This is a genomic window from Streptomyces subrutilus, assembly GCF_008704535.1.
GTDB lineage: Bacteria > Actinomycetota > Actinomycetes > Streptomycetales > Streptomycetaceae > Streptomyces > Streptomyces subrutilus.
The window spans coordinates 5141687-5253436 of sequence record NZ_CP023701.1; the positions used below are offsets into that span (position 1 = coordinate 5141687).

The 111750-nt window shown below is 73.6% G+C and carries 106 protein-coding genes, 1 tRNA gene, 1 other RNA gene, 1 pseudogene and 1 riboswitch (2 of these 110 only partly in view); of the genes and pseudogenes, 52 read left to right on the top strand and 57 right to left on the bottom strand.

Annotated features, from left to right (window positions below; genetic code table 11):
• The 3 genes from CP968_RS22715 to CP968_RS22725 all read right to left on the bottom strand — a co-directional run.
• Positions 1–1108, bottom strand: partial view of a carboxyl transferase domain-containing protein gene (locus tag CP968_RS22715; protein ID WP_150519749.1) — the 5' portion only. Its footprint begins 272 nt before the window's first position; only the first 1108 of its 1380 coding nucleotides appear in the window; the start codon lies at positions 1106–1108; the stop codon falls past the left edge of the window.
• Positions 1109–1112: 4 nt separating this feature from the next.
• A complete protein-coding gene (locus CP968_RS22720; RefSeq protein WP_150519750.1) occupies positions 1113–1790 on the bottom strand; it encodes a hypothetical protein in 678 nt (225 codons plus the stop codon).
• A gap of 98 nt (positions 1791–1888) precedes the next feature.
• Positions 1889–2533 carry a hypothetical protein gene (locus tag CP968_RS22725; RefSeq protein WP_150519751.1) on the bottom strand — a complete coding sequence of 215 codons (645 nt, stop codon included), beginning with the start codon at positions 2531–2533 and terminating at the stop codon, positions 1889–1891.
• Between the two features lie 69 nt (positions 2534–2602).
• Between CP968_RS22725 and CP968_RS22730 the strand changes: the two genes are divergently transcribed.
• Positions 2603–3043 carry an Lrp/AsnC family transcriptional regulator gene (locus CP968_RS22730; RefSeq protein ID WP_150519752.1) on the top strand — a complete coding sequence of 147 codons (441 nt, stop codon included), beginning with the start codon at positions 2603–2605 and terminating at the stop codon, positions 3041–3043.
• Positions 3044–3080: 37 nt separating this feature from the next.
• On the opposite strand, the gene CP968_RS22735 is transcribed toward CP968_RS22730, so the two are convergent.
• Both CP968_RS22735 and CP968_RS22740 read right to left on the bottom strand, forming a co-directional pair.
• Positions 3081–4775: a sensor histidine kinase gene (locus CP968_RS22735; protein ID WP_229886537.1), complete on the bottom strand. Its 1695-nt coding sequence runs from the start codon at positions 4773–4775 to the stop codon at positions 3081–3083.
• Entirely contained in the window at positions 4772–5809 is a 1038-nt protein-coding gene (locus tag CP968_RS22740) for a rod shape-determining protein (protein ID WP_150519753.1), read from the bottom strand. Before CP968_RS22740 ends, CP968_RS22735 begins: the two co-directional genes overlap by 4 nt.
• 211 nt (positions 5810–6020) lie before the next feature.
• Between CP968_RS22740 and CP968_RS22745 the strand changes: the two genes are divergently transcribed.
• Positions 6021–6731, top strand: coding sequence for an esterase/lipase family protein (locus CP968_RS22745; RefSeq protein WP_150519754.1), 711 nt, complete (start codon positions 6021–6023; stop codon positions 6729–6731).
• 9 nt (positions 6732–6740) lie between these two features.
• On the opposite strand, the gene CP968_RS22750 is transcribed toward CP968_RS22745, so the two are convergent.
• Entirely contained in the window at positions 6741–7364 is a 624-nt protein-coding gene (locus CP968_RS22750; RefSeq protein ID WP_150519755.1) for a hypothetical protein, read from the bottom strand.
• A 78-nt stretch (positions 7365–7442) separates the two neighbouring features.
• Between CP968_RS22750 and CP968_RS22755 the strand changes: the two genes are divergently transcribed.
• The gene (locus CP968_RS22755; protein WP_150519756.1) at positions 7443–8258 is read left to right on the top strand and encodes an SCO2400 family protein; all 816 of its coding nucleotides are present in this window, start codon (positions 7443–7445) and stop codon (positions 8256–8258) included.
• A gap of 33 nt (positions 8259–8291) precedes the next feature.
• Here CP968_RS22755 and CP968_RS22760 read toward each other — a convergent pair whose 3' ends face one another.
• Entirely contained in the window at positions 8292–8714 is a 423-nt protein-coding gene (locus CP968_RS22760) for a MarR family winged helix-turn-helix transcriptional regulator (protein WP_150519757.1), read from the bottom strand.
• Between the two features lie 92 nt (positions 8715–8806).
• Between CP968_RS22760 and CP968_RS22765 the strand changes: the two genes are divergently transcribed.
• The 3 genes from CP968_RS22765 (at position 8807) to CP968_RS22775 (ending at position 11266) form a co-directional block, all read left to right on the top strand.
• A complete protein-coding gene (locus tag CP968_RS22765) occupies positions 8807–9829 on the top strand; it encodes an NADP-dependent oxidoreductase (RefSeq protein ID WP_150519758.1) in 1023 nt (340 codons plus the stop codon).
• Positions 9830–9892: 63 nt separating this feature from the next.
• Positions 9893–10315 (top strand): organic hydroperoxide resistance protein, encoded by a 423-nt coding sequence (locus CP968_RS22770; protein WP_150519759.1) that lies wholly within the window; start codon positions 9893–9895, stop codon positions 10313–10315.
• A 102-nt stretch (positions 10316–10417) separates the two neighbouring features.
• Positions 10418–11266, top strand: a complete 849-nt coding sequence (locus CP968_RS22775; RefSeq protein WP_150519760.1) for an EI24 domain-containing protein — start codon at positions 10418–10420, stop codon at positions 11264–11266.
• An 85-nt stretch (positions 11267–11351) separates the two neighbouring features.
• Here the strand turns inward: CP968_RS22775 and CP968_RS22780 are convergent, their stop codons facing one another.
• Entirely contained in the window at positions 11352–11930 is a 579-nt protein-coding gene (locus CP968_RS22780; protein WP_150519761.1) for a TetR/AcrR family transcriptional regulator, read from the bottom strand.
• Positions 11931–12112: 182 nt separating this feature from the next.
• Between CP968_RS22780 and CP968_RS22785 the strand changes: the two genes are divergently transcribed.
• Positions 12113–14560, top strand: a complete 2448-nt coding sequence (locus CP968_RS22785) for a beta-glucosidase (protein WP_150519762.1) — start codon at positions 12113–12115, stop codon at positions 14558–14560.
• A 109-nt stretch (positions 14561–14669) separates the two neighbouring features.
• Here the strand turns inward: CP968_RS22785 and CP968_RS22790 are convergent, their stop codons facing one another.
• Positions 14670–15566, bottom strand: a complete 897-nt coding sequence (locus CP968_RS22790) for an SGNH/GDSL hydrolase family protein (protein ID WP_150519763.1) — start codon at positions 15564–15566, stop codon at positions 14670–14672.
• A 250-nt stretch (positions 15567–15816) separates the two neighbouring features.
• Here CP968_RS22790 and CP968_RS22795 point away from each other — a divergent pair, with 250 nt between their 5' ends.
• The gene (locus CP968_RS22795) at positions 15817–16311 is read left to right on the top strand and encodes a DUF3145 domain-containing protein (protein ID WP_150519764.1); all 495 of its coding nucleotides are present in this window, start codon (positions 15817–15819) and stop codon (positions 16309–16311) included.
• Positions 16312–16376: 65 nt separating this feature from the next.
• Here CP968_RS22795 and CP968_RS22800 read toward each other — a convergent pair whose 3' ends face one another.
• From CP968_RS22800 to CP968_RS22820, 5 genes are all read right to left on the bottom strand, one after another.
• Complete coding sequence (locus CP968_RS22800) at positions 16377–17642, bottom strand: beta-ketoacyl-[acyl-carrier-protein] synthase family protein (RefSeq protein WP_150519765.1); 1266 nt, start codon at positions 17640–17642, stop codon at positions 16377–16379.
• Positions 17643–17721: 79 nt separating this feature from the next.
• Positions 17722–17970, bottom strand: coding sequence for an acyl carrier protein (locus CP968_RS22805; protein WP_150519766.1), 249 nt, complete (start codon positions 17968–17970; stop codon positions 17722–17724).
• 54 nt (positions 17971–18024) lie between these two features.
• The gene (locus CP968_RS22810; protein WP_150519767.1) at positions 18025–19029 is read right to left on the bottom strand and encodes a ketoacyl-ACP synthase III; all 1005 of its coding nucleotides are present in this window, start codon (positions 19027–19029) and stop codon (positions 18025–18027) included.
• 19 nt (positions 19030–19048) lie between these two features.
• Positions 19049–19966 carry an ACP S-malonyltransferase gene (locus tag CP968_RS22815; protein ID WP_150519768.1) on the bottom strand — a complete coding sequence of 306 codons (918 nt, stop codon included), beginning with the start codon at positions 19964–19966 and terminating at the stop codon, positions 19049–19051.
• A gap of 89 nt (positions 19967–20055) precedes the next feature.
• Positions 20056–21273, bottom strand: coding sequence for a PucR family transcriptional regulator (locus tag CP968_RS22820; RefSeq protein ID WP_150519769.1), 1218 nt, complete (start codon positions 21271–21273; stop codon positions 20056–20058).
• Between the two features lie 81 nt (positions 21274–21354).
• On the opposite strand from CP968_RS22820, the gene CP968_RS22825 reads away from it, so the two are divergent.
• Positions 21355–22008, top strand: coding sequence for a pirin family protein (locus tag CP968_RS22825; RefSeq protein WP_150519770.1), 654 nt, complete (start codon positions 21355–21357; stop codon positions 22006–22008).
• 31 nt (positions 22009–22039) lie between these two features.
• Here CP968_RS22825 and CP968_RS22830 read toward each other — a convergent pair whose 3' ends face one another.
• Positions 22040–22852 carry a serine hydrolase domain-containing protein gene (locus CP968_RS22830; RefSeq protein ID WP_150522066.1) on the bottom strand — a complete coding sequence of 271 codons (813 nt, stop codon included), beginning with the start codon at positions 22850–22852 and terminating at the stop codon, positions 22040–22042.
• Between the two features lie 78 nt (positions 22853–22930).
• On the opposite strand from CP968_RS22830, the gene CP968_RS22835 reads away from it, so the two are divergent.
• Entirely contained in the window at positions 22931–23329 is a 399-nt protein-coding gene (locus tag CP968_RS22835) for a MerR family transcriptional regulator (protein WP_150519771.1), read from the top strand.
• Positions 23326–24348: an aldo/keto reductase gene (locus CP968_RS22840; RefSeq protein ID WP_150519772.1), complete on the top strand. Its 1023-nt coding sequence runs from the start codon at positions 23326–23328 to the stop codon at positions 24346–24348. The genes CP968_RS22835 and CP968_RS22840 overlap by 4 nt, the downstream gene beginning before the upstream one ends.
• 85 nt (positions 24349–24433) lie before the next feature.
• On the opposite strand, the gene CP968_RS22845 is transcribed toward CP968_RS22840, so the two are convergent.
• From CP968_RS22845 to CP968_RS22855, 3 genes are all read right to left on the bottom strand, one after another.
• Positions 24434–25285 (bottom strand): DUF4429 domain-containing protein, encoded by an 852-nt coding sequence (locus CP968_RS22845; protein ID WP_150519773.1) that lies wholly within the window; start codon positions 25283–25285, stop codon positions 24434–24436.
• Between the two features lie 76 nt (positions 25286–25361).
• Positions 25362–26501 (bottom strand): alpha/beta hydrolase, encoded by a 1140-nt coding sequence (locus CP968_RS22850; RefSeq protein WP_150522067.1) that lies wholly within the window; start codon positions 26499–26501, stop codon positions 25362–25364.
• A gap of 270 nt (positions 26502–26771) precedes the next feature.
• Positions 26772–27464, bottom strand: a complete 693-nt coding sequence (locus CP968_RS22855) for a TetR/AcrR family transcriptional regulator (RefSeq protein WP_150519774.1) — start codon at positions 27462–27464, stop codon at positions 26772–26774.
• A gap of 157 nt (positions 27465–27621) precedes the next feature.
• Here CP968_RS22855 and CP968_RS22860 point away from each other — a divergent pair, with 157 nt between their 5' ends.
• Both CP968_RS22860 and CP968_RS22865 read left to right on the top strand, forming a co-directional pair.
• Positions 27622–29229: an MFS transporter gene (locus tag CP968_RS22860; RefSeq protein WP_150519775.1), complete on the top strand. Its 1608-nt coding sequence runs from the start codon at positions 27622–27624 to the stop codon at positions 29227–29229.
• A gap of 183 nt (positions 29230–29412) precedes the next feature.
• Entirely contained in the window at positions 29413–29844 is a 432-nt protein-coding gene (locus CP968_RS22865) for a peptidase inhibitor family I36 protein (protein ID WP_150519776.1), read from the top strand.
• Here CP968_RS22865 and CP968_RS22870 read toward each other — a convergent pair.
• Both CP968_RS22870 and aceE read right to left on the bottom strand, forming a co-directional pair.
• Positions 29825–30667: a potassium channel family protein gene (locus CP968_RS22870; RefSeq protein ID WP_150519777.1), complete on the bottom strand. Its 843-nt coding sequence runs from the start codon at positions 30665–30667 to the stop codon at positions 29825–29827. The genes CP968_RS22865 and CP968_RS22870 overlap by 20 nt on opposite strands.
• Positions 30668–30786: 119 nt before the next feature.
• Positions 30787–33519: a pyruvate dehydrogenase (acetyl-transferring), homodimeric type gene (gene aceE / locus CP968_RS22875; RefSeq protein WP_150519778.1), complete on the bottom strand. Its 2733-nt coding sequence runs from the start codon at positions 33517–33519 to the stop codon at positions 30787–30789.
• A 439-nt stretch (positions 33520–33958) separates the two neighbouring features.
• On the opposite strand from aceE, the gene CP968_RS22880 reads away from it, so the two are divergent.
• From CP968_RS22880 to CP968_RS22905, 6 genes are all read left to right on the top strand, one after another.
• Positions 33959–34387 (top strand): DUF3052 domain-containing protein, encoded by a 429-nt coding sequence (locus CP968_RS22880; protein ID WP_189828945.1) that lies wholly within the window; start codon positions 33959–33961, stop codon positions 34385–34387.
• 159 nt (positions 34388–34546) lie between these two features.
• Positions 34547–35005 (top strand): peroxiredoxin, encoded by a 459-nt coding sequence (locus tag CP968_RS22885; protein ID WP_150519780.1) that lies wholly within the window; start codon positions 34547–34549, stop codon positions 35003–35005.
• A gap of 129 nt (positions 35006–35134) precedes the next feature.
• Positions 35135–35710, top strand: a complete 576-nt coding sequence (locus CP968_RS22890; protein WP_008739115.1) for a TerD family protein — start codon at positions 35135–35137, stop codon at positions 35708–35710.
• Between the two features lie 249 nt (positions 35711–35959).
• Positions 35960–36535, top strand: coding sequence for a TerD family protein (locus CP968_RS22895; protein WP_150519781.1), 576 nt, complete (start codon positions 35960–35962; stop codon positions 36533–36535).
• A 25-nt stretch (positions 36536–36560) separates the two neighbouring features.
• Complete coding sequence (locus CP968_RS22900; protein ID WP_150519782.1) at positions 36561–37676, top strand: DUF475 domain-containing protein; 1116 nt, start codon at positions 36561–36563, stop codon at positions 37674–37676.
• 129 nt (positions 37677–37805) lie between these two features.
• On the top strand, positions 37806–38546 hold the full coding sequence (locus tag CP968_RS22905) for a TerD family protein (protein ID WP_150519783.1): 741 nt from the start codon (positions 37806–37808) through the stop codon (positions 38544–38546).
• A gap of 38 nt (positions 38547–38584) precedes the next feature.
• On the opposite strand, the gene CP968_RS22910 is transcribed toward CP968_RS22905, so the two are convergent.
• Positions 38585–39328 carry a TerD family protein gene (locus CP968_RS22910; RefSeq protein WP_150519784.1) on the bottom strand — a complete coding sequence of 248 codons (744 nt, stop codon included), beginning with the start codon at positions 39326–39328 and terminating at the stop codon, positions 38585–38587.
• Between the two features lie 194 nt (positions 39329–39522).
• Between CP968_RS22910 and CP968_RS22915 the strand changes: the two genes are divergently transcribed.
• The 4 genes from CP968_RS22915 to CP968_RS22930 are packed head-to-tail and all read left to right on the top strand — an operon-like array spanning position 39523 to position 44703.
• On the top strand, positions 39523–40710 hold the full coding sequence (locus CP968_RS22915; protein WP_150519785.1) for an HpcH/HpaI aldolase/citrate lyase family protein: 1188 nt from the start codon (positions 39523–39525) through the stop codon (positions 40708–40710).
• Positions 40711–40718: 8 nt separating this feature from the next.
• A complete protein-coding gene (locus CP968_RS22920; protein ID WP_229886536.1) occupies positions 40719–43220 on the top strand; it encodes a phosphoribosyltransferase in 2502 nt (833 codons plus the stop codon).
• Positions 43217–44047, top strand: a complete 831-nt coding sequence (locus CP968_RS22925; RefSeq protein ID WP_150519787.1) for an HAD family hydrolase — start codon at positions 43217–43219, stop codon at positions 44045–44047. Before CP968_RS22920 ends, CP968_RS22925 begins: the two co-directional genes overlap by 4 nt.
• Positions 44044–44703, top strand: coding sequence for an O-methyltransferase (locus CP968_RS22930; RefSeq protein ID WP_150519788.1), 660 nt, complete (start codon positions 44044–44046; stop codon positions 44701–44703). The genes CP968_RS22925 and CP968_RS22930 overlap by 4 nt, the downstream gene beginning before the upstream one ends.
• Positions 44704–44815: 112 nt before the next feature.
• Here the strand turns inward: CP968_RS22930 and CP968_RS22935 are convergent, their stop codons facing one another.
• The 3 genes from CP968_RS22935 to CP968_RS22945 form a co-directional block, all read right to left on the bottom strand.
• Positions 44816–45043: an FmdB family zinc ribbon protein gene (locus CP968_RS22935; RefSeq protein WP_150519789.1), complete on the bottom strand. Its 228-nt coding sequence runs from the start codon at positions 45041–45043 to the stop codon at positions 44816–44818.
• Positions 45044–45238: 195 nt separating this feature from the next.
• Positions 45239–45955, bottom strand: coding sequence for a DUF4383 domain-containing protein (locus CP968_RS22940; protein WP_150519790.1), 717 nt, complete (start codon positions 45953–45955; stop codon positions 45239–45241).
• Positions 45956–46056: 101 nt separating this feature from the next.
• A complete protein-coding gene (locus CP968_RS22945) occupies positions 46057–47385 on the bottom strand; it encodes a coiled-coil domain-containing protein (protein WP_150519791.1) in 1329 nt (442 codons plus the stop codon).
• 21 nt (positions 47386–47406) lie between these two features.
• Here CP968_RS22945 and CP968_RS22950 point away from each other — a divergent pair.
• A tRNA-Val gene (locus CP968_RS22950) sits at positions 47407–47481 on the top strand.
• Positions 47482–48032: 551 nt separating this feature from the next.
• Complete coding sequence (locus CP968_RS22955; protein WP_150519792.1) at positions 48033–48275, top strand: helix-turn-helix domain-containing protein; 243 nt, start codon at positions 48033–48035, stop codon at positions 48273–48275.
• Positions 48276–49111: 836 nt separating this feature from the next.
• Here the strand turns inward: CP968_RS22955 and CP968_RS22960 are convergent.
• Positions 49112–49348 (bottom strand): hypothetical protein, encoded by a 237-nt coding sequence (locus CP968_RS22960; protein WP_150519793.1) that lies wholly within the window; start codon positions 49346–49348, stop codon positions 49112–49114.
• 108 nt (positions 49349–49456) lie between these two features.
• A complete protein-coding gene (locus CP968_RS22965) occupies positions 49457–50641 on the bottom strand; it encodes a helix-turn-helix domain-containing protein (protein WP_150519794.1) in 1185 nt (394 codons plus the stop codon).
• Between the two features lie 565 nt (positions 50642–51206).
• On the opposite strand from CP968_RS22965, the pseudogene CP968_RS34995 reads away from it, so the two are divergent.
• Positions 51207–51326 (top strand): annotated as a pseudogene (locus CP968_RS34995) (NUDIX hydrolase); the annotation flags it as partial.
• Positions 51327–52013: 687 nt separating this feature from the next.
• Here CP968_RS34995 and CP968_RS35725 read toward each other — a convergent pair.
• Positions 52014–52088, bottom strand: a complete 75-nt coding sequence (locus CP968_RS35725; RefSeq protein ID WP_100661309.1) for a 50S ribosomal protein bL37 — start codon at positions 52086–52088, stop codon at positions 52014–52016.
• 123 nt (positions 52089–52211) lie between these two features.
• Between CP968_RS35725 and CP968_RS22980 the strand changes: the two genes are divergently transcribed.
• Together CP968_RS22980 and CP968_RS22985 are read left to right on the top strand one after the other, a co-directional pair.
• On the top strand, positions 52212–52880 hold the full coding sequence (locus tag CP968_RS22980; RefSeq protein WP_167536837.1) for a TRADD-N-associated membrane domain-containing protein: 669 nt from the start codon (positions 52212–52214) through the stop codon (positions 52878–52880).
• A gap of 15 nt (positions 52881–52895) precedes the next feature.
• A complete protein-coding gene (locus CP968_RS22985) occupies positions 52896–53120 on the top strand; it encodes a DUF2277 domain-containing protein (RefSeq protein ID WP_150519795.1) in 225 nt (74 codons plus the stop codon).
• A gap of 75 nt (positions 53121–53195) precedes the next feature.
• On the opposite strand, the gene CP968_RS22990 is transcribed toward CP968_RS22985, so the two are convergent.
• From CP968_RS22990 to CP968_RS34180, 6 genes are all read right to left on the bottom strand, one after another.
• The gene (locus tag CP968_RS22990; RefSeq protein ID WP_229886534.1) at positions 53196–53732 is read right to left on the bottom strand and encodes a hypothetical protein; all 537 of its coding nucleotides are present in this window, start codon (positions 53730–53732) and stop codon (positions 53196–53198) included.
• Positions 53733–53993: 261 nt separating this feature from the next.
• Entirely contained in the window at positions 53994–54629 is a 636-nt protein-coding gene (locus CP968_RS22995; RefSeq protein WP_150519796.1) for a DedA family protein, read from the bottom strand.
• A 277-nt stretch (positions 54630–54906) separates the two neighbouring features.
• Complete coding sequence (locus CP968_RS23000) at positions 54907–56574, bottom strand: alkaline phosphatase D family protein (protein WP_150519797.1); 1668 nt, start codon at positions 56572–56574, stop codon at positions 54907–54909.
• A 229-nt stretch (positions 56575–56803) separates the two neighbouring features.
• Entirely contained in the window at positions 56804–57448 is a 645-nt protein-coding gene (locus CP968_RS23005) for an HNH endonuclease family protein (protein ID WP_150522070.1), read from the bottom strand.
• Between the two features lie 1582 nt (positions 57449–59030).
• A complete protein-coding gene (locus CP968_RS23010; RefSeq protein ID WP_150519798.1) occupies positions 59031–59714 on the bottom strand; it encodes an HAD-IA family hydrolase in 684 nt (227 codons plus the stop codon).
• Positions 59715–59932: 218 nt separating this feature from the next.
• Positions 59933–60106 carry a peptidoglycan-binding domain-containing protein gene (locus CP968_RS34180; protein ID WP_167536838.1) on the bottom strand — a complete coding sequence of 58 codons (174 nt, stop codon included), beginning with the start codon at positions 60104–60106 and terminating at the stop codon, positions 59933–59935.
• Positions 60107–61348: 1242 nt separating this feature from the next.
• On the opposite strand from CP968_RS34180, the gene CP968_RS23020 reads away from it, so the two are divergent.
• On the top strand, positions 61349–63439 hold the full coding sequence (locus CP968_RS23020; RefSeq protein ID WP_150519800.1) for an MDR family MFS transporter: 2091 nt from the start codon (positions 61349–61351) through the stop codon (positions 63437–63439).
• Positions 63440–63464: 25 nt separating this feature from the next.
• Here the strand turns inward: CP968_RS23020 and CP968_RS23025 are convergent, their stop codons facing one another.
• On the bottom strand, positions 63465–64025 hold the full coding sequence (locus CP968_RS23025) for a GNAT family N-acetyltransferase (protein ID WP_150519801.1): 561 nt from the start codon (positions 64023–64025) through the stop codon (positions 63465–63467).
• A gap of 189 nt (positions 64026–64214) precedes the next feature.
• Positions 64215–64571 carry an antibiotic biosynthesis monooxygenase family protein gene (locus tag CP968_RS23030; protein ID WP_150519802.1) on the bottom strand — a complete coding sequence of 119 codons (357 nt, stop codon included), beginning with the start codon at positions 64569–64571 and terminating at the stop codon, positions 64215–64217.
• A 119-nt stretch (positions 64572–64690) separates the two neighbouring features.
• Here CP968_RS23030 and CP968_RS23035 point away from each other — a divergent pair, with 119 nt between their 5' ends.
• Positions 64691–66751 (top strand): bifunctional glycosyltransferase 87/phosphatase PAP2 family protein, encoded by a 2061-nt coding sequence (locus CP968_RS23035; protein WP_150519803.1) that lies wholly within the window; start codon positions 64691–64693, stop codon positions 66749–66751.
• Positions 66752–67070: 319 nt separating this feature from the next.
• On the opposite strand, the gene CP968_RS23040 is transcribed toward CP968_RS23035, so the two are convergent.
• Positions 67071–68315 carry a cytochrome P450 gene (locus CP968_RS23040; RefSeq protein WP_150519804.1) on the bottom strand — a complete coding sequence of 415 codons (1245 nt, stop codon included), beginning with the start codon at positions 68313–68315 and terminating at the stop codon, positions 67071–67073.
• Positions 68316–68557: 242 nt separating this feature from the next.
• On the opposite strand from CP968_RS23040, the gene CP968_RS23045 reads away from it, so the two are divergent.
• Positions 68558–69727, top strand: coding sequence for a steroid 3-ketoacyl-CoA thiolase (locus CP968_RS23045; RefSeq protein ID WP_150519805.1), 1170 nt, complete (start codon positions 68558–68560; stop codon positions 69725–69727).
• 161 nt (positions 69728–69888) lie between these two features.
• On the opposite strand, the gene CP968_RS23050 is transcribed toward CP968_RS23045, so the two are convergent.
• The 7 genes from CP968_RS23050 to CP968_RS23080 all read right to left on the bottom strand — a co-directional run bounded on the left by CP968_RS23050 (position 69889) and on the right by CP968_RS23080 (position 78215).
• Complete coding sequence (locus tag CP968_RS23050; protein ID WP_483030223.1) at positions 69889–70293, bottom strand: aggregation-promoting factor C-terminal-like domain-containing protein; 405 nt, start codon at positions 70291–70293, stop codon at positions 69889–69891.
• Between the two features lie 315 nt (positions 70294–70608).
• Positions 70609–71553, bottom strand: a complete 945-nt coding sequence (locus CP968_RS23055) for an ECF transporter S component (protein ID WP_373304149.1) — start codon at positions 71551–71553, stop codon at positions 70609–70611.
• Positions 71553–73394 (bottom strand): ABC transporter ATP-binding protein, encoded by a 1842-nt coding sequence (locus CP968_RS23060; RefSeq protein WP_150519806.1) that lies wholly within the window; start codon positions 73392–73394, stop codon positions 71553–71555. Before CP968_RS23060 ends, CP968_RS23055 begins: the two co-directional genes overlap by 1 nt.
• Entirely contained in the window at positions 73391–74677 is a 1287-nt protein-coding gene (locus tag CP968_RS23065) for an energy-coupling factor transporter transmembrane protein EcfT (RefSeq protein WP_373304148.1), read from the bottom strand. The genes CP968_RS23060 and CP968_RS23065 overlap by 4 nt, the downstream gene beginning before the upstream one ends.
• Positions 74674–75333 carry an SCO2322 family protein gene (locus CP968_RS23070; RefSeq protein ID WP_150519807.1) on the bottom strand — a complete coding sequence of 220 codons (660 nt, stop codon included), beginning with the start codon at positions 75331–75333 and terminating at the stop codon, positions 74674–74676. Before CP968_RS23070 ends, CP968_RS23065 begins: the two co-directional genes overlap by 4 nt.
• Before the next feature lie 152 nt (positions 75334–75485).
• Positions 75486–76751, bottom strand: coding sequence for an SCO2321 family membrane protein (locus CP968_RS23075; protein ID WP_150519808.1), 1266 nt, complete (start codon positions 76749–76751; stop codon positions 75486–75488).
• A 140-nt stretch (positions 76752–76891) separates the two neighbouring features.
• A riboswitch (cobalamin riboswitch) is annotated at positions 76892–76960 on the bottom strand.
• Positions 76961–77087: 127 nt separating this feature from the next.
• Positions 77088–78215: a Strvi_7410 family MBL fold metallo-hydrolase gene (locus CP968_RS23080; protein WP_229886962.1), complete on the bottom strand. Its 1128-nt coding sequence runs from the start codon at positions 78213–78215 to the stop codon at positions 77088–77090.
• A 206-nt stretch (positions 78216–78421) separates the two neighbouring features.
• Here CP968_RS23080 and CP968_RS23085 point away from each other — a divergent pair, with 206 nt between their 5' ends.
• A complete protein-coding gene (locus CP968_RS23085; protein ID WP_150519809.1) occupies positions 78422–79903 on the top strand; it encodes an aldehyde dehydrogenase in 1482 nt (493 codons plus the stop codon).
• A complete protein-coding gene (locus tag CP968_RS23090; RefSeq protein WP_150519810.1) occupies positions 79903–80136 on the top strand; it encodes a ferredoxin in 234 nt (77 codons plus the stop codon). Before CP968_RS23085 ends, CP968_RS23090 begins: the two co-directional genes overlap by 1 nt.
• 406 nt (positions 80137–80542) lie before the next feature.
• On the opposite strand, the gene CP968_RS23100 is transcribed toward CP968_RS23090, so the two are convergent.
• Positions 80543–81166 (bottom strand): TetR family transcriptional regulator, encoded by a 624-nt coding sequence (locus CP968_RS23100; protein WP_150519811.1) that lies wholly within the window; start codon positions 81164–81166, stop codon positions 80543–80545.
• 311 nt (positions 81167–81477) lie between these two features.
• On the opposite strand from CP968_RS23100, the gene CP968_RS23105 reads away from it, so the two are divergent.
• The 3 genes from CP968_RS23105 (at position 81478) to CP968_RS23115 (ending at position 84720) form a co-directional block, all read left to right on the top strand.
• Positions 81478–82824 (top strand): glycosyltransferase family 4 protein, encoded by a 1347-nt coding sequence (locus CP968_RS23105; RefSeq protein WP_150519812.1) that lies wholly within the window; start codon positions 81478–81480, stop codon positions 82822–82824.
• A gap of 76 nt (positions 82825–82900) precedes the next feature.
• Entirely contained in the window at positions 82901–83635 is a 735-nt protein-coding gene (locus CP968_RS23110) for a class I SAM-dependent methyltransferase (RefSeq protein WP_150519813.1), read from the top strand.
• Positions 83632–84720, top strand: coding sequence for a prenyltransferase/squalene oxidase repeat-containing protein (locus CP968_RS23115; RefSeq protein ID WP_150519814.1), 1089 nt, complete (start codon positions 83632–83634; stop codon positions 84718–84720). Before CP968_RS23110 ends, CP968_RS23115 begins: the two co-directional genes overlap by 4 nt.
• 49 nt (positions 84721–84769) lie before the next feature.
• Here CP968_RS23115 and CP968_RS23120 read toward each other — a convergent pair whose 3' ends face one another.
• Positions 84770–85072: a hypothetical protein gene (locus CP968_RS23120; RefSeq protein ID WP_150519815.1), complete on the bottom strand. Its 303-nt coding sequence runs from the start codon at positions 85070–85072 to the stop codon at positions 84770–84772.
• A 113-nt stretch (positions 85073–85185) separates the two neighbouring features.
• Here CP968_RS23120 and CP968_RS23125 point away from each other — a divergent pair, with 113 nt between their 5' ends.
• The 4 genes from CP968_RS23125 (at position 85186) to CP968_RS23140 (ending at position 87252) form a co-directional block, all read left to right on the top strand.
• Positions 85186–85848, top strand: a complete 663-nt coding sequence (locus tag CP968_RS23125; RefSeq protein WP_150519816.1) for a hypothetical protein — start codon at positions 85186–85188, stop codon at positions 85846–85848.
• 140 nt (positions 85849–85988) lie between these two features.
• The gene (locus CP968_RS23130) at positions 85989–86150 is read left to right on the top strand and encodes a hypothetical protein (RefSeq protein ID WP_031140725.1); all 162 of its coding nucleotides are present in this window, start codon (positions 85989–85991) and stop codon (positions 86148–86150) included.
• Positions 86151–86437: 287 nt separating this feature from the next.
• Positions 86438–86785, top strand: coding sequence for an STAS domain-containing protein (locus CP968_RS23135; protein ID WP_150519817.1), 348 nt, complete (start codon positions 86438–86440; stop codon positions 86783–86785).
• 74 nt (positions 86786–86859) lie between these two features.
• Positions 86860–87252 (top strand): hypothetical protein, encoded by a 393-nt coding sequence (locus tag CP968_RS23140; RefSeq protein ID WP_150519818.1) that lies wholly within the window; start codon positions 86860–86862, stop codon positions 87250–87252.
• Positions 87253–87413: 161 nt separating this feature from the next.
• On the opposite strand, the gene CP968_RS23145 is transcribed toward CP968_RS23140, so the two are convergent.
• A complete protein-coding gene (locus CP968_RS23145) occupies positions 87414–88505 on the bottom strand; it encodes an IS630 family transposase (protein ID WP_150517909.1) in 1092 nt (363 codons plus the stop codon).
• Between the two features lie 33 nt (positions 88506–88538).
• Entirely contained in the window at positions 88539–89222 is a 684-nt protein-coding gene (locus tag CP968_RS23150) for a TetR/AcrR family transcriptional regulator (RefSeq protein WP_150519819.1), read from the bottom strand.
• Between the two features lie 217 nt (positions 89223–89439).
• Here CP968_RS23150 and CP968_RS23155 point away from each other — a divergent pair, with 217 nt between their 5' ends.
• Positions 89440–90471, top strand: a complete 1032-nt coding sequence (locus tag CP968_RS23155; protein WP_150519820.1) for a medium chain dehydrogenase/reductase family protein — start codon at positions 89440–89442, stop codon at positions 90469–90471.
• An 83-nt stretch (positions 90472–90554) separates the two neighbouring features.
• Here CP968_RS23155 and CP968_RS23165 read toward each other — a convergent pair whose 3' ends face one another.
• The 6 genes from CP968_RS23165 to CP968_RS23190 form a co-directional block, all read right to left on the bottom strand.
• The gene (locus CP968_RS23165) at positions 90555–91565 is read right to left on the bottom strand and encodes an LLM class F420-dependent oxidoreductase (RefSeq protein WP_150519821.1); all 1011 of its coding nucleotides are present in this window, start codon (positions 91563–91565) and stop codon (positions 90555–90557) included.
• A gap of 111 nt (positions 91566–91676) precedes the next feature.
• Entirely contained in the window at positions 91677–92501 is an 825-nt protein-coding gene (locus tag CP968_RS23170) for a DUF5336 domain-containing protein (protein WP_150519822.1), read from the bottom strand.
• A gap of 148 nt (positions 92502–92649) precedes the next feature.
• Entirely contained in the window at positions 92650–93633 is a 984-nt protein-coding gene (locus CP968_RS23175; RefSeq protein WP_150519823.1) for an N-acetylmuramoyl-L-alanine amidase, read from the bottom strand.
• Positions 93634–93699: 66 nt separating this feature from the next.
• The gene (locus tag CP968_RS23180) at positions 93700–94341 is read right to left on the bottom strand and encodes a class I SAM-dependent methyltransferase (RefSeq protein WP_150519824.1); all 642 of its coding nucleotides are present in this window, start codon (positions 94339–94341) and stop codon (positions 93700–93702) included.
• Between the two features lie 333 nt (positions 94342–94674).
• On the bottom strand, positions 94675–95070 hold the full coding sequence (locus CP968_RS23185; protein ID WP_150519825.1) for a hypothetical protein: 396 nt from the start codon (positions 95068–95070) through the stop codon (positions 94675–94677).
• Positions 95071–95296: 226 nt separating this feature from the next.
• Entirely contained in the window at positions 95297–95731 is a 435-nt protein-coding gene (locus tag CP968_RS23190) for a VOC family protein (RefSeq protein ID WP_150519826.1), read from the bottom strand.
• 149 nt (positions 95732–95880) lie between these two features.
• On the opposite strand from CP968_RS23190, the gene CP968_RS23195 reads away from it, so the two are divergent.
• Positions 95881–98013 (top strand): acyl-CoA dehydrogenase family protein, encoded by a 2133-nt coding sequence (locus CP968_RS23195; protein ID WP_150519827.1) that lies wholly within the window; start codon positions 95881–95883, stop codon positions 98011–98013.
• Positions 98014–98058: 45 nt separating this feature from the next.
• Positions 98059–99246, top strand: coding sequence for a thiolase C-terminal domain-containing protein (locus tag CP968_RS23200; RefSeq protein ID WP_150519828.1), 1188 nt, complete (start codon positions 98059–98061; stop codon positions 99244–99246).
• Between the two features lie 13 nt (positions 99247–99259).
• Here CP968_RS23200 and CP968_RS23205 read toward each other — a convergent pair whose 3' ends face one another.
• Positions 99260–99619 (bottom strand): response regulator, encoded by a 360-nt coding sequence (locus CP968_RS23205; RefSeq protein ID WP_229886921.1) that lies wholly within the window; start codon positions 99617–99619, stop codon positions 99260–99262.
• A 273-nt stretch (positions 99620–99892) separates the two neighbouring features.
• On the opposite strand from CP968_RS23205, the gene CP968_RS23210 reads away from it, so the two are divergent.
• From CP968_RS23210 to CP968_RS23220, 3 genes are read left to right on the top strand one after another with little or no spacing between them, the layout of a single operon-like run.
• A complete protein-coding gene (locus tag CP968_RS23210; protein ID WP_150519830.1) occupies positions 99893–100747 on the top strand; it encodes a MaoC/PaaZ C-terminal domain-containing protein in 855 nt (284 codons plus the stop codon).
• Between the two features lie 27 nt (positions 100748–100774).
• The gene (locus CP968_RS23215; protein ID WP_150519831.1) at positions 100775–101851 is read left to right on the top strand and encodes a Zn-dependent alcohol dehydrogenase; all 1077 of its coding nucleotides are present in this window, start codon (positions 100775–100777) and stop codon (positions 101849–101851) included.
• Between the two features lie 44 nt (positions 101852–101895).
• On the top strand, positions 101896–102837 hold the full coding sequence (locus CP968_RS23220) for a 3-oxoacyl-ACP reductase (RefSeq protein ID WP_150519832.1): 942 nt from the start codon (positions 101896–101898) through the stop codon (positions 102835–102837).
• A 26-nt stretch (positions 102838–102863) separates the two neighbouring features.
• On the opposite strand, the gene CP968_RS23225 is transcribed toward CP968_RS23220, so the two are convergent.
• Entirely contained in the window at positions 102864–103946 is a 1083-nt protein-coding gene (locus CP968_RS23225; protein ID WP_167536839.1) for a hypothetical protein, read from the bottom strand.
• 244 nt (positions 103947–104190) lie between these two features.
• On the opposite strand from CP968_RS23225, the gene CP968_RS23230 reads away from it, so the two are divergent.
• From CP968_RS23230 to CP968_RS23250, 5 genes are all read left to right on the top strand, one after another.
• Positions 104191–105228, top strand: coding sequence for an ABC transporter substrate-binding protein (locus CP968_RS23230; protein WP_150519834.1), 1038 nt, complete (start codon positions 104191–104193; stop codon positions 105226–105228).
• Between the two features lie 83 nt (positions 105229–105311).
• Positions 105312–106169: a Nif3-like dinuclear metal center hexameric protein gene (locus tag CP968_RS23235; RefSeq protein ID WP_150519835.1), complete on the top strand. Its 858-nt coding sequence runs from the start codon at positions 105312–105314 to the stop codon at positions 106167–106169.
• Positions 106166–106909, top strand: coding sequence for a zinc ribbon domain-containing protein (locus CP968_RS23240; RefSeq protein WP_189829166.1), 744 nt, complete (start codon positions 106166–106168; stop codon positions 106907–106909). The genes CP968_RS23235 and CP968_RS23240 overlap by 4 nt, the downstream gene beginning before the upstream one ends.
• A complete protein-coding gene (locus CP968_RS23245; RefSeq protein WP_150519836.1) occupies positions 106909–108336 on the top strand; it encodes a bifunctional RNase H/acid phosphatase in 1428 nt (475 codons plus the stop codon). The genes CP968_RS23240 and CP968_RS23245 overlap by 1 nt, the downstream gene beginning before the upstream one ends.
• 177 nt (positions 108337–108513) lie before the next feature.
• The gene (locus CP968_RS23250; protein WP_150519837.1) at positions 108514–109086 is read left to right on the top strand and encodes a dihydrofolate reductase family protein; all 573 of its coding nucleotides are present in this window, start codon (positions 108514–108516) and stop codon (positions 109084–109086) included.
• A gap of 84 nt (positions 109087–109170) precedes the next feature.
• Here CP968_RS23250 and rnpB read toward each other — a convergent pair.
• Together rnpB and CP968_RS23260 are read right to left on the bottom strand one after the other, a co-directional pair.
• Positions 109171–109572: RNase P RNA component class A (rnpB, locus tag CP968_RS23255), an RNA gene on the bottom strand.
• 160 nt (positions 109573–109732) lie between these two features.
• A complete protein-coding gene (locus CP968_RS23260; protein ID WP_150519838.1) occupies positions 109733–111178 on the bottom strand; it encodes an RNB domain-containing ribonuclease in 1446 nt (481 codons plus the stop codon).
• Positions 111179–111362: 184 nt separating this feature from the next.
• Here CP968_RS23260 and yaaA point away from each other — a divergent pair, with 184 nt between their 5' ends.
• Positions 111363–111750, top strand: the 5' portion of a protein-coding gene (gene yaaA / locus CP968_RS23265; RefSeq protein WP_150519839.1) for a peroxide stress protein YaaA. The gene runs 416 nt beyond the window's last position; 388 of the gene's 804 nt are visible here — the first part of the coding sequence; it begins with the start codon at positions 111363–111365; its stop codon lies off the right edge, out of view.

The window sequence follows — 111750 nt, forward strand, 5'->3', positions numbered from 1 at the left end:
GGACGGTGGCCGCGGCCAGGGCCGCGAAGGCGTCGGCGATCGCGGGCCCGGCGCCCGCGCGTTCGGCGGCGGCGTCGTTGGCGGCGCCCGGGGTGTCCACCAGGGTCAGGACCGGGATCCCGAGCCGGTCCGCGAGGCGCACGACGCGGGCCGCCGTGCGGTAGCCCGCAGGGCGGGTGGCCGTGCCGCACTGTGCGGCGTACGCGACGGCCCGCCCCTCCCGCAGCCCGAATCCGCACAGCATGCCCGGGTCCCGGCCGCCCGCCCGGTCCCCGGAGAGCGGGAGGCGCAGGGCGAAGTACGCGTCCAGGTAGGCCCCGGCGTGCGGCCGGTCCGGGTGGCGGGACCGGAGCACCGCGTCCCAGCCCGTCGCCGGGGGCGGTACGTCCGCCAGCGCGGCCGGGGGCGCGACGGGTCCGCCGGTGCGGGGCGCGGCCAGCACGCGCAGCCAGTCGGCGAGGGTGCCCGGGAGCTCCTCCGGGTCCACGACGGCGTCCACGTGCCCGGCCGCGAACTGGCCCTCCGCCGTGTAGGCCGCCGGGTCCGCGTCCGCCGGGCGAACGCGGGAGCCCGCGAAGCCCACCTGCGCACCGGGCAGCGCGAGCACCACGTCGGCGCCGGCGCCCAGGGTGGCCCAGCCGCCGCCGGTGGTCGGATCGCGCAGGACGGCGAGCTGGGGGAGACCGGCGGCCCGGGTCAGGACGCACTGGCGCGCCACCCGCTGGAGCTGGGTCAGGGCGAGCATGCCCTCCTGCATGCGGGAGCCGCCGGTGGCGATGAGGGAGACCAGGGGCAAGCGGTGCGCGCGGGCGTGCGCGTAGGCCGCTTCGAGCCGGTCGCCGGTCCGCTCGCCCAGGGAGCCGCCGAGGAAGCCGAACTCGAAGGAAACCACGGTGGCTTCGGCGCCGCCGAAGCGGGCGGTGCCGGTGACGACGGACTCCCCTTCACCGGTGCGGGCCGTCGCACGGGCCCGGGAGTCGTCGTACCCGCTCCAGGCCAGGGGTCCGTCCGGTGGCGACTGCCCGGCAGGGGAGGGGAGTTCGCTGAAGCTGCCGGGGTCGGCCAGGGAGTGGACGGCCGCGCGGGCCGGCAGGCGGGTCGTGGTCACGACGTCACCCTAGGGGGTGCCCCGCAGCCCCGGCAGGGGACGGGAGGGCGCGCGCCAGGGGGGCGAGGGCCGCGCCGAAGAGCAGGGCGCCGAGGGGGAGGAGGTCGAGGCTGACCGTCATGGCGGCGATGCCCAGGAACAGGACGACGGGGCACCAGGCGCCGATCCGGCGCCGGAGCGCGGGCTGCACCGTGAGCCACAGCAGGCCGACGTAGAAGAGCAGCGGGCCGACGGTGTAGACGGCGGGCATCACCCCGGGATGGCTCTGCACCTCCTCGAAGAGCCGCTGCATCTCCGAACGGTCGGCGGCGCGCAGGCCGACGACGAGGTCGATGACGCCCTGGACGGTGAGCGCGAGGGCTCCGGTCAGGCCGAGCGAAAGGCCCGCGCCGGCGCCCAGCCGGGCCGCTCGGGAGGCGGTTGCGGGGGGCGGGACGGTCAGCCGGTGCAGGCCGGTGAGGACGGCCGCGAAGAGCAGCACCGCGCTCAGCATGAAGAGGTGGCCGACGGTCCAGGCGAGGTCCGGGCCGCGGTCCGTGTCGCTCAGGCGGATGACGCCGTAGACCAGCAGGCACAAGGGCGCGGCGCGGAAGGCGGCCCGGGCGAGGGCGTCCCGGGTGGAGGCCGGGTGGCGGGTCGGACGGTGGGCCGGGCGTCGGGTGTCGCGGGGTCGTTTGGTCATGCACCGATCATTTCGGCGGGGTCGGTGCGCCCCCTCCGGGATCACCCCGGGGCCACCCCGAACCGACCCCGACCACTCGGCTAGGGGTCGTCCCCGGGTCACCCCTGGAGCGGGAGCGGGAGCGCGATCTTCAGGGCGTAGGCGGCGACGAGGCCGTAGCCGAGCCGGAACGTCCACACGCGGGCGGCGCCGGGGATCCGGCGGCCGGCGACGGAGCCGAGCACGACGAGGCCCTGCTGCCACAGGAGCGAGGCGGCGCCGACACCGGCGAGGAAGGCCGCGCCGGCCGGGCCGTCGCGGAGTGCGGCGCCCTGGGCGGTGGTCAGGGCCGCGAAGTAGAGGGCGGTGGTGGGGTTGACGGCGGTCAGGCCGGCATACCGCACGAAGACCCGCCCCGGCCCCGGCGCCTGCCCCGGGTCCTGTGCCCGCCCCGGCCCCGGCGCCCGCTCCGGGCCGCGCAGGCCGCGCAGGCCGTGTGCCGCGATGGCCAGGAGGACGGTCGCCGAGGCCAGTCGGACCCAGGCCTCGACCGGCGAGACGGCTGCGGCCGCCCACGGGCCCAGTGCGGTGGCCACGGCGGCATAGCCGAGATCGACGACCGCGATGCCCGCCGCCGCGGCCGTCGCGGTGCGGGGGGCGCTCATCGCCTCCTGGATCAGCAGCACGCTCATCGCACCCATCGGCATCGCCACGCCCAGGCCCGCGACCGCTCCCGCCAGGGCCGGTGTCATCAGTTCGCTCATGCGGGGAGGGTCGCCGCCCGGGAGCGGTCGACGGGCGCGCACATCGGCTCCGGCTGCGACAATCGCGGCATGGACCGCCTCGACAGGGAGATCCTCGGCGTCCTGCAGGCGGATGCGCGGATCTCGTACCGGGACCTCGGCGTCCGCGTCGGGCTCAGCGCCAACGCCACCGCCGAGCGGGTGCGCCGGATGCGCCGCGACGGGGTGATCCTCGGCTTCACCGCCGTGGTCGATCCGGCCGCCGACACCCGGGGCGGGCTCGTGGTCTTCATCGACCTGACCCTGCGCCAGGACACCACGAACGAGGAGTTCGAACGGCAGGCCGCCCGGCTCCCCGGGATCACCGAGGTGGTGCACGTGACGGGCGAGTACGACTACCTCGTACGGGCCCGCGCCGCCGACCCGGCCGCCCTCGACGGCCTGTTGCGCCGGCTCAAGCGGGAGGCCGGGGTGGCCCAGTCCAGCACCCGGATCGCGCTGCGGGCCGCCACCCGGCCGGGACAGCCGTAGCGCGCGCCGGGCCCGGCGCGATCCGAACGAGTCGGCCCTACAGGGCCGACTCCCACGTCGTCGTGCCCCGCTCGTCCCGCGCGTCCGGGGTGCCCGGTTCGGTGCGGCCGTCGTCCGTGACCGCCAGCCGGACCCGGGTCGGGGTGGCGTCCACCTCCACCTCGATGGAGGTGACCCGGCTGCGGCGGTGCGCGGCCGCCAGGGCGCCGCGCAGCGCGGAGAGCAGGTCGCCCGCCACGCCGTCCGGGACCAGGGCGTCGACCGCGCCCGTGAACTGGACCGACGGCTGGAAGCCGAGCAGGACCCCCGCCCCGCCCGTCTCGCGCAGCACCCGTCCCCGGAAGGTGGTCGGGGCGTCGGTCGGCGGCTGTTGGAGGGCGAAGATGGCGGTGCGGACCTCCTGGATGGTGGAGTCCAGCTCGTCGACGGCGCGGCCGAGCTCCTCGCCCACGGTGTCCCCGGACGGGGCGTTGGACGAGCGGCGGCGGGTGCTCTCCAGCATCATCTCCGTCGCGAACAGCCGCTGCACCACCAGGTCGTGCAGATCGCGGGCGATCCGGTCGCGGTCCTCGTAGACGGCCAGCTGCTCCCGGTCGTGCTGGGCGTCCGCGAGGACCAGCGCCAGCGCCGCCTGGGAGGCGAACTGCGAGGCCAGCAGCCGGTCCACCGCGTCGTAGGCCGGGCCGCCGCGCTCGCGGGGCAGGGCCAGGGTGCCGATGAGCTGGCCGCCGCTCTGCAGCGGGAGCATCATGCTGGGGCCGAAGCGCTCGCGTACGTGCGTGGTCATCCGGGGGTCCGTCGCCGAGTCGTCTATGAACACCGGCTCGCCGCCGAGCAGTTGCACCAGGACCGGCGAGCCGGGGGCGATGGCCGTTCCCACCAGGTCGCCGGGGTCGCCGTGGGTGGAGGCGGCGACGATCTCCATCCCGCCCTCGGGGGTCGGCTGGAGCACCACGCCGGCCGCGGCGTCCGCCAGCAGCCGGGCCCGCTCGGCCACGCACATCAGCGCGTCCGCAGCCGGGCGTCCGGCCAGCAGGGTGGTGGTCACGGCGGCGGCGCCCTCGATCCAGCGCTCCCGGCGCCGCGCGGTCTCGTACAGCCGGGCGTTGCCGATCGCTATGCCGGCCTGCGCGGCCAGGACGCGCAGCAGGGCGAGGTCCTCGTCGGAGAAGCCGCCGCCGCCGCGCTTCTCGGCCAGGTAGAGGTTGCCGAAGACCTCCGTGTGGACGCGGATCGGCACGCCCAGGAACGCGCGCATCGCCGGGTGGTGCGGCGGGAACCCCACCGAGCGGGGGTCCAGGGTGAGGTCGTCGAGCAGGAGCGGGCGGGGGTCGCTGATCAGGGTGCCGAGCAGGCCGGAGCGGCCGTCGGGCAGGCGGGGGATCGCGGCCCGCTCGGCCTCGGTCAGCCCGGTGGTGAGCAGTTCGGTCAGCCGGGCGCGCTCGGGGTCGACGACCCCGAGCGCGCCGTAGCGGGCCCCGCACAGCTCGGTCGCCGAGTCCACGATGTGCTGGAGGGTGGCGTGCAGCTCCAGCTCGGAGCCGACGCTGAGCACCGCCTCCAGCAGCACCGGCAGACCCGGGGGCTCCCCGCCGTACGCGCCGTACGGGTCGTGCTCGGGGCCGGCGTGCGACCCGTACGGCCGGCCGTGCCGCGCGCCCTGCTCCCGGCCGGGGGCCGCGTCGGCCTCCCGGCCGGGGCTCCGCGGGGGTTCGTGCACGGCTTTCGTCATCCGGACAGCGGGTTCAGAACCATGGGGGCGATCTTCCCTTCGAGCATCGCGCCGAGTCCCATCACGACGCACACGTCCGGCCGTTCCGCGATGGCGACGGGCATGCCGGTGGCGTCGCGCAGCTTCTGGTCCAGGCCCGGCAGCAGGGCGCTGCCTCCCACCATCATGATCCCCCGGTCCGTCAGGTCCGCGACCAGGTCCGGCGGGCAGTCCCGCAGCACCTTGCCGATGCCGTCGAGCACGGCCGTCAGCGGGGTGTGGATGGCGTCCCGCACGGCCGCGGTGTCCACGTGGACCGACCGGGCCAGGCCGGTGGCCACGTCGCGGCCGTGGATCAGCGTGGAGGCCGGGCCCTCGGCGGTGATGCCGTTGCCGTGCAGGGCGATCTGGAGCGGGCGGACGGCCTGGCTCGGCAGCATCAGCTCGTGCGCGTGGCGCAGGTGCTGGACCACGGCGTGGTCGATGGCCTCGCCGCCGACCGGGATGCGCTGGGCGGTGACGATCGAGCCGAGGGAGAGCACGGCGACCTGGGTGGCCGCGGCCCCGCACACCATGATCATCGTCGCGGTCGGCTGCTCCACGGGCAGGCCGCAGCCGACGGCCGCCGCGATCAGGGTGTCGACCAGCTCGACGCGCCGGGCGCCGAGCCCGACGAGGGTCTCCACGGTCGCCCGCTGGGCCAGCGGGTCCGCGTCGTGCGGGGTGCAGGCCGCGGCCCGCAGCCGGGGCTTGCGGCGCAGGGTGCGCCGCAGCTTCTCGCCGAGCAGGTGGCGCAGCATCCGCTGGGCCATCTCGATGTCGACGACGGTGCCGCCGGAGACGGGCCGCACGACCCGGATGTAGTCGGGGGTGCGGCCGGTCATCCGCTCGGCGAACGTTCCGACGGCGATGAGCGCGCCGGTGCGCGTGTTCACCGCGGCGACACTGGGCTCGTCCACGACGAGGCCGGTGCCCTTGACGTAGACGCGGGTCCTGGCCGCGCCCAGGTCGACGGCGACGTGGCAGCGGCGCAACTGCTCAAGACTGACGGTCACGGCGGATCCTCCCGAGAGCGCTGACGCAAGGAGACCGGCGGACTGCCGATCGCATTTCATATCATCTCGGGCATTTCGGACTATCCGCGCGTTGGGATGCTCCGGCCGTGGAGCATGACACGGCTGCATGGGGGTGGATTTCTGTACCGACAGGCAGCACCATGCGCGCACCGCACGCGCTACTCACGCGTAACAAGGTAAAGGGGAATCCATGCTGACGGCCCGCCAGAGACTGCCGGCCCTCCTGACGCTCTGCCTGGCGCTGCTGGCGCCCTTCCCGGCCCAAGCCGCCGACCGGGCACCGGCCCAAGCCGCCGACCGGGCACCGGTGCGCAATCCGGTGGTCCTCGTCCACGGTTACAACGCCGACCCGGGCGTCTGGGGCTCCCTGCGCGAGGACCTGCGCGCCGCCGGATACGCCGACTCGGAGCTCTTCTCCTGGGGCTACGACACGCACCGGTCCGTCAACGAGGTCCTCGCCGGGCAGCTCGGCGCGTACGTGGAGGAGGTCCGCCGGCAGACCGGCGCGGCCCGGGTGGACGTCGTCTCCCACTCCTTCGGCTCGCTGGTCAGCCGCTGGTACGTGAAGTTCGGCGGGGGCACGGCCACCGTCGGCCACTGGGTCTCCCTCGCCGGCCCGAACCACGGCACCTCCACCGCGTGGGCCTGTGCCCTGTGGGACCAGGCGTGCCGTGACATGACGCCCGGCTCGTACGTGGTGAAGAACCTGGCGGCGGGGGACGAGACCCCGGGCGCGGTGAAGTACGCGACCTTCTGGTCGGACTGCGACGAGGTCGTCAACCCGGACTCCAGCGTCCCGCTCGCCGGGGCCGTCAACACGCCCGTCGGCTGCCTGGACCACAACGCCCTGCTCGGCGACGACGCGACCTCGGCGGGCGTGCGCGCCTTCCTCGCCTCGTAGGGCCGGGCGCTACGGCGCCGACGCGCCCCGGCCGCCGCCCGGCGGACCGGGGGCGTCGGCCACCGCGACCGACTGGAGCAGGCCGTAGGTGAACTCCGCCACGCACGGTCGCCCCCCTGCCGCGAACCCCAGGCGCCACCGGGTCGGCGCGCTGCCCTCCATCGGCCGGACCGGGGCGAAGGCCCGCGCGACCTCGTCCACCGTCGCCGACCAGGGGCGCAGGTCGTCGAGCGATTCCAGTACGGGTCCGGGGGCGCCGGGGGCCCGCACCAGCCACTCGTTCCAGACGGCGCCGTCCGGCGCGGCCAGCACCTCGAAGCGCAGGTCGGGCCAGAGCGGGACCGGCCACAGCAGGGCCTCGCACTCCAGGTCGCCGATCCGGCGCGGTCCACGGGTTTCCGGCGGGCCGAGCACCGAGCGGTAGCGTGCCAGGGCGCCGCGCGAGCGGGGCGAGCGGACCATGGCCTGCCAGCGCTTGTTCGCCTCCCGCTGGTCCGCGAGGGAGGCGCCGAGCCGGTGGCGGGCCTCTTCGGCGAGGTCCGGCCGGAAGTCCGCCATGCGGCGCAGGAGCACCAGCTGGAAGGCGGCCGGACCGAAGGGCTGCCGGGCGGCCGGAGCGGGGTTCGCTGTCATGGAGCCCACGATTCCACACAAGATCCTTACGTTCCCGGGACACGGATGTTGCCGGGGAGCGCATAGCCTGCGGGCGCCATGAACTACTGCCCCGCCTGCCGGAGGCACCTCAACGGCGCGCTCGCGTGCGCCGGGTGCGGAACCCCGGCCGAGTACCTCGTCCCCCCGGCGCCCGTCCCGTCCGCGCCCGTCCCGTCCACACCCTCCTCGGCCGTACCGGCGGCCGACGCTCCCGGAACGGTCGGGTCCGCGACCCCGCGGCCCTCGCTCGCCGACGTCTACGCCGACTCGCTCGTCGTGCTGTCCGTACCGCACGAGCGCAGGCCCGGCGCCCGCCGCCGCGTCACGCACCGCAGGCGCCGCCGGACCGTGCTGAACGTCGGGCTCGGGCTGCTGCTCGCCACCGGCGGCGCGCTGGTGGCGGTGCGGATGGCCGCCGACGGGGAGCGCGCCGACCGCGCCGCCACGGTGGTGCTCACCGACGACGCGGGCCCGCAGCAGCCGGCCCCGCTGTCCGGGGCGCCCCAGCCCGCCGCGCCCTCGGCCGTACGGTCCGGGCAGGCGCCCGGGGCCGCGAAGTCCGCGGGGGCGGGGACGCGGACGGCCGGGGCGGCGCAGCCCTCCGCGAGCGACACGCGGTCCGCCGCGGCGCCCCCGTCCGCCTCCGCCTCCGTCCCCGCGACGTCGCAGCCGGCCGGCGTGCCCGCGCCCACCGCGTCGGCGCCGTCGCCCTCGGGGAAGCCGTCCGCGACCGGCCGGCCCAAGCCGGGCGGCTCGCCGACGGCCAAGCCGACGAAGACGGCCGCGGCCTCGCCCTCGGCGCCCGCGCCGCAGCCGACCGCGTCCCCGACGAAACCGCCGCCGTGCCCGTGGTGGGACCCGCGCTGCTGGTGAGCCCTCAGGCGCAGGCGCCCGCGGGCCGCCCGGTCAGGCCAGCATGCGCTTGAGCAGGTCGCGCAGGGCGGTCCGCTCCTGCGTGGACAGGCCCGCCAGCGGTTCGCGGGCGAAGTCCAGGGACTCGCGCAGCCGGTCCGCCGTCCGCAGCCCCTCCTCGGTGGGGGCCGCCAGCTTGACCCTGCGGTCCGCCGGGTCGGGACGGCGCTCGACCAGGCCGCGGGTCTCCAGCCGGTCGACTATGCCGGTCACGTTCGACGGCTCGCAGCGCAGCTTCTGCGCGATCCGCCGCATCGGCAGCGGCTCCATGGCCAGCAGGTTCAGCACCCGCGCCTGGGCGCCGGTGAGCTGGTGGCTGGCGGCCACGTGCTCGTACTCCGTGTGGTAGCGGGCCACCACGTCGCCGATGAGTTCGACGACCTCGACGGTCACTGGGTCTGCGCGACGACTGGGCATGCATCCAGCGTACCCATTTACTTGACAACATGAAATATCCAGGCGCATGGTTGTTTCACGTTGTGAAGCATTCCCCTCGTCAGGAGCACCACATGTCCGAGATCCCCGCCGTCAGCCGCGAGTGGCACCTCGTCCGTCGCCCGCAGGGCTGGCCCGTCGCGGAGGACTTCGCCCTCCGTGAGGTTCCGGTCTCCGCCGAGCCCGCGCCCGGCCGGATCCTCGTGCGCAACCTGCACATGTCCGTGGACCCGTACATGCGCGGCCGGATGAACGACGTGAAGTCCTACGTGCCCCCCTTCCAGCTCGACGAACCGATGCAGGGCGGCGCGGTCGGCGAGGTCGTCGCCTCCGCCGCCGAGGGCTTCGCCGTGGGCGACCACGTCCTGCACCACCTCGGCTGGCGCGAGTACGCCGAGCTCGACGCCCGGCACGCCACCAAGGTCGACGCCGCCCTCGCCCCCCTCTCCGCCTACCTCGGCGTGCTCGGCATGCCGGGCCTGACCGCCTACGCCGGGCTCTTCGAGGTCGCCTCCTTCGCCGAGGGCGACGCGGTCTTCGTCTCCGGCGCGGCGGGCGCGGTCGGCAGCCTCGTCGGCCAGTTCGCGAAGATCAAGGGCGCCTCCCGGGTGATCGGCTCCGCCGGCTCGGACGAGAAGGTGAAGCTGCTCACCGAGAAGTACGGCTTCGACGCCGCCTTCAACTACAAGAACGGCCCCGTCGGCGAGCAGCTGCGCGCGGCCGCTCCCGAGGGCATCGACGTGTACTTCGACAACGTCGGCGGCGACCACCTGGAAGCCGCGATCTCCTCCCTCAAGGTGCACGGCCGGGCCACCCTCTGCGGTGCCATCGCCGGGTACAACGACACCGAGGCCGCCCCCGGCCCCCGCAACCTGATGCAGGTCATCGGCAAGCGGCTGCGCCTCCAGGGCATCCTCGTCGGCGACCACGCCGGACTCCAGGAGCAGTTCGTCCAGGACGTGGCCGGCTGGCTGCGCTCCGGCGAGCTGCACTACGACGAGACGGTCGTCGAGGGCGTCGAGAACGCCACCTCCGCCTTCCTCGGAATGCTCCGAGGGGAGAACACCGGAAAGATGATCGTTTCTTTCACCCGTTAGGCTCACCCCACACCGTCGTGGCCGTGGGCGCGAGTCGCGACGATTACCAGGAGGATCTTCTACATGTCCATCCAGCAGTCTGACGTTCTCTACACCGCCGTCGCCACCGCCGAGAACGGCCGTGACGGTCGCGTCGCCACCAGCGACGGCAAGCTCGACGTCGTCGTGAACCCGCCGAAGGAGATGGGCGGCAACGGCGCCGGCACCAACCCGGAGCAGCTGTTCGCCGCCGGTTACAGCGCCTGCTTCCAGGGTGCGCTGGGCGTCGTCGCCCGCAACGAGAAGGCCGACATCACCGGCTCGACCGTCACCGCCGAGGTCGGCATCGGCAAGAACGACGAGGGCTTCGGCCTGATCGTCAAGATCTCGGCCTCGATCCCGAACGTGGACGCCGCCACCGCCAAGGACCTCATCGAGAAGGCCCACCAGGTCTGCCCGTACTCCAAGGCGACCCGCGGCAACATCACCGTCGAGCTCGCCGTCTGATCCAGCGGATCCCGCTGGTCACGCGTCCGACGGACGCGCGTACGCACGCGCGAAGGCCGTACTCCCGTTCGGGAGTGCGGCCTTCGCCGTAGACTGGCCCCCATGCGTGATCTTGCGGGGGGATTCCGGTACCTGCTGGCCGGACAGCGATGGGTGTTCGGGCACGGCCGGTGGTTCGGCTTCGGGCTGCTGCCCGGCCTGCTGGCCTTCGTGCTGTACCTCGGGGCCGTGATCGGCCTCTTCTACGGCGCCGACGACCTGGCCGCCTGGGCCACCCCCTTCGCCGACGGCTGGTCCTCGCCCTGGCTCGGACTCTTCCGCGGCCTGCTGAGCGCCCTGGCCGTCTGCCTCGGCCTCTTCCTCGCGGTCATCACCTTCACCGCCGTGACCCTGCTGATCGGCCAGCCCTTCTACGAGTCCCTCTCGGAGCAGGTGGACCGCAGCGAGGGCGGGGACGTGCCCGAGTCGGGGCTGCCCCTCTGGCGCGAGCTGTGGATCTCGGCCCGCGACAGCGTGAAGGTGCTCGTCCGGGTCCTGCTGTACGGCCTGCTGCTCTTCGCCCTCGGCTTCGTCCCGGTCCTGGGGCAGACCGTGGTCCCGTTCCTCGGCTTCTGCGTCTCCGGGTACTTCCTGACCCAGGAGCTCACCGCCGTCGCCCTCCAGCGCCGCAAGGTGGACCTGCCCGAGCGGCTGCGGCTGCTGCGGTCCCGGCGGATGACCGTGCTCGGCTTCGGCGTGCCGCTGGTGCTGGCCTTCCTGGTGCCGCTGGTCGCCGTGCTCCTGATGCCGGGCGCCGTGGCCGGGGCCACGCTGATGGCCCGCGACCTGATGCCCGACCCCGCGGCCGACCCCGCGGCCGGCCCCCGCGACGGCGAGGACCGGGCGGACGGGCACCGGCCGGCCGCGCCCACCGCGCCCGCCCCCGGCTTCGGCCCCCCGCCGGTGTACTAGGAGCCCGTACGGGAATCCCCTGCCCCGAGCCCGGACCGGGAGCCCGGACCGGGAGCCGCCCCGACGGCCCGGGCGCGCCGGCCGGTCAGCGGGCGGCGGGCCCCCGCAGCAGGGTCAGGAAGGAGCGGAACGCGGCCGGCATGTCCACCGACTCCGGGGCCAGCAGCCACTGGTACTGCAGGCCGTCCATCACCGCGGTCAGCAACGGCGCCGCCTCCTGCGGGGTCAGGCCCGACGGGAGCCGCTCCCCGAACTCGGCGCGCAGGACCGCGGCCATCTCGGAGCGGACCTGCGCGTACCGCTCGGTGAAGAACTCCCGCGCCGGGTGCCCGTCGGTGACGCTCTCGCCCAGCAGCGCCGAGAAGGTCTGCACGATGCCCGGCCGCATGGCGTTGTAGTCCACCAGCGAGGCCAGCAGCTCCAGTCGCCAGGTCTCGGCCGCCGCGCGGGAGCCGCCGCCGGTGTCCCACCGGTCGCGCTCCTCCAGTACGGCGACCAGCAGCGCCTCCTTGGTCGGGAAGTAGTGCAGCAGCCCCTGCTGGGTCAGGCCCACGCGCTCGGCGACCGCGCCCAGGGACGCCCCCCGGTAGCCGCGCTCCGCGATCACCTCGACGGCGGCCCGGACGATCTCCCCGCGCCGCTCCTCGCTCCTCGCCCTGGCCATCGCCCCGACACCCCTTCCGTCCGCCCTCGTCCGCGGCCGCCACGGCCGCCAGCAGACCGTACGCCATGCACCGAGAATAACGAAATGGTCACGAACCCTACCGTTCACCAGGGAACGGGTCCACGATGGGCTCGACCGCACCGCGCAAGCGCACGCACCGCACCCGATGAGGAGGCACGGCCGTGACCGATGCCGAACAGGCCCGTGACCAGGTCCGCGAAGACGCCGTCGAGGCCGCGCTCGGCGCGCTCGACCTCGACACCAAGACCCGGCTGCTGGCCGGCCAGGACATGTGGTCCCTGCCCGCCGTGCCCGAGATCGGGCTGGGCTCCCTGGTGATGTCCGACGGCCCCGTCGGCGTGCGCGGCGTGCGCTGGACCGCCGACGACCCGTCCGTCGCCCTGCCCTCCCCGACGGCCCTCGCCGCCGCCTGGGACCCCGCACTGGCCCGCCGCGCGGGCCGCCTGCTGGCCCAGGAGGCCCGCCGCAAGGGCGTCCACGTCCTCCTCGCACCCACGGTCAACCTGCACCGCTCCCCCCTGGGCGGCCGCCACTTCGAGTGCTACTCCGAGGACCCGTACCTGACCGGCGCGATCGGCAGCGGCTACGTGAACGGGGTCCAGGACGGCGGCGTCGGCACCACGGTGAAGCACTTCGCCGGCAACGACGCCGAGACCGAGCGGTTCACCGTCGACAACGTCATCGCCCCGCGCCCGCTGCGCGAGCTCTACCTCGCCCCCTTCGAGGCCATCGTCGCCAACGCCCACCCCTGGGGCATCATGACCGCGTACAACCAGGTCAACGGCGTTTCGATGACCGAGAACCGCCACCTGGTGAACGAGGTCCTGCGCGCCGAGTGGGGCTTCGACGGCTACAACGTCTCCGACTGGATGGCCGCCCGCTCCACCGCCGGCGACATCGAGGGCGGCCTCGACGTTGCCATGCCCGGCCCGACCACCGTCTACGGCCCCGCGCTCGCCGCCGCCGTCCGCGCCGGCGAGGTGCCCGAGTCCGCCGTCGACGGCGCCGTCCGCAACGTCCTGCGCCTGGCCGCCCGCGTCGGCCTGCTCAAGGGCGCGCCCGCCGTCGTCGCCGAGCCGCCGTCCGGCATCGACGGCCAGGCCCTCGCCCGCGAGCTCGCCGTCCGCGGCTGCGTCCTCGTCCGCAACGAGGGCGGCGCCCTGCCGCTGGCCCCCGGCCGCACCGTCGCCCTCCTCGGCGCCGCCGCCCGCGACGCCCGCGTCCTCGGCGGCGGCTCGGCCACCGTCTTCCCCGAGCGGGTCGTCTCCCCGCTCGACGGCCTCACCGCCGCGCTGCCCGACGGGGCGCTCACCTACGCGGTCGGCGCCGATCCCTCCGACGAGCTGACCCCGGCCGACCAGGGCTTCGTGCTCCGCGCGGTCTGCCGCGACGCCTCCGGCGCCGTCCTCGGCGAGGGCAGCCTGCCGACCGGCCAGGTCCAGTGGATCGGCGACGACCTGCCCGCGGGCGCCGCGTACGAGACGATGGCCAGCATCGAGGTCACCGGTACGTTCCTGCCGCGCGAGAGCGGCGAGCACGCCTTCGGCACCCGCGGACTCGGCGCCTTCACCCTCGCCGTCGGCGGCGAGACCCTGTGGGACGGCGTCCAGGAACTCGGCAACGAGGCCGACCCCTTCGAAGCCTTCTTCGGCGCCCCCAGCGAGCGCGCCCGGACCACCCTCACCGCCGGCGAGCCCGTGGAGGTGTCGCTGACGTACCAGGTGCCCGACATGAGCGCGCTGCCGCTCAAGGCCGTCATGTTCTCCTTCCTGCACCTGGGCCCGCGCCGCGACCCCGACGAGCTCATCGCCGAGGCCGCCCGGGCCGCGGCCGCCGCCGACACGGCCGTGGTCGTCGTCGCCACCACCGAGCGCGTGGAGTCCGAGGGCTTCGACCGCACCGGCCTGGGCCTGCCCGGCCGCCAGGACGACCTGGTGCGCGCGGTCGCGGCCGCCAACCCGAACACCGTGGTCGTCGTCAACGCCGGCTCGCCGGTCGAGCTCCCGTGGCGCGAGGACGTGGCCGCCGTCCTGCTCACCTGGTTCCCCGGGCAGGAGGGCGGGGCCGCCCTGGCCGACGTGCTCCTCGGCGCGGCCGAGCCCGGCGGCCGGCTGCCCACCACCTGGCCCGCCCGGCTCGCCGACGCGCCCGTCACCGAGGTCGTCCCCACCGAGGGGCGCCTGGAGTACCGCGAGGGGCTCTTCATCGGCTACCGGGCCTACGAGAAGCACGCCGTCGTCCCCGCCTTCCCCTTCGGGCACGGCCTGGGGTACACGGACTGGACCTACGACTCCCTGGAGGCCGGCGCCGACACCGTCCGGGTCCGCCTCACCAACACCGGCACCCGGCCCGGCCGCGAGGTCGTCCAGGTCTACCTGGCCCCGGTGGCGGACGGCGTCGAGCGGCCCGCGAGCTGGCTGGCGGCCTTCGCGGGCGTCGAGGCGGGCCCCGGCGAGAGCGTCGAGGCCGAGATCGCCCTGCCCGCGAGGGCCTTCGAGATCTGGGACGAGGCAGCCCGCGGCTGGCGGCGGATCGGGGGCACCTACGAGGTCCGCGCGAGCCGCTCCCACACCGACACCCGGCTGACGGCCGCGGTCGACATCGTGTGACGCGCCGACACGACACACCGGCAGGAAACGACTGAAGCCGGATTGGCCGGAAATCACCCAAGAACCGGACCGGGAGCGGGCCCTGACACCCGCTCCCGGTCCGTCTGCGTCAACGCGGCGCGTCGGCGGCCGTCACCTGACGGTGGGCCAGTTCCGCGAGCCGCGCCTGTCCGTCCCGGCCCGGATGGAACCAGTCCCAGCGGCTCAACTGTTCGGTTCCGAAGGGGTACTGGAACACCGCTCCACCGTCGTACCGGCACAGCGGATCCTTCGCGCAGACCTCGCGCAGCACCTCGTTGTACTCGACCACCCGCGCCCGCACCTGCTCGCGCCGGGCCGTCGGCCCCGTCGCCGCCGACAGCGGATCGGCCAGCATCGACTGGCAGATGCCCAGGCTCCAGATCTTGCGCACCATCGGGTCGTCCTTGCCCTGCTCCCACAGCCGCTGGAGGTCCGGCACGCTGGAGACGTACACCTGGGAGGCGGGAGAGGCGGCCCGCAGCCCCGCGAGGGCCTGCTCGAAACCGGACCGGAACTCCGCCACCGGAGTCATCGACGAAGCCGTGGGCCGGCAGGCGTCGTTCGACCCCACCATGACCGTGACCAGGCCGGGCTTGTGCGCTGCGGCCCCGGCGAGCTGGGCCGGCAGGTCCGCCATCCGCGAGCCGGTCACCGCGAGGTTCCAGCTCCTGGTCGCCGCGCCGGCGTCCCCGAGCAGCCGCGCGGCCAGGGAGCGGACCGCCGGATCGGTGCCGGTGGCCCACGACACCTCGGGGCAGTCGGCCAGCACCGAACAGGCGTCGAAGCCCCGCGTGATGGAGTCGCCCACGGCCGCGACGGAGGCGGGTGCCGTGTTCCAGCGGGGTGCGGACTGCGCACCGCGCTCGCCCTGCCCCCCGGATCCGCCGAGACCGCACCCGCTCACCGACCCGGCCAGCAGGGCCGCCGCCGCTCCCGCGCCCGCGAGGGTCCGGCGCGCGCGGCGGCGCGGGGCGGTGGTGCGCATCGGGTGGTCCCCTCCTCGTCGCCCCCGTGCCGTGCGGGGGCGTCCTGCTGAGTGAAAGCTCGGTGTTCGACGGTCCTGGAGCGACCGTACGTCACACCGGGACCCCTGACGCGCGGTAGCTTTTTCCCGTGGCGTTTCAGCCGCAGGTTCCGTAGCGCAATGTCAAATAATTTCCGTTACATTACATCACGTCACATACTGTCCGTTTTCTGGAGTTTATTCCCGACCTCGTCCCATACTGGAGGTCCCGGTGACGACACGTGGAGTCCTGTACGTGCACTCCGCACCGCGCGCGCTCTGCCCGCACGTGGAATGGGCTGTAGCGGGTGTGCTCGGGGTGCGGGTGAGCCTCGACTGGATCAGGCAGCCCGCCTCCCCCGGCACGTGGAGAGCCGAGTTCTCCTGGCGGGCCGAAGCGGGCACCGCCTCGAAGCTCGCCTCCGCACTGCGCGGCTGGCACCTGCTGCGCTTCGAGGTGACCGCGGAACCCTGCCAGAGCGCCGAGGGCGAGCGCTACAGCTCCACCCCGGAGCTCGGCATCTTCCACGCCGTCACCGGCATGCACGGTGACATCCTGATCCCCGAGGACCGGCTGCGCGCCGCCGTCGCCCGCTCGGCGCACGGCGAGACCGAGCTGGAGGCGGAGATCGCCAAACTGCTCGGCAAGCCCTGGGACGACGAACTGGAGCCCTTCCGCCACGCCGGCGAGGGAGCCCCCGTCCGCTGGCTGCACCAGGTCGTCTGAGCGGCCCGCACGACGCGAGGGCCCCGACCGGCGGTCGCCGGTCGGGGCCCTCGCGTCGTACGGGATCAGACGCTGCGGAACGCCAGCGTGACGTTGTGGCCGCCGAAGCCGAAGGAGTTGTTGATCGCCGAGATCGGGCCGTCGGCCGGCAGCTTGCGCGGCTCGCCGACGATGATGTCCGCGTCGATGTCGTCGTCCAGCTCGTCCACGTTGATGGTCGCCGGAGCCAGCCGGTGGTACAGCGCCAGCACGGTCGCGACGGTCTCGATGCCGCCGGCGCCGCCCAGCAGGTGGCCGGTCATCGACTTGGTCGCGGAGATCGCGATGTGGTCGAGATCGTCGCCCAGCACCTTGCGCAGCGCCTTCAGCTCCGCCGTGTCACCCTGCGGCGTCGACGTGGCGTGCGCGTTCAGGTGGACCAGCTCGGCCGGGTCCAGGCCCGTGTTGTCGAGCAGGTTCTGCACCGCGGCCGCGACACCGCGGCCGGTCGGCTCGGGCTGCGCGATGTGGTGGCTGTCCGCGGACAGGCCCTGGCCCAGCACCTCGCAGTAGACCCGGGCACCCCGCGCGGCCGCGTGCTCGGCCGACTCCAGGATCACGACGCCGGCGCCCTCGCCGAGGACGAAGCCGTCACGGGCCTTGTCGTACGGGCGGGAGGCCTGCTCCGGGTGCTCGTTGTTCTTCGACATCGCCATCATGTTGGCGAACGCCGCGATCGGCAGCGGGTGGATCGCCGCCTCCGTGCCGCCGGCGACGACCACGTCGGCGCGGCCGGTACGGATCATCTCGACCGCGTAGCCGATGGCCTCGGCACCCGACGCGCAGGCGCTGACCGGAGTGTGCACGCCCGCCCGGGCGTTGACCTCCAGGCCGACGTTGGCCGAGGGGCCGTTCGGCATGAGCATGGGGACGGTGTGCGGGGAGACCCGGCGCACCCCCTTCTCCTTCAGCACGTCGTACTGGTCGAGCAGGGTGGTCACGCCGCCGATGCCGGAGGCGATCACGGTGCCCAGGCGCTCGGGGGTGATGACCCCGTCCTCGCCGGCCGGGGCGGTGTAGCCGGCGTCGGCCCACGCCTCGCGCGCCGCGATGACGGCGAACTGCGCCGAGCGGTCGAGCTTGCGGGCCAACGGGCGCGGCAGGACCTCACCCGGGTCCACGGCGGCCGGGGCGGCGATGCGGACCGGGAGTTCGGCGAAGCGCTCGCCCTCCAGGGGCTTTACGCCGGAACGGCCGGCAAGCAGACCTTCCCAGGTCGAAGCGCTGTCGCCACCCAGCGGAGTGGTTGCGCCGATACCGGTGACGACCACGGTGCGATTGGTCGGGCTCACAGGAATTCTTTCTCCACGTCTCAGGGGGTGCTGAATTGTCACGGCGCCACCGCCAGGTGGCGACAAACGCTCGTCAGGCTCAGGCCTGGTGCTTCAGGATGTAGTCGGCCGCGTCGCCGACCGTCTTGAGGTTCTTGACGTCCTCGTCCGGGATCTTGACCTCGAAGCGCTCCTCGGCGGCGACGACGACCTCGACCATGGACAGCGAGTCGACGTCCAGGTCGTCGGTGAAGGACTTGTCGAGCTGGACGTCCTCCTGCGGGATGCCGGCGATCTCGTTGACGATCTCCGCGAGACCTTCGAGGATCTCTTCCTGCGTGGCGGCCATGTGGCGCTCCTTCTATGGATAACGGGGTGTAACGGGCCGGATGGTATCCGGGCCCTAGGGGAGGGTAACGACCGTGGCGGCGTAGACGAGTCCCGCCCCGAAGCCGATGACGAGCGCGGTGTCGCCGCTCTTCGCCGCTCCGGTCGCCAGGAGCCGCTCCATCGCGAGCGGGATCGAGGCGGCCGAGGTGTTGCCGGTGGTCTCCACGTCCCGGGCGACCGTGACGTGGTCGGGCAGCTTCAGAGTCTTCACCATCGAGTCGATGATCCGCATGTTCGCCTGGTGCGGAATGAAGACGTCCAGATCCTCCGCGGTGATCCCGGCCGCGTCGAGCGCCTGCTGGGCCACCTTGGCCATCTCGAAGACGGCCCAGCGGAACACCGCCTGGCCCTCCTGCGTGATGGCCGGAAACTTCTCGCCGCCGTCCGCACCGCGGTACTCGTCCCACGGCACGGTCTGCTTGATGGTGTCGGACTTGTCGCCCTCCGAACCCCACACCGTGGGGCCGATGGCCGGTTCGTCCGAGGGGCCGACGACCACGGCCCCGGCACCGTCGCCGAACAGGAAGGCCGTCGCGCGGTCCTCCAGGTCGGTCAGGTCGGAGAGCCGCTCCACGCCGATGACCAGCACGTACTGCGCGGAACCCTCGACCACCAGGCCCTTGGCCAGGGTCAGGCCGTATCCGAACCCGGCACAGCCGGCCGAGATGTCGAACGCGGCGGGCTTGCCCGCGCCGATCCGGTGCGCGATCTCGGTCGCGACGGCCGGGGTCTGCTTGAAGTGCGAGACCGTCGAGACGATCACGGCACCGATCTGCTCGGGCGAGACGCCGGCATCGGCCAGCGCCTTGCCCGAGGCCTCCACCGACATCGCGGCGACGGTCTCCTGGGGCGAGGCCCAGTGCCGCGTCGCGATGCCCGAACGGGACCGGATCCACTCGTCGGAGGAGTCGATCGTCTCCAGGATGACCTCGTTGGGCACCACCCGGGTCGGGCGGTACCCGCCGACCCCGAGGATGCGGGCGTACGGGGAGCCCTTGGCCGGCTTGATCTTGGACATGCTGTGTGGGCTCCTTCTCTCAGGCCGTCTGCTCGGCAACGAGCGCAGCGGCCTTGTCGAGATCGTCCGGGGTCTTCAGAGCCACGCTCGGCACACCCTTGAGCGCGCGCTTGGCCAGACCCGTCAGGGTGCCACCGGGGCAGAGCTCGACGATCCCCGTGACGCCCAGCTGGGCGAACGTCTCCATGCACAGGTCCCAGCGGACCGGATTGGCGACCTGGCCGACCAGGCGGGCGACGACGTCGGCACCCGTGGCGACGACGAGGCCGTCCTTGTTCGACACGTACGCGAGCGCCGGGTCCGCCGGGGAGAGGGCCTCGGCGGCCTTCTCCAGCACGGTGACCGCGGGCGCCATGTGGTGCGTGTGGAAGGCGCCCGCGACCTTGAGGGCGACGACCTTCATGGCACCCTCGGGCTTCTCGGCGACCAGGGCGTCGATCTGCTCCGTGGTGCCGGCGGCCACGATCTGGCCCGCGCCGTTGATGTTGGCCGGGGTCAGCCCCAGCTTCTCCAGATGGGCGACGACCACGTCCCGGTCGCCGCCGAGGACCGCGGCCATGCCGGTCTCGGTGACCGCGGAGGCCTCGGCCATGGCCAGGCCCCGCGTGCGGACCAGCCGGAGCGCGTCCGTCTCGGACAGGACGCCCGCAAAGGCGGCCGCGGTGATCTCGCCGACGCTGTGGCCCGCCACGGCGCCGAAGGCCGCGGGGGAGCCGAGCGAGGCCGCGGACAGCAGACCCGCGGCGACCAGCAGCGGCTGGGCCACCGCCGTGTCGCGGATCTCGTCGGCGTCGGCGTTCGTGCCGTAGTGGGCGAGGTCGAGCCCGATGGCGTCCGACCAGGCGGCGACGCGGTCAGCGGCGCCGGGCAGGTCGAGCCAGGGAGTCAGGAAGCCGGGCGTCTGAGCGCCTTGGCCGGGAGCGACGAGTACGAGCACCCTCACACTCTCTCTTGTCGAGGGTCCCTGGCGCCCGTGGGGACAGGGACGAAGAACCGTCGGGGTAATTGTTGATGTCCGACAAAAGTCTAGGACTGGGGATCGCCGTCGGCCAGACGCCCGAGGATCAGGGCGATCCTCAGCGTGAACGCGGAACGGACATCGGAGGGCGACCAGCCGGTGACGTCGGTCACACGTCGGAGCCGGTAGCGCACCGTGTTGGGGTGGACGAAGAGCATCCGCGCCGCCCCCTCCAGGCTGCTGGCCTGCTCCAGATAGACGCTCAGCGTCTCCAGCAGCGCCGAACCCGCCTCCTCCAGCGGTCTGTAGATCTCCTCCACCAACTGCTCCCGGGCAGCGGGATCGGAGGCGATCGCGCGCTCCGGAAGGAGATCGTCCGCCAGGACGGGCCGCGGAGCGTCCTGCCACGCCGTGCACGCCTTCAGACCGGCCGCGGCGGCCTGCGCCGACTTCGTCGCGTTCAGCAGGTCCGGCACCACCGGGCCGGCCACCACCGGACCCGCCGCGAACGGCCCGATCAGGGACTTGGCCACCTGCATCGGATTGTCGCTGCCGCCCGCGATGACCACCAGACGGTCCCCGAGCACCCCCGTCAGCACCTGGAGCTTGTGGTGGCGGGCCGCCCGCCGGATCGCCTCCACCGTCAGCTCGCTGTCGCCCTCGGGCGCCGTGCCGAGCACCACGCACACGTGGTCCGGCGAGTTCCAGCCCAGCGCCGCCGCCCGCGACAGCGCCCCCTCGTCGGCCTCCCCGGACAGCACCGCGTTGACCACGAGGGACTCCAGCCGGGCGTCCCACGCCCCGCGCGCCTCGGCGGCCTGCGCGTACACCTGGGCCGTCGCGAACGCGATCTCCCGGGCGTACACCAGCAGCGCCTCGCGCAGGATCGACTCGTCGCCCGGGGCCGCCACCTCCTCGATCGCGGTCTCCATGACCTCGATCGTGGTGCGGACCATCTCGACGGTCTGCCGCAGCGTGATCGCCCGGGTCAGCTCGCGCGGCGCCGTGCCGAAGACGTCGGTGGAGATGGCCTGCGTGGTCTCCGGGTGCCGGAACCACTCGGTGAACGCCGCGATGCCGGCCTGCGCGACCAGACCGATCCACGACCGGTTCTCCGGCGGCATCGCCCGGTACCACGGCAGGGTCTCGTCCATGCGCGCGATCGCGTTGGCGGCCAGCCGTCCGGCCGACTTCTCCAGCCGGCGCAGCGTCGCGACGTGCGGATGGGCCGGCACGGGATGCGCGGACGGGACGGCGGGGGAATGCTCACGTTCGGGTTGAGGCACGGGACAAGACTGCCTTATCGGCGGGGCTGCTCGACGTCCGGTCCCGCGTCCGCCCCGCGGCGGACGGCTACGGTGGCACCCATGATCGATGTACGTCGCGGAGCCGACCGGTACGAGGGCGGCGACCCGTCCGCCGGGATCTCCACCCGGCACGCCTTCTCCTTCGGATCCTCCTACGACCCGGACAACCTGCGCTTCGGACCGGTCCTGGCCTGCAACGAGGAGCAGCTCGCCCCCGGCGCCGGCTTCGACGAGCACCCCCACAGCCACACCGAGATCCTGACCTGGGTGGCCGAGGGCGAGCTCGCGCACCAGGACAGCACCGGCGAGCGCGGCCTCGTCGCCGCCGGGGACGTGCAGCGGCTGAGCGCCGGTTCCGGGGTCCGCCACGCCGAGCGCAACGACGGGGACCGGCCGCTGCGGTTCGTGCAGATCTGGCTCGCGCCGCTCGCCGCCGGCGGAGCACCCTCCTACGAGGTGGTCCGCGGCCTCCCCGACGCCACGCCCTACCCGCTCCCCGCGGCCGGCGCCACCCTGCACGTCCGGCGGCCGGGCGCGGGCGAGCGGGTGGCCGTACCGGCCGCGGAGCGCGTCTACCTGCACGTGGTCCGCGGTGACCTGCGCCTGGACGGGGAGGAGCTGGGCCCCGGTGACTCGGCGCGCCTCACCGGGGAGAAGGACCTGGTGGCCGTGGCCGGCTCGCCCGGGGAACTGCTGATCCTGGAGCTGCCGTAGCCCGCCGGGAAGCCGCCGGGAGAGGGACGGCCTAGGCCAGTTCGGCCAGGACCGCGTCGGTGAACGGCGGCCACGCCCGGACCGCCCACGGGCCGAAGGCCCGGTCGGTCAGCGCCACGCACGCGGCGCGCGCGTCCGGGTCCACCCACAGGAAGGTGCCGGACTGGCCGAAGTGGCCGAAGGTGCGCGGCGAGGAGGCGGCGCCCGTCCAGTGCGGGGACTTGCCGTCGCGGATCTCCAGGCCGAGGCCCCAGTCGTTGGGGGACTGGTGCCCGTAACCGGGCAGCACGCCCTTGAGACCGGGGTGGACCACCGAGGTGGCCGCGGCGACCGTGCGCACGTCGAGCAGGCGCGGAGCCTGCAGCTCGGCCGCGAACCGCACCAGGTCGGACACGGTGGACACGCCGTCCTTCGCCGGCGAGCCCTCCAGCGAGGACGCGGCCATGCCGAGCGGCTCGAAGACCGCCTCGTGCAGGTACTGCGCGAAGGGGATGCCGGTGGCCTTGGCGATGTGGTCGCCGAGGACCTCGAAACCGGCGTTCGAGTACAGCCGGCGCTCGCCGGGCGGGGCCGTCACCCGGTGCTCGTCGAAGGCCAGGCCGCTGGTGTGCGCCAGCAGGTGGCGGACGGTCGAGCCGTCCGGGCCGGCCGGCTCGTCGAGTTCGAGCGCGCCCTCCTCGTACGCGACCAGCGCGGCGTACGCGGCGAGCGGTTTGGTCACCGAGGCCAGCGCGAACCGGTGGTCCACCGGCCCGTGGGAGCCGGCCAGGGTCCCGTCGGCGCGCACGACGGCCGCGGCCGCCGTCGCCACCGGCCAGTTCTCGATGATCCGCAGGCTTTCCATGCCGTTGCCGGCCTCCACGCTCTCCATGCCGCCGAGCCTACTTGCTTGGAGTGCACTCAAGGGTTTTAGCGTGGAGCCATGAGCCAGAGCCTGACGCAGACGCGGTACACGATCAGCGAGGTCGAGGCCCGGACCGGTCTGACCCAGCACACCCTGCGCTGGTACGAGCGGATCGGTCTGATGCCGCACGTGGACCGCTCCCATTCGGGCCAGCGGCGCTTCAGCGACAAGGACCTGGGCTGGCTGGCCTTCGTGGGCAAGCTGCGCACCACCGGGATGTCGGTGGCGGACATGGTCCGCTACGCCGAGCTGGTGCGCGAGGGCGAGCACACCTTCGACGAGCGCCGCGAGCTGCTGGAGCGGACGCGGCGCGACGTGCGGGCGCGCATCGCGGAGCTGACCGACGCGCTGGAGGTACTGGACTACAAGATCGGCACCTATGCGATGAACCCGGTCGCGGGGAAGGCGGAGCAATGACGGAGCACGGCACCACCATCGCGCAGGTCGAGCTGGGCAAGGGCGGCCCGAGGGTCGGCGTCCAGGGCCTCGGCTGCATGGGCATCAGCGAGTTCTACGGGGACACCGACGAGACGGCGGCCCGGGCCACCCTGGACGCGGCCCTGGCCGCCGGGGTCACCCTCTTCGACACCGCAGACGTGTACGGGCGGGGGCGCAACGAGGAGTTCCTGGCCCCCTTCGTCGCGGCGCACCGCGACGAGATCACCCTGGCCACGAAGTTCGCCATAGAGCGCACCGACGACCCGCAGTACCGGGCCGTGCGCAACGACCCGGCGTACGTCCGCCGGGCCGTCGAGGGCAGCCTGCGCCGGCTCGGCGTGGACGTCATCGACCTGTACTACATGCACCGGCGCGACCCGGCCGTGCCGCTGGCCGATTCGGTCGGGGCCATGGCCGAGCTGGTGCGCGAGGGCAAGGTGCGCCACCTGGGGCTCAGCGAGGTCACCGGCCCGGAGCTGCGCGAGGCGCACGCCGTCCACCCGATCGCGGCGCTCCAGTCGGAGTGGTCGCTCTTCAGCAGGGACGTGGAGCGCAGCGCGGTGGGCGCGGCGGCCGAACTGGGCGTGGCGCTGGTCCCGTACTCCCCGCTCGGCCGCGGTTTCCTCACCGGCTCCTTCGCGAACGCGGACAAGGACCTGTCGGAAGGGGACTTCCGTCGCTACCAGCCCCGCTTCACCGGGGACAACGCACAGGTCAACGCGGCCCTGCTGGCCCCGGTACGGGAGATCGCCGAGGCGCACGGGGCCAGCCCGGCGCAGATCGCGCTGGCCTGGGTGCAGCAGCGGGCCCGGGTGCACGGGCTGACGGTGGTCCCGATCCCGGGCACCCGCAAGCCGGCCCGGCTCGCGGAGAACGCGGCCGCCACCCGGATCGCCCTCACGGACGCCGAGCTGGCGCTCCTGGAACCCATCGCCGGGCGGGTCGCGGGGGACCGCTACCCGGACATGAGCTCCACCTCGGCGGCGCGGGAGGAGTGACGGCCGCGGGCCCGCGCCGCCCGGCGGCGGCCGAGGTGCGGGCGGCGCGGGCGGTGCGGACCCGACGGGCCCGGGAGCGGACGCCCTAGCGGGACTCCGCCGCGAACCGGTCCCGCAGCGCGGCGTACTCGGCGTCCGTCAGCAGGCCCGCGCCGTGCAGTTCGCCGAGGTGGCGCAGCCGGTCGTCGCCGGAGCGGGCCGTGCGGGCACCGGGCACCGCGGCGACCGGGGTGCGGGCGCGCAGGGCGGCGAGGACGGCCGCGGCGAACGGCAGGGACTCGTGCACCGCCCCGTAGCCGACGCCGAAGACGGCCGAGGCGAGGTCGTGGTCCGGGCGGGGGTCGGCGGCGCCGTCGCGCAGCAGGAGCCGCAGGTGGCCGCCCGGGCCCTCGGGCGAGGCCCACTCGACGCCGGCGAGGGCGGCCAGCGGATAGCGCTGGTCGCCCGCCTTCCACTTGGTGCCGGTGGCGCCCGTACGGGACCACTGGAAGGTGACCGCGGCGCCGTCGAAGCCCACCCGGGCGTCGTGCGCCTTCAGCTGGAGCGGCGGCCCGGGGGCGTCGACGAGGAACTCCTCGGCCGGTTCGGCGGCGTCCGGCCCCAGCCGGGAGCCCAGCGCCCGGGCGAAGGCTTCGGCGTGCGCCGCCCTATCGGCCGGCAGCACCAGCCGGTAGGGGTCGCAGGCCTCCTTCAACTGCCCGGCGGCGGCCTCCGCCAGCGGGTCGGCGCCCGGCCGCGGGAGGGCGCGCAGCACCACCGTGTTCCGTCTTCCGGCGGTCACGGTCGTCGCGGACACCGCTTCGAGGGGGATTCGGCGCGAGCCGAGGGCCTGCCACAGCCGTGGCGTCCTGATCCCCCGTGCGAAGCGGATGAGCACCGAGTCCGTCTCCGGGTCCAGCTCCCAGATGGCATGGTTTCCGGCCAGTACGTCACCCATGTGCCACATCGTAGAGGGCGGCGCCCCCACGCGTCCCCCCTCGGTGCGCAGCCCGTTGTGCGGGCCTGCGCACCGGTCAGTCCTGCGGAGTTCCGGAAATTCCGTCGCGGCAGGTGTCGTCCCCGGTCGCACACTCAACGGAATCGAACGCACCGGTTCCGATCCGGGCGAAGTTCGCCACCGACCCGGTCCCTGGCGCGAAATAGCCGGTGTGGGTCCGGGCGGTGCCCGAGGACAGCACCCGCGCCCCGAACCCGGGGGACACCGGGTCCGCGCCGTGCCCCAGCCCGCCCACCTCCAGGTGGGGTACGTCCGCGATCCAGTCGTCCGTGTCGCGGGTGGCCCACACCCGGGCGGAGGTGTGCAGCTCCGCCACGGTCTCCGCGCGCATCCCGGGGCTGCCCGCCACCACCACGTCGGTGACCCGCCGCGGCAGTTGGTGCGCGGCGACCCCGCACACCACCGAGCCGTAGCTGTGGCAGAACAGCGCCACGCCGGAGCGGCCGGGCAGGGCCGCCGTCAGCGACTGGAGCCGGCGGGCGCCGTCCACGGCCAGCCGGCCCGTGGCCGCGTCCATGCCGACCCCGGTCGGCGCGGTGTAGCCGGCCCAGGCGATGACCGCGGTGCGGTCGGGCGGCGCGGCGGCGCGCTGTGCCTCGTACAGGGACTCGGCCATGCCGACGGGGGCGGTGAAGCGGCGCTGGGTGCGTTCGAAGGTGATCAGGTCGCTGTCGACCCCGGGGACGACCACCGAGATCCGGCGGGCCCGGTCGAGGCTGCCGAAGACCTCGGCGACGTGCCCGCCGCCGGTGGGGTCGAAGGCGAGGATCTGCCGGCCGGGCTCGGCGAGCGAGGCGAAGCGGTGGGCCCGGCGGGTGGCGGTCGCGCGGTCGACGGGGGTCAGGGCCACGTCGTGGCTGCGGGCCTCCTCGACGCGCTCCGCCTGGGCGAGGCCGTACCGGTTGGCCTGGTAGCGGGTGGCCGGGGGGACCCCGTCGAGGTTGCCGACGACGAGCGGGTGGCCCTCGGCGAGCCGGGCCCGTTCGGCGCTGTCGAGGCCGGCGAAGAAGCGGGCCACGACGGGCGGCGCGGCGTCGGCGGCCGGGACCGGGCGCCCGCCGACCCGGGCGTGGGACCAGGCGGTGAGGGCCGCGGCCCGCAGCGGGGTGCCGCCCTCGGGGCGGTGCACCGCGGTCCAGCCGGTCGTCGCCAGCATGACGAAGACCACCGCGAGCGCGAGCAGGGTGCGCAAGGCGGCGGGATGCGTTTCGGCGACGTGGACGCTGGGGAGGGCGGGGCCGGGCGGTTTCACTGGAAACAGCCTAGGAGAACCCCTCGGACCGTGGCGCGCGGGGTGACCCGATTCACGGCCGACCGTGGGACCGGGACCCGCGCGCCGGAGCGGGCCGGGACCCGTGCGGCGGCGGGCGCAGGCCGGGCGGCCGGGGCGCCGGGCGGGGCCGGGCGCAGGCGGCCGTTCGGGCCGTCAGGATCCGTCGACGGCGGGCGGGTCGCGCCAGTGGGTCGCCAGCGCCGGGCCGATCTGGTCCAGGTACGCCTCGGTCATCCGCCGGATCGCCGCGACACTGGTGTCCTCGCCCTGGCCCCAGAGCCGGCCGGTGACCCGCATCACGCCGGAGAACGCGGCGACGGCCACCCGCGGCCGGGGGTCGGCGTCCAGGTCCAGGCCCTCGCGCTCGGCGATCAGCCGGGAGATCCGCTCCTCCAGCTCGGTGGAGCGCCGCAGGTGCACGGCGAGGAGCGCGGGGGTGGACTCGATCAGCCGGTAGCTGCGCATGTACAGGTCGACCGGGACCAGTTCGGAGAGCGCCTCCTCGATGGTGTCCCAGGCGGCCAGGACGGCGGCCCGCATGGCCTCGAAGGGGCCCTCGGCGGGCGGCCGGGCCCGCAGCTCGGCCACGAAGTGCGATTCGACGAGGTCCTGGACCGCGAAGGCGACCTCCTCCTTGTTGGAGAAGTAGCGGAAGAAGGTGCGCTGGGAGACGTGCACGGCGTCGGTGATCTCGTCGACGGTGGTCCGCTCGTAGCCCCGGGAGACGAAGAGCAGCAGGGCGGCGCGCAGCAGCGCGTCCCGGGTCCGGCGCTTCTTGCGTTCGCGCAGCCCCGCGGCGGGGGCCGGGGGCACCGGGGCGGCCGCGGGCCGCCGCTCGTCGGTCATCACCGCTCGGAAGTCCCTTCTGCGAGGCCGGTACGGGCTCGTATCTGACGCTGTATCTGACGCTGAGTGAGCGGTCAGGGTACCTGTGACGGACCTGACAGTTACCGTCTGGTTAAGCCGTCTGTGAAGTGTCAGCCACTGTCACTAGCCTGTTCGCATGACTAGTCAGATCACCGTCGACGACCAGGTACCCGCCAAGGAACCAGGATCGGCGCCGGCCCCCACCGGGTTGCGCGGCCACCCCTGGCTCACCCTCTTCGCCGTCGCGATCGGCGTCATGATGGTCACGCTCGACGGCACGATCGTCGCCGTCGCCAACCCCGCCATCCAAAAGGACCTCGGCGCCTCCCTCGCCGAGGTGCAGTGGATCACCAACGGCTACCTGCTCGCGCTCGCCGTCTCCCTGATCACCGCGGGCAAGCTCGGCGACCGCTTCGGCCACCGCCAGACCTTCCTCATCGGCATCGCCGGCTTCGCCGTCTCCTCCGCGGCGATCGGCCTGGCCACCGGCGTCGAACTGGTCATCGGCTTCCGCGTCGCCCAAGGCCTCTTCGGCGCCCTGCTGATGCCCGCCGCGCTCGGCCTGCTGCGCGCCACCTTCCCCGCCGAGAAGCTCAACATGGCCATCGGCATCTGGGGCATGGTGATCGGCGCCTCGACCGCCGCCGGCCCCATCGTCGGCGGCCTGCTCGTGGAGAACGTCAGCTGGGAATCGGTCTTCTTCATCAACGTGCCGGTCGGCGTCGTCGCCCTGCTCTTCGGCCTGTTCATCCTGGTCGACCACCGCGCCGCGAACGCCCCGCGCTCCTTCGACGTGCTGGGCATCGTGCTGCTGTCGGCCGCGATGTTCTCCCTCATCTGGGCCCTGATCAAGGCCGCCGAGTGGGGCTGGGGCGACACGAAGACCCTGCTGTTCCTCGCCGCCGCCGTGCTCTGCTTCGTGCTCTTCACCCTCTGGGAGAGCAAGGTCTCCGAACCCCTCATCCCGCTGGGCATGTTCCGTTCGCTGCCGCTGTCCGCGGGCACCGTGCTGATGGTGCTGATGGCCTTCGCCTTCATGGGCGGCCTGTTCTTCGTCACCTTCTACCTGCAGAACGTCCACGGCATGAGCCCGGTCGACAGCGGCCTGCACCTGCTCCCGCTCACCGGAATGATGATCGTCGGCTCGCCGCTGGCCGGCCTGGCCATCACCAAGGTCGGCCCGCGCCTGCCGCTGGTCGCCGGCATGGTCGCCACCGCCGCCGCCTGCTTCGGGATGGCCCGCCTCACCCCCGACAGCGGCACCCTCACCATGTCCCTGTGGTTCGCCCTCCTCGGCCTCGGCCTCGCGCCCGTCATGGTCGGCGCCACCGAGGTCATCGTCGGCAACGCCCCGCTGGAGCTGTCCGGCGTGGCCGGCGGCCTCCAGCAGGCCGCCATGCAGGTGGGCGGCAGCCTCGGCACCGCCGTCCTCGGCGCGGTCATGGCGTCCACCGTCGGCAACTCGTTCGGGGACAACTGGCGCGCCGCCCAGCTGCCGCCGCTCACCCCCGAGCAGACCGAGCTCGCCGAGCGGGGCATCCAGGTCGGCCTCGCGCCCGTCCCGGAGGGCACCCCCGAGCAGATCGCCCAGACCATCACCCGGGTCGCGCACGAGACGTTCGTCGACGGCATGGGCACCGCCTTCACCGTCGCCGGCGTCGTCGCGGTCGTCGCGGCCGTCGTGGCCTGCTTCACCAAGCGCGGCGAGAACGCCGCCGCCGGAGCGGGCGCCGCCCACATCTGACCGCCGCGCAGCCGTCAACCCCGTACGCGCGACAGCCCCGCCGGAGCGACCCGGCGGGGCTGTCGCCTATCCGGGTGGACCCGGCCGGGGCCCCTTCCCTCGCCCTCCACCGCAGGTCAGCGTGGTGCCCACGGCGCTCCGGAACGGTCCGGGGCACCGAAGTCCACAAGGAGTTGACCCGTCATGCGTACGTGTAACACCCCCCGCGCCACGACCCTCCTGGCCGCCGCCGTCCTCGCCGCCACCGCGCTCATCCCCACCACCGCGCCGGCCGCGCACGCCGCCGCGCAGCGCCCCTCGGCCGCCCGTCCCGCGACCGCCCCGGCGGCGGCGTCCGGCGCCTGCGCCACCGGACAGCTGTGCCTGTGGGCCAAACCGGATTTCCAGGGCGCCCGGTACGTCCACGAGCTCAGCACCCTCGACATCGAGAGCTGCACCGCCCTGCCCGCGGGCAAGACCGCCCAGGCCCTCGTCAACCGGACCGGCCGGCCCGTCACCACCTACCAGTCCGCGGAGTGCGCCGAGACCGGCGAGTTCCAGACCTATCCCGGGGACGGGGTGCAGCTGCCCCAATCGCCCTACCAGGTCAGGGCCTTCAAGGTGTGGGAGCACTAGGACGCACGGCCGCGGCCGCGCCCGCCGTCACCGGAGCAGCGGCCGCACCCCCGGCCGCGGCGGGCGCCGGAGCCGGTACGCCGGTGCCCGTGCCCGCGGGGCCGCCGCCCAGCCGGGCGACCTCCGCGCGCAGCGCGCGCACCTCCGCGGTCAGCTCGGCGATGGCCGCGGTCTGCTCCCGCTCCGCCCGGTCGTCCCGTTCGAACCGGGAGATGAACCAGGCCGCGATGTTGGCGGTCACCACACCCAGCAGCGCGATCCCCGACAGCATCAGGCCCACCGCCAGCAGCCGCCCCAGGCCGGTGGTGGGGGAGTGGTCCCCGTACCCGACCGTCGTCATGGTGGTCACCGACCACCACAGGGCGTCCCCCAGGTTCCGGATGTTGCCGTGGGGGGCGTCGCGCTCCACGCTGAGCACCGCCAGCGAACCGAACATCAGCAGCCCGACCACCGACCCGGCCACGTACGTGGTCAGCCGGACCTGCGGCGCCATCCGGGCCCGCCGCCCCACCAGCAGCAGCGTCGCGACCAGCCGCAGCAGCCGCAGCGGCTGGATCATCGGCAGCACCACCGCCGCCAGATCCATCCAGTGGGTCCGCACGAACGCCCCGCGGGCCGGCGACAGCGCCAGGCGCACCAGGTAGTCGCAGGCGAAGGCCGCCCACACCACCCACTCGGTGACCAGGCACGCCCGGTGCACCGACGGGTGCGCGTCCGGGGCCACGATCGGCACCGTGTAGGCGGCGGCGAAGGCCACGGCGAGGACGAGCAGCGGAGTCTGGCTCCGCCGCTCCCACGTCACCTGGCGGGAGGGTTCCTTCATGCGCAGCATCGTAAGGAACCGGTAAAACCGACGCGCCACGGACGGCGGGGCCGGGGCACACGCCCCGGCCCCGCCGTCCGTACGGCCCGCCCCGGCCGTCCGGCGTCAGACGCCGGACCTCAGGCGTCGCCGCCCGCGGCGCCCGGGTCGGCCGCCGTGACGTCGAGCAGCTGGTACCGGTCGACGGCCTGCTTCAGCACCGAACGGTCGATCTTCCCGTCCCGCGCCAGCTCGGTCAGCGTCGCCAGCACCACCGACTGGGCGTCGATGTGGAAGAAGCGCCGAGCGGCGCCGCGCGTGTCCGCGAAGCCGAAGCCGTCCGCGCCCAGCGAGGTGTACGTGCCCGGCACCCAGCGCGAGATCTGGTCCGGCACCGAGCGCATCCAGTCCGAGACGGCCACGAACGGCCCCTCGGCACCCGACAGCTTGCGCGTCACGTACGGGACCCGCTGCTCCTCCTCCGGGTGCAGCAGGTTGTGCTCCTCCACCGCGACGGCCTCGCGGCGCAGCTCGTTCCACGAGGTCGCCGACCACACGTCCGCCCGGACGTTCCACTCCTCGGCCAGCAGCCGCTGCGCCTCCAGCGCCCACGGCACCGCCACGCCCGAGGCCATGATCTGCGCCCCGATGGTGCCCGAGGTGCCCCGCGACACCCGGTGGATGCCCTTGAGGATGCCGTCGACGTCCACGTCGGCCGGCTCGGCCGGGTGCTGGATCGGCTCGTTGTAGACGGTCAGGTAGTAGAAGACGTCCTCGGCGTCGGGACCGTACATCCGGCGCAGACCGTCCCGCACGATGTGGGCGATCTCGTACCCGTAGGCCGGGTCGTACGCCACGCAGCCCGGGTTGGTCGAGGCCAGCAGCTGGGAATGGCCGTCGGCGTGCTGGAGGCCCTCACCCGTGAGGGTGGTCCGGCCCGCGGTCGCGCCCAGGACGAAACCGCGCGCGAGCTGGTCGGCCATCTGCCAGAACTGGTCACCCGTGCGCTGGAAGCCGAACATCGAGTAGAAGACGTAGACCGGGATCAGCGGCTCGCCGTGCGTCGCGTACGCCGAGCCCGCCGCGATCAGCGAGGCCGTGCAGCCCGCCTCCGAAATGCCGTCGTGCAGCATCTGGCCCGTCGGCGACTCCTTGTACGCGAGCAGCAGCTCGCGGTCGACCGCCTCGTACTGCTGACCCAGCGGGTTGTAGATCTTGGCGCTCGGGAAGAACGCGTCCATGCCGAAGGTGCGGTACTCGTCGGGCGCGATCAGCACGAACCGCTTGCCGATCTCCTTGTCCCGCATCAGGTCCTTCAGGATGCGGACGAAGGCCATCGTCGTGGCGATCGACTGCTGGCCCGAGCCCTTGCGGGCCGCCGCGTACGCCTTCTCGTCCGGCAGCTGCAGCGGCTTCGCGCGCACCACGCGCGTCGGCACGTAGCCGCCGTGCGCGCTGCGCTGGTCGTGCATGTACTGGATCTCGGGGGAGTTGCGGCCCGGGTGGTAGTACGGAGGGGCGCCGCCCTCCAACTGCGCGTCCGTGACCGGGATGTGCAGGCGGTCGCGGAAGCGCTTCAGGTCGTCGACCGTCAGCTTCTTCATCTGGTGCGTCGCGTTGCGGCCCTCGAAGTTCGGGCCCAGCGTCCAACCCTTGACCGTCTGCGCCAGGATCACCGTCGGCTGGCCCTTGTGGGCCTTGGCCGCCGCGTACGCCGCGTAGACCTTCTTGTGGTCGTGGCCGCCGCGGCCCAGGTGCTGGATCTGCTGGTCGGTCATGTTCTCGACCATCGCGCGCAGCCGCTGGTCGCCGCCGAAGAAGTGCTCGCGGATGTACGCGCCCGACTCGGTGGCGTACGTCTGGAACTGGCCGTCGGGCGTGGAGTTCATCTTGTTGACCAGGATGCCGTCGCGGTCCTGCGCCAGCAGCGGGTCCCAGGAGCGGTCCCAGATCAGCTTGATGACGTTCCAGCCGGCGCCCCGGAACTGCGACTCCAGCTCCTGGATGATCTTGCCGTTGCCGCGCACCGGGCCGTCGAGGCGCTGGAGGTTGCAGTTGACCACGAAGGTCAGGTTGTCCAGCCCCTCGCGGGCCGCGATCGACAGCTGGCCGAGCGACTCCGGCTCGTCCATCTCGCCGTCGCCCAGGTACGCCCAGACGTGCGACTTCGAGGTGTCGGCGATGCCGCGCGCCTGCATGTAGCGGTTCATCCGGGCCTGGTAGATCGCGCCGAGCGGGCCGAGGCCCATCGAGACGGTCGGGAACTCCCAGAAGTCCGGCATCAGTCGCGGGTGCGGGTAGCTGGACAGGCCGTACGGGGCCTTCGACTTCTCCTGCCGGAACGCGTCGAGCTGCTGCTCGGAGAGCCGGTCCAGGAGGAACGCGCGGGCGTAGATGCCGGGGGAGGCGTGCCCCTGGAAGAAGATCTGGTCGCCGCCGTCGCCCTCGTCCTTGCCCCGGAAGAAGTGGTTGAAGCCCACGTCGTAGAGGGAGGCGGAGGAGGCGAAGGTGGCGATGTGGCCGCCGACCCCGATCCCGGGACGCTGGGCGCGCGAGACCATGACGGCCGCGTTCCACCGGGTGGCGTTGAGGACCTTGCGCTCGATCTCCTCGTTGCCCGGGAAGAACGGCTCGTCCTTGGTCGCGATGGTGTTGACGTAGTCCGAGGAGCGCATCTCGGGCACGGCCACGCGCTTCTCGCGGGCCCGCTCGATCAGCCGCAGCATCAGGTAGCGGGCGCGCTCACGGCCCCGCTCGTCGACGGCCGCGTCGAGGGAGTCGAGCCACTCCTGCGTCTCCTCCGGATCGAAGTCCGGGACCTGACTGGGCAGGCCGCCAATGATGATCGGGTTGCGATCGGATGCGGAAGCCACGCTGTTCCTTCGCTGTCGGGGGAGTCGTGCCTGGGGTTCGCCGCCTCCCATGGTCTTACGCTCGGCCGTAATCGTCATCTTTACCACCGGGTAACCCTTGGCGTCGGCGGGGTGTCCGACGGAAAGGGGCGACGGCGGTCCGGCCAAAACGCAACCTTACGCCCAAGACGGGCAACGATTTCGTAAGGCCGTTCGTCCCTCAAACAGGTAGGAAAGTCCTCAGGCAGTACCGAACCAGCGGGAATGGTGTGGGATGAATCACCGGAGGGACATGCGGGCAGGCTGAAAGTTGCGGCGAGACGGCCGCAATCGTCACCGTTTCGACGGTCTCGGCGGCCGGGTACTTGCGCGATCCGCCGCGCCCGTGTGGACTACGCCCAATGCTGCGCGTACGCGCGCCGCCCGAAGACATTCACCGAACATGAGCAGGAGGCACCCCGTGAGCGCGACCGCGGACCACGCGGAGAGCCCGGCCACCCGGCTGGGCTTCCAGTCCGACCAGGTGGTCCAGGAGATCGGCTACGACGACGACGTCGATCAGGAATTCCGTGAGTCCATCGAGGACCAGATCGGCAGCGACCTCGTCGACGAGGACTACGACGACGAGGTCGACGCCGTGGTCCTCTGGTTCCGGGAAGAGGACGGCGACCTGACCGACGCACTGGTCGATGCCATCGAGCTGGTTGACGAGAGTGCCGTCGTCCTGCTGCTGACTCCCAAGACGGGCCGTGACGGCTTCGTGGAGGCCAGCGACATCAGCGAGGCAGTCGAGACCGCCGGCCTCTCCCAGGCCAAGCCCGTCAGCGTTGGCAAGGACTGGACGGCCACCAAGCTGGTGACGCCCAAGGCCGCAGCCAAGAAGCGCTGAGCCGCGCCTCGCAGTCAGAGCGGACACGCACGCCCCGCCGATCCGGGTGACCCCGGCCGGCGGGGCGTGCGCGTTCACCGCCCGCGAACCCCGCAGGGCCTAGGCTTGCACCACCCGAACAGCGCAACGCGGCGCAGCAGGAACGAAGGGAAGCGACAGATGGCGATCGAGGTCGGCGACAAGGCCCCGGACTTCGAGCTCAAGGACAACCACGGCGCCACCGTGCGGCTCTCGGACTTCCGGGGCGAGAAGGCCGTCGTGCTGCTCTTCTACCCGTTCGCCTTCACCGGCGTCTGCACGGGCGAGCTCTGCGCGCTGCGCGATCGGCTGCCGCACTTCCAGAACGACGACGTGCAGCTGCTGGCCGTCTCCAACGACTCCGTGCCGACCCTGCGGGTCTTCGGCGAGCAGGAGGGGCTGGAGTACCCGCTGCTGTCCGACTTCTGGCCGCACGGGGAGACCTCCCGCGCGTACGGGGTCTTCGACGAGGAGAAGGGCTGCGCGGTGCGCGGCACCTTCATCATCGACAAGGAGGGCGTCGTGCGCTGGACCGTCGTCAACGGCCTGCCCGACGCGCGTGACCTGAACGAGTACATCCGCGCGCTCGACAGCCTCTGAGCCGTCCCCGAGCGGCATCCGCACGAAAACCGGTTAACAGGCGGGAACCCGTCACTAGGATCGGAACGTTGATCCGGTAGCAAACGCACGACGGGGGCACCGCCCCACACAGAACCCAATGGAGGACCCGTGGGAGTCAGCCTCAGCAAGGGCGGCAACGTCTCGCTGACCAAGGCCGCGCCTAACCTGACGGCGGTCATCGTCGGTCTGGGCTGGGACGCTCGCACCACCACCGGTGTCGACTTCGACCTCGACGCCAGCGCGATCCTGACCAACGACCAGGGCAAGGTCGCCAGCGACGCGAACTTCGTCTTCTTCAACAACCTGAAGAGCCCCGACGGTTCCGTCGAGCACACCGGTGACAACACCACCGGCGAGGGCGAGGGCGACGACGAGGCCATCAAGGTCAACCTCGCGGGCGTCCCGGCCGACGTCGCCAAGATCGTCTTCCCGGTCTCGATCTACGAGGCCGAGAGCCGCCAGCAGAGCTTCGGCCAGGTCCGCAACGCGTACATCCGCGTGGTGAACCAGGCCGACAACACCGAGCTCGCCCGCTACGACCTCTCCGAGGACGCCTCGACCGAGACCGCCATGGTCTTCGGCGAGCTCTACCGCAACGGTGCGGAGTGGAAGTTCCGCGCCATCGGCCAGGGGTACGCCTCGGGCCTGCGCGGCATCGCGCAGGACTTCGGCGTCAACGTCTGAGCCCCGCAGCAGTTCACCCGTCCGGCGCCGTGCACTGTGTGTACGGCGCCGGACCGGCTTTGCCGGCACGACCGGCACCGCCGGCACGACCGGCACCGCCGGCACGACCGGCACCGCCGGCACGACCGGCACCGCCGGCACGACCGGCACCGCCGGCACGATCAGCACGACCCGCACCGCCAGCACGACCGACACCGCCACGGCACACCCGCCGCACCGCCACACCCGTCGTCCGGGGAGGACCACAACATGGGCGTCACACTCGCCAAGGGGGGCAATGTCTCCCTCTCCAAGGCCGCACCGAACCTCACCCGCGTTCTGGTCGGTCTCGGTTGGGACGCGCGCTCGACCACGGGAGCGGACTTCGACCTCGACGCCAGTGCGCTGCTGTGCAACAGCGGCCGGGTGCTGGGCGACGAGTACTTCGTCTTCTACAACAACCTGAAGAGCCCCGACGGATCCGTCGAACACACGGGGGACAACCTCACCGGGGAGGGCGACGGCGACGACGAGTCGATCATCATCGACCTCTCCAAGGTGCCCGCCCAGGTGGACAAGATCGTCTTCCCGGTCTCCATCCACGAGGCGGAGGCCCGCCGGCAGAGCTTCGGCCAGGTCAGCAATGCCTTCATCCGGGTGGTCAACCAGGCCGACGGCCAGGAGCTCGCCCGCTACGACCTCTCCGAGGACGCCTCCAACGAGACCGCGATGATCTTCGGCGAGGTCTACCGCTACGGGGGCGAATGGAAGTTCAGGGCGGTGGGGCAGGGGTACGCGTCGGGCCTGCGGGGCATCGCTCTAGACTTCGGGGTCAACGTTTCGTAAAGCCGTACAAGACGATGAGGTGCCAGTGGTTCTCAAAACCTTCGGCTGGTCGTTCGCAATCACTGCGCTCGGTCTGGTCGCAGCGGTGTTCTACGGGGGGTGGCAGGCGTTCGGGGTCGTTGCGATCCTGTCGGTCCTGGAGATCTCGCTGTCTTTCGACAACGCGGTGGTCAACGCCGGAATCCTGAAGAAGATGAGTGCCTTCTGGCAGAAGATCTTCCTCACCATCGGTGTCCTGATCGCCGTGTTCGGCATGCGCCTGGTCTTCCCCGTCGTGATCGTCGCGATCAGTGCCAAGATCGGGCCGATCGAGGCCGTCGACCTGGCGGTCTCCGACAAGGAGATGTACCAGCAGCTCGTCACGGACGCCCATCCGTCCATCGCGGCCTTCGGCGGCATGTTCCTTCTGATGATCTTCCTCGACTTCATCTTCGAGGACCGTGACATCAAGTGGCTGGCCTGGCTGGAGCGTCCCCTCGCCAAGCTCGGCAAGGTCGACATGCTGTCGGCCTGCATCGCGCTCATCGTCCTGGTCATCACCTCGATGACCTTCGCCGCCAACGCCCACCAGCACGGCGGCATGCACGTCGACAAGGGCCAGACCGTCCTGATCTCGGGTGTCCTCGGCCTGATCACCTACATGGTGGTCGGCGGCCTCTCCGGCTACTTCGAGAACAAGTTGGAGGAGGAAGAGGAAGCCGAGCAGGAGGCCGAGGAGGAGGCCAAGAAGACCGGCAAGCCCGTCTCGGCCGCCGTCATGGCCGGCAAGGCCGCCTTCTTCATGTTCCTCTACCTCGAAGTCCTCGACGCCTCCTTCTCCTTCGACGGGGTCATCGGCGCCTTCGCCATCACCAACGACATCGTGCTGATGGCCCTCGGCCTCGGCATCGGTGCCATGTACGTCCGTTCGCTCACGGTCTACCTGGTCCGCCAGGGCACCCTGGACGACTACGTCTACCTGGAGCACGGCGCCCACTACGCCATCGGCGCCCTCGCCGTGATCCTCCTCGTCACCATCCAGTACGAGATCAACGAGGTCATCACGGGCCTCGTCGGCGTGGTGCTGATCGGCTGGTCCTTCTGGTCCTCCGTGCGCCGAAACAAGCGCCTGGAACTGGAGGGTTCCACCGCGGAGGCATGACCCCGGCGGTAATGCGGAACGCTCTTGTGCGGGGCGGCCCGGCGGGTCCACGGATCCTCCGGGCCGCCCCGCTCGCGTGCGCGTCCGGCGTGCGCGTCAGGGGACCAGGGAGAAACAGGGGGGTAGGGGATGGGCTTCTTCGACGGCATCCTGGGCAGCCGTGCCCAGCAGTTCCAGTCGGGCAGCGCCTCGTCGAACGCGATCGAGCTGACCAGGCGGCAACCGACGGTGTCGCTCACCAAACAGGGGGCGGTCCACGGCAATCTGCGCGTCAACCTGTCCTGGCGCATGCGCACCTCGGACTTCGGGGGCCGCTCCGGCCAGAGCGGGCAGCTCTTCCGCCACCCGTTCAAGCTGTTCAAACCGGACATGGTGCAGGCGCACACCCAGGGCATGGTCAACGTCGACCTCGACATGGGCTGCCTGTACGAGCTCACGGACGGCACCCGGGGCGCCGTACAGCCGCTGGGCAACCTGCTCGGCGACATCAACGACCCGCCGTTCGTCAAGCTCAGCGGCGACGACCGGTTCGGTTCGGCGTCGGGGGAGACCCTCTACGTCAACCTCGACCACGCCGACGAGATCAAGCGGCTGCTGGTCTTCGTCTACATCTACGACCAGACCCCGGCCTTCGACCGGACGCACGCCATGGTGACCCTCTACCCGGTCACCGGGCCGCGGATCGAGATACCGCTGGACGAGCGGCACCCGCAGGCCCGCTCCTGCGCGGTCGTCTCCATGGAGAAGGTCAAGGGCGAGCTCGTGGTGCGGCGCGAGGTGAAGTTCGTGTACGGGTTCCAGGCCGAGCTGGACCGGCTCTACGGCTGGGGGCTCCAGTGGGGCCGGGGCTACAAGAGCACCAAGGCCTGACCGCGGCCGGCGGCCGGGCGCCGCCTCGCCGGCGCGACCTAGCGCCGGACGAACTGCGGGCCCTGCACCGGGAGCCGGAAGGACGGGTCGGCGCCCGGGCCCGGCACCGGTGACACGGGCTGGGGGTACCCGTAGGCGGGCGGAACGGCGGGCGGGGCCTGCGTGGGCGGCACCATGGCGGCCGTCTGCTCGGAGGTGGGTCCCGCGGAGGGGCTGCCCGCGGCGCCCTCGGCTGCGTTCTCGTCGACGGAGATGCCGTGGTCGGTCGCCAGGCCCACCAGCCCGTCCGAGTAGCCCTCGCCGAGGGCCCGGAACTTCCACCCGTCGCCCCGGCGGTACAGCTCGCCGCAGATCAGCGCCGTCTCGGAGCCGGTCTCGGGCCGCACGTCGAAGTGGGCCAGCGGTTCGGATCCGCCGGACGCGGTGGCGTCGTAGAGCAGGATGCGCAGGTCGTGGACCCGCTCGAAGGGGACGTCCTCGGCCGAGGCGACCACGAGGATCCGGTCCACCGCCGGGGGCACCGTCCGCAGGTCGGCCTGGACGGCGTCGGTGACCGCGTCGCCGATCTGCTTCTTGCCCAGGCGCCACACGGCTCCCGAGGGGTGCCGCGGCTGGTTGTAGAAGACGAAGTCCTCGTCCGAGCGCACCCGGCCGTCCGGGCCCACGAGCAGCGCGGAGGCGTCCACGTCCGGCACCTCGGGGCCGCCGGTCCAGCGCAGCACGGCCCGCACCGCCAGGGCGGTGACCGGGATGTTGGAGCCCTTCTGCATCGCGTGCGTCATGCCCGTCATCCTGCCCTCCCGGGGTGGACCGGGACAATGCGGCCCCCCGCCGGGCCTTGTTTCGAACGCGAGAGCTGGGCATGGTGCAAGAGGGTTACCTGAACTTCATGTGCTTGAGGAACTCTTGACTCCTGTTCGTACGTACTATTACCGGCCACGCCAAATGGGCCGCCGAGGCAGTACGGGGGAAGCACATGCGTCACTTTGGACACATATCGTCCACCGCCCGTAAGGACCTCTTCCACCAGGAACCGGTCGAGTTCACCGGCGCCTCCTCGGCCCGCATCCTCGCCGCGGCCCTGGGGGCCACGCTCTACAGCCCGGCCACCCGGCCCCACCTCGCCGCCGACATCCGCAAGCAGGCGGGCCGCGGGGTCGTCTCCATGGTCCTCTGCCTGGAGGATTCCATCAGCGACGCAGACGTGGCCGGAGCCGAGGACAACCTCGTCCGGCAGTTCACCGAGCTCGACGCCGACGCCGATGCCGACGACGCCGACGACACGGAGCTCCCGCTCCTGTTCGTCCGCGTCCGCACGGCCGAGCAGATACCCGACCTCGTGCGCCGCCTGGGCCGCGCCTCCCGGCGACTGGCCGGATTCGTACTACCCAAATTCGACGAGCACCGCGGCGCGGCCTTCCTCGACGCCGTGGCCGCCGCCGAGGCCCTGAGCGCCGGACCCCGCCTGTATGCCATGCCCGTCCTGGAGACCCCCGAGCTCCTGCACCTCGAAACCCGCGTCGAAGCCCTCGCCGGCATCTCCCGGACCGTCAACGCCCACCGCGACCGGGTGCTGGCCCTGCGCCTGGGCGTCACCGACTTCTGCTCGGCCTACGGCCTGCGGCGCACCCCCGACATGACCGCCTACGACGTCCAGATCGTGGCCGGGGTGATCGCGGACGTCGTCAACGTCCTCAGCCGCGCCGACGGCACCGGATTCACGGTCACCGGCCCGGTCTGGGAGTACTTCCGCAGCCAGCAGCGCCTCTTCAAGCCCCAGCTGCGCCGCAGCCCCTTCCTGGAGGAGGGCGTCGAAGAGCTGCGCACCGCCCTGATCGAGCACGACCTCGACGGACTGCTGCGCGAGATCGAGCTCGACCGGGCCAACGGCCTGCTCGGCAAGACCTGCATCCACCCCGCCCACGTCACGCCCGTGCACGCACTGTCCGTGGTCTCGCACGAGGAGTTCAGCGACGCCCAGGACATCCTGCGGCCCGAGAGCGGCGGCGGCGGAGTGATGCGTTCCGTCTACACGAACAAGATGAACGAGGTGAAGCCCCACCGGGCCTGGGCGGAGCGCACCATGCTGCGCGCCGAGGTCTTCGGTGTGGCCAGGGAGGAGGTCGGCTTCGTCGACCTGCTCACTGCCGGTCTCCACGTATGAGCGGGCCCGTGCCCGAGCCGAACCAGAGAAAAGGCGAGACGATCGAAGCTGTGTGGTCGGGAACGTGGGTCGCGCGGCGGCTCGGCATCACCCTGGACGACGAGGGGCCGGACACCGGGCGGCCGCGACTGGAGGAACTGCTGGGCCTGGCCCTGCGGCGCAATCCCAAGCGGGCGCACCTGCTGGTCTCGCAGGTGCTCGGCAAGCACGTCCCGCAGTCCCCGGCGACCGTCTACGCCGCCGGACACGGGCTCGGCGAGCGGGTCCGCGCCCTCCTCGGCGACGAGGACGCCGCCCGCGCGGTGGTCCTCGGCTACGCCGAGACCGCCACCGGACTCGGCCACAGCGTCGCCGACGGCCTGGGCCCCGCCCCCTACCTGCACTCCACCCGCCGGCCCGTGCCCGGAGTGCGGCCCGCGGGCGGCTTCGAAGAGGCCCACTCGCACGCCACCTCGCACCTGCTGCTCCCCGAAGACCCCGCGCTGCTGGCCGGCAGCGGCCCGCTGGTCCTGGTCGACGACGAGTTCTCCACCGGCAACACGGTCCTGAACACCATCCGCGACCTGCACGCCCGCCACCCCCGCCGGCACTACGTGGTCGTCGCCCTCGTCGACATGCGCTCCCCGGCCGACCGCGACCGCCTCACCGGCTTCGCCGCCGAGCTCGGGGCCCGCGTCGACCTCGTCGCCCTGGCCTCCGGCACCGCGACCCTCCCCGAAGGGGTCCTGGCCAAGGGCCGCGCCCTGGTCGAGGAGTACGACACCGCGACCGCGACGCCGCCCGCGACCCCGACCGCGACGCCGCCCGCGGCACAGGACGCGGGCGTTCCCGGCGCCCCCTCCGGGACCTGGGAGCAGGTCGCCCTGGACTGGCCCGCCGGGCTCCCGGACGGCGGCCGGCACGGCTTCACCGCCGCCCACCGCGCCCGTCTCGAAGCCGCCCTGCCCGCCCTCGCCCGCCGGCTCACGGCCGCCCTCGGCACGGCACCCGGGCGCGTCCTCGTCCTCGGCAACGAAGAGCTGATGTACGCCCCGCTGCGCCTCGCCATGGCCCTGGAGGAGACCGGGGCCGCCCGCGAGGTCCGCTTCTCGACCACCACCCGCTCACCTGTCCTCGCCGTGGACGACCCCGGCTACGCCATCCGCACCCGGCTCGTCTTCCCCGCCCACGACGACCCCGTCGACGGCCCCGGCGACCGCTACGCCTACAACGTCGCCGGCGCCGGCTTCGACGCCGTCGTCGCCGTCGTCGACTCCGCCGGGGACACCCCCGCCCTGCGCACCGGGCTCCTGGCGGCCCTCGCCCCGCACACCGGCCGGGTCCTGCTGGCCGTCGTACCGTCCTACGCACCCGACCGGCGGGAGCCGACCATGCCCGAGCCCCTGCGCGGCCCCGCCTTCTCCTCGTACGCCCCCGAGGACGTCGGCTGGCTGCTCCAAGACCTCTCCGACGTCGAGCTGGAGGCCCCGACCGAGGAGCGCGAGGAGGCCATCCAGGCGGGCGGCGCCCACTACGCCGAGTCCCTGCCCGTCGAGTACCAGCCGACCCCGCAGTACCAGGAGCTCTACCGGAGCGCCCTGACCGCCTCCGCCGCCCGCGTGGCCCGGGCCGTCGGCACCGTCACCGAGACCGTCCTCGCCGAACGCTCCCCCTCCCCGGTCCTGGTCTCCCTGGCCCGCGCCGGCACCCCCGTCGGCGTGCTCATGCGCCGCTGGGCCCGGCTGCGGCACGGCCTGGACCTCCCGCACTACGCCGTCTCCATCGTCCGCGGCCGCGGCATCGACGCCAACGCGCTGCGCTGGCTGGCCGCCCACCACGACCCCGCCGACGTCGTCTTCGTCGACGGCTGGACCGGCAAGGGCGCCATCAGCCGCGAGCTGCGCGACGCCCTCGCCGCGTTCGACGGGTTCAACCCCGAGATCGTCGTCCTCGCCGACCCCGGCTCCTGCGTCGAGACGTACGGCACCCGCGAGGACTTCCTGATCCCCTCCGCCTGTCTCAATTCCACCGTCTCCGGGCTCGTCTCGCGTACGGTGCTCAGGTCCGACCTGGTCGGCCCCGCCGACTTCCACGGCGCGAAGTTCTACCGCGAGCTCGCCGGAGCCGACGTCTCCGTCGACTTCGTCGACACCGTCGCCGCCCGTTTCGACGAGGTGGCCGACGCCGTCGACGCCGAGGTCAAGGAACTCCTCGCGGCCGACCGGACCCCGACCTGGGAAGGCTGGGCGGCGGTCGAGCGGATCAGCGAGGAGTACGGCATCCACGACGTGAACCTGGTCAAGCCCGGCGTCGGCGAGACCACCCGCGTGCTCTTGCGCCGCGTGCCGTGGAAGATCCTCGCCCGGCGCGGCGCCGGAGCCGACCTGGAACACGTCCGGCTCCTCGCCGAACAGCGCGCGGTACCCGTCGAAGAGGTCGACGGGCTGCCCTACACCTGCGTCGGACTCATCCACCCCCGATTCACGCGCGGCGCCACCGGCGCCGACGGGAAGGCTGTGGCCTCGAAGTGACCGTCCTGATCGCCAGCGACCTCGACCGCACGCTCATCTACTCGGCGGCCGCCCTCGGCCTGACCATGCCCGACCCGGTGGCCCCCCGCCTGCTGTGCGTCGAGGTCCACGAGAGCCGACCGCTGTCCTACATGACGGAGACGGCGGCCGGACTCCTGACGGAACTGACCGCCGACCCCTCGGTGGTCTTCGTCCCGACGACCACGCGGACCCGCAAGCAGTACCAGCGCATCCGCTTCCCCGGCCTCCCGATCCGCTACGCCATCTGCGCCAACGGCGGCCAGATCCTCGTCGACGGGGTCCCCGACCGCGACTGGCGGCGGCAGGTCGCCGCCCGCCTCGCCGAGGAGTGCGCCCCGCTCGAAGAGGTCCACGCCCACCTGCTGGCGACGGCCGACCCGGCCTGGCTGCGCAAGGCGCGCGTGGCCGAGGACCTCTTCGCGTACCTCGTCGTCGAACGCGCCCTGGTCCCCGCCGAGTGGCTCAAGGCCCTGGTGGAGTGGTCGGGCGCACGCGGCTGGACCGTCTCGCTCCAGGGCCGCAAGATCTACGCCGTACCGCGCCCGCTCACCAAGAGCGCCGCCATGCGCGAGATCGCCCGCCGCACCGGGGCCGCCACCACCCTCGCCGCCGGCGACTCCCTCCTCGACGCCGACCTGCTGCTCGCCGCCGACCTGGGGTGGCGGCCCGGCCACGGAGAACTCGCCGACGCCGCCTGGGAGGCCCCGTCCGTGACGGCCCTGCACACCGCCGGAGTGCTCGCGGGCGAGGAAATCGTCCGGTCGTTCACCCGCGAGGCCGCCCGGCTGGGCAGACTGGACGCATGACCAAGGGCAACAGCACCAAGATCACCGATGAGCTCTACCAGTACGTGCTCGCCCACAACCCCCCGCTGGACGCGGTCCAGCGGGGGCTCGTGGCGACGACGTACGAGAAGTTCCCGGACGTGGCCGGCATGCAGTCGGCCGAGGAACAGGGCCCTCTGCTGGCCTTCCTCGTCCGGCTGACCGGCGCCCGCCACATCGTGGAGGTCGGCACCTTCACCGGCTTCTCCTCGCTCTCCATGGCCCAGGCCCTGCCCCCGGACGGCCGCCTCATCGCCTGCGACGTCTCGGAGGAGTGGACGGCGTACGGCCGCGAGGCCTGGGAGGCCGCGGGCGTCGCCGACCGCGTCGAACTGCGCATCGGACCGGCCCTGGACACCCTGCGCGCCATGCCGACCGACGAGCACGTCGACCTCGCGTACGTGGACGCGGACAAGGAGGGCCAGATCGCCTACTGGGAAGAGCTCGTACCGCGCCTGCGCCCGGGCGGTCTGATCGTCACGGACAACACGCTCTACCACGGCGCCGTCCTGGACGAAGCGGCCACCGGCTCGGCGGCGGGCGTCCGCGCCTTCAACGACCACGTCGCGGCGGACCCGCGCATGGATTCGGTCCTGCTGGCGATCTCGGACGGCCTGACCCTCTCGCGCAAGCGCTAGCACTGGCGGCAGCGGCGGTGCGGCCGCCGGCGCGGGATCGCGGCGGCGGCCGCGCTTCCGCGCCGGCGGTTGCCGTCAGCGGGAGGGGGAGCGGAGCGGGAGGCGGAGACGGTCAGCCGCAGCCGCCGCCCCCGCAGCAGCCACCGCCCCCGCCCCCGCCGCCGCCCATCGCCGGTGCGGGGGCGCCGGCGGAGCTGCCGCCCACGGCGACGGCCGAGAGCAGCTTGACGGTGTCGGAGTGCCCCGCGGGGCAGTCGGCGGGCGCGGAGGACTCGGCCATGGGACGGCTGACCTCGAAGGTGTCTTCGCAGGTCCGGCAGCGGTATTCGTAACGAGGCATACGGGCAAGGCTAAGCCGCCGCACCCCGTACGGACATCCTCTCCCCGGAAACACACCGAGGAACGCGCGCGGGGTATCGCGGAGGACGGCGGAAGCGGGACTACGGGAGGGAGGACCGCGGGGGCCACGGGGACTACGGGAGCCACGGAGACCACCGGGACTCCGGGGGCCACGGAGGCCGCGGGGCCACGGGGCCTACGGATGGGTCCGCTCGGGTCGTGCCCGCTGTTCGCGCTCCGCCTGTTCGGGGTGGCGTGCACGCCAGTACGGGTTGTCGTGCGGCAGGGCGCTGCCCACGCGCCCGTACATCCCGAACCACATCAGCATCACGCCCACCACGAAGCTGAACAGCACGTTCGGGATCTTGAAGGCCAGCACGTTCAGCCCCGTGTCCAGCAGCGCGAGGTTCACGAACCCGCTCGCGATGAACAGCAGGCCCAGCACGACGTTCAGGGTGGAGGCGAAGGTTCCGCCGATCACCATCCCGGCGAAGAGCAACAGCCCGATGCAGATCGACAGGACGCTCAGCGCGCCGTTGGTGTTCAGCGCGAGCACCGTGTCGCCACCGATGTCGAAGAACCCGATCCGGTCGACGAGCCCCAGGATGCCGAAGACGATCAGCAGCAGCCCGGTGAGTCCGGCGCCGACCCGGTAGACCTGGTTGAGCTTGTGATCGGCCGGCAGGTGCTCGTCGAGCTGCGCGTTGACGGGGTGCAGCAGGCGCCGCAGCAGCCCGTGGGGCGCCTGCGGTGCCTGGGTCGCATAGGGCTCATGGGCCGTGTACGGCGCATAGGACTCATGGAGCTCGTGGCACCCGTAGAGCGCATGAGGTGCGTAGGACTCATGCGGTGCGGGGGTTGCCTCGTGCGCCGTGTGGGGCGCGCGAGGCCTGTGGGAAGTGCGGGCAGCCATGGCGCCCTCCTCGGCTCCGTCCCCCCGCCCCTCCAGCATCCGCCGCCGGACACCCCCCCGGCAACCCCGGACAGGTGCCGATCCGGTCCCGGGGCGCGGGTTCAGCCGTGGCCGCGCTCCGACCGGATGTCGTTGACCACCCGGTTCACGGCCCCCCGTACGTCCTCCATCTCCAGCAGGAACGCCCAGTAGTCCGGGTGCCGCTCCTCCAGCGCCGCCACCGCCCGCTCCACCCGCGCCACCGACGCGTCCAGCGGGCCCGCGTGCCGCGGATCGGGCACGCTCCGGCCCGCCATCGCCAGCCGCTGCGCGTCCCGGATCGCGAACCGCGTCCGGTCGACCTCGGCCTGGGGGTCACGGGCCACCGCCTCCAGCCGCGTGAGCCGGTCCTGCGCCGCCGACACCGCCTCGTCGGTCGCGTCCAGCGACCCGCGGACCTCCTCGATCAGCGCCCCGACGTCCGCCCACCGCTGCTCCTCGCGGGCCCGGCCGGCCTCGGCGAGCCGGTCCTCCGCCCGCGCCACGTCCCGTACCGCCTGGTCCGGCACGTGCTGGAGGTCCTGCCAGCACGCCGCGCTGAACCTGCGGCGCAGCTCGCTGAGGACCGGGTCGACCCGGTCGGCCCGGTTGCGCAGCGCCTGCGCCCGCGTCCGCAGGCTCACCAGCCGCCGGTCGATCTCCGCGGCCCGCTCCGGCAGCCGGGCCGCCTCCGCCCGCACCCCCTCCGCGTCCCGGAGGATCCGGTCCGCGCGCTGCACCGTGGCCTGCACCCCGTGGAGCGCGGCCCCCTGGTTCAACAGCGTCAGCTCAGGCCCCAGCGCCGCCAGCCGCGCCGCGAGGTCGTCCGCCCGCATCCCCCGGGCCCGTACCGCGTCCAGCGCGTCACTGGCCGCCAACAGCGCGGCCTTGGCCCGCTCCCGCGCCGGAGCCACCCGCGCCAACTGCGTCTCCGCCTTGTCCAGCAGCGGCCGCAGGCCCTGCTCGAACCGGTCCAGCTCGCCCTTGACGCGGACGAGCTCGTCCCGCGCCCGGGTCAGCTCCTCCCGGGCCCGCGCGGCGGCCGAGCCCTCCAGCTCGGGCCGGTCCAGGTCGTGCGCGTCGACCGCCTCGATGTACACGTGGCTGACCTGGTCGATCCGCTGCCCGAGCGCGGCGAACCCCTCGCCCGCCTGCCGCGCCGCCGGAGAACCGTCCGCCGCGGCGATGGTCTCGATCGAGATCCGCAGGTCCCGCTGCGCGGTGTCCAGCTCGTAGAAGGCCGCGGCGGCGGCATCCTTGGCCGCCTGGGCATCCGCCCGCCGACTCTCGTCCCGCCCACCGAACCAACGCCGGGATGCCGTCGTCACAATCCCTCTCCCGTACCGCGTCCGCCGTGCCCCGGTCCATTCTCCCCCACCGGAACGGGTTTGCGTGGGGGGTGTGCCCGGCATGTAGGCTGTCCACTCATTCACGGGTGCGTAGCTCAGGGGTAGAGCGCTGCTCTTACAAAGCAGATGTCGGCGGTTCGAAACCGTCCGCGCCCACCAGTAGGAACTAGCAGGTCAGGCAGTGTGAACGGCCCCCCAACCGGCAGCGGTTGGGGGGCCGTTCGCGTGCCCAGAGTCCACTAAGAGTCCACAACCCCACCGGAACGCCTGTGGTCATCACCCATTCGGGAGGTCACAACTGGCAGATCATCGGGTTAGAGTGCACGCACGAGCGGGGCCGGCGCTTCTCCCCATGCGCGCCAGATGTACGCCGCTCGGATTCTGGGAGTTCGGGTGGGGAAGACCCGTCTCTCAGGCAGAAGCCCCCCGGCGCGTATGTCGCCGGGGGGCTTCTCGTTGTACACGCTAAACCGCCCCGCCCCGGAATGGGGCGGGGCGGCGCGTCCTGACCGAAATCAGGACCAGGGCGACCGGTCCGGCGGATGTACGGACGCTCGGAGGGGTCGACCTGCTCACCCCTGATCGCGCGGGGCGCGGGGGGCGAGCTGTAAGGACGTCGCAAGCGGTGCGAATGCCCGCGAAACCCCAAGATCACACAATGTAGGATTTGGCCAACTGACAAACGATCATGGCTGCCCCAGCGTGGACAGGTGCCGCGCTCTGTACCGCCCTCTGACGACGTCCTCGCTCGTCGGCGACGCATCGCGGGCCGGATCAGGGCGGCACGGGAGCACCGCAACCTGACACAGGAGCGGGTGGCGAACGAGATGGGCATGGACCGGCCGTCCTACACCCTGCTCGAACAAGGCAAGGTCAGCCCGCGGCTGGACACGCTGCTACGAATCTCCGACGCGCTCGGTGTACCGCTGGCCGAGTTGGTGCGGGAGCCGTAGTCCTACCGGACGGATAACGTCGCGTGTGGCATGCACACACCGTACGGGCCAGGCGGGCCCGCGGGTAGCCCCGGCCGACCACGGCAGCAGCCGGCCGGGACTGGGGGTGTCAGCGCCCGCAGGCCTGGCAGCCGGACGAGGAGATCCTCGCGATGATGTTGCCGTTCTCGTCTACCTCATACACGTCGGCCCTCGATCCCCCGCAGCCGGGGGTCGGGCACGGAACTTTGTGGACTACCTGGGCCATCGGATGCCTCCAGAATGTTGACGGAGCACGGATGGAACGCCGGCGTCTCGACTCGCTGTAGCCCTGCGTCCGACGGCGAGTACGCGGCGGCGAGGTGCCCCGTGCATCCCGGCCGGTGGCAGGGTGTGAGCTGGTGGAGCAGGCGGCCTCCTCGGCGGAGGCGCATCCCGCAGTCGAAGCAGGGCATCGGGTGGTAGCCCTCTGCGTTCCAGATGTACGTGATTGCGTTGCCGTTGTGGCATTTGGGGCAGGTCCAGGCCATGCGGCCGAGCCTTTCCCACGAGCGGTGGTGCGGTGGTGCAGACCCGCCCCGGGTCACCCGTACGAGGGGCGGGGGTCTCAGGTGCCGATGACGACTGCGGCGACCGCGGCCAGCACGGCCACGATGATCAGCAGGTGTTTCGTCAGCTCTCTCACCGGCGGCGGCCCGGGATGGCGGACCGCGACTCGTTGGCGGGGTCACCGGGCCGATGCCGTCGGCAGCCACTCTCGTGGAGCACGGCTCCGCCCTCCGGGCCCCCGATCGGCAGCGGCGAGGCGCGGTAGTAGGGGCACCGCGACGGGTCGGGCTCATCGTCGAAGGGCCCCCTCACGCCGCGCCCCCGTCCGAGGGCGGGCAGGAGTAGACGTCGAAGTCGAGCGCGTACCCGCCGTCGTGGACCAGGGCGACGCCGCGGTGTACGCGGGCCGCGGGCAGCGGCTCCCCGCAGGCAACGCACGCCCGGCCGTGGAGCTGCTCCGTGGACAGGCGGCTGGTGGCCGGGACCGGAACGTCCTGGCAGCGGGTCGCGCCGGGGCTGGTCGGCGGTGCGTGTCTGCTGGTCATACGGCTGCTCCCTGCCGTCGTCCGCGGGCTGTGAGACGAGTGTGGGAGCACGGCAAGGCCCCAACTATCACCAGATGTTGATGGTCGGGGCCAAGGGTCAGCTGAGCGTTATGCGCCCAGCCAGTAGCCGTACGAGAGGAAGCTGTCCGGCAGTTGACGGCGGGCCGCCTCCAGGCCGGCGTACGTCTCCCGGACCGTCTGGTGATAGCGGGCCTGCTGCGGCGCTGCCTTCCGCGCGCGCAGCAGGTTCTGGAACGAGTCGTCCAGGTTGCCCGTCCACATCTGCGCCCGGGCGAGCTCCGCGAAGTGGTGGCTCCGGCGGGACTTCGGCCAGTCCGCAGGGATCGTCACCGCCCGGCCTTTCTGCGCAGCCTGCCCGTACTCGTCCAGCTCGGCCAGCACACTGACCCGGTGGACGGCCACGTTCGTCGGGCCGAACGCCAGCCAGTGCACGTCGACAGCCTCGCCGGTCTCGGCGGCGATCCGGTCCGCCTCGGCGAGGTGGTTCTCCGCCCGCCCGCCGTCCTTGGACCGGCCGGCCATCACCGCGGCGCCGAGGTGTAGCTGCCCGGTGACGACCTCCCGTTCGCGGGTCGGCTCCGCCTGCGCGAGCGTCCGCAGCCCGAGCTGGACGAGTCGCTCGCCGGTGCGGTACTCGCCGTCGCGGAGGTAGGTGAGGGCCCGCATGTACCGGTACATGCCCCCGAACACGGCGTCGCTGCCGCGCTCGGCCGCCCAGTCCATGCGGGCCAGGGCCAGCGCGGCAAGGTCGTAGTAGCCCAGCTTCGAGGCGACGTCGTACGAGGTCCGGTAGAGGCTGGCCAGGAGCAGCCAGCCGTCTCGTCCCGGCGCCGTGTGCGCCGACGTCGTGGCCTCCTGCACGAGCCCGGGCAGCTGACTCGCGACCTGCTTGATCTCCCCGGCGCGGACCGCGACGAGGAGGGCCTCCGCGTCGTCGGCGAGGAGCTGGTGCGCGCGGGGGGTGATGTCCGGGTCGGCGCCGAGGTCGTAGACGTCCAGGGCCTCGCGGATGGGGCGGATCAGTATGTCCAGCTCGTCCGCGCGGAGTTCGGTGGCGTACGGCTGGCCGGTGACCGTGGCGACGTCGACACGGAGGGCGCGGGCGACGGCGGCGATGAGGTGCGGGGAGGCGGCGATGGCTCCCTGCTCGGTCTTCGTGTAGGTGCTGTAGGGGACCTGGGCCAGGTCGGCTACGGCCCGCTGGGTGAGGTGGCGCTCCAGGCGGAGGCGCTTCATGCGCGGGCCTGCGTGGTCGTGCGGTAGAGAGTGCATACTGGCTCCCGTTCAGACTCGACACCTGAACGGTACCGCCACACGCAAAGGCCGCCCCCTCCCGACCGCGAAGGGCCGGAAGGGGGCAGCGCGTTCTTCACGCCGGGGCCGGGGTCACTACCCGCGCCCGGCCGCCGCGTCGTCGATCTCCTGCTGCAGCTTGTCCCGGCCCGCCTTGTTCGCCTCCGCCACGCCCTTCATGTACGCGGTCAGGTACTCGCTGTCCGACAACGGGGCGCAGGGCGGCGTGTCGGCGCGAACGAATCCTGCCCGGGCGAGGCCGCCATTCGGTCCGCGACGGCGGCCGTGCAGTCCGCGCTGACCTCCGCAGCGGACCGCGCAGGCGCGGACGTGGCCGGCGCCGACGAGGATGCGGGCGCCGGCGTCGGTGCCGGGCTGCTGCTGGAGCAGCCGGTCAGGGCGGCGGTCAGGATGAGGGCCGCAGTCAGGGTGCGGGCGGTGGTGCGCATGGTCCCCCTAGGGATCGGGTGGGCTGCATCATGCAGCGCGCGTCAGAGTTCTGGCGAGGCCCTCGGTATGGGCCGTACTCCAGTTCGGTCATGCGCCCGAAGAGGTGTCCGAGCGGATGTCCGAGGTCTACGCGATCCGACTCCTGGACGCCCTGGACGGGGATGGGCCTCACGTCCGGAGCCATGACGGGCGCCAGCTGCTCACGGTGCGGTGAGAGTTTCCCTACTTCATCAAGGCACCCGCCGCGCACAGCGCGGCGAGCGCGCCCGTCGCCCGGGCCTGCGCTCCTGTCTACGCCCCGCTCAAGCCCGACCGCCGGCCGCGCGCCAGACGGCACGGGTTCGATGGTGGGACAACCGCAGTACGGCTGAGCACCCGAGTTCACAACGCTGGCCCACACCCACTAAGCACCTGTGCCGAGCGAAACCATGACTCCGCCCAACACTGCCAGGCTCAGCCCCTGGCGCAGGCCCCAGCGGAGCGTGCGCCGAGCCGTCGGAGGCCGAGCAGCGGGATCCCAAGGCGACGTCACCACCCGCTCAAAGACATGCCTCCGGCGGGGGCGCACAGGCTCCGGGATGACCGGGGGCCGGCCGTGCGGGTGCGGGCCGGTTTGTGGTGGGGGTGGGGTGCTGTCATCCCGTCTGCCGTCGACCCAGGCAAGCCATAGCGGGCCAGGCTTCTGGGGCCCAGGCCGTTCGTCCAGCAGGGCGCTCCACGCCTTCGCGCGTCGGTTCATCTTCAACGCGGTCGTGGGCAGCGGACTTCGGCGGGCGAACGGATCGATGAGCCGTGCGCGTGCGGAAGCCCCCGATCGATCGTGTCCGGGGGCTTCGCGGGCGCACGGCCGCCGCGGGGTCGGGGGACCGGATCGCGGGGGCGTGCGGAGTGCTCGGGGCGGTCAGGCGTTGGGGCGCTTGCCGTGGTTGGCCTTCTTCTTCTTGCGGGCCCGTCGCTTGTTGCCTCGCTTGGCCATGGCGCACCTCTCCCTCGTTCGGGAACCTCCTGGCCCCGCCAGTCTAGGTTCGGGCCGCCGCACCCGCATCAGCGTCGCCGCCGGGCCCTTGGCCCGGTCGGGCCGGCGTGGGATCGTCGGGGGATGGGCGAGTGGCTCGCATGGGTCGGGGTGGGCGGAGCGGTGATCGGCGCCGTTCTGCTGGTGATGGTGCTGCAACGGGCCTCGCTGGCCGCCTTCGAGCGCAGACGCGCCCAGGAACGGGCCCGGCTCCTCGCCCGGCTCGCCGACGCCACCCCGGTCGCGGGCGCCGAGCCGCCGGTCGCCGGGCCCCGGCACCCCACCTTCGACGACGTCGGCGCCCACCCGCCCGGACCCGCCCAACTCGGCGACGGTCGCGACGACTTCACCCCGCTGCTCGTCGAGTACTACGCGTACGGACTGACCCAGGCCCGCACCAGCTTCGCCACCAGCCAGGGCTTCTCCGCGGCCGGCGCCGCCGTCCTCCTGTTCGGCGTCGGGCTCGCCGTGTGGAAGGCCGAGAGCGGCGGCGAGCTCTACCTCGGCATCGTCACCAGCTCCGTCGGCCTGGTCACCGCGCTCGTCGGACAGCTCTTCCACCGCCGGGCCGACCTCGCCCTGGCGTACATGGCCGACCAGACGAGCGCACTGCGCGACGACCGTCGGGCCGCCGAATCCACCCAGCAGGCCATCGGCCTCCTCGACGAGGTCGCCGACCCCGAACTGCGCGGCAGGCTCCAGGCCGCACTCATCCTCAAACTCTCCGGGGCCGGCGCCGAGCTGCCGCGGTAGCGCGATAGTGGAGGTATGTGCCGTTCCATTAAGACCCTGCGCCCGCCCGCCATCCCCGAGAAGGCCACCGAGGAGGAGATCCGCGCCGCAGCCCTCCAGTACGTACGCAAGGTGTCCGGCTTCCGGGCCCCCGCCGCACACAACCGCGAGGTGTTCGACGAGGCCGTCGAGGCGGTGGCCGAAGCCACCCGGGTCCTCCTCGACGGGGTGCACGTGAGGGGGCAGGCCGCCAGCGTCTGACCGTGACCGCCTGGCCGCGACCGCCTGACCCCTCTGGCCGGCCCGTACGAGGTCCGGGCGGATCCGCGGCGCAGGTCAGACGGAAGCCGGGCGCCGGCGGATCGTCCACACCCCGGCGCCCAGAGCGGCCGCGACCAGCGAGCCGCCCACCGCGACCTGCCCCGGGCTCATCGTGCCGATGCTGCCGCCCGTACCGCCCCGCGCGCCGCCCGGAGCGACGGTGAGGGACGCCGTGGCGCGCAGGCCGCCGGGGCCCCCGCACTCGAAGGTGACGAGGTGGCTGCCCTGCGTGGCGTTGCGGTAGACCGTGGCGCTGCCGACCAGGTTGGCGGCCTCCAGGTTGCCCGGGGTCAGCTGCATCTCCCCGAAGGCCGTCGAGGTGGCCCGGCCGGTCTTCGTGCCGCAGCCGGCGACATTGAGGCCGACCCGGCCGCCCGGCGCGACCGTACTCGGGGAGACGGACGCGGACGGGGCGGCGTGGGCCAGCGCGGCGGGCGTGGCGGCGGCGACGGCGAGCGCCGCGGCGGCCAGCGCCAGCAGGCGGGCCGGACGGGCGGCGGCCCACGCGGCATGCGGCCTGGCGGGGGGTCTGGTGCGGGGCTCGGCTGGCATGGAGAGAACTCCTCGGCTCCTCTACACGGCGCGGCCAGGGCACGGGTGTGACGCGGATTCGGTTGCGCACCGTGCTCCGGACGCTAGGAGCCCTGCTCCCGCGCGGCGATCGGGGCCGGGTGAACGGGTGAGCCACTGCTCCACCCGGGCGAGGCACCCGACTGCGGGCCGGCGCGCGGCCCCGGCCGGTCGGGCGGGGCGGGGCAAGCCGGGCGGGGCGGCCTCCCGCCCTCGCCGGGTGCGGCAGGTCGGGCGGCGGCGCTACGCGGCAGGGGCGGGCGCCGCCGCCGAGGACGGGCGGCGTACGAGGTACGCCGCCAGCGCGCCCGCCGCGAAGAGGGCGATCAACGACACCGCCGTACCGAGCCACTGGGTACCCAGCCACTGCGTACCGAAATACCCCAACGCCACGCTGTACCCCGCCCAGGCCATGCCCGCCAGCACCGACCAGGGAAGGAACTCCTTCACCTCGCGCTGCGTCCGGCCCGCGCCCAGGGACACCACCGAGCGCCCCGCAGGAGCGAAGCGGGCGATCACCACCAGGGCGCCGCCGCCCCGGGCCAGGGCCGTACCCAGCCGCTCGTGCGCCCGCGTGAGGCGCCGGGACCGGGCGATGGCCCGGTCCAGCCGGGCTCCGCCCCGGCGCGCCAGCCGGAACGCGGCCACGTCACCCAGCACCGAAGCCGTCGTGGCGATCACCAGCAGCGCCAGGATGTCCGGCACCTGCGCGGGCACCGGCACGGGCGCCGCCGCCCCGGCAGCCGCCGCGGCCGCGGCGGCGGTGATGACCAGGACCCCGCTCGGCAGCACCGGAAGGAAGACGTCGAGCACGATGGAGAGCGCCACCACGGCATAGATCCATGGGCTCGCGGTCAGCGACCCCAGCGTCTCAAACAAGGCGGGACTCCCCGGTGCGGTGGACGTACTGCGGCACGAAGCGCCGCGACGACGCGGGGGAGCGGCAGGAGCGGCTTGACAGCCATACAGCGTACGCCCGGCATCCACCCGCCGGACGCCCGGGGCCGCGCCCCGTCCCACCCGATCCGCCCTACCACCTCCACGACCGCAGCCCCGGCAGCGCCGGCCGGCTCCGCCCTCGCGGGCTCCGCGGCGGCGGCCGCACCCCGACGCCCGCCCGAAGAGCCCGGGCCCGCGCCCGCCGCCCCCGCCGCGGCTACTCCACCGCGGTCAGCTCCCGGTCCAGCACCGTCACCAGCCGGGCACCCTTGCGGTCCTTGCGCGACTGGTCCAGCCGGAGCCGCGCCGTCCGTCCCGCCAACGCCAACGTCATCAACTGGTTGCCGAACCACGGCCCACCCGTACGCCGCCAGCTCACCGGTGGACGCCCCGTCCGCCCGTGTCTGGAGAACCCCCGCCCCAGCCACCGGCCCAACCGCGACCAGCCCAGCCGAAAGCCCCACTTCACCGCCGTGTGGATCGAGTTGTGCACCGGCGAACACGTCAGCTGGAACACCCGCGCGGTCGTCGGTATCCGCGGCTCGGCCACATACGCGTGGTGCACGTCCCCCGACAGCACGCACACCGTCGCCGGCGCCCGCGGACCCGTCCCCACTTCCTCGATCAGATCCGTCAACGCGGCGAACGAAGCCGGAAACGCGGGCCAGTGCTCCAGATCGCTGCGCCGGCGCAGATTCTCCCCGATCCGCGCCCACCGCGGCCCCCGGTCACCCCGGCACAGCGCCGCGTTCCACGTCTCCGCGTCATGGATCAGCGGCGGCATCAACCACGGCAACGAGGACCCGATCAACAGGTGGTCATAGCCCCCGTGCCCCGCCAGCGCGTTGTCACGGAGCCACTGCTGCTCCGACGGATCGAGCATCGCCCGCCCGTCCTCCGCCAGCACCCGCGCCGCGCGCGTGTCCACCATCAGCAGCCGCGTCCGGCCGAAGTCCCGCCGGTAGCTCCAGCGCGCCGTCGTCGGATCGGCGTCCGCCGACGCCGCGAAGGCCCGCAGCGGCTCCGTCCCGTCCGGGGTCTCGCACACCGCCGCGTACAGCTCGTCGGCCGCCAGCTCGGCAGGGGAGAGGTTGCCCAGGTGCTGGTACACCCAATACGACATCAGCCCGCTGAACACCCGCTCCGGCCACCACGCCGTCTCCCGCATCTCCGCGACCCACGCCGCGCTCGTGTTCCAGTCGTCGATGACGTCGTGGTCGTCGAATATGTGCAGGCTCGACACCGTCGACAACAACCACCGGATCTCCGGATCGAGCCACGACTCGTAGTAGAGCCGGGTGTACTCCTCATAGTCCGCGACCTGGGCGCCCGGCTGCTCCCGCAGATCCCGCCGGGCCGCGATCCACTTCCGGGTCTCCCGGGACAGCGCGTCCGCGTACACCTGGTCGCCCAGCAGCAGCAGGAGGTCCGGGCGCACCGCCTCCGGATCGGCGGCCAGCCGCGAGGAGAGCGTGTCGAGCGCGTCGGCACCGTGCGGCCCGCGCCGGCCGCCCGCAGGCGGCGCGGCCTGCCGGCACGAGCCGAACGTGACGCGCAGCCCCGGCCCGGGCGAGGCACGGCCACGGCCCGTCACCGCCGGAGTGGTGATCGTGCTCGCCGGGAAGGAACTGTCGGGCAGCGGCCACACCTGCGCCCCGTCCAGCAGCACCTCGTACGCGGTCGTGGACCCGGGGGTCAGGCCGGTCACCGGAACCAGCGCGTAGTGGTGCCCGGCCACCTGGAAGGTGCGCGCCCGGCCGCCCGCCCCGTCGGCGCACTTCACCTCGGCGGCGCACGGGCGGTCCGCCTCGACCCATATCGTGGCCGCCCCGCCCGTATCCCAGTCGACGTAGCGCAGCAGCGGCCCCAGACGCAGTCCGGCCATGCGACTCCCCCTCCTTCGTATCCCCTTTGATCACGGTACGACGGGGAGGCCGGGCACCGCCTCCCCCTGGCGGGGGAAAGATCGGCCGGCCGGGCCCGACGGGGGCCCGGCCGGCACGCGCTGTGCGGATGGTGATGGGTGGGGTGGTTGGTGTGTGGGTGGTGGGTGGTTGGTGCGGGGTGGGTGCGCGGTGGGTGCCGGGGCTGGGCCGGCTGGTCGGGGTGGGGGGTCAGCAGCCGTTGAGGATGTTGACCAGGGCCGTCTTCTCGCCCGAGTCCATGCTCAGCGCCCAGTACTGCTTCACGTTGACCCACATCCGGGCGTACGTACAGCGGTAGGCGGTGCGCGAGGGCAGCCACTTGCCGGGGTCGAGGTCGCCCTTGGCCTGGTTGACGTTGTCCGTGACCGCGATGAGCTGCGGGCGCGTGAGGTCGTTGGCGAACTGCTGGCGCTTGGCGGTGGTCCAGGAGTTGGCCCCGGAGCGCCAGGCCTCGGCGAGCGGAACCATGTGGTCGATGTCCACGTCGGAGGCGGCGGTCCAGGTGGCCCCGTCGTACTCGGAGAACCAGCTTCCGCTCACCGCGGCGCAGGCGGAGTCCTGGACGACGTTCACGCCGTCCCGCTTGAGGACGGTCTCGCGGGTGTTGCAGGCGCCGGAGACGGTGCTCCAGTGCGGGAAGAGGTCGCGGCTGTAGCCGCTGGTGGAGCCCTCGGTCGTGGGCGTGACCGTCGCCAGGTACGCGCGGGCGGCCGCGGCGCTGATGGGGGCGGGCGGAGAGGCCTGCGCGGTGGGCGCGTTGACGAGCGCGGTGAGGGCGGCCAGCGCGGCGGCGGACGCGAGCACGCCGATTCGACGCGCGTAGACGACGGGTATGAGTGCCATGACGGGCTCCCTGGATGCGGGGGGTGTGACCGTGCGGCCCCGGAGGGGCGCGGCCATGGTTGCGGCGCCAGGTTTCGCGAGGATGGGCGCCAGGTGACAGCCTGACGACATGAGCACGTCACATCAAGACGTCCAAGGGGCACTGTTTAAACGGAAGTTGCTGCTCCGGTGTGGGGCTGGGCGCTCTCCGCGGTTGCGTCGCTTCGCGATGGCCTTCGGCCACCCTTGACCGACCGTCCCGCCCCGGACATACGAAGACTGTCGGGAACCCCTAAAAGAACGGCACGGGGGGCAGACGTTCCAGGGACAGGGAGAGCTGGACGTACGTACCCGGCCATGCATTCGGCCGGTATGCCCCGCAGGGGACCGGACGGCCAGTCCGTCCAGGGGCCTTGGGCGCATCAGATCGCTACGCACTTGCTCTCGGCCAAGCGTCCGGCGACCGCCTGTGGTCGGGCAGAGGCCGTTCGTGGTCCGACGCTGGCTTCGATGCTCCAGGTCGTTTTCGGCGGTGAGCGACGTGAGAGGTCTCGGTCATTCCGGGGTGAAGTCAGTGGGTGATGCGAGTAACTCGTCCCGTTTTCATGCCTGTTCCTGCGCGATGGCTCGGAAGAGGGGGCATTCGCGCGGGCGCTGTGTCAGTAACTCGGAGTGAGTCGTGGCGCGGGTCATTGTCTCGACCCGGGAGTCGTGGGGAGCGGTGCAGGGCGGAGGTGCGGCGGGTGAGGTGTCGTAGGGCCGCGGACTGGGCCATCGGCCGGTCTGTACCCGCTAGTACCTTGTCGATCAGCTCGGCCTCGTCCACCTTGCTGGCCTGCCCCGGCTTGTTCAAGCAGGCCGCGAAGCGGAGGTGCGCCTGCGTGCGCCGGTGGTCCGGCATCTATTCGGCGTGCGTGAATGCTGTGCATGGATGCGTGGTCATTCATCACGGTGCGCACGGCTGGCCTTCCGGACCCGTGCAGTAATGCGCTCCCCCTGGGTGACCGTTGAAGAAGCAACCGGGAGGTGTTTGCCTGCCGCCTGTTTGGGCGCGTGAATGCGGCTGACTGCGTCTGAGGTTGTTCGTATCAACCTGTCGGCACAGCAGAGGCGTTCTGCGCCCTCCACTGGCCGCCACATGGGGACAAGCGACCCGCGGTCGCCGTCTCGGGGGGACTGTGTGGCGAGGGTGGGCGGCTTGTGCCCAGCCTCGGACGGGCTGCAGTCGCTGAGCCGAGAGCAAGTGTGTAGCGATCTGATGCGGGCCGCGCTGACCTCCCGCTGGGCTCATCTCGCCGTCGTTCGGGGAGCTTGCCGGCCGAAGGCGTGGCCGGGATGCCTAGCTCTCCCCGTCCCTGGGATGTCTGCCCCCGTGCCGTTCTTCTGGGGGTTCCCGACCGTCTTCGTATGTCCGGGGCGGGACGGTCGGTCAAGGGGGGCCGAAGGCCATCGCGAAGCGACGCGACCGCAGGGAGCGCCCTTGAGGGACCGGCACGACACGGAGAGACGATGAGACTGACGGGAACCCCCAACCTCTCCCGCCCCGCCCGGGCGCACCGCCCCCACACCCCCGCCCTGTCGGACCGGGTCTGGCCTAGGCTGCCGGCGTCTCCACCGTTACGGCGATCGAGCCGTCCGGTGCCGGCGTGACGCGCAGGGTGGTCAGGTCCGGGACGTGGAGGGTGGGGGCGTGGGCGGCTGCGCGGGGGCCGACGCCGATCACGCGCATGCCTGCGGCCAGGCCGGCGGCGATGCCTGCGGCCGAGTCCTCGAAGACGATGCAGTCGGCCGGGTCGACGCCGAGTGCGGCGGCGCCCTTGAGGAAGCCCTCGGGGTGGGGCTTGCTGGACTGGACGGACTCGGCCGTGATCCGTACCGCGGGCATCGGCAGGGCGGCGGCGCCCATGCGGGCCGTGGCCAGGGGGAGGTCGGCGGAGGTGACCAGGGCGTGGGGGAGTTCGGCGAGCGCGGCCATGAAGGCGGGTGCGCCCGGGACGGGGACCACGCCGTCGGTGTCGGCGGTCTCGCGGGCGAGCATCACCGCGTTCTCCGCGAGGTTGACCTCCATGGGGCGGTCCGGCAGCAGGACGGCCATGGAGGCGTAGCCCTGGCGGCCGTGGACCACCTTGAGGGTCTCGTGCGGGTCCAGCCCGTGGGAGAGCGCCCATGCGCGCCAGCAGCGTTCGACCACCGCGTCGGAGTTGACGATGGTGCCGTCCATGTCCAGGAGCAGGGCCTTGGCGCTGAGGGCGACGGATGCGGTGGTGCTGGCCGACATGGGGGGCTCCAGACGGGGCGGGAAAAGAGAACAAGTGGTTCCGTCCACCGGTCAGGGAGTGAGGACGGAACCACTTTGTTCCTACACGATACAAAACGGGAGGTGGTCCGCGCCACCTGTGCGGGTGTGACTCCCGTCCCCTGTCGGCGCCCTTCCCGCTGTCGGGCGTCCTCCGGCCGCCGCCATCCCTCTGCGGCTGTCCCTCCGGCCGGCTACGGCTATCCCTCCAGCGCCTTGCGGGTCACCGGGCCGTAGACGCCCCATTCCTCGTCATCGATGCCGCGGTTGTACTGGAAGGTCGACACCGCCTGCTCGACCCGCCAGTCAAACCGGCCGTTGATCTTGCCGCTGTACAGGCGCCGGGCCGTCAGCAGCCGCTGGAGCTTCTCCACCTCGCCGCCGGAGTCTCCGATGCGCAGGGTCGGCCCCGACGCGGGCGGTGACGGTGTGCGGCTGGGGGAGCGGGTCGGGCTCGGGGACGTGCTCGGCGACGCCGAGGCCGAGGGCGACGCGGACGCGGAAGGAGTCGGCGACGCGGACGGGGACGCCGAGCGGGAGGCGCTCGGCGACGGGGAACGCGAGGCCGACGGCGACGGGCCGGATGCGGTGGCCGAGGGGCTCTGGGAGGACGGGGGCGGGGCCACGCTCACGGACGGCGCGGAGGGCCGGGCGTCCAGCCGCGCCGTGGCGTCACCGGAAGAGTCCGGCATCGTCCACAGGGCCATGGCCGTCCCGCCGAGCGCGATGACCGCGGCGGCGGCGAGCAGGATCGGCAGGAGCCGCCGGGAGGCGGGGCCGTTCCGCTTCTCGGGCCCCCCGCCCCGCCCCCTCCGCCCCCTCCGCCCCTTTCGTCTCCTGCGCCCCCTGCGCCTTCGTGGGGCGGGCCGCCGGCCGTCGGCGGGATGGCCTGGAGGCGGATGGTCTCGCTTCCGCCCCTGCCCCCGCCGGCCCCCGGGCCCGGGTATCCGGCCGCGCCCGGACCGGGGCCACCGCCAGGGCCCGGGCCCATGCCCGCCGTCATGCCCAGGCGAGGGTCTGCCCCCGGGCCGCCCGTGCCCCTGCCGTCGCCTGCACCCGTCGTGCCCGCGCTCGCACCCGTCGTGCCCGTGCCCGCGCCCGTCGTGCCGCCGACCGCAGCACCTGTCGTGCCTCCGTCCGCACCCGCCGCACCCGCGCCGGCCGCCGTGGCCGTGCCCCCGCCTATGCCCGCGCCCCCGCCCGTGCCCGCGCCACCGGCCGGGCCCCTGGCCCCGCCTCGCGGCGTCGCCGTCGGCCAGGGGGAAGGCGGCGGGGGGACGGGGGTGCCGTAGGGCGGGGTGGCGGAGGGGGGTGGGGTGACCGGGCGGGGGAGGGGCGTGGGAGGGGCGTCCTGGGGTGTCGGGGTGGGGTCGCCCGGGTCGGGCAGGGTCACGTACGGGCGTATGCGCATGGGGTCGATGCCCGTTCTCTGCGCACACGCGCAGTCGGCGCCGGCGGCGCCACAATCCGGACCGTGTTCACCGCTCACTGGAATCCCTCCCTGGACGTTGCCTGCGATTATGCAGACCCTCCAGGACCCTCCCAACCCGCCCGAGAGGCCATAACCGGACACACCGCTCAGGATGGAGATGTTGTTCCGGCCTGAGGAGGAGTCGATGGCTCAGGAAGTGACCACGGAGGCCGAGGGTCCCGGTCCCGAACCCGGGAAGCCCGGCGCCGTGCCCGAGCACGCCTCCCGCGAGGTGCTCGTCTCGATCGGAGCACTGCTGCTGGGGCTGCTGCTCGCCGCACTCGACCAGACGATCGTCTCGACCGCCCTGCCCACGATCGTCAGCGACCTCGGCGGCATGGCCCACCTGTCCTGGGTCGTCACCGCCTACATGCTGGCGTCCACCGCGGCCACCCCGCTGTGGGGCAAGCTCGGCGACCAGTACGGCCGCAAGAAGCTGTTCCAGTACGCCATCGTCCTCTTCCTCATCGGTTCGGCCCTGTGCGGGCTGTCCCAGAACATGCCCCAGCTCATCGGCTTCCGAGCCCTCCAAGGCCTGGGCGGCGGCGGACTGATGGTGCTGTCGATGGCGATCGTCGGCGACATCGTCCCGCCCCGTGAGCGCGGCAAGTACCAGGGCCTGTTCGGCGGAGTGTTCGGTGCGACCAGCGTGCTGGGGCCGCTGCTCGGCGGGCTGTTCGTGGACCACCTGTCCTGGCGCTGGGTCTTCTACATCAACCTCCCCATCGGTCTCGTCGCGCTCGTCGTCATCGCCGCCGTCCTGCACATCCCGGCCCGCTCCTCGAAGCACACCATCGACTACCTGGGCACCTTCCTCATCGCCTCCGTCGCCACCTGCCTCGTCTTGGTGGCCTCCCTCGGCGGCACCTGGGGCTGGGGTTCACCGGAGATCATCGGTCTGGCCGTCCTCGGCGTCGTCCTGCTCGTCGCGTTCGTCTTCGTGGAGCGCAGGGCCGCCGAACCCGTCCTGCCGCTGGGGCTCTTCCACATCCGCACCTTCACCCTCTGCTCGGTGATCAGCTTCATCGTCGGCTTCTCGATGTTCGGCGCGATGGTCTACCTGCCGACCTTCCTCCAGGTCGTCCAGGGCGTCTCGCCGACCATGTCCGGCGTCCACATGCTGCCCATGGTGCTGGGCCTGCTCCTCTCCTCCACCGTCTCCGGCCAGATCGTCAGCCGCACCGGCCGCTGGAAGGTCTTCCCGATCGCCGGCACCGCGGTCACCGCCGTCGGCCTGCTCCTCCTGCACCAGCTGCACCGCACCAGCTCGACCCTGGAGATGAGCGTCTACTTCTTCGTCTTCGGTGCCGGGCTCGGCCTGGTCATGCAGGTCCTCGTGCTCGTGGTGCAGAACTCGGTCAGCTACGCCGACCTCGGCGTCGCCACCTCCGGCGCCACCTTCTTCCGGTCCATCGGAGCCTCCTTCGGCGTTGCGATCTTCGGCACGGTCTTCACCAACCTCCTCGACGACAGACTGGGCTCCGTCCTCGCGGGCGTACCCCTGCCGCCCGGCACCGGCGCCGCCCGGCTGGAGGCCGATCCGCGCGCCATCGCGGCCCTCCCGGCCGACCTGCGTCCCCGGGTGCTCGACGCCTACGCCAGCTCCATCACGGACGTCTTCCTCTACGCGGTGCCGGTCGTCCTCGTCGCCTTCGTCGTCGCCTGGTTCCTCAAGGAGGACAAGCTCCGCGCCTCGGTCACCGCGCCGGACGTCACCGAGACCCTCGCCTCCAACCCGGTCCAGCGCTCCTCACGCGAAGAGGTCGCCCGGGCCCTGACGGTGCTCGGCACCCGCGAGGGCCGCCGCCACGTCTACGAGAAGATCACCGAGAAGGCCGGCTACGACCTGCTGCCCGCCGCGAGCTGGCTGCTGCTGCGGATCAACAAGTACGGCTCCGTCGAACCCGCCGTGCTCGCCGAGCGCAGCGTCGTGCCGCTGAGGGCGATCACGGACGCCGCCCGGCAGATCGAGGAGCGCGGACTGGCCGAGCGGGAGGGGCTGTCGCTGCTCCTCACCGACAAGGGGCGCGAGAGCGCCACCAGACTGGCCGCGGCCCGGCAGGAGTCCCTCGCGGAACTGCTCGGCGACTGGTGGTGTTCCAATCGCCCCACCGACCTGACCGAGCTGGTCCGGGAGATCAACGCGGAGCTGTGCGGCTCCGACGAGGAGGAGCCCTGCGACGCCGCCCCGCGGCGCGACCACGCCGCGCACTGGGCCGGCGACCGGTTGAGTTGACGAGGGGCCGCGCCGGCGGGCGCGGTCACGCCAGGCGCTTCTCGAACCAGTGCTCCGCATACGGGCCCGAGCTGTACGCCGGTATCTCCGCGTACCCCTGACTCACGTAGAGCGCCCGGGCCTCCACCAGGTCCGAGCGGGTGTCCAGCCGGACCCGCTCGGCGCCCAGGGCGCGGGCCTGCGCCTCCAGGGCCTCCAGCAGCGCCGCCCCGCCGCCCGTGCCGCGGGCGCGCGGGTCCACGTACACCCGGGTGAGCTCGGCGGTGGCCGGGTCGAGCAGGCGTACGCCGCCGCAGGCCAGGGGCTCGCCCCGGTGGCGGCCGACCACGAAGCGGCCCGTCGGCGGGGCCAGTGCGTCGTCCGGGAACTCCAGGAGGCCCTGGTCGGTCTCGGCCTCGGTGACGGGCCGGTTCCAGTACCGGCCGGCGACCTCCGCGTAGTACGCCCGGCGCAGGGCGACTGCCGCGGGGGTCGTGAAGGGCTCGGGGGCCACGGACCAGGAGCCGGAGGGCGCCGGGTGGGGGCCGCGCGGTACGGGCGGTGCGGCCCGCGTGGCGGGTTCGATGCGTGCGTCGTAGGTGTTCATGCGGTCATTGTGGAGTCGGCGGGGCGGGCGGAGCGGAAAATATCCACAGCGCCGGGCCGATGATCGTATGAGTGTTCGTGCCCTCGTTCCCGCCCCGTTCCGCGTGCCGTTCCCGCCCCGTTTCGCGCCCCTGCGCGGCCGGTCCGTCGTCCGGACCGCGCAGGGGCGCGGGGCGTGCGGGACCGGCCGTCAGACGGACTTCGGCGCCGCCTGCTGGACGACCTCGAAGGACCACACCGACGAGCCCGAGGCCGCCGGCTTGGGGCGCTCGCCGCCGCCCTCGCCGCCCGCACCCTGGCCACCGCCCTGGCCGCCGCCCTGGTGAGCGGCCTTCATCGGGCCCTCCATCCACGCCTGGAAGTCCTCCTCCGAACGCCAGCGCGTGTACACGAGGTACTGGTCGGTGCCCTCCACGGGGCGCAGCAGCTCGAACCATTCGAAGCCGTCCGAGCCCTCCACCGCGCCCGCCCGCGAGGCGAACCGCTGCTCCAGCACCTCCCGCTGCTCGGCGGGGACGGTCAGTGCGTTGATCTTCACGATGCTCATGCGGGCCATCCTAGGGATCCCGCGCGGGATATCGTCGTCCAGGTAATCACACGCGGTATGAAGCGCGGCAGCCAGGCGAAGTCGGGGTTGCGGTCAACAGGGCGGGAGGCCGGCGAGGCGTGGCGAACGCGGCGGAGCACAGTGGTGCGAACGGACATGCCGGAGTCATAGGCGGTGGCGGCAGGCTCGGGGCGGCGCGCCTCCTCCTGTGGGTGCTGGCGGGGGCGCTCGCCGTCAGACAGGCCGCCGCGGTGCTGCGCGTGCCGCCCGGGGAGTGGCTCAGCGGGTTCCACCTGCCCGGCCTCCCCGGTTCGCTCTACGACGCCGGGCAGTTCACCGGGACCCCCTTCGCGGGGCTCGTCCTCAAGCCGCTGACCGGCTTCGCGGCGCCGTCGCTGGAGGTCGCCTGGACCTGCGTGACGCTGTTGTTCGTGGCCGCCATCGGGCTCGTCGCCGCCCGCGGCCTGCCCGATCCCGTGCCGCGGCGCACCGCCCTGCTGGCCGCGCCCGTGCTGACCGCGCTGATGATGGTCTCGCTGCCCGTCCGCGAGGCAGCGTCGCCCGGTCAGACCGCCGTCCTGCCGGTGCTGCTGGTGCTGCTCGCCGTGTTCCGGGTGCCCGCCGACCGGCCGGCCGGCTTCCTGATCGGCCTCGCCGCCGCGCTCCAGCCGGCCCTGCTGCTCTTCGCGCCGCTGCTGTGGCTGGCCGGGCGCCGGCCGACCGCGCGAACCGCCGCCGCGACCTTCGCCGGCGCCACCGCGCTGTCCTGGGCGGCGCTGCCCGGCGACTCGTGGACGTACTGGGTCGAGCACCTGGCCGGCGCCGGCCTCGGTGGCGCCCCCGACTCCCTCGCCAACCAGTCGGTGCACGGTGCGCTGCTGCGGCTCGGCCTCACCGGGCCCGCCGAGATCGCCCTCTACGTCGCCCTCGCCGCCGGGATCGCGTGGATCGCGCTGCGCCGCGCGGCCCGTTACGCCCGCGACGGCCAGCTGCTGCTCGCCGTGGCGCTGACCGGCTGCGCGGCGGTCGCGGTGTCCCCGGCCGGCTGGCGCCACCAACTGCTGTGGGTGCTGCTCGCCGTCGCCGGGAAGGTCGGCAAGCGGGCCGCCGACCGGCCGGTGTGGCCGGTGGCGGTGATCCTGGCCCTGACCCTGCCGAGCGCCGTGCTGCTGCCGAACCTGGCCGCGCTGGCGCCCGTACGGGACAACGTGCTGCTGCTGGCGGCCCTGGCGGCGGCCTGTGCCGTACCGTTCCTGCCGCGCTCGTCGCCGTACTGGCGGGAGCCCGTGCCGACCGCGTACGGGCGCCCGGCCGCCGCCCGGTGGGCGCGGGTGCCGCTGCTGCCGTTCTGGCGGCGGGTGCTGTCGCGCCCGAACCTGCTGCTGGAACTCCTGCTGATACGCGTCGGGTACTCGCTGTACTCGCACATCCGGGCGGCGGCGCCGACGAGCCGGACGCTCGCGGAGGGCAACGGCAGTCAGATCCACGGCATCGAGAAGGCGCTCGGCATCGACATCGAGCACGCCGTGAACCACGCGGTGGTGAAGACGCCCTGGCTGGAGGCGTTCTTCAACTTCTACTACACGTCCTTCCACTTCGTGGTCCCGCTGACGATCCTGGCCGTGCTGTACTGGCGCCGGCCGGGCGACTACCGGTGGGCGCGCGCCTCGCTGGGGCTGGCCACCGTGCTGGCCCTGGCCGGTTTCTGGCTCTACCCGCTGGCGCCGCCGCGGCTGATGCCCGGCCTCGGTTTCATCGACACCGTGCACGGCCCGCAGGACCTGGCCAACCCGTCGTACGGGGCCATGACCGCGATCTCCAACCAGTACGCGGCCATGCCGTCGCTGCACTTCGGATGGTCGCTGTGGTGCGGGGTCGTGATCGTGATGCTGGCGCCCAAGGCCTGGCAGAAGCTGCTGGGGGCGCTGCACCCGCTGATCACCGTCTGCGCGATCGTCGCCACCGCCAACCACTGGGTGCTGGACGCGGTGGGCGGGGCGGTCGTGGTGAGTGCCGGGTTCGGGCTGGTGTACGTGCTGTCGGGGCCGCGCGGAGCAGTGGCCTCGGGGACGGGTACCGCGGCCCCGGGGGCGGCGGGCCTGGCGGTGCCGGGGCCGCGCGGGGCGGCGGATGACGGGGCTTCGGCCGGGGTCGCCGCCGGTGCGCGGGGGCGCCGCTGAGGGGTGCGGGTGCGGGTCCGGGTGCGCTGAGGGGTGCGGCGCCGTTGCGGGGGCGCTGCCCCCGGGCCCCCGCGCCTCAAACGCCGGCGGGGCTGGAAGTGGCCCGGGCCCGTGTGCCGGCGAGGCTGGGATGGGCGGGGGTCGGCTTGGCCGTGGGGCGGTCGGGCCGATGGTGGCCGGGCCGAGAGCGTCTACGGGTGCGGCGCCGTTGCGGGGCGCTGCCCCCGGGCCCCCGGGCCTCAAACGCCGGCGGGGCTGGACGGGCCCGGGTGCCGGCGGGGCTGGAAGGGGTCCGGGTGCAGGGTCTTCGGGGCGGGGGTCAGGGGTGGGTGACGCGGAGTTCCTTGATGCCGTTGAGCCAGGCCGCGCGGAGGCGGCGGGGGGCGGCTTCGGTCAGGTGGAGGTCGGGGAGGGCGTCGGCCAGGGCGTTGAAGATCAGGTCGATCTCCATGATGGCCAGGGACTTGCCGAGGCAGAAGTGCGGGCCGCCGCCGCCGAAGCCGAGGTGGGGGTTGGGGTCGCGGGTGATGTCGAAGCGGTCCGGGTCCGTGAAGACCTCGGGGTCGTGGTTGGCGGAGGAGTAGAACATGCCCACCCGGTCGCCCGCCCTGATCTTCTGGCCGGCCAGCTCGGTGTCCTGGGTGGCGGTGCGCTGGAAGGAGACGACGGGGGTGGCCCAGCGCACGATCTCCTCGGCCGCCGTCGAGGGGCGGGTGCGCTTGTACAGTTCCCACTGGTCGGGCCGGGTCAGGAAGGCGTGCATGCCGTGGCTGATGGCGTTGCGGGTGGTCTCGTTGCCCGCGACCGCGAGCAGCAGGACGAAGAAGCCGAACTCGTCGGAGCCGAGGTTGCCCTCGCCCTCGGCCGCCACCAGTTGCGTGACGATGTCCTTGGCCGGGCACTGCTTGCGTGCGGCGGACAGGTTCATGGCGTAGCCGATGAGCTCCATCGCCGCGTTGGCCCCGACCTCCTCGGTGATGGCGTACTCCGGGTCGTCGTAGGCGACCATCTTGTTCGACCAGTCGAAGATCCGTGAGCGGTCCTCCTGCGGTACGCCGATCAGCTCGGCGATGGCCTGGAGCGGCAGTTCGCACGCGACCTGCGTGACGAAGTCGAAGCTGCCGTCCGCGGAGACGGCCACGGCCTCCTCGACGATCTTCCGGGCGCGGTCGCGCAGGGCCTGTTCCAGGCCGCGGATGGCGCGCGGGGTGAAGCCGCGCTGCACGATCTGGCGTACGCGGGTGTGTTCCGGCGGGTCCATGTTCAGCATGATCAGTCGCTGGGCCTCGATGGCATCGCGCGGGATGTGCTCGTTGAAGCGGATGATCGCCGTGTTGGTGGTGGAGGAGAAGAGTTCCGGGTGCGTGGAGACGTACTTGACGTCCGCGTGCCGGGTCACGGCCCAGTAGCCCTCGTCGTCGAAGCCGGTGATGCCCCGCCGCTGCGGGCACCACCACACGGGTGCGGTCTGCCGCAGCCGGGCGAACTCCGGCAGCGGGACGCGGCTTTGGAGGAGGTCGGGGTCGGTGGCGTCGAAGCCTTCGGGCAGCGCGGGGCAGGACATCGGGGCGACTCCAAAGTCTGACGGCCCATCAGAAGTTGGCTCGAAGGTAGTAACGAGTTCTAGAAGTGACAAGGGTCGGCGCGCCAACTGTTGCGTGTGGAATCCGTGCAGGGCGCGTGCAAGACCCTTGCGCGGCGGCGCTCGGGGTCATAAGACTGCGGGGAGAACTAGAACGCGTACTAGTTCGGGCGGGGCGCCGGGACGGCCCGCCGCGCTGGCGCTGTGCAGGAGAGGACGAGCTCATGGCCGCGGAACCCGTCATCGTCGAAGCCGTACGCACCCCCATCGGCAAGCGCGGGGGCGCGCTCGCCAACCTCCATCCCGCCTACCTGCTCGGCGAAACCTACCGCGAACTCCTCGCCCGGACCGGAATCCAGCCCGACTGCGTCGAGCAGATCGTCGGCGGCACCGTCACCCACGCCGGCGAGCAGTCGATGAACCCGGCCCGCAACGCCTGGCTCGCCATGGGGCTCCCGTACGAGACCGCCGCGACCACCGTGGACTGTCAGTGCGGCAGCTCCCAGCAGGCCAACCACATGGTCGCGAACATGATCTCCGGCGGGGTCATGGACGTCGGCATCGCCTGCGGGGTCGAGGCCATGAGCCGGGTGCCGCTCGGCTCCGGGTCCAAGCACGGCCCCGGCAAGCCCTTCCCGGACGAGTGGAACGTCGACCTCCCGAACCAGTTCGAGGCCGCCGAGCGCATCGCCCGCCGCCGCGGCCTGACCCGCGAGGACGTCGACGGGCTCGGGGTGCTCTCCCAGCAGCGGGCCGCGGCCGCCTGGGCCGAGGAGCGGTTCAAGCGCGAGACCTTCGCCGTCCAGGTGCCCACCACCGAGGAGGAGCAGGCCGCCGGCCAGGGCATGTGGCGCCTGGTCGACCGGGACGAGGGCCTGCGCGACACCAGCGCGGAGGCGCTGGCCCGGCTCAAGCCGGTCATGCCGACCGCCGTGCACACCGCCGGGAACTCCTCGCAGATCTCCGACGGGGCCGCCGCCGTGATGTGGGCCTCACGCAAGATGGCCCGCGCCCTCAAGCTCCGCCCCCGCGCCCGCATCGTCGCGCAGACCCTGGTCGGCTCGGACCCGCACTACCACCTGGACGGGCCGATCGACGCGACGCGGGCCGTGCTCGGCAAGGCCGGCATGTCCCTGAAGGACATCGACCTCGTCGAGGTCAACGAGGCCTTCGCCTCCGTCGTCCTCAGCTGGACCCGGGTCTTCGACCAGGACCTGGAGAAGGTGAACGTCAACGGCGGCGGCATCGCGCTCGGCCACCCCGTCGGCGCCACCGGAGCCCGGCTCATCACCACCGCACTGCACGAGCTGGAGCGCCGCGACAAGGAGTTCGCGCTCATCACCATGTGCGCGGGCGGCGCGCTGGCGACCGGAACGATCATCCAGCGCCTGTGAGGTCCGCGGGCGCCCTGTGAACCCAGTGGGATGGGAAAAGTCGAAGGCCCCGTGGGCCCGACCTGGGGAGGTCGGCCGGCGGGGCCTTCGCATGCGCGGGGAGGGGTACGGGTGCGGGCGGCGGCGCGGCGCGTGCCGCGCGGTCCGCTGCCACGGGCTGCCTAGTACCAGTGGTTGTTCTGCCAGAAGTTCCAGGCGCCGACGGGGCTGCCGTAGCGGGAGTTCATGTAGTCCAGGCCCCACTTGATCTGGGTGGCCGGGTTGGTCTTCCAGTCCGAGCCCGCCGAGGCCATCTTCGAGGCCGGCAGGGCCTGGACCAGGCCGTAGGCACCGGACGAGGCGTTGGTGGCGGTGTGGTTCCAGCCGCTCTCGCGGGACACGATGTTGTTGAACGCCGCGAACTGGGCCGGGTCCTTGATCATCTGCTGGGCGATCGCCTTGGCGCTCGTCGGAGCCGCCTGGGCGGGAACCGTGGCGAGCATGGAACCGGCGACACCGAGGGCGAGGACCGAGCCCACGAGGGTCTTCTTGGAAGCGGCGATGCGGCGGATGACGGTGTGGGACACGGGCTGACCTTTCGGAGGGGACAGAGGTCGTCGCCCGCATGCCGAGCGCATGCGTGAGCCGCTCACGCGAAGGAGAGGGGTTCGTCCGGCGGGGGGTGAAGCACCCCGGCCGCCTGGCGACTCGTCCAGTTCTACCGACGCGCCGACCCCCTGGCAACGACCCCTCTTACTAGTGGACCTCGCAGCGGGGCCGGTCCGACCCCCCGGTGCGGCGATCAACGGCCGCGCAGGTCGAAGCGGCTCCGAAGGGGGCCATACGGGGCGCATAAAGACTACTATTTCCGTTCGTATGTGACGTACGTCCTGTGGGACGAGTCACCGGCGCGGTGCCCCGATGTCACCCTCGGTGCCCACCCGTGCACCGTTGAGAGCAAGCCCGGGCGGCTCTTCCTCCGACGGATCGAAGGCCACCGGCGCATCGAACGCGGCCTTCCGGGTCGCCCGGCGCAGCGCCTTCAGCAGCGTGCCGCCCAGCGTCAGCGTCAGGACGACCGTCAGCGCCGCCCGCCCCAGGTCCCAGCCCACCGAGGTGGCCAGGCAGTAGGCGAGGAAGCGCGTCAGGTTCGCCCCCACCGGATCGCCGGGGTGGAAGGAGACGCCCTGCCCCATGCCCTGCAGCATCACCCAGCCCTGGAGGTTCATGACGGTGCCGTACGCGAACGAGCCCGCGCAGCCGTACGCCGCCAGCATCAGCAGCTCCGCCCGGCCCCGGATGCGCTCGGGGCCCGGCAGCAGCCCCGCGCCCAGCGAGAACCAGCCCAGCGCCAGCATCTGGAACGGCATCCACGGCCCGACCCCGCCCGTCAGCAGCGCCGACGCGAACATCGTCACCGAACCGAGGACGAAGCCGAAGCCGGGGCCGAGCACCCGGCCGCTGAGCACCATCAGGAAGAACATGGGCTCCAGCCCCGCCGTCCCGGCACCCAGCGGTCTCAGCGCGGCCCCCACGGCCGCGAGCACGCCGAGCATCGCCACCGCCTTGGCGTCCATGCCGTGGTCCGCGATGGTCGCGACCACCACCGCGACGAGCAGCGGGAGCAGCGCGGCGAAGAGCCACGGGGCGTCCTGGGAGTGGGCCAGGCCGGACTGCCGGTCGGCGAGGAGCGGCCAGCCGAAGGCCGCGATGCCGATGAGGCCGACCAGGGCGAGGGCGACGGCCGCGCGCGGCCCGATCCGTACCGGGCGGGCCGGGCGTGGGGGCCGGGCCGGGCGTGCGGGGCCGGCGGCGAGGGCGGGCCGGGGGCGGCCGGGGCGGCGGATCACGGGGTCCGCGCCTCCGTCCCCGCCGCGGCCAGGGCCGCGGCGACCTGGCTCACGGTGAGCCAGTGGCCCGGCGCCAGCACCTTCGCCACCTGCGGTGCGAAGGCCGGGGAGGACACCACGACCTCGGCGGTCGGACCGTCCGCGACGATCTCGCCGCCCGCCAGGATCACCACCCGGTCGACCAGCTCGGCCGCCAGCTCCACGTCGTGCGTGGCCAGCACGATGGCGTGGCCCTCGGCCGCGAGGGCCCGCAGGACGTCGATCAGCCGGGCCTTGGCGGCGTAGTCCAGGCCGCGGGTGGGCTCGTCGAGGAGCAGCAGCTCGGGGCGGCCGGTCAGCACCAGGGCCAGCGCCAGGGCGAGCCGCTGCCCCTCGGAGAGGTCGCGGGGGTGCGTGTCGTCGGCCACGTCCGGGAGCAGTGCGCTGACCAGACCCCGGCAGGTGCCCGGCGCCGCCCCGGCGTCGGAGTCGGCGGCGGCGCACTCGGCGGCGACCGTGTCGGCGTACAGCAGGTCGCGGGGCTCCTGCGGGACCAGGCCGACCCGGCGCACCATCTCGGGCGGCGCCGTCAGGTGCGGGACGTGGCCGCCGACGCGCACCGAACCGGAGGCGGGGGCGACCGTGCCGACGAGCGCGGACAGCAGGGTGGACTTGCCGGCGCCGTTGCGGCCCATCAGGGCCACCGTCTCGCCCCGCGCCACCCGCAGGTCGATGCCGCGCAGCACCTCGACCCGGCCGCGCCGCACGCCCAGCCCGCGCACCTCGGCCGGCCCCGCGCCCGGCGGGTCCGCGGGCGCGCGGACGGAAGCGGGCGCGTCCCGCCGGAGCAGCCGCGCGAAGAGCCCGGTACGGGACACCGCGGGGGCGGCCGGCGCGGCCCCGGCGGGAGCGGCGTCGGCTCGGGCCACGGCCACGGGCGCGGGCCCGGCGCCGAGGTCGGGGTCGGGGTCGGGCGCGTGGCCGTGGCCGGTGGTGGGGCCGGCCGCGGTCGCGGGGCCGGGGCGGGGCCGGGCGGCGGCGGGCGCAGCCAGGCGCGAGCGGAGGGGGGCGGCCAGCCGGCGGGCGTCGCGGACCGACAGGGGGAGCGGGGACCAGTCCGCGAGGCGGCCCAGGGCCACCACCGGCGGGTGGACGGGCGAGAGGGCCATGATCCGGGCCGGGGAACCCAGCACGGGCGCGGCCCCGGGGGCGGGCAGCAGCAGCACCCGGTCGGCGTACTGCACCACCCGCTCCAGCCGGTGCTCCGCCATCAGGACGGTGGTGCCCAGGTCGTGGACCAGCCGCTGGAGCACGGCGAGGACCTCCTCGGCCGCCGCCGGGTCCAGGGCCGACGTCGGCTCGTCGAGCACCAGCACCCGCGGGTGCGGGGTCAGCACCGACCCGATCGCGACGCGCTGCTGCTGGCCGCCCGACAGGGTGGCGATGGGCCGGTCGCGCAGTTCGTTCAGCCCGAGGAGGTCCAGGGTCTCCTCCACCCGGCGCCGCATCACCGCGGGCGGCAGCCCCAGGGACTCCATGCCGTACGCGAGCTCGTCCTCCACCACGTCCGTCACGAAGTGCGCGAGGGGGTCCTGCCCCACCGTGCCCACCACGTCCGCCAGCTCGCGCGGCCGGTGCGTGCGCGTGTCGCGGCCCGCGACCGTCACCCGCCCGCGCAGGGTCCCGCCCGTGAAGTGCGGGACCAGCCCGCAGACGGCTCCCAGCAGGGTGGACTTGCCGACCCCCGACGGACCGACGAGAAGCGTCAGCTCGCCCTCGGGAACCACCAGGTCCACACCCTGGAGGCAGGGCGCGGACGCGCCGTCGTAGGTGACCGACACCTGTTCGAAGCGGATCACCGGGACGACTCCTTGGCTGGGGGTACGGGCGCCACGAAGGCGGGCAGCAGACCGATCAGGATCGCGGCCGCCGGCCACAGCGGCAGTTCGGGCGCGACCAGCGGCACCACACCCGGGCGCAGGCCCTCCGGATCGACGGAGGCCGCGTGCACGAGCAGGGCGGCCACGGCCGCGCCCGAACCGGACACCAGCCAGGCGCGCGCGCCCCACCGGTCGGGCCGGTAGCGGGTGCGCACCGACCGGCGCCCGCCCAGCCGCAGGCCCGCCAAGGCCAGGACCAGGCCGATGCCGAGCACGGGCAGGCCGTACGCGGCGCCCTCGGCGGCGAGCAGCCCGTAGGTGCCCGCGCACATTCCGAGGAGTCCGCCGAGGGTCAGCGCGTTGGTGGTGTGCCGGACGGCGGGCGGCACCTCGGCCGTCCGCCCGTAGCCGCGCGCGTCCATCGACGCGGCGGTCGCGACCGACCGTTCCAGGGCGCCCTCCAGGACCGGCAGGCCGATCTGCAGCACGGCCCGCACCCCGCCGGTGGGGCGGCCGCGCAGCCGGCGGGCGGTCCGCAGCCGGGCGACGTCGGCGACCATGTTCGGCGCGAACGTCATGGCGACGACGACGGCGACCCCGGCCTCGTAGAGGGCGGCCGGCAGGGACTTCAGGAGCCGGGCCGGATTGGCGAGGGCGTTCGCGGCGCCCACGCAGACGAGCAGGGTGGCCAGCTTGGCGCCGTCGTAGAAGGCGAAGACCAACTGCTCGGCGGTGACCCGGCCGCCGAAGCGGATGCCCTGGGCCCAGGCGGGGAGCGGGACCTCGGGGAGGCCGAAGAGGGTGTGCGAGCCGGGGATGGGGGAGCCGAGCAGCACGGAGAACAGCAGGCGCAGGCCGATGACGACGACGCCGAGCTTGAGGAAGGCCCCGTACGAACGGGCCCAGGGCGCGTCGGTGCGGCGGGCCGCGACGACGTAGCCGGCCACGCCGACGACCAGGCCCAGGAGCAGCGGATTGGTGGTGCGGGAGGCGGCCGTGGCCAGCCCGAGGGCCCACAGCCACCACGCGCCGGCGTGCAGTGCGTTGCCGCGGCTCGCCTCTGGCGGCTGCCAGTGCCCGCGCCGCCCGTACGCCTCCGCACCGGCCCGGGCCGGGGCCGGAGCGGTGGCGCGGGTTGCGGCGGCCCGAGTCCGGGCCGGACCGGTCGGGCCCGGCGGCCCGGAGCCGGTGGGCGGACCGGCCGGGTCCGGGGCGGGTCCGACGGGCGGACCGGGCCGGCGCGGGGCGCTGGAGGAGGTCATCGGGTGCGGCGGCGGGACTGCCAGAAGGCGGCCGCGGCCAGGGCGGCGACCGCCGCGACGCCGGCCAGCAGGCCCGCGGAGGGGCCGCCGCCGGACTCCGCGTCGGCCGCGGCGGGCGCCGGGGACGGCGCGGACGGCTGGGCCGAGCCCCCCGCGACCTGGTCGCCGCAGCCCTGCTTCGGGTAGCCGGAGATCGCGCACAGCAGCGCCGCACCGTTGTAGCGCAGCGGTTTGGCGACCTCGGCCAGCGCCTCGGCCGTCGTCGCGTCCGGGGCCACCTGCGCGCACGCCGTGCGCGGGGCGTCCTGCGGCGGGGCCTCGCCGGCCGGGGCGTCAGCGGGCAGGCCGAAGTCCAGGACCAGGGCCACCCGTTTGCGGCCCTCCACCGGGGCGGTGGCGCCGCAGACGGCCGCGAAGTCGGCCCCGGTGCGCGGCTGCGCCGCCCGGGCCGCCTCGTCCTGGCTCACCGCGAAGCGGAAGCCCCGCACGGAACCGTCCGCCGGCCGGGCGGACGGGCCCTGCGTCGCGTAGGTCCACTGCCCGCCCGAACCGCCGTCCCAGAACGACCAGTAGCGGTACCCGACCGCCAGCGCGGGCGCGGCGGCCACCACGGCCAGCAGCCCGCCCAGGGCGAGCGCGGCCACGAAGGCCGGCACCGGGGCGAGCGGACGCGGACGCGGCGCGCGACGGCGATCGGGCCGACGGCCGGACCGGCGACCGGGCCGGTGCCCGCCCGGGTGCGCGGACCGGCGACCGCCGCGGTGAAGGGGCGGGTGGACGGGCGGGTCGGCGGCAGGGCGGGCGTGCATCAGAGCTGGTTCTTCTTGCGGCGTCCGCTCAGCAGGATGCCGATGCCCGTGCCGGCCGCGGCGCCCGCACCGACGATCCACCAGACGTTCTGGCCGCCGGAGCCCCCGGACCTCTCGCTCTCCACCGTGGTCGCGCCGGTGTCCGCGCCCTGCGGCGCCGGGCCGGTCGCGTTCAGCTCGGCGACCAGGTCGGCGCCGCCGAAGGACTTCGGGTCCGTGCCCGTGGCGTGCGCGGCCAGCACCAGGGTGCCCAGCGCCGCCGGGCTGCCCTTCGCCCACGCAGCCGAGTTGGCCTTCAGCCACTCCAGCGCGCCCGCCGCCGACTGCTCGTGGCCGGCCGCGGCCAGCGCGATCACCGCGTCGGCGGTGTTGCCGGTGTCGGGGGTCGGCTGGTCGGCGCCCGGGGTCACGGCGGTGAGGTGGCCGTCCTTCCTCAGGGCCTCGGCGAGGTAGCCGGCGGCTCCCTGGGCGGCGCTCCGCGCGGCGGACGCCGGGTCGGCGGCGGCCGGCGCCGGGCAGGCGAGCGGGGCGGCCGGGGTGTCCTCGGCGGGCGGCGGCACGGCCGCACCCCGGCCCAGGCCGGCCAGGGTCGCGGCGGCGGTGGCGTCCGGGTTGGCGAGCAGCTTGCCGTCGACCGGCTGGTAGGCGAAGGAGCCCCGGTCGGCGGCCGGCTCGGCGGAACAGCCCAGCTGGAAGGGGAGCAGGCCCTCGTACGCCGACTTCCCCGCCTTCGACCTGACCTCGGCCGGCTTCTCCCCGGCCACCGCGAGCGCGCTGATGACCAGGGAGGTGGAGTTGGCCTCGCTCGGGCTGCCCGGGACGTAGGCCCAGCCGCCGTCCTCGTTCTGTACGGACTTCAGCCAGTCCACCGTCCTGCGGACGGCCGCGTCCTGCCCGCCGAGGGCGGTGAGCGCCTGCACGGCGGCCGCGGCGGCGTTGGTGTCGTACATCGTCTTGTCGTCGCAGGCCGTGCCCGGGTCGGCGCGGAACGAGGCGTAGGCCCCGCTCGCGCAGCTCTGCCCGACCAGCCAGTCGACGGCCTGCGCGGCCGGCTTGACGCCGACCGTGTGCTGGGCGAGGAGCGCGAAGGACTGCCGCCACACGCCGTCGTACGTCGGGTCGGCCTTCCCGTACAGGCCGGAGGGGATCACGGGCGGCGCCGAGGGGGAGGCGGGCGGGGCGGTGTCGGCGAGGGCCGCGGGGGCGGCACCCGCGCAGAGCACGGCGGAGGCGGCGAGCGCGGCGGCGCCGCGGCGGACGTTCATGGGGCGGGTGGTGCCTCTCGTGCTGGGGAGCGGGAGGCAGGCACGCGCAGGCACCGGGCTCCGGCCCCGTGTACCTCGACGGTGCCGGCCGCCGGGGAACCCGGCGGCACGAGCCGCGCACCTCCGCCCCGGGGCAGTCCGGCTCCCCGCCCGGACGGCGCCGGAGTGGGTCACGGTTGCGGGTCAGCGCCGGAATCGCACCGGCTTCCCCCCGTACGGAAGTGTGGACGACGGGTTCACTCTACCGGCCCACGTCCACCCGGCCCGGGGCGCAGGCCCCCGGGGCCCCTTGCCGGACGCGCGCCCGGCGCCGCGTTCCGCCCGCGGCCGCCGGGTCTACACCGCCCGGTACTCCACCGGCCCGCTGCCCGGGACGGCCTCGGCGCGGCCCTGCTTCACCAGCCGCCGCAGATGGGCTTCCGCTTCGGAGACGGCGATGGTGCGGGAGCCGTACGGGATCTGCTCCCAGGGGCGGTTCCACTCCATCCGCTCGGCCAGCGCCCACGGGGTCAGGGGTTCGGCCAGCAGCTCCCACAGGCCGGTCAGCCGCTCCTCGTGGTGGTCCAGCAGCTCCCGCACGCGGGCGGGGGCGTCGGTGAAGGCGTGCTGGTGGGCCGGGAGCACCTCGGCGGGGCGCAGCCTCCCGATGCGTTCGAGGGAGTCGAGGTAGTCGCCGAGGGGGTCGGTGACCCGGGTGACGCCGTGCTCGTCGGGGGCCTCGTACAGGCCGATGTGCGGGGAGATCCCGGGCAGCAGGTGGTCGCCGGAGAAGAGCCGGCCGTTGCCGGGGAGGTCGGCGGGGTGCCGTTCCTCCAGGTGGAGGCAGACGTGGCCGGGGGTGTGGCCGGGCGTCCAGATCGCGCGCAGCCTGCGGCCGGCGAGCGGGAGCAGCTCGGCGGGGACGATCTCGCGGTCGGGCACGGCGGCCCGCAGCCCGGGCAGGGTCCGCAGCCGGCCGCTCGCCCGGGCGGCGCGCAGCGGGGCGACGTGCTCCTCGGGGGCTCCGGCGGCGGTGAGCTTCTCGCTCATGTAGTCGAACCAGACGCCGGGCTCGGAGGACCGGGTGCGCACGACGACCTCGGTGTCGGCGGCGTGCATGGCGATCCACGCGCCGGAGGCCTCGCGGACCCGGCCGGAGAGGCCGTGGTGGTCGGGGTGGTGGTGGGTGATGACGACGCCGTGGACGTCATCGACGGAGGTGCCGAGGGCGGCGAGGCCGGCGCACAGGGTGTCCCAGGAGTCGGGGTCGTCCCACCCGGTGTCGACGAGGACGGGGCCGCGGTCGGTGTCGAGGAGGTGGACGAGGGTGTGTCCGAGGGGGTTGTCCGGGATGGGGACCTTGATCGCCCACACGCCCCCGCCGTGGTCGGTGACCCCGGGAGCCGCGGGGGCGGGGGCCGGCGTCCGGGGCGGTGCGCCCTGCGGGGCGGTGGGCGGGGTCGTGTGCGGTGTGTCCTCTGGCATGAGGGCCCCCTGTCTTCGGTCTGTCATCGGCCTGTCCCTGCTCCGACCCACGGACGAGAACCTGTTCCAGTAGTCGCCCAAGTCGACCATCTTCACGCCGTTCTGACTAGTCGTTGGATCTTTCCCGTCGTTCCGCCCTGGCCGTGGACTCCTGGAACTAGAACTGGTATCAGTTCGGGAACGCCAAGCCGCAGGAGGCACCAGCCATGACGGAGCTCGTGGAACACGGACAGCTGTTCATCGGCGGAGAGTGGACGGATCCGCTGGGCACCGGGACGATCGAGGTCGTCTCGCCCCACACCGAACAGGTCATCGGATCCGTCCCGCACGCCTCGAACGCGGACGTCGACCGGGCGGTGGCGGCGGCGCGCACCGCCTTCGACTCCGGCCCCTGGCCCCGGATGAGCCTCGACGAGCGGATCGAGGTCGTCACCCGGATCAAGGACGCCATCGCCGTCCGCCACGAGGAGATCGCCCGCTCGATCAGCTCCCAGAACGGCTCCCCCTACTCCTGGAGCGTCCTGGCCCAGGCCCTCGGCCCGATGATGGTCTACGACGCCGCGATCAACGTCGCGCGCGCCTACCCGTACGAGGAGCACCGCCAGGGCGCCCTCGGGCCGATCCTGGTGCGCCGCGAACCGGTCGGGGTCGTGGCCGCCGTCATCCCCTGGAACGTCCCGCAGTTCGTGGCCGCCGCCAAGCTCGCGCCCGCCCTGCTCAGCGGCTGCACGGTCATCCTCAAGCCGTCGCCGGAAGCCCCCCTCGACTCCTACATCCTCGCCGACATCGCCCGCGAGGCCGGGGTGCCGGAGGGCGTCCTGTCGATCCTGCCCGCCGACCGCGAGGTCAGCGAGTACCTCGTCGGCCACCCCGGCGTGGACAAGGTGGCCTTCACCGGATCGGTCGCCGCGGGCAGGCGCGTGATGGAGGTCGCCGCGCGCAACCTCACCCGCGTCACCCTCGAACTCGGCGGCAAGTCCGCCGCCGTCGTCCTGCCCGACGCCGACCTCGAATCCACCATCGCCGGGATCGTCCCCGCCGCCTGGATGAACAACGGCCAGGCGTGCGTGGCCCAGACCCGGATCCTCGCCCCGCGCAGCCGCTACGGAGAGGTCGCCGAGGCCCTCGCCGCCGCGGCCGGCGCCCTGGTCGTCGGCGACCCGCTCGACCCCGCCACCCAGCTCGGCCCGCTCGTCGCCCGGCGCCAGCAGCAGCGCTCCCTCGACTACATCCGCATCGGCCAGGAGGAAGGCGCCAAGATCCTCACCGGCGGCGGCCGCCCGGCGGGCCGCGACCGGGGCTGGTACGTGGAGCCCACCCTCTTCGGCGACGTCGACAACTCCATGCGGATCGCCCGCGAGGAGATCTTCGGGCCGGTCGTCTGCCTGATCCCGTACGGGGACGAGGCGGAGGCCGCGCGCATCGCCAACGACTCCGACTTCGGCCTGAGCGGCAGCGTCTGGACCGCGGACGTCGAGCACGGCATCGACTTCGCCCGCGGCGTGCGCACCGGAACCTTCAACGTGAACACCTTCAGCCTGGACATGCTGGGCCCGTTCGGCGGCTACAAGGACAGCGGCCTCGGGCGGGAGTTCGGCCCGGAGGGGCTCGGCGAGTACCTGGAGCACAAGATGATCCACCTGCCCGGGGGCTACACCGCCGCCGGCGGGTCCGGGGCGGGTGCCTGATGGGAGACCGCTGGCAGGTCGAGGTGGACCGGGGCGTCTGCATCGGCTCGGGGATGTGCGTCAACCACGCCCCGGACGGCTTCGCCCTCGACTCGGCCCGCCAGTCCCACCCGCGCGCACCGCAGACGGACGCGAACGAACCGGTCCTGACGGCGGCCGAAGGCTGCCCGGTCGAAGCCATCCTCATCACCCTGGCCGCGACCGGCGAACCGGTCTTCCCTCCGGAGGACTGAGGGGGCCGAGGCGGCGCGCGCGGGCCGCCGGCGAGCGGGCCGGCCGGGGTTCCCCCGGTGGGCGGGCCTCCCCCTCGCACGGGTGCGGTCCGTCGGCACCGACAACGCCATGTACCGGCTGGGCGAGGACCTGGTCGTACGGCTGCCGCGCGTTCCCGACGCTTCGTCGCGGTCCTCCGGCGCGTGGACGCCACCGGCGGGCCGCCGTCCTTCCGGGGCGGACCGCTGAGCGGCCGCGACGGGGACGTCCGCGGCGCCATCCGGAACCTGCGCGCGGACGGCGTCCTGAAGGCGGCTACCGCGGCCGCGGTACGGGCGGTGTGGGACGAGGCCGTCGGCCTCCCCCGTGGGAGGGCGCGCCGGCCCGCCCCTCCCCGGCCCGGCCCGCCCCGCCCCACCAACAACATCAGGCCTTTTCGGGGGCCGTCAGGTCGATCAGGCGGCAGACCGTTTCTATGTCGATCTTGACTTGGGCTATCGACGCGCGGCCCGACAGCCAGGTGATCAGGGCCGAGTGCCAGGTGTGTTCGATGACCCGGACCGCCGAGAGTTGTTCCGCCGTGGGCGGGGCGGCGAGGTCCATCGCGTCCAGGATGATCGCCGTCGTCAGCCGCGACACCGTGTCGACCTCGGGGCTCACGCTGCGGTCCGCGAAGGTCAGGGCCCGCACCATCGCGTCGGCCAGGTGGGGCTCCCGCTGGAGGGCGCGGAAGGCGCGCATCAGGGTCTCCGCCACCCGGGCCGCGGGATCGTCGCCCGCCGGAGGGCGTTTGCGCAGCGTGGTGTGCATGTGCTGGAGCTGGTCCTGCATGGTGGCGACGAGCAGGTGCACCTTGGACGGGAAGTACCGGTAGAGGGTGCCCAGGGCCACGCTGGAGGACTCGGCGACCTCGCGCATCTGGACGGCGTCGAAGCCGCCCCGGCTGGCCAGCTGGGCACTCGCGTGCAGGATCCGGCGGCGGCGCGCCTCCTGGCGCTCCGTCAGGGGAGGAGACGCCGGCGTGGTGACGGCCTTCGCTTCCGCTGTCATGTGTCCCGTTCCATGGCGTTCCATGTCGTTCCGTGTCGTTGCAGGGTCGTGGTGGGGCGTTCCGTGTCGTTGCGTGGGCTGATCCGGGGCCGGACCGGGGCCGGTTCGGGGCTGGTTCGTGCTGGTTCCGGGCTGATCCGGGGTCAGCATGTCAGGCGCCGGAGCCGTGGCGCGAATCACCTGCTCCGCCTCTTACGGTGTGGTTTCCGGCCGGTAGATTCAATGGTCTTCGACGGATCAAGTCTGGAACTTGTTCTACATTATGCGAGCGGTTACGCTCCGGCGAAAGTGCAGGGAGATGGGGGCCGAGAGTGAGCGCTGAGGCCATGGTGACGAGCCCTTTCGCGGGTTCCGCCACTGACGGCGACCGCCCGTTGCGCATCGCACTCCTCACCTATAAGGGGAACCCGTTCTGCGGCGGCCAGGGCGTCTACGTCCGACACCTCGCGCGCGAGCTGGTCCGGCTGGGGCACTCCGTCGAGGTGATCGGTGCGCAGCCCTACCCGGTCCTCGACACGGGGGCCACGCTCACCGAGCTACCCAGTCTCGACCTGTACCGGCAGCCCGACCCGTTCCGCACCCCCAAGCGGGGCGAGTACCGGGACTGGATCGACGCCGTCGAGGTCGCCACCATGTGGACCGGCGGGTTTCCCGAGCCGCTGACCTTCTCGCTGCGGGCCCGGCGCCACCTCGCCTCCCGCGCGGGCGAGTTCGACGTGATCCACGACAACCAGACGCTCGGCTACGGCCTGTTGGCCGACCTCGGTGCGCCGCTGGTCACCACCATCCACCACCCCATCACGGTGGACCGGCAGTTGGACCTCGACGCCGCCAAGGACCGGCGCAGGCGCGCCTCCGTCCGCCGCTGGTACGCCTTCACCCGCATGCAGGGCCGCGTCGCGCGCCGACTGCCCTCCGTGCTCACCGTCTCGGGCTCCTCCCAGCAGGAGATCGCCCACCACCTCGGTGTCCGCGACGACCGCATCCACGTGGTCCACATCGGTGCCGACACCGACCTGTGGTCGCCCGACGCGTCCGTGGCCGAGGTGCCGGGCCGCATCGTGACCACCTCCAGCGCCGACGTGCCGCTCAAGGGCCTCGTCCACCTCGTCGAGGCCCTCGCCAAGCTGCGCACCGACCAGCCCGAGGCGCACCTCGTCGTGGTCGGCAAGCGCGCCGAGAAGGGGCCGGTGGCCCGCGCGATCGAGACGTACGGGCTCCAGGACGCCGTCCGCTTCGTCAAGGGCATCACCGACACCGAGCTCGTCGACCTCGTGCGCAGTGCCCAGATCGCCTGCGTGCCCTCCCTGTACGAGGGCTTCTCGCTCCCGGCGGCCGAGGCCATGGCCACGGGCACCCCGCTCGTCGCCACCACCGGCGGCGCGATCCCCGAGGTCTCCGGCCCCGACGGCGAGACCTGCCTGGCCGTGCCGCCCGGCGACGCCGGGGCGCTGGCCGGCGCGCTCGGGCGGCTGCTGGGCGATGCCGAGCTGCGGGCCCGGCTCGGCGGGGCCGGGCGCGAGCGGGTGCTGACCCGGTTCACCTGGGCCAAGGCGGCCGAGGGCACCGTCGCGCACTACCGCGCCGCGATCGAGCAGGCCGTCGCCGGTACCTCCCGGACCACCGCCCGTACGTCCCGTACCGCCCGTACGCGGTGACCTTCCGTCTCCTCCGTTCCACGAGTCACCCCCCGCACCATCACCGCACCCCCCGCGACAGCGAAGGCAGGACCCCGTGCTGACCGTCGATTTCTCCCGGTTCCCGCTCGCCGCAGGCGACCGCGTACTCGACCTGGGCTGCGGCGCAGGCCGGCACGCCTTCGAGTGCTACCGGAGAGGCGCCCAGGTGGTCGCCGTCGACCGCAACGGCGAGGAGATCCGCGAGGTCGCGAAGTGGTTCGCCGCCATGAAGGAGGCCGGTGAGGCCCCCGCCGGCGCCACCGCCACCGCCATGGAGGGCGACGCGCTGGCCCTGCCCTTCCCCGACGAGTCCTTCGACGTCGTCATCATCTCCGAGGTGATGGAGCACATCCCCGACGACAAGGGCGTGCTCGCCGAGATGGTCCGCGTCCTCAAGCCGGGCGGCCGCATCGCCGTCACCGTCCCGCGCTACGGCCCGGAGAAGGTCTGCTGGGCGCTCTCCGACGCCTACCACGAGGTCGAGGGCGGCCACATCCGCATCTACAAGGCGGACGAGCTGCTCGGCAAGATGGAGGCCGCGGGCCTCAAGCCGTACGGCACGCACCACGCGCACGGCCTGCACTCCCCGTACTGGTGGCTCAAGTGCGCGTTCGGCGTCGACAACGACAAGGCGCTGCCGGTCAAGGCGTACCACAAGCTGCTGGTCTGGGACATCATGAAGAAGCCGCTGGCCACGCGCCTGGCGGAGCAGGCGCTGAACCCGGTCATCGGCAAGTCCTTCGTGGCGTACGCGACGAAGCCGCACCTGCCCGTCGGCGCCGCCCAGTGACCTCGCCCGGGCGCACCGAACCGGAGCACCTGGTCCTGGACGGGGTGCTCACCGCCGAGCAGGCCGCCGAGACCGTCGCCGGGATCCTCGCGGCCCAGCGGGCGGACGGGGCCATCCCGTGGTTCCGCGGGCACCACCTCGACCCCTGGGACCACACCGAGGCGGCGATGGCGCTGGACGCGGCGGGCGAGCACGAGGCCGCCGGGCGGGCGTACGACTGGCTGGCCCGGCACCAGAACCGGGACGGCTCCTGGTACGCGGCCTACGCCGACCGGGCGGACGGGGTGGACACCGGCGAGCCGCAGGACGCGGGCCGGGAGAGCAACTTCACCGCCTACATAGCCGTCGGCGTCTGGCACCACTACCTGGCCACCGGCGACGAGTCCTTCCTCGACCGCATGTGGCCGGCCGTCTACGCGGCCGTCGAGTGGGTGCTGGCCCTCCAGCAGCCGGGCGGGGAGATCGGCTGGAAGCGGGAGGCGGACGGCACGGCCGTGACCGACGCCCTGCTGACCGGTTCGTCCTCCATCCACCAGGCGCTGCGCTGCGCGCTGGCCGTCGCCGAGCACCGCGGGGAGCCGCAGCCCGACTGGGAGCTGGCCGCGGGTGCGCTGGGGCACGCGGTGCGCCGTCATCCGGAGCGGTTCCTCGACAAGGGCCGCTACTCCATGGACTGGTACTACCCGGTGCTGGGCGGCGCGCTGACGGGTGACGCGGCCAGGGCGCGGCTCGCGGAGCGGTGGGAGGAGTTCGTGGTGCCGGGCCTGGGCGTGCGCTGCGTGCTGCCCAATCCGTGGGTGACGGGCGGGGAGTCCTGCGAGCTGGCGCTGGCGCTGTGGGCCGTGGGGGAGGCGGAGCGGGCGCGGGAGGTGCTGCGGTCGATCACGCACCTGCGCGCGGACAACGGCATGTACTGGACCGGGTACGTGTTCCAGGACGGCGCGGTGTGGCCCGAGGAGCAGACGACGTGGACGGCCGGGTCGCTGCTGCTCGCGGTGGCGGCGCTGGGCGGGGACGAGGCCACCACCCGGGTGTTCGGCGGGGCGTCGCTGCCGGCCGGGCTGGAGCCCGACTGCTGCGGCTGAGCACTCGACCGCCGCGGCGCGGGGCGGGCCCCGGCCGCGGCGGCGGCGGTCAGCGGCGGTAGAGCCAGCCGGCGACGATGTGGCCGATGAAGACGTACACCACGGCGGCCAGGCCGTAGCCGACGACGACCTGGACCCATTCCTTGCTGAAGGTGAACAGGTCGTAGGACCAGCCGGCGAGCCAAGTGGCCGCGTCGTGGATGAAGTTGACCAGTTCGTTGCCCTGGTTGGCATCCAGCAGGTACAGCAGGATCCACAGGGCGATCACGAAGGCGAGCACGTCCGCCACAAGTGCGACGGCACGGCCTGCCTGACTGCTTCCTCGGGTACGCACTCGCGTGTGTGTGGGCATGGTCCGCGTGTTGCCGCCCGGGCGTGTCGTAAACCCGAACGGGCCCCTCCAGAAGGCGGTTGCGGGCCGTGGGGGTGAGGCTGCGGGGGACACCTCAGTCCCCGGAGGCAATCGTGTCCGTATCCACCACCGTCCGATTCCGCCGCTCGCTCGCGGCCGTGGTCCTGTCCACGGCGCTGCTGGCGGGCGGCACCGCCTGCGGCAGCGGTCAGGCCGCCCAGCCCCGGGCGGAGAGCACCTCCGTCCAGGAGGAGACCGTCTCCATGGCCTCGGCCGCCGAGCTGGCCGCCCTCGCGGCCGCGGTGCCGGCCGCCTACGAGGCCGACGAGGCCGCGGCGGCGACGCCCTCGCCCAGTACGAGCGCGGAGAAGCAGAAGTTCGCCAAGACGCGGTTCGTCGCCAACGCCGGGCTCGCGGCGGGCGCCACCTACCAGTGGATCGTCAAGCCCTACCGCGCCGGCAAGTTCAAGAAGGGCGCCAAGGGGCGCACGTTCGCGCTCGTCAAGGCCGGGCTCGCCGGCGCCTTCGCCTACAACCGGCTGAAGGCGGCGTCCGACAACGCCAAGGGCGACCCGCTGCTGTCGAAGGCGATGGTCCCGCTCACGGCCGGCATCGAGTCCCTCAAGGGGCTCGGCACCAAGCTCCGCAAGGGCCAGGCGGGTGACGCGGACATCGACGCGTTCAACAACGTGATCGGTGGGGTCAAGGACGCCGGCAAGAGCGCGGGCGCCCCGGTGACCGACCAGGTCCCGAGCCTCTCGCAGCTGGGCGGCTAGCCGCCGGCCTCCGGCGGCCGGCGGCCTGAGGACGTCCGGGGCGGCGGGATCTCATGCCCGCCGGCTCGGATAAAAAACACATAAGATCGCGTGCATGGGCGGGGGCCGGTCGGGCACACGGTGTCTCGGAGGTAATAACTATGGTTCCCCTGCTTCTCGTTCTTCTGCTGGCCCTGATCCTCTTCGGCGCGGGTTTCGCGGTGAAGATTCTCTGGTGGGTCGCCATCGCGGTCCTGATCCTGTGGCTCATCGGTTTCGTCGCCCGTCCCAAGGGCGGCAGCGGCCGTTGGTACCGCTGGTAGCCGTACGGCACCGACGCCGTCGCGACACCGCATGGCGGTGGCCTGCCGTCCCATCCGACATGGGACGGCAGGCCACCGCCATGCCGTCGTGTGCGCGGATACCCCCGGTACCGGGTGAAAGCCGGTACCGGGGGTATCCGCGCACCAGCCGGGACGGTCGCCGTGACGCAGCAGGGGACCTGCTCACCTCCAAAGATCGGCGGCCGCCCCGGTCCCGCACCACCGGGACGGGGCCGCCGGTGCCGGACGGTCGCACCGCACCCCTGCTCGGCTCGTAAGCTGGTCGGATGGCAGACGACCAGGATGACCGTGAGCGGCTCGCGCCGGTGGAGGGCGCGGAGCCTGATGTGGTGCGCGTCGGCGGGGAGATGGACTACGACCGGGCGCCCTTGCTGTGCGACGTCCTGCGCACCGCGATCACCCGTCCCGGCGGTCCCGTCGAGATCGTCGCCGACCTGAGCGACCTCACCTTCTGCGACTCCGCCGGACTCAACTCCTTCGTACGGGCCCACCACCTGGCCCGCCGGCACGGCCGCCGGCTGCGCCTGCACGCACCGCGCCCCCAGGTCATGCACCTCCTGGAGATCTCGGGGGTCGAGAAGCTCTTCCTCATCACCGCGCGGCCCGCCCCCTGAAGCCTCCGCGCCGTCCGGCCGTCCGCACCGTCCGCCGTGGGCCGGTGCGCGGCGGGCCTGTTTCAATGGAGCGCGTGATCGAATTCGTGGTGTTCGCCCTCGTCGCGGCCGGCGCCGGGTGGCTGGTGCGGCGCAAGCACCGGAGCCGGACGGCCCTCGCGCCGGTGCCCGGCATCCCCTGCATGGCCCGCCACCCCGCCGGCGCGGGCCGCTGGCGGCCGGGCCGGATCGACGCCGAAGGGGGCGCGGCCCGCTGGACCCCGAGCCGCGGCGAGCCGGTGCCGCTGCCGGGCGGCCGGTCCACGGCCGTACGGGTCCCGTCGGTGAGGGAGGGCATCGCCATCAACCCCGGATCGCGCATCGTGACCTGCGCCTACGCGGACGGCGGCACGATCGAGGTCGCGGTCATGCCGCTGGACCTGCGCGAACTGCTCGCGGCCCTCCCGCAGGAGGAGCAGGCGGCCTAGGCCGTCTCTTTCGGATCTTGCCGGGCCCGCGACGCCTGGCACCGTGCCTGGCCGCACTGCCGAGGCGACCACGTACGTCCAGTACGCGAGCGCCCCGGCAGCACGCCCAGGCACGGCACCAGACGCCGCGGGCTCGGCCGACAAGATCTGAAAGAGACGACCTAGTGACCTGAGTCAGAGATTCGGTGGCAGTAGGCGGCGACTTTGTCGAGGATTTCGTCGGCTGTCTTCGTCCAGACGAAGGGCCTGGGCTGGTCGTTCCAGTCGCTCAGCCAGGCCCGGATGTCGCGTTCGAGGGCCTGGACGGAGCGGTGGACTCCCCGCTTGAGCTTCTTTTGTGTGAGCTCGGCGAACCACCGCTCGACCAGGTTGAGCCAGGACGCGCTGGTGGGTGTGAAGTGCAGGTGGAACCGCGGGTGGGCCAGCAGCCACTTCTTGATGTCCGGCGTCTTGTGGGTCGCGTAGTTGTCGAGGATCAGATGGACCTGAAGATCCGCCGGGACCTCTTTGTCGACCTTGGTCAGGAACTTCTTGAACTCGGCGGCCCGGTGGCGGCGGTGGAGTGATCCGATGACCTTGCCGGTGGCGACCTCCAGGGCCGCGAAGAGGGTGGTGGTGCCGGCGCGGATGTAGTCGTGACTACGGCGCTCGGGAACGCCGGGCATCATGGGCAGGACCGGCTGGGACCGGTCCAGGGCCTGGATCTGCGACTTCTCGTCCACACAGAGGACCAAAGCCTTCTCCGGCGGGTCGAGGTAGAGACCGACCACGTCACGGACCTTGTCGATGAACAGCGGGTCCGTCGACAGTTTGAACGTTTGGGACCGGTGCGGGGCCAGCGCGAACGCCCGCCAGATCCTCGAGACCGTCGACTGGGACATCCCGGTTGCCGCGGCCATCGACCTCGTCGACCAATGCGTCGCGTTCTTCGGCGTCTCTTCCAGGGTTTTGACGATGACCCGCTCGACATCCGCGTCGGTGATCTTCCGCGGGACACCCGGACGCGGCTCGTCGCCCAGCCCGTCCAGGCCGTGCTCCAGGAAACGCCGCCGCCACGTGCGGACCGTGTCCGGAGCGATCCCCAGCCGCCGCGACACCTCCATGACCGAGTGCCCACCCGCGCACTCCAACACGATCCGCGACCGCTGAGCCAAAGCCTGGGCCGTCGAGCGACGACGCAACCAACCCTCCAACACAGCCCGCTGGGCATCAGTGACCGACAACGGCGGAATCTTCGGACCCGGACGACTCATACCGAACCAACGACAAACCTCAGACTCAGGTCACTAGGCGGTGAGGGAGTCGACCTCCGACGCGTAGAGCGCGGCCGGGTCCAGGCCCATGCCGTTGAAGTGGCCCGCGAGTTCCAGGGACAGCGCGCCGTGCAGGCGGCTCCAGAACGCCAGGGCCAGGCGCAGGGCGGCCGGCGGGGCGTCGGGGTGGTCGCCGGCCCATCCGCGGTGGTCCGCGAGGTGCGCGTCGAAGGAGTGCCCCCGCCCGCCCGGGGCGGCCGCGGCGCAGGCGTCGAGCAGGACGGTCATCATCTCGGCGGCGATCGCCGTGATCTCCGGCGGCGCGTGGTAGCCCGGCACCGGGGTGCCGTACACGAGGAAGTAGCGGTGCCGGTCCTGGAGCGCCCAGTGGCGCAGCGATCCGGCCAGCGCGACGAGGTGGCCGGTGCCGGCACCGGCACCGGTGTCGGCGCCCGGGTCCTGGGCGGTGTCGGTGGCCGCGTGGAAGGCGTCGGCGAGGCTGCGGTAGGCGTCCCGGATGAGCTCGGTGATCAGTTCGTCGCGGTTGGCGAAGTACCGGTAGAGCGCGGGGCCGCTCAGGCCCATCTGCTTGGCGATGGCGTTGAGCGAGAGGGCGGAGGTGCCCGAGCCGGCGATCTGCTGCCAGGCCTTCTCCTTGACCTCGGTGCGGACCTGCTCGCGGTACCGCTCGCGGGGGGTCGTCGTCCGTTCGGTCATTGCCGCCACCTCTCGCCCTGTCCTGCCACTGCCCTGTCCTGTCGCCGGCCTGTCCCGCGCCGCCGGTCCGCGACCTCGCGCCGGTGAGAACGTATCACCAACGACACGGCTGCTCACGGTTCCATCGTCACGCCCTTGACACCCCCGATATCCGCACTCATTCTTGTTATAGCTTCTAACGGAAGCGAGAGATGCAAACGAGAAGGGGAGGCGCGTGATGAACACCGTCGAGCGTGTCGAGGTCGTCCTGCCGGGCAAGGTCGAGCCGGAGGGTCTGGAGCTGCACCGCAGGCCGGTCCCGGCCCCGGCGGCCGGACAGGTCGTGGTCGCCATGGAGGCGACGGGCGTCTCCTTCGCCGAGCAGCAGATGCGCCGCGGCCGCTACTACGACCAGCCGCCCTTCCCCTTCGTCCCCGGATACGACCTGGTCGGCACCGTGCTGACGGTCGGCGACGGCGTCGACCCCGGCCTGCTCGGCCGACGGGTGGCCGCGCTGACGAAGACCGGCGGCTGGGCCAGCCACGTCGTGCTCGACGCCGCCGACGTGGTGGACGTCCCGGCGGGCCTCGGTGCGCCGGAGGCGGAGACCGCGGTCGTCAACGGCATCACCGCCTGGCAGATGCTCCACCGCAAGGCCCGGGTGCGCCCGGGTCAGACGGTCCTGGTGCACGGAGCCAACGGCGGGGTCGGTTCGATCCTCGTCCAGCTCGCGCTGGCGGCCGGCGTCCGGGTGATCGGCACCGCCTCGACCCGCCACCACGACGCCCTGCGCGCCCTCGGGGTGACCCCCCTCGACTACCGCTCCGGCACCGTTACCGCGCGGGTCCGGGAGCTGGCGCCCGGCGGGGTGGACGCGGTCTTCGACCACGTCGGCGGCCCCGGCATCGTCGACTCCTGGCGGCTGCTGGCCCCCGGCGGCACCCTCGTCTCCTACGGCAGCGCCGCCACCCGCGACGACGTGGGCAACGGGGCGGTGCCCGTGCTGCGGCTGCTGGGCCGGGTGTGGATGTGGAACTGGCTGCCCAACGGCCGCAGCGCCCACTTCTTCAACGTCTGGGCCGGCCGCGCGTACGCCAAGGACCGCTTCCGGGCCCGTCTGCGCGCCGACCTCACCCAGGTGCTGACCGCCCTCCAGCGCGGCGAGATCACGGCCAAGGTCGCCGCCGAGATCCCGCTCGCCCGCGTCGCCGAGGCGATGCGGCTGGCCGAGTCGGGCACGGTCGCCGGCAAGGTCGTCCTCGTCCCCTGACCCCCGGCCCCCGGGCCCCGGCCCCCGACCCCTGACCCCCGGCCCCTGACCCCTGACCCCCGACTCCCGACCGCCCGGAAGGGCTAGCCGTTCAGCTCGGCCAGGACGCGCAGAGTGTGCGGGTCCGGGGCGGTGACCAGGAGGTCGGTGACGGGGCCCTTGCGCCAGAGCTCCAGCCGTTCGGCGATCCGCTCGCGCGGGCCCACCAGGGAGATCTCGTCGGCGAAGGCGTCCGGGACGGCCAGGACCGCTTCCTGTCTGCGGCCCGCGAGGAACAGCTCCTGGATGCGGCGGGCCTCGTCCTCGTAGCCCATGCGGGCCATCAGGTCGGCGTGGAAGTTGCGGGCCGCGTGGCCCATGCCGCCGATGTAGAAGCCCAGCATGGCCTTGACCGGCAGCAGCCCCTCCGCGACGTCGTCGCACACCTTCGCCCGGGCCATCGGCGCGATCGTGAAGCCCTCGGGGAGGTCGGCGAGGGAGGCCCGGTAGACGTCCGGGCGGGTCGGCGACCAGTACAGCGGGAGCCAGCCGTCCGCGATCCGGGTGGTCTGCGCGATGTTCCGGGGGCCCTCCGCGCCCAGCAGCACCGGCAGGTCCGCGCGGAGCGGGTGGGTGATGGGCTTGAGGGGCTTGCCGATGCCGGTGCCGTCCCGGCCGCGGTACGGGTGCTGGTGGAAGCGGCCGTCCAGCGCGACCGGTCCCTCGCGGCGCAGGACCTGGCGGATGACGTCGACGTACTCGCGGGTCGCGGTGAGCGGGCTCGCGGGGAAGGGGCGGCCGTACCAGCCCTCGACCACCTGCGGACCGGACAGGCCCAGGCCCAGCATCATCCGCCCGCCCGAGAGGTGGTCCAGGGTCAGCGCGTGCATGGCGGTGGCGGTCGGGCTGCGGGCGGCCATCTGTGCGAGGGCGGTGCCGAGGCGGATGCGCGAGGTGTGCGCGGCGATCCAGGTCAGCGGGGTGAAGGCGTCCGAGCCCCAGGCCTCGGCGGTCCACACCGAGTCGTAGCCGAGGCGCTCGGCCAGGACGGCGAGGTCGAGGTGGTCCGGGTTCGGGCCGCGGCCCCAGTAGCCGAGTGCGAGTCCGAGGCGCATGTAACGGTCCCCCTCCGCGAAGCCGCTTTCTGGCGGTGCGTCAGGTGACTGTAGGGCAACGGCCCCCCGCCCGGAAGGGCGGGGGGCCGTTCGCGCCGCGGGGCCGGGACGTCAGCCGCGCTGGATGCCCGAGGTGTCGTTCAGCACGCCGCGGCGGCCGTCCTGGGTCTGGGCGATCAGTGCGGCCGGGCCGCGCTGGTCGACGGCCAGGTACCAGGTGCCGGGGGCCAGCTCGGCGATCGGCGCCGGGGAGCCGTCCTCGCCGTAGAGCGGGCGGGCCACCGGGACCGCGAACCAGAACGGGGTGAAGTCCGCGGCCGGCTGCTGCGGGGCCGCGTGCGCCCCGGAGTCCTGCGGGCCCGGGCCGGAGGGGGCGGCGGGGTCCGGGGAGCCGCCGTAGGGCGGGACGGGCTGGGGGGCGCCGCCGTAGGACTGCTGGCCGCCCGGGTAGCCGTACCCGGCGCCCGGCTGGGGCTGGCCCCCGTAGGGCGGGACGGCCGCCGGCTTCGGCGCCGGGACCAGGGCGCCGGCGAGCGCCGGGACCTTCGTGCCGAACAGGGCCACGCCGGCCAGGGCCAGGGTGGCGAGGAAGGCGATGATCGCGCCCGCGCCCAGGTCGATCGTGCTCGGGCAGGTGATCAGCGCCCACAGCGCGGACCAGGCGGCCGACACGGCGAGCACGGTGCCCCACGCGCCGAGCGGGATGCCGAGGACCTTGCGGTGCTCGGGCTGGAAGCGGCCGGCGACGAGCAGGCCGGCCGCGATGAAGCCGAGCAGGAACACGCTGGGCAGGACCAGCCGGTAGGCGTCGGTGTCCCAGGCGCTCGGCAGGTCACCACCGGTGGTGGAGTAGAAATCGAGGAACGAGGCGATGAACAGCAGCACCGCTGCTCCGATCACCACGCCGTCGCCTCGAGTGAGGGAGCGGATGTTCACGTCTCAGGTGTCCTTCTCGGTCTCGGTCGTTTCGTGGTGCCGCGGTCGCAGAGCGTGCCTGGAGCGGGGCGGGCGGCACCATGGTACGGAGGTTGCCCACGGCCGAGGGGTTCGGGTTGCGGGCAGTCCCGGCGGGACTGCCCGTGGCCTACCCGCCGAGGAAGCCCACGATGCCCTGGGCGATGCCCTGGGCCGCCTTCTGCCGCCACTCCGGACTCGTCAGCTGCGCCGCGTCCTTGGCGTCACGCATGTTGCCGCATTCGATGAACACCTTGGGGCGGGTTGACAGGTTCAGTCCGCCCAGGTCGTCGCGGACCACCAACCCGGTACCGCTGCCGAGGTAGTTGGCGGGGGCCGATCCGGTGGTCCGCGCGAAGTTCCCGGCGATCCGCTCGCCCAGCTCGCGCGAGGGACCGACGATCTTCGACGTGTCGGCCGCGCCCCCCTTGACCTGGGCGGGGAGGATGACGTGGAAGCCGCGGTTGCCCGCCGAGACCCCGTCCGCGTGGACCGACACGACGGCGTCGGCGGCGGCCTCGTTGCCGATGCGGGCGCGTTCGTCGATGCACGGGCCCCACGGGCGGTCCGCCTGGTGGGTGAGGACCACCCTGGCGCCCTGCGCCTCCAGGGCCGTCCGCAGCCGCCGCGAGACGTCGAGGGTGAACTCGGCCTCCATGTAGCCGGAGTTCGTGGTGGTGCCGGTGGTGTCGCACTCCTTGCGGCCCGTGCCGATGTCCACCTGCCGGTCGATCTCGGAGCCGTGCTTGAAGTTGCCGCTGTTGTGCCCGGGGTCGATGACGACGGTCCGGCCCGACAGCGGGCCCTTGGGCGCGGCGGGCGCCGCGGCCGAGGAGGAGGCGGAGCCGGAGGGGGTGACGCCCGGCTTCGCGTCCCGGAAGCCGGAGGGCGGGGCGGCGAGCGAGGCGGAGGCCGCGGACGCCGCCGAACCGCGCGCGGCCGGCCCGCCGGGCCCGGGCGAGGTCAGCACCTGGGTCGCGAGCCAGCCCGCGAGGCAGACCGGCGCGAGCGTGCCGGCCGCCACGACGAGCGTGGAGCGGCGGGCGTACCAGGGACGGTCGGGGTCGGTCGCGGAGGCGGACTCGGGGGGCGGGGGACTGTCGTCGTAGCGCACGCGGCGATGCTAGACCTGCCCTCCCGCCCCCGTACGGACCCTGGGCCATCCGGGGGCGCGGTGCGCTTATATGCCGGCTCCGGTCCGGCGCAGGACGCGCAGCGAGTCCGTCACCGACACCTCCTCGAACGCCCCGGAGGCCAGGGCGCGCAGGTAGATCCGGTACGGGGCCTGCCCGCCGTCGGCCGGGTCCGGGAACACGTCGTGGATGGCGAGCGTCCCGCCCACGGCCAGGTGCGGGACCCAGCCCTCGTAGTCGCCGGTCGCGTGCTCGTCGGTGTGGCCGCCGTCGACGAAGACGAGCCCGAGGGGCCCGCCCCAGGCCGCCGCGACCTGCGGCGAGCGGCCCACGAGCGCGATCACGTGCTCCTCCAGCCCGGCCCGGTGCAGGGTGCGGCGGAAGGTGGGCAGCGTGTCCATCAGCCCGACCTCCGGGTCCACGACCGTCGGGTCGTGGTACTCCCAGCCGGGCTGCTGCTCCTCGCTGCCCCGGTGGTGGTCGACGGTGAGCGCGGCCACCCCGGCCCCGCGGGCGGCGTCCGCGAGCAGGATCGTGGAGCGCCCGCAGTACGTCCCGACCTCCAGCAGCGGCAGCCCGAGGGCCGCGGCCGCGGCGGCCGCCCCGTACAGGGCCAGGCCCTCCCGTACGGGCATGAACCCCTTGGCGGCCTCGAAGGCGGCGAGGGTCTCCGGCTTGGGGCTGGCCATGTGTTCCTCCTGCTGAGCGGCGTGTAGGCGGCTCATGCTGCCCTACCGCCCGGTAGCACGCCATGCCCGGGGCGGCCCGGCCGCGCACCGCCCCCGGCCCACGCGTCGCACGCGAACCACACCGTCTTGCCGGTCGCGGTCGGCCGCACGCCCCACCGGTCGGTCGACGCCTCGACCAGCAGCAGCCCCCGCCGGCCCTCGGTGAGTCCGTCGCCGTCCGCGCGCACCGCGCGGACGGGCGCCGGGAAGCCAAGCGGGCCACCGACGCGGCCCGCGCCGCGGTGCGGGCCGTGGCCCGCTGAGGCCCGCCCCGCACCCGCCCCGGGGCACCGCTCAGCCCGGGGCGCCGTCCGGCGGCGGGGGGAACCGGAGGCGGCGGGGGTTGCTGGTGCCGCAGGAGAGGCAGACGAGCCAGTCGTGCCACGAGCCGTCCTCCTGCTGCCACGGAACCCCGGCGACGTTGCACTCCTCGTCCCCGCAGAAGAAGCAGTCCCCTTCGGCGCCCGCCAGCCGCCGCACCGGCCGCAGCGGATCCCCGTCCGCGTGCCGGTAGCCCAGCCAGTCGCCCGCCGGACACTGCCACCACTGCTCCTGCCGGAGCCGGGGCGGCCCGCCGCCCCACCGGTTGCGGGTGGAGTACACCTCCAGCACCGCCAGCTCCCGCGCGCAGCGCGGGCAGCGGGGGGCGTCCACCGGTGCCCCGTCCCGGGGCTCCGCAGCCGGTCCCATGGCATTTCCCCCTCCGTCGGCGCCGCGCACCCCGGCCGTCCGCCGGACCGCGCCCGCGCGTCCCCGTACCGCCAGGGCAGGCTACGGAGAACGGGTCGCGGGTGCCAGGGTGCGCAGGCCGGGCGCGGTGGTCCACGGCCGCCCTCGGGATCCGGGCGACCCCCGGGGCCGGGGCGACCCTCGGGGCCCGGGAGGCCGGAGCGCGGTCCCGGTCCGCGCCCCGCGCTCAGGCGGCGGCCGCGGCGACGCAGAACTCGTTGCCCTCCGGGTCCGCCATCAGCACGTGGTGCCCGTCGAACCGGGCGAGGACCGTCCCGCCCGCCCGCACCAGGCGCTCGGACTCGGTCTCGATCCGGGCCCACCGCTCGGCGGGGGTGCCGTGCCCCGGTACGCGGACGTCGAGGTGGAGCCGGTTCTTCGCCGTCTTGGGCTCGGGGACCTTCAGGATGCACAAGCGGGGTCCGACGCCGTCCGGATCGCAGAGCCACGCGCCGTCGTCCACGGAGTCCTCCTCCGGCAGGTCGAACTGCGCGAACCACTCGGCGCGCGTGGCGAAGGGGGTCGGCGGCGGCTCGTCGACGTAGCCGAGGGCCGTCTTCCAGAAGACGGCGAGGAGCTGCGCGTCCGCGCAATCGAGCGTCAGGTCGATTCTGGCTGCCATGGGGGGACCGTACCGGGCGGCGCCGACAGCCGGGCCGCGGCCGGAGGCGCGGTGTCGGATCGCCGGTGCGCGGGGCCCGGTCCGGGTGTGCGGAAGACGATGCGTTTCTGACCTTCCGTCAGATTGGAACGTGTTCTAGTCTGCCGCGCATGGGCATCGGAATCACGCAGGAACAGCGGGAGTTGGCCGAGGCCGTGCGCGGCTGGGTCGCGCGGGCCGTGCCGCCCGAGGAGGTGCGCAAGCTGCTCGACACCCCGCCGCGGACCGGAGTGCGGCCCGGCCACTGGGACGCGCTCGTCGAGTCCGGGCTGCTGGAGCCGCACCGGGAGGGCGGGACCCTGCTCGACCTCGCCGTCGCCGTCGAGGAGGCCGCCCGGGCGGCGCTGCCGGGGGCCTACCTGCCCAGCGTGCTGGCCTCCGTCCTGCTGGACCGGGCCGGGGCGCAGCCGCTCGACGGCCGGGTCGGGGCCGTCGCCCTGGGGCCCGGCACCCTCACCGCCGTGGCCGTCGAGGGCGGCGGCCACCTCCTCGACGGCGAGGCCCCGCCGGTGCTCGGCGCGGGCGAGGCCGAGCTGGTGCTGCTGGCCGCGGAGGCCGCGCACGGCACCCGCTGGTTCGCCGTGGACGCCGCCGCGCTGGACATCCGCACCCACGAGAGCGCCGACCCGACCCGCCCCACCGCGCAGGTCCGGGCCCGCGGGACGGTGGTCCCGGCGGGGCGGCTGCTGGAGCTGGACGCGGCCCTGGTCCGCGACCTGGCCTGCACGCTCTTCGCCGCCGACGCCTGCGGCACCGCCGCCTGGGCGGTGCACACGGCCGCCGGGCACGCCAAGGTCCGCGAGCAGTTCGGGCGGCCCATCGGCCGGTTCCAGGGCGTCAAGCACCTGTGCGCCGACATGCTGGTGCGCCTGGAGCAGGCCCGGGCCCTGGCCTGGGACGCCGCGAACAGCGCCGACGAGCCGGCCGAGGTCCGCTCGCTGGTCGCCGCCCTCGCCGCCGGCACCGCCCTGGACGCCGCGTACTCCTGCGCCAAGGACTGCATCCAGGTCCTCGGCGGCATCGGCTTCACCTGGGAGCACGACGCCCACCTCTACCTGAGACGGGCCCTGGTCGCCCGCCAGCTCCTCGGGCCCGGTGACGGACACCGGGTGCGGGCCGTACGGCTCGCGGCGGGCGGCGCCCGGCGGGAACTGCGCCTGGAGCTGCCGGCGGAGGCCGAGGCCCACCGCGCGAAGGCCCGCGGCGCCATCGCGGACGCCCGGGGCCTGGACGCGGTCGCCGCCCGGCGGGTGCTGGCGCCGACCGGCTACGCGGCCCCGTACCTGCCGAAGCCCTACGGGCTCGGCGCGGGACCCGCGGAACAGCTCGTGGTCCAGCAGGAGCTGCGGGCCGCCGGGGTCACGGTCGCCGACCTGGGCATCGCCACCTGGGTGGTGCCCTCCCTGCTGGCCTACGGCACGCCCGCGCAGCAGGAGGCGTACCTGCTGCCGACCCTGCGCGGGGACACCACCTGGTGCCAGCTCTTCTCCGAACCGGGCGCCGGCTCCGACCTGGCCTCGCTGCGGACCAGGGCGGAGCGCACCGGGGACGGCGGCTGGAAGGTGAACGGACAGAAGGTGTGGACGAGTTCCGCGCACAGCGCGGACTTCGGCATCCTCCTCGCCCGCACCGATCCGGACGCCCCCAAGCACAAGGGGCTCGGCTACTTCGTCGTCGACATGAAGAACACCCCGGGCATCGACGTCAGACCGCTGAAGGAGATCACCGGGGAGGCCCTCTTCAACGAGGTGTGGTTCGACGACGCGCTGCTGCCGGCCGACGCGCTGGTCGGCGCGGCCGACGACGGCTGGAAGGTGGCCCGCAACACGCTCGGCAACGAGCGGGTGCACATGGCCGACCAGATGAGCTTCGACACCGGCCTGGAGGCGCTCATCGCCGGCTCCGCCGCGCTCGACGGCGCGTACCGGGCGCGGATCGGGGCGCTGGCCGCCGAGGCGCACGCGCTGGCCTGCATCGGGATGCGCACCACCCTCCAGCAGGTGTCGGGCCTGGAGCCGGGCGCGGGCGCGTCGGTCCGCAAGCTCGTCCAGACCCCGCACCAGCAGCGGACCGCCGAGCTCGCGCTCGAACTGCTCGGGCCGGCGGGCGCGGTGCGGGAGGGGGCGGGGGAGCGGGCGGTGCACGGGATGCTCATGTCGCGCTGCCTGACCATCGCCGGGGGCACCACGCAGGTCCAGCTGAACGTCGTCGCCGAGCGCATCCTCGGCCTCCCCAGGGACTGACACGGACCGACCGGGATCGACCGGGAATGAAGGGACGGCAGGGGCATGAAGTCGTACATCGTGGGCGTCGGCATGACGAGGTTCGAGAAGCCGGAGTCGAGGGACTGGCAGTACTGGGACATGGCGAAGGAGGCCGGCGCGGCGGCGCTCGCGGACGCCGGGGTGGAGTACGGGCTGGTCGAGCAGGTGCCGGTCGGCTACTGCTTCCAGGCCTCGACCGCCGGGCAGCGGGCCGCGTACGAACTGGGGCTGAGCGGGGTCCCGGTCTACAACGTGAACAACAACTGCGCCACCGGCTCCACGGCGCTGATGATGGCGCGCCAGTTCGTCGAGGGCGGCATCAACGACTGCGTCCTCGCGCTCGGCTTCGAGAAGATGAAGCGCGGCGCGCTGGGCGGCGGCTCGGACGGGGGAGACTTCGCGACCTCGCCGGTGGCCCGCCACTACGGGATCATGGCGGCCGGGCACGGCTTCGAGATGTCCCCGCCGACCGCGCAGATCTTCGGCAACGCGGCGCGCGAGCACATGGAGCGCCACGGGACCACCCCGGCGCAGCTCGCGGCGGTCGGCGAGAAGAACCACCGGCACTCGGCGAACAACCCGAACGCGCAGTTCCGGGACGTCTACTCGGTGGAGGAGATCCTGGCGGCCAAGCCGATCCACGCGCCGCTGACCAAGCTCCAGTGCTCGCCCACCTCGGACGGGGCCGCGGCCGCGCTGGTGGTGTCGGAGCGGTTCGTCGTGCGGCACGGGCTGCACGGGAAGGCGGTCGAGATCGCGGCGCAGGCGATGACGACCGACACCGGGGCGTCGTTCGCCTCGGGCTCCTGCATCGACGTGGTCGGCAAGCCGATGACGGCCGCGGCGGCGCGGCAGGTGTACGAGGCCTCGGGGCTCGGCATCGAGGACGTGGACGTGGTGGAGCTGCACGACTGCTTCTCGATCAACGAACTGCTGACGTACGAGGCGCTGGGGATGTGCGCGGACGGGGCCTCGGGGAAGCTGGTGGAGAGCGGGGCGACGACCTACGGCGGCCGCTGGGTGGTCAACCCGTCCGGCGGCCTGATCTCCAAGGGCCACCCGCTCGGCGCCACCGGGCTGGCGCAGGCGGCCGAACTGGTCTGGCAGCTGCGCGGTGAGGCGGGCCCCCGCCAGGTCCCGGGCGCGGGGGTGGGCCTGGCCCACAACATCGGCCTGGGCGGCGCGGCGGTGGTGACGCTGCTGCGGCGGTAGCGCGTCCGCCGGGCTACGGAGCGCCCAGGGCCGGGTCCACGACCGTCTCGCCCTGCCAGGCCCGGCGGATCGCGTCGGCCAGGTCGTCGATCGGGCCGTCGCGCAGGACCAGGCCCGCCGCGCCGGCCGCCAAGGCCGCGGCCGCCAGGCCCGGGTGGGCCGAGCCGGTCAGGACCAGCACCCGGCACTCCGGTTCGTCCGCCAGGACCGCCGCGACCGAGGCGACCTCCTCGACCAGGGCCGCCACCGGACGGGCCGCGAGGTCCCGCACCACCTCGATGTCCGGCTGGAGGCCGAGCAGCAGGGCCAGGGCCGGGTCCGGCGGGTCCAACAGGACCCGCAGGGACCGGGCGGGGCGGTGGTCAACGGGCATTTCGTCCACCCGGGAAGGGTACGGCCGGGGCCGCCGGCCGGGCCGCAACACGCGTGGGCGACCGTTCATCTGACGTAACGTCAGCAGCGCGGCCCGGGCCCTTCCCAACTGCTGGGGGGTGCGTTATACATTCCTTCACCGGCCCTAGAACGCGTTCTAGAACACGGCTCCGCGGGCCGGCCCCGCAGACGACCTCGGTGCGGCCGACGGTGCGGACGGCCGCACCGAGGTCTTCCACGGCCCCCGTTCTCCACGACAGGGAGCAGCAGCCCCATGCCGATCGACGCCGCCAAGGCCCTCGCCGCCGAACCCCGTCAGGGGGACATCGCCTGGGACCACAAGGACATCCAGCTCTACCACCTCGGCCTCGGCGCCGGACGGCCCGCCACCGACCCCGACGAGCTGCGCTACACCCTGGAGTCCAAGCTCCACGTCCTGCCCAGCTTCGCGACCGTCGCCGGCGCCGGCATGGCCATGATGGGCGGCCTCGCCGCCCCCGGGATCGACGTGAACCTCGCAGCCGTCCTGCACGGCGGCCAGTCCGTCGCACTGCACCGCCCCATCCCCGTCACCGGGCGCGCCACCAGCCGCGCGAAGGTCGCCGCCGTCTACGACAAGGGCAAGGCGGCCGTGATCGTGCTGCGCTCGGAGGTCGCCGACGACGACGGCCCGCTGTGGACCAGCGACGCGCAGATCTTCGTCCGAGGCGAGGGCGGCTTCGGCGGCGAGCGCGGGCCCTCGGTCCGCGAGGAACGGCCCGAGCGGGCCCCCGACCGGACCGAGGAGCGGCCCATCCGCGAGGAGCAGGCCCTGCTGTACCGGCTGTCCGGCGACTGGAACCCCCTGCACGCCGACCCGGAGTTCGCCAAGCTGGCCGGCTTCGACCGGCCGATCCTGCACGGCCTGTGCTCGTACGGGATGACCCTCAAGGCCGTCGTCGACACCGCGCTCGGCGGGGACGTCTCCCGGGTCCGCGCCTACCGCACCCGCTTCGCCGGGATCGTCTTCCCGGGCGAGACGCTCCGGATCCGCATGTGGCAGGAGCCCGGCCGGGTGCTGGTGTCGGTGACCGCCGTGGAACGGGACGACGCGCCCGTCCTCGCCGACACCGTCGTCGAACACGCGTAACGCCAGACCGACAGAAGGAGCCGCACCGTGCGCGCAGCACTGCAGAGCGAGATCGGCCAGGACAAGCTCGAAGTCGTCGACGACATGGAAGCCGTGGGCCCCGGCCCCGGCAAGGTGAAGATCCGCGTCAAGGCCACCGGCCTGTGCCACTCCGACCTCTCCGCGATGAGCGGGGTGCTGCCGCAGCCGGCCCCCTTCATCCCCGGCCACGAGGGCTCCGGGGTGATCGCCGACGTGGGCGACGGGGTCACCGGCCACCGGATCGGCGACCGGGTCCTGGTCTGCTGGCTGCCGCCCTGCGGCCACTGTCCGTCCTGCAAGCGCGGCCAGGGACACCTGTGCCTGGCGAGCCTGGTCAACGCGGGCACCCCCAACTTCCGGCGCGCGGGCGGCGACATCTTCGGCTTCGCCGCCACCGGCACCTTCGCCGAGGAACTCGTCGTCGACGCCGCCTGCGCCGTCCCGATCCCCGACGACGTGCCCTTCGACATCGCCGCCCTCATCGGCTGCGGCGTCACCACCGGCCTCGGCGCGGCCATCAACACCGCCCGGGTCGAGGCGGGCTCCTCCGTCGCCGTCATCGGCTGCGGCGGCGTCGGCATCTCCGTCATCCAGGGCGCCAAGGTCCAGGGCGCCGCGCAGATCATCGCCGTGGACCCGGTGGAGTCGCGGCGCGAGGCCGCCCTGCGCTTCGGCGCCTCCGAGGCGGTCGCGCCCGACGCCTTCGAGGACGCGAAGAACCGCATCACCGGCGGCGAGGGCTTCGACTACGTCTTCGAGGTGGTCGGCAAGTCCGCCACCGCCCAGACCGCCTACAAGACGACCCGGCGCGGCGGCACCGTGTGCGTGGTCGGCGCGGGCGCCATGGACGACACCTTCCAGATCGACATGTTCTCGCTGTTCTTCGACGAGAAGAGGATCCTGCCGTCGATGTACGGCGGCGGCGACGTGCTCCGCTCCTACGAGCGCACCATCGCCCTGTGGCGGGCCGGCCGGGTCGACCTGGCCGGACTGATCACCCACCGGGTGCAGCTCGCCGAGATCAACGACGCCCTCGACCAGATGCGGACGGGCACGGCCCTGCGCACCTGCATCGAGATCTGAGACCCGGCCGACCCGGCCCCACCGCTCTGAGAGGAATCCGGTAGATGTCACTGCCACTTGAGGGGCTCGGCGCCATCGTCACCGGCGCCGGCCGCGGCCTCGGCCGGGCCGAGGCGCTCGAACTCGCCCGGCTCGGCGCGGGCGTGGTCGTCAACGACTTCGGCCAGCCCGGCCGGGACGGCTCCGGCGAGGCCTCCGCCGCCCCTGCCGAGGAGGTCGCCGCGGAGATCCGCGCGGCGGGCGGCCGGGCGGTGGCGCACCTGGGCGACGTGGCCGACTTCGAACAGGCGCGCGAGCTGGTCGATCTGGCGGTCCGCAGCTTCGGCACGCTCGACGTGCTCGTCAACAACGCGGGCATCCTGCGCGACCGGATGGTCTTCTCGATGACGGAGGAGGAATGGGACTCGGTGATCCGGGTCCACCTCAAGGGCCACTTCAACACCACCCACTTCGCGGCCGCGCACTGGCGGGAGCGCTCCAAGGCGGCCGGCGGCCCGGTGTACGGACGGATCGTGAACACCTCCTCCGAGGCCTTCCTCGGCGGCTCGGCCGGCCAGCCCAACTACGCGGCGGCCAAGGGCGGCATCGTGGGCCTGACCACCTCGACCGCCCTGGCCCTGGCCAAGTACGGGGTGACGGCCAACGCCATCTGCCCGCGCGCCCGCACCCGGATGACCGAGGACGTCTTCGCCGGCTTCCAGGTCCCCGAGGAGGGCAGGCTCGACCCGCTCGCCCCCGAGCACGTCGCCCCGCTCGTCGGCTACCTGGCCTCGCCCGCCTCGGCCAAGGCCAACGGCCAGCTCTTCGTCGTGCACGGCGGCATCGTCGTCGTCATGGAACGCCCCAAGGTGGCCGCCCAGTTCGACACCACCAAGGAGGCCTTCTCCTACGAGGAGCTCGACGAGGTCCTCACCCCGCACTACGACGCCCGCCCGGCGAACGAGACCTTCGCCGCGACCGAGGTGCTCGGACTCAAGCACGGTTGACGCCCGCGGCCCCGTCCGCGCCCGGGTCACCGCAGCGGAGCCTGCTGCAACGGCACCGGGCGCGGCGCCCGCGCCTCCTCCTCCGGCGGCTCCAGCCGGACCGGCCGCGGCGGCGCGGCCGGCAGGCTCGTCCCGACGACGCCGCAGGGCACCTCGGGGGTGGAGTACGGCAGGTGCAGCCGGCCCTCCGCGGTCCACAGCCCCGTCCCCCCGAGCCAGCCCGCCGGCGGCCCGATCCGGAAGACGTGCCGGTCGGCCGGGCGCCACAGGGCCAGCCCGCCGTCCGCCAGCCGCATCGCCACCCCGCAGGTCTCGGGCATCAGCGCCTGCCCCGGCTGCACGGCGAACGGCACGGCCGTGGCCCCGTCCGCCCGCAGGCACTCCGGGAAGCGCACCGGCAGCGAACTGCCCAGCACCCCCCAGCCCAGCCGCGGTTCGCCCGCCGCGTCGGAGCGGATCAGCAGCAGCCCGCTGTCCGGGTCCGCCAGCAGCAGCCGGTCCTCGCTGTCCTCCGTGATCTGGAGCAGCGGGGACACCTCGCCGCCCCGCCCCAGGTCCACGACCACGGCCTTGGTCGCGCCGTCCAGCTCCCGGTCCAGCGCGAGCAGCCGCCCGGCCCGGTCCAGCCACACGCCGCCCGAGCACCGGCCCGCGATCCGGGCCACCGCCCGGGGGCCGGTGGCGCTCCCGGCCACCTGCCAGACCGTGCTGCCGGCGCCGGTCACGGCCAGGGCGAAGCCGCCGTGCCCGTCGGGCCCCGGCGGCAGCAGCCGGACCCGCACGCCGTCCTCGGCGGCGACCCCGCCCAGCTGGAGCTCGCCGGTGCGCGGCCCGGCCGCCGCGCCGCTCGGGTACAGCAGGGCGAAGGCGTGCCGGTCGGCCACCCGGCGGCGGATCAGCACCCGGCCGTCGGCCAGCGGCAGCACCTCGCTGTCGGGCTCCTCGGGCTGCGCGAGCGGCAGCGGGACGGCGTAGGGCTCGGGGCCGCCCAGGGTCCAGCGCTCCACGTACCGGGCGTCCCCGACCCCGGCGAGGCGGGCGGCGTACGACCCGTCCGCGGCGATCGTGAACGGGTCGGTGGTCGTCATTTCGATGGCACAGACAGTCATCCGTGCGTCACCTCCGGTGTGGAAGCTAGTTTTCGCGCTCCGCGCCGACCCGCAGCACCCGGCCCGCTTCACACATACGGGTGGCCGGGCGGAGGTTCGGCGGTGACCGAGGGGGCGGTTGTGCTGTGCGATATCGGGGCGTTTAGGGTGGGAAGCCGGTTAGGCATGCCTAACCCAGTCTTCGTGTCCGGCCCCGTGCCGGCCCCGACCGCACCCGCACCGCCCACACCCCGGGAGTCACCCCATGCCCCTCCGACGCCGCTCGGCCGCCGCCGTCGCCCTCGCCACAGCCGCCGCGCTCGCGCTGACCGCCTGCGGAGGCCAGGACGACAAGGCCGCCAAGGAGCCCGGCACGGGAGGCGGCGAGAAGAAGGCCGTCGCCCAGGGCGGCAAGGAGTTCTCGGACGCGGCCGCCAGGACCGCGGCCTTCGGCACCACCGCCGCCCCCGGCACCTTCCCGCGCACCGTCAACCACGCCATGGGCGCCACCGAGCTCAAGGCCGCCCCCAAGCGGATCGTCGTCCTGGACGTCGGCGAGCTGGACAACGTCGTCTCCCTCGGTCTCCAGCCCGTGGGCTACGCACCGACCGAGGGCGACGAGGGCATCCCCTCGTACCTGAAGAAGGACGCGGGCGAGCCCAAGTCCGTCGGCACCATCAACAACCTCAACCTCGAAGCGATCAACGCGCTCAAGCCCGACCTGATCCTCGGCAGCCAGCTGCGGTCCGCCGACAAGTACGACGCCCTCTCGAAGATCGCCCCGACCGTCTTCTCCCTCCGCCCCGGCTTCCCGTGGAAGGAGAACTACCTCCTCAACGCCGCCGCCCTCGACAAGACCGCCGAGGCGAAGGCGAAGCTGGAGGCCTACCAGGCCAAGGCCGCGCAGCTCGGCGCGGACCTCGGCCCGCAGAAGCCCACCGTCACGATGCTGCGCTACATGCCGGGCAAGACCCGCCTGTACGCCGGCGCCTCCTTCATCGGCACCATCCTGAAGGACACCGGCATCCCGCGCCCGCAGAACCAGCAGGTGGAGGACCTCGCCGTCGAGGTCAGCCCGGAGCGCATGGACGAGGCCGCCGCCGACTGGATCTTCACCGGCGTCTACGGGGCCAAGGACAAGACCAAGCGCGACTCCGCCGAGGCCAACCCGCTGTGGAGCGGCCTGGAGGCCGTGAAGCAGGGCCGCGCCAAGGACGTCCCGGACGAGACCTGGTACCTGGGCCTGGGCGTCACCGCCGCCGACAAGGTCCTCGACGACCTGCGCGGCTTCCTCGTCAAGTAGCCGCACCCGCCCCCCGGACGGGCCCGGGCCGGGCCCGGACCCGTCCTGGCCGGGGCGCCCGCCGCGGACGGTAGCCTTGGCACGTGCCCCGTCTCTCTGAAGTCATCGCCGCGCTGGACGCTCTGTGGCCCCCCTCGCGGGCCGAGCAGTGGGACGCCGTCGGCACCGTCTGCGGCGACCCCGACGCCGAGGTCACCCGCGTCCTGTTCGCCGTCGACCCGGTCCGCGAGATCGCCGACGAGGCGGTCACCCTCGGCGCCGACCTGATCGTCACCCACCACCCGCTCTACCTGCGGGGCACCACCACCGTCGGGGCCGGCACCCCCAAGGGCCGCGTCGTGCACACGCTGATCAAGCACGACATCGCGCTGCACGTCGCCCACACCAACGCGGACACCGCCGACCCCGGCGTCTCCGACGCCCTGGCCGGCGCCCTCGACCTGCGCGTGACCGGCCCGCTGGTGCCCGACCCGAGCGACCCCGCCGGCCGCCGCGGCCTCGGCCGCCTCTGCGAGCTCGACCACCCCGAGACCCTGCGGGAGTTCACCGCCCGCTGCGCGGCCTGGCTGCCGCCCACCGCGCAGGGCATCCGCGTGGCCGGCGACCCGGACGCGCCGATCCGCCGCGTCGCCGTCAGCGGCGGCTCCGGCGACAGCCTCTTCGAGCAGGTCCGCGCCGCGGGCGTGGACGCCTTCGTCACCGCCGACCTGCGCCACCACCCGGTGTCCGAGGCCCGCGAGCAGAGCCCGCTCGCCCTCGTCGACGCCGCCCACTGGGCCACCGAGTGGCCCTGGTGCGAACAGGCGGCCGCGCAGCTCGACGCGATCTCCGAGCGCAACGGCTGGGGTCTGCGGACCCACGTCTCGCGCACGGTCACCGACCCGTGGACGGCGCACGCGCCGTCCGTCACCACCCCTTCTCTCCCTGGAGCCCCCAACTGAACGCCGAGCCCGCCGACCAGATCCGACTTCTCGACGTCCAGGCCCTGGACGTCCGGCTGTCTCAGCTCGCCCACAAGCGCAAGTCGCTGCCCGAGCACGCCGAGCTCGACTCGCTCACCAAGGACCTCGCGCAGCAGCGCGACCTGCTCGTCGCCGCCCAGACCCAGGCGAGCGACACCGCGCGCGAGCAGACCAAGGCGGAGCAGGACGTGGACCAGGTGCGCCAGCGCGCCGTCCGCGACCAGCAGCGGCTGGACTCGGGCGTCGGCGTCTCGGCCCGGGACCTGGCCAACCTGCAGAACGAGGTCGTCTCCCTCGCCAAGCGCCAGGGCGACCTGGAGGACGTGGTCCTGGAGGTCATGGAGCGTCTGGAGGGCGCGCAGGAGCGCGTCGCCGCGCTGACCGAGCGGGTCACCTCCCTGGAGGCCAAGACGGCGGACGCCACCGCGCGCCGCGACGCGGCCACCGCCGAGATCGACGCCGAGGTCGCCAAGGTCACCAAGGACCGCGAGGTCATCGTCGGCTCCATGCCGACGGACCTGATGGCCCTCTACGAGAAGATCCGCGTCAAGCAGGGCGGGGTCGGCGCCGCGCGCCTCTACCAGCGCCGCTGCGAGGGCTGCCGCCTGGAGCTCGACATGGCCGAGGTCAACGAGATCAAGGCCGCCGCCCGCGACCAGGTCGTCCGTCACGAGAACTGCGGCCGCATCCTGGTCCGTACGGCCGACTCGGGCATCTGATGCCCCGGTTTGTCGTGGAGGCGGACGGCGGCTCCCGGGGCAACCCGGGGCCCGCCGGCTACGGCGCGGTCGTCCTCGACCCGGCGTCGGGCGAAACGCTGGCCGAGCGCGCCGAGTACATCGGCGTCGCGACGAACAACGTGGCGGAGTACAAGGGCCTGATCGCCGGGCTCAAGGCCGCGCGGGACCTCGCCGCGGACGCGGTGGTCCTGGTCCGGATGGACTCCAAGCTGGTCGTCGAGCAGATGTCGGGCCGCTGGAAGATCAAGCACCCGGACATGAAGCCGCTGGCCGCCGAGGCCGCGAAGGTCCTGCCGCGCGCGCAGGTCACGTACGAGTGGATCCCGCGCGAGCGCAACAAGCACGCGGACCGGCTCGCCAACGAGGCCATGGACGCGGGCAAGCGCGGCGAGCGGTGGGATCCCTCGGGCTCCACGGCCGTCTTCGACCGCGCCGCCGCCCCCGCCCTCCCGCCGGCCGGCCCCCCGGGCGACCCCGTCGCGGGCGCCGCGGCGGTCCGGGCGGCCCTGGCCGCCGGTACGGGCGCACGTGCCGGGGCCCCGGCGGGCCGCCCGGCCCCGGCCGCGCAGGCCGTCGCCGACACGCTGTTCGCGGACACGGCGGCCCGGCCGGTCCACCCGGAGGCCGCCGACACGATCGAACCGTGCCTCGACTCCACCACCCAGACGATGCCGGAACCGGCCCCGGCGGGCCCGGCGACGGCCGCCGGCCCGACCGCCCGCGCGGCCGGGAGCACCGCCGGGAGCACCGCCCCGGCGGCCCCCGGCTGGGGCCCCGACCTCGGCACCCCCGCCACCTTCGTGCTGCTGCGGCACGGCGAGACCGCCCTCACCCCGCAGAAGCGCTTCTCGGGCAGCGGCGGCAGCGACCCCGAACTGTCCGAGGCCGGCCGCCGGCAGGCCGCCGCGGTCGCCGAGTCGCTGGCCGCCCGCGGTACCGTCCAGGCCGTCGTCAGCTCGCCGCTGCGCCGCTGCCGCGAGACGGCCCAGGCCGTCGCGGACCGCCTCGGCCTCACCGTGACCGTCGAAGAGGGCCTGCGCGAGGTGGACTTCGGGGCCTGGGAGGGCCTGACCTTCGCCGAGGTGCGCGAGCGCCACCCGGAGGACCTCCAGGCCTGGCTGGACTCCCCGCGGGCGGCCCCGACCGGCGGCGGCGAGAGCTTCGCGGCCGCCACCCGCCGGATCTCCGCCACCCGCGACCGGCTGCTGGCCGCGCACGCGCGCCGCACCACGCTGCTGGTGACCCACGTGACCCCGGTGAAGATCCTCGTCCGCCTCGCCCTGGGCGCCCCGCCCGAGTCCCTGTTCCGCATGGAACTCTCCGCGGCCTCCCTGTCGGCGGTGGCCTACTACGCGGACGGCAACGCCTCGGTCCGGCTGCTCAACGACACGGCGCACCTGCGCTAGGGCCCGTCATCGTGGCGGATCACCGGGGCCGTCGGAAAAGAAGTGGGCGGGGACCGATGAGTCCGTCCATGATCCACAGTCATAGACCACGACTGCCGCACCGCAGCCACGAGGGTGGCCGGGCGGGCACCGGCCGCACCCGCCGGGACGCGGACACGAGACACAGAGGAACCCGAGATGCGCACCCTGATCAGCACCGCCTTCATCTCCCTCGACGGCGTCGTGGAGGGACCGGGCGGCGAGCCCGGCTACCGGAACTCCGGATGGACCTTCAAGGGCGTCGAGTTCCTGCCCGAGGCCTTCGAGATCAAGGGCCGGGAGCAGAAGGAAGCCGCCGCGATCCTGCTGGGCCGGACCAGCTACGAGGCGTTCAGCCCGGTGTGGCCCGACATGGAGGACTTCGCCGACTACAAGGCGATGCCGAAGTACGTCGTCTCCACCACCCTCACCGAGGACGACCTGGTGTCGAACTGGGGCGAGACCACGATCCTGCGCTCGCTCGACGAGGTCGCCGCGCTGAAGGAGACCGAGGGCGGCCCGATCATCGTCCACGGCAGCGCCGCCCTGAACCGGGCCCTCTCGGACGCCGGTCTCATCGACCGCTACCACCTGCTCGTCTTCCCGCTGCTGCTGGGCGCGGGCAAGCGGCTCTTCAGCGCCACCGACAAGGACGCGCAGAAGCTGAAGCTGGTCGAGCACGAGGCCTACGCCAACGGCCTGCAGAAGAACGTCTTCGACGTCGTCCGCTGACCGGACCCCCGCACCGACGACCCGCACCGACGACGTGTGACCCCCCGCCACAGGTGGCGGGGGGTCACACGTCGTCGAGGACGACAGACGAGCCGGCCTGTACGCCGGGTTCTGTCTCCCGGAGACCTCGCGGTCGCCGGGGAGACGGCCATCCATCTAGGACCGGCGTTGCCACCGGCCTCGTGCGGTCTACCCGCGAACTCGGGCGGGCAGCCCTCGGACGTTCGCGCAGGGCCGTCCGGAGACGACCCCTCTTGACCTTGCTCCGGGTGGGGTTTACCTAGCCGCCTGGGTCACCCCAGGCGCTGGTGGTCTCTTACACCACCGTTTCACCCTTACCGGGGACCGAAGCCCCCGGCGGTCTGTTTTCTGTGGCACTGTCCCGCGGGTCACCCCGGGTGGGCGTTACCCACCACCCTGCCCTGTGGAGCCCGGACGTTCCTCGGCGGGATCCTGGGACCCCGACGCGGCCGCCCGGCCGACTCGTCTGTCGCGCTGACCATGCTACCGGCTGCACCGCGGCCGCTTGACCTTGACGCAGCGGCAACGTTTCTACCGGAGCCATGCGGATCGGAGAGATCGCCGCGCTCGTCGGGCTCACCCCCCGGGCGATCCGGCACCCCGGGCGGTCAGGCCACCCGGGCGGTCAGGCGGGGGCGAACAGCACCTTGGCCGTGCCCGGGTCCGCCTGCGTCAGCCGGACCCGGATGCGCTCGCCCAGCGGCAGCGGCCGCCCGGCGGGGGACTCGACGCGGCCGACCACCGCAGGATCCTCCAGATGGACGGTGCCCACCAGCGGCTCCCGGTCGCGGACCTCGATCACCGTGGCCTCGAAGGTGTCCCCGACGCGGTCCTTGAGGAGGGCGGCCTCGACCAGGTCCACGGACTCGCGCTCGGCGGTGTTCGCCCGCCGGGTGCCCTCCGCCATCTCCTTGGGGAGCGCGGCCAGCGCCGACACCACCCACTCCGGAACCCCGGCGCCCGCGGCGGCGGCCAGGCACAGTTCGCCGGCGTAGCGGTCCACGAGCCGGCGCAGCGGCGCGGTGCAGTGGGCGTACGGGGCGGCCACCGCGGCGTGCACCACCGGATCGGGGGTGTAGCCGCCGGTGAAGACGGTGTAGCCGGCGCCCCGCAGCAGCGCCGTGCACTCCTGGAGGAAGGCGGCGTGGTCGGGGCGGTGCGGATCGAGGGAGCGGACGAGCTCGGCGTACGGGACGTGGTGCGGCCAGTCGATCCGCAGCGCCCGCGCCGCCCGCCGCAGCCGCCCGACGGCGCCGGCGGGCGCGGTGGGCAGGGTGCGCAGGATTCCGGTCCCGGCGGCGAGCATCAGGTCGGCGGCGGCCATGCCGGTCATGAGGGAGACCTGGGCGTTCCAGCCCTCGGCGGGCAACGGGGCCCGGTAGACGAGCCGGTAGCCGCCGTCGTGCTCGACGATCTCCTGCTCGGGGACGTTCAGCGAGATGCCGCCGCGCTCGCGCTCCAGGGCCTCGCGGAGCCGGCCGACCTCCCGGAGCAGGGCGAGCGGCTCCTCGGCCGTGCCGCTGTCGATCGCCCGCTGCACGCCCGCGTAGTCCAGCTTGGCCCGGCTGCGGACCAGGGCCCGGCGGACGTCGGTGGCCTCGACCCGGCCGTCCGCGTCCAGGTCCAGGCGCCACAGCAGCGCCGGTCGGGTCCGGTCGGGCAGCAGGCTCGCCGCGTCCTCCGACAGGACGGGCGGGTGCAGCGGGACCTTCTCGTCGGGGAAGTAGAGGGTGCTGACGCGCTGGTGGGCGGCCGTGTCGAGGGCGCCGCCGGGGGAGACGAAGGCGGCGACGTCGGCGATGGCGTAGTGCACGCGGTAGCCGCCGCCGGACCGTTTCGCCAGGTGCACGGCCTGGTCGAGGTCGACCGAGGCCGGCGGGTCCACGGTGAAGAGCGGGAGGTCGGTGGCGTCGAGCTCCGGCAGCCGGGGGTCGCCGGCGGCCCGCTCGGCCTCGGCGAGGGCCTCGGCCCCGAACTCCTCCGGCACGTCCAGCTTCGTCCGCAGTTCACGCAGCGCGGCCCGCAGGGCAGCCCCGTCTGCGCCGGTCATGTGCATACGACGGCGTGGCATGCACCGAGCCTAGGGCCTTTCGGCCGCGCCGGGAGGGTGGCGGCGGCCGCGGATCCGGGCCGCCCCGCCCGGAACGCGACCGGCCCCGGCGGGCCCCGCGGCCGTCCCGGAGGGCGGCGCGGCCCGTCTACCCTGGCTCCGGGGCCGCATCCCCTGCGCCGTGTCGTACCGAAGGAGAACCACCGTGCTCGTGCTGCTGCCGCCGTCCGAGGGAAAGGCCGCCGGCGGCTCCGGCGCGCCGCTGGAGCCGCAGACGCTGTCGCTGCCGGGACTGGCCCCGGCCCGTGCGCGGGTGCTGGAGGAACTGCTCGACCTGTGCGCGGGCGACGAGCTGAAGGCGCGCGAGGTGCTGGGCCTGAGCGAGGGGCTGCGCGCCGAGGTCGCCAAGAACGCCGCGCTGCGCTCGGCGCCGGCCCGGCCGGCGGCCGAGACGTACACCGGCGTGCTCTACGACGCCCTCGGCCTGGCCGCCCTGACCCCGGCCGCCCGTGAGCTCGCGGACGCCACCCTGCTCGTCTTCTCGGGCCTGTGGGGCGCGGTCCGCACCACCGACCGCATCCCCTCCTACCGCT

What these genes read in the sequence shown, in the direction of transcription:
- CP968_RS22720 (WP_150519750.1), bottom strand. Translation starts at nt 1,790, where the DNA reads ATGACCAAACGACCCCGCGACACCCGACGCCCGGCCCACCGTCCGACC.
- CP968_RS22725 (WP_150519751.1), bottom strand. Translation starts at nt 2,533, where the DNA reads ATGAGCGAACTGATGACACCGGCCCTGGCGGGAGCGGTCGCGGGCCTG.
- CP968_RS22730 (WP_150519752.1), top strand. Translation starts at nt 2,603, where the DNA reads ATGGACCGCCTCGACAGGGAGATCCTCGGCGTCCTGCAGGCGGATGCG.
- CP968_RS22735 (WP_229886537.1), bottom strand. Translation starts at nt 4,775, where the DNA reads ATGACGAAAGCCGTGCACGAACCCCCGCGGAGCCCCGGCCGGGAGGCC.
- CP968_RS22745 (WP_150519754.1), top strand. Translation starts at nt 6,021, where the DNA reads ATGCTGACGGCCCGCCAGAGACTGCCGGCCCTCCTGACGCTCTGCCTG.
- CP968_RS22750 (WP_150519755.1), bottom strand. Translation starts at nt 7,364, where the DNA reads ATGACAGCGAACCCCGCTCCGGCCGCCCGGCAGCCCTTCGGTCCGGCC.
- CP968_RS22755 (WP_150519756.1), top strand. Translation starts at nt 7,443, where the DNA reads ATGAACTACTGCCCCGCCTGCCGGAGGCACCTCAACGGCGCGCTCGCG.
- CP968_RS22760 (WP_150519757.1), bottom strand. Translation starts at nt 8,714, where the DNA reads ATGCCCAGTCGTCGCGCAGACCCAGTGACCGTCGAGGTCGTCGAACTC.
- CP968_RS22765 (WP_150519758.1), top strand. Translation starts at nt 8,807, where the DNA reads ATGTCCGAGATCCCCGCCGTCAGCCGCGAGTGGCACCTCGTCCGTCGC.
- CP968_RS22770 (WP_150519759.1), top strand. Translation starts at nt 9,893, where the DNA reads ATGTCCATCCAGCAGTCTGACGTTCTCTACACCGCCGTCGCCACCGCC.
- CP968_RS22775 (WP_150519760.1), top strand. Translation starts at nt 10,418, where the DNA reads ATGCGTGATCTTGCGGGGGGATTCCGGTACCTGCTGGCCGGACAGCGA.
- CP968_RS22780 (WP_150519761.1), bottom strand. Translation starts at nt 11,930, where the DNA reads ATGGCCAGGGCGAGGAGCGAGGAGCGGCGCGGGGAGATCGTCCGGGCC.
- CP968_RS22790 (WP_150519763.1), bottom strand. Translation starts at nt 15,566, where the DNA reads ATGCGCACCACCGCCCCGCGCCGCCGCGCGCGCCGGACCCTCGCGGGC.
- CP968_RS22805 (WP_150519766.1), bottom strand. Translation starts at nt 17,970, where the DNA reads ATGGCCGCCACGCAGGAAGAGATCCTCGAAGGTCTCGCGGAGATCGTC.
- CP968_RS22810 (WP_150519767.1), bottom strand. Translation starts at nt 19,029, where the DNA reads ATGTCCAAGATCAAGCCGGCCAAGGGCTCCCCGTACGCCCGCATCCTC.
- CP968_RS22825 (WP_150519770.1), top strand. Translation starts at nt 21,355, where the DNA reads ATGATCGATGTACGTCGCGGAGCCGACCGGTACGAGGGCGGCGACCCG.
- CP968_RS22830 (WP_150522066.1), bottom strand. Translation starts at nt 22,852, where the DNA reads ATGGAAAGCCTGCGGATCATCGAGAACTGGCCGGTGGCGACGGCGGCC.
- CP968_RS22835 (WP_150519771.1), top strand. Translation starts at nt 22,931, where the DNA reads ATGAGCCAGAGCCTGACGCAGACGCGGTACACGATCAGCGAGGTCGAG.
- CP968_RS22840 (WP_150519772.1), top strand. Translation starts at nt 23,326, where the DNA reads ATGACGGAGCACGGCACCACCATCGCGCAGGTCGAGCTGGGCAAGGGC.
- CP968_RS22845 (WP_150519773.1), bottom strand. Translation starts at nt 25,285, where the DNA reads ATGGGTGACGTACTGGCCGGAAACCATGCCATCTGGGAGCTGGACCCG.
- CP968_RS22850 (WP_150522067.1), bottom strand. Translation starts at nt 26,501, where the DNA reads ATGCTGGCGACGACCGGCTGGACCGCGGTGCACCGCCCCGAGGGCGGC.
- CP968_RS22855 (WP_150519774.1), bottom strand. Translation starts at nt 27,464, where the DNA reads ATGACCGACGAGCGGCGGCCCGCGGCCGCCCCGGTGCCCCCGGCCCCC.
- CP968_RS22860 (WP_150519775.1), top strand. Translation starts at nt 27,622, where the DNA reads ATGACTAGTCAGATCACCGTCGACGACCAGGTACCCGCCAAGGAACCA.
- CP968_RS22865 (WP_150519776.1), top strand. Translation starts at nt 29,413, where the DNA reads ATGCGTACGTGTAACACCCCCCGCGCCACGACCCTCCTGGCCGCCGCC.
- CP968_RS22870 (WP_150519777.1), bottom strand. Translation starts at nt 30,667, where the DNA reads ATGAAGGAACCCTCCCGCCAGGTGACGTGGGAGCGGCGGAGCCAGACT.
- CP968_RS22885 (WP_150519780.1), top strand. Translation starts at nt 34,547, where the DNA reads ATGGCGATCGAGGTCGGCGACAAGGCCCCGGACTTCGAGCTCAAGGAC.
- CP968_RS22895 (WP_150519781.1), top strand. Translation starts at nt 35,960, where the DNA reads ATGGGCGTCACACTCGCCAAGGGGGGCAATGTCTCCCTCTCCAAGGCC.
- CP968_RS22905 (WP_150519783.1), top strand. Translation starts at nt 37,806, where the DNA reads ATGGGCTTCTTCGACGGCATCCTGGGCAGCCGTGCCCAGCAGTTCCAG.
- CP968_RS22910 (WP_150519784.1), bottom strand. Translation starts at nt 39,328, where the DNA reads ATGACGCACGCGATGCAGAAGGGCTCCAACATCCCGGTCACCGCCCTG.
- CP968_RS22915 (WP_150519785.1), top strand. Translation starts at nt 39,523, where the DNA reads ATGCGTCACTTTGGACACATATCGTCCACCGCCCGTAAGGACCTCTTC.
- CP968_RS22930 (WP_150519788.1), top strand. Translation starts at nt 44,044, where the DNA reads ATGACCAAGGGCAACAGCACCAAGATCACCGATGAGCTCTACCAGTAC.
- CP968_RS22935 (WP_150519789.1), bottom strand. Translation starts at nt 45,043, where the DNA reads ATGCCTCGTTACGAATACCGCTGCCGGACCTGCGAAGACACCTTCGAG.
- CP968_RS22940 (WP_150519790.1), bottom strand. Translation starts at nt 45,955, where the DNA reads ATGGCTGCCCGCACTTCCCACAGGCCTCGCGCGCCCCACACGGCGCAC.
- CP968_RS22945 (WP_150519791.1), bottom strand. Translation starts at nt 47,385, where the DNA reads ATGCCGGGCACACCCCCCACGCAAACCCGTTCCGGTGGGGGAGAATGG.
- CP968_RS22960 (WP_150519793.1), bottom strand. Translation starts at nt 49,348, where the DNA reads ATGACCAGCAGACACGCACCGCCGACCAGCCCCGGCGCGACCCGCTGC.
- CP968_RS22965 (WP_150519794.1), bottom strand. Translation starts at nt 50,641, where the DNA reads ATGCACTCTCTACCGCACGACCACGCAGGCCCGCGCATGAAGCGCCTC.
- CP968_RS22980 (WP_167536837.1), top strand. Translation starts at nt 52,212, where the DNA reads ATGGGCGAGTGGCTCGCATGGGTCGGGGTGGGCGGAGCGGTGATCGGC.
- CP968_RS22985 (WP_150519795.1), top strand. Translation starts at nt 52,896, where the DNA reads ATGTGCCGTTCCATTAAGACCCTGCGCCCGCCCGCCATCCCCGAGAAG.
- CP968_RS22990 (WP_229886534.1), bottom strand. Translation starts at nt 53,732, where the DNA reads ATGCCAGCCGAGCCCCGCACCAGACCCCCCGCCAGGCCGCATGCCGCG.
- CP968_RS23000 (WP_150519797.1), bottom strand. Translation starts at nt 56,574, where the DNA reads ATGGCCGGACTGCGTCTGGGGCCGCTGCTGCGCTACGTCGACTGGGAT.
- CP968_RS23010 (WP_150519798.1), bottom strand. Translation starts at nt 59,714, where the DNA reads ATGTCGGCCAGCACCACCGCATCCGTCGCCCTCAGCGCCAAGGCCCTG.
- CP968_RS23020 (WP_150519800.1), top strand. Translation starts at nt 61,349, where the DNA reads ATGGCTCAGGAAGTGACCACGGAGGCCGAGGGTCCCGGTCCCGAACCC.
- CP968_RS23025 (WP_150519801.1), bottom strand. Translation starts at nt 64,025, where the DNA reads ATGAACACCTACGACGCACGCATCGAACCCGCCACGCGGGCCGCACCG.
- CP968_RS23030 (WP_150519802.1), bottom strand. Translation starts at nt 64,571, where the DNA reads ATGAGCATCGTGAAGATCAACGCACTGACCGTCCCCGCCGAGCAGCGG.
- CP968_RS23040 (WP_150519804.1), bottom strand. Translation starts at nt 68,315, where the DNA reads ATGTCCTGCCCCGCGCTGCCCGAAGGCTTCGACGCCACCGACCCCGAC.
- CP968_RS23045 (WP_150519805.1), top strand. Translation starts at nt 68,558, where the DNA reads ATGGCCGCGGAACCCGTCATCGTCGAAGCCGTACGCACCCCCATCGGC.
- CP968_RS23065 (WP_373304148.1), bottom strand. Translation starts at nt 74,677, where the DNA reads ATGACCTCCTCCAGCGCCCCGCGCCGGCCCGGTCCGCCCGTCGGACCC.
- CP968_RS23075 (WP_150519808.1), bottom strand. Translation starts at nt 76,751, where the DNA reads ATGAACGTCCGCCGCGGCGCCGCCGCGCTCGCCGCCTCCGCCGTGCTC.
- CP968_RS23080 (WP_229886962.1), bottom strand. Translation starts at nt 78,215, where the DNA reads ATGCCAGAGGACACACCGCACACGACCCCGCCCACCGCCCCGCAGGGC.
- CP968_RS23085 (WP_150519809.1), top strand. Translation starts at nt 78,422, where the DNA reads ATGACGGAGCTCGTGGAACACGGACAGCTGTTCATCGGCGGAGAGTGG.
- CP968_RS23090 (WP_150519810.1), top strand. Translation starts at nt 79,903, where the DNA reads ATGGGAGACCGCTGGCAGGTCGAGGTGGACCGGGGCGTCTGCATCGGC.
- CP968_RS23100 (WP_150519811.1), bottom strand. Translation starts at nt 81,166, where the DNA reads ATGACAGCGGAAGCGAAGGCCGTCACCACGCCGGCGTCTCCTCCCCTG.
- CP968_RS23120 (WP_150519815.1), bottom strand. Translation starts at nt 85,072, where the DNA reads ATGCCCACACACACGCGAGTGCGTACCCGAGGAAGCAGTCAGGCAGGC.
- CP968_RS23130 (WP_031140725.1), top strand. Translation starts at nt 85,989, where the DNA reads ATGGTTCCCCTGCTTCTCGTTCTTCTGCTGGCCCTGATCCTCTTCGGC.
- CP968_RS23135 (WP_150519817.1), top strand. Translation starts at nt 86,438, where the DNA reads ATGGCAGACGACCAGGATGACCGTGAGCGGCTCGCGCCGGTGGAGGGC.
- CP968_RS23145 (WP_150517909.1), bottom strand. Translation starts at nt 88,505, where the DNA reads ATGAGTCGTCCGGGTCCGAAGATTCCGCCGTTGTCGGTCACTGATGCC.
- CP968_RS23150 (WP_150519819.1), bottom strand. Translation starts at nt 89,222, where the DNA reads ATGACCGAACGGACGACGACCCCCCGCGAGCGGTACCGCGAGCAGGTC.
- CP968_RS23155 (WP_150519820.1), top strand. Translation starts at nt 89,440, where the DNA reads ATGAACACCGTCGAGCGTGTCGAGGTCGTCCTGCCGGGCAAGGTCGAG.
- CP968_RS23165 (WP_150519821.1), bottom strand. Translation starts at nt 91,565, where the DNA reads ATGCGCCTCGGACTCGCACTCGGCTACTGGGGCCGCGGCCCGAACCCG.
- CP968_RS23180 (WP_150519824.1), bottom strand. Translation starts at nt 94,341, where the DNA reads ATGGCCAGCCCCAAGCCGGAGACCCTCGCCGCCTTCGAGGCCGCCAAG.
- CP968_RS23185 (WP_150519825.1), bottom strand. Translation starts at nt 95,070, where the DNA reads ATGGGACCGGCTGCGGAGCCCCGGGACGGGGCACCGGTGGACGCCCCC.
- CP968_RS23190 (WP_150519826.1), bottom strand. Translation starts at nt 95,731, where the DNA reads ATGGCAGCCAGAATCGACCTGACGCTCGATTGCGCGGACGCGCAGCTC.
- CP968_RS23195 (WP_150519827.1), top strand. Translation starts at nt 95,881, where the DNA reads ATGGGCATCGGAATCACGCAGGAACAGCGGGAGTTGGCCGAGGCCGTG.
- CP968_RS23200 (WP_150519828.1), top strand. Translation starts at nt 98,059, where the DNA reads ATGAAGTCGTACATCGTGGGCGTCGGCATGACGAGGTTCGAGAAGCCG.
- CP968_RS23205 (WP_229886921.1), bottom strand. Translation starts at nt 99,619, where the DNA reads ATGCCCGTTGACCACCGCCCCGCCCGGTCCCTGCGGGTCCTGTTGGAC.
- CP968_RS23210 (WP_150519830.1), top strand. Translation starts at nt 99,893, where the DNA reads ATGCCGATCGACGCCGCCAAGGCCCTCGCCGCCGAACCCCGTCAGGGG.
- CP968_RS23220 (WP_150519832.1), top strand. Translation starts at nt 101,896, where the DNA reads ATGTCACTGCCACTTGAGGGGCTCGGCGCCATCGTCACCGGCGCCGGC.
- CP968_RS23225 (WP_167536839.1), bottom strand. Translation starts at nt 103,946, where the DNA reads ATGACTGTCTGTGCCATCGAAATGACGACCACCGACCCGTTCACGATC.
- CP968_RS23230 (WP_150519834.1), top strand. Translation starts at nt 104,191, where the DNA reads ATGCCCCTCCGACGCCGCTCGGCCGCCGCCGTCGCCCTCGCCACAGCC.
- CP968_RS23245 (WP_150519836.1), top strand. Translation starts at nt 106,909, where the DNA reads ATGCCCCGGTTTGTCGTGGAGGCGGACGGCGGCTCCCGGGGCAACCCG.
- CP968_RS23250 (WP_150519837.1), top strand. Translation starts at nt 108,514, where the DNA reads ATGCGCACCCTGATCAGCACCGCCTTCATCTCCCTCGACGGCGTCGTG.
- CP968_RS23260 (WP_150519838.1), bottom strand. Translation starts at nt 111,178, where the DNA reads ATGCCACGCCGTCGTATGCACATGACCGGCGCAGACGGGGCTGCCCTG.